Source organism: Flavobacterium aquidurense (genome assembly GCF_001404985.1).
Lineage (GTDB): Bacteria > Bacteroidota > Bacteroidia > Flavobacteriales > Flavobacteriaceae > Flavobacterium > Flavobacterium aquidurense_B.
The window spans coordinates 1-115,343 of record NZ_JRLF01000007.1; the positions used below are offsets into that span (position 1 = coordinate 1).

General features: G+C 32.2%; 114 protein-coding genes and 1 pseudogene (1 of these 115 running past the window's edge). 98 read left to right on the plus strand and 17 right to left on the minus strand.

What is annotated here, in order from left to right; genetic code table 11:
* The first annotated feature begins 43 nt into the window (after positions 1–43).
* Positions 44–1,410 (plus strand): IS3 family transposase gene (locus RC62_RS23240; RefSeq protein ID WP_410501010.1). Its coding sequence is split into 2 segments (ribosomal slippage): positions 44–512 and positions 512–1,410, totalling 1,368 coding nucleotides; the frame shifts between segments, so codons are not numbered across the junction.
* Between the two features lie 93 nt (positions 1,411–1,503).
* Here the strand turns inward: RC62_RS23240 and RC62_RS04285 are convergent.
* The gene (locus RC62_RS04285) at positions 1,504–2,052 is read right to left on the minus strand and encodes a vancomycin high temperature exclusion protein (protein WP_245176782.1); all 549 of its coding nucleotides are present in this window, start codon (positions 2,050–2,052) and stop codon (positions 1,504–1,506) included.
* Positions 2,053–2,286: 234 nt separating this feature from the next.
* Complete coding sequence (locus tag RC62_RS04290; RefSeq protein WP_055092995.1) at positions 2,287–4,314, minus strand: M3 family metallopeptidase; 2,028 nt, start codon at positions 4,312–4,314, stop codon at positions 2,287–2,289.
* Between the two features lie 222 nt (positions 4,315–4,536).
* Here RC62_RS04290 and RC62_RS04295 point away from each other — a divergent pair, with 222 nt between their 5' ends.
* Positions 4,537–5,208, plus strand: a complete 672-nt coding sequence (locus tag RC62_RS04295) for a hypothetical protein (RefSeq protein ID WP_245176783.1) — start codon at positions 4,537–4,539, stop codon at positions 5,206–5,208.
* A 71-nt stretch (positions 5,209–5,279) separates the two neighbouring features.
* Here the strand turns inward: RC62_RS04295 and purE are convergent, their stop codons facing one another.
* Positions 5,280–5,762 carry a 5-(carboxyamino)imidazole ribonucleotide mutase gene (purE, locus tag RC62_RS04300; protein WP_055092999.1) on the minus strand — a complete coding sequence of 161 codons (483 nt, stop codon included), beginning with the start codon at positions 5,760–5,762 and terminating at the stop codon, positions 5,280–5,282.
* A gap of 75 nt (positions 5,763–5,837) precedes the next feature.
* Entirely contained in the window at positions 5,838–6,992 is a 1,155-nt protein-coding gene (locus RC62_RS04305) for a 5-(carboxyamino)imidazole ribonucleotide synthase (protein WP_055093001.1), read from the minus strand.
* Between the two features lie 213 nt (positions 6,993–7,205).
* On the opposite strand from RC62_RS04305, the gene RC62_RS04310 reads away from it, so the two are divergent.
* The 4 genes from RC62_RS04310 (at position 7,206) to RC62_RS04325 (ending at position 14,355) form a co-directional block, all read left to right on the plus strand.
* Entirely contained in the window at positions 7,206–8,264 is a 1,059-nt protein-coding gene (locus RC62_RS04310) for a helix-turn-helix domain-containing protein (RefSeq protein ID WP_055093003.1), read from the plus strand.
* A gap of 17 nt (positions 8,265–8,281) precedes the next feature.
* Complete coding sequence (locus RC62_RS04315) at positions 8,282–9,343, plus strand: helix-turn-helix domain-containing protein (protein ID WP_055093005.1); 1,062 nt, start codon at positions 8,282–8,284, stop codon at positions 9,341–9,343.
* A gap of 263 nt (positions 9,344–9,606) precedes the next feature.
* Complete coding sequence (locus RC62_RS04320) at positions 9,607–13,443, plus strand: HYR domain-containing protein (RefSeq protein ID WP_055093007.1); 3,837 nt, start codon at positions 9,607–9,609, stop codon at positions 13,441–13,443.
* Positions 13,444–13,467: 24 nt separating this feature from the next.
* Positions 13,468–14,355 carry a type IX secretion system membrane protein PorP/SprF gene (locus tag RC62_RS04325; protein WP_082421222.1) on the plus strand — a complete coding sequence of 296 codons (888 nt, stop codon included), beginning with the start codon at positions 13,468–13,470 and terminating at the stop codon, positions 14,353–14,355.
* 135 nt (positions 14,356–14,490) lie between these two features.
* Here RC62_RS04325 and RC62_RS04330 read toward each other — a convergent pair whose 3' ends face one another.
* From RC62_RS04330 to RC62_RS04340, 3 genes are all read right to left on the minus strand, one after another.
* Positions 14,491–15,042 carry a hypothetical protein gene (locus tag RC62_RS04330; protein ID WP_055093011.1) on the minus strand — a complete coding sequence of 184 codons (552 nt, stop codon included), beginning with the start codon at positions 15,040–15,042 and terminating at the stop codon, positions 14,491–14,493.
* A gap of 21 nt (positions 15,043–15,063) precedes the next feature.
* Positions 15,064–17,160 carry a TonB-dependent receptor gene (locus RC62_RS04335; protein ID WP_055093013.1) on the minus strand — a complete coding sequence of 699 codons (2,097 nt, stop codon included), beginning with the start codon at positions 17,158–17,160 and terminating at the stop codon, positions 15,064–15,066.
* Between the two features lie 215 nt (positions 17,161–17,375).
* Positions 17,376–18,650: a PQQ-dependent sugar dehydrogenase gene (locus RC62_RS04340; RefSeq protein ID WP_055093016.1), complete on the minus strand. Its 1,275-nt coding sequence runs from the start codon at positions 18,648–18,650 to the stop codon at positions 17,376–17,378.
* Positions 18,651–18,834: 184 nt separating this feature from the next.
* Between RC62_RS04340 and hpt the strand changes: the two genes are divergently transcribed.
* From hpt to RC62_RS04395, 11 genes are all read left to right on the plus strand, one after another.
* Positions 18,835–19,365, plus strand: a complete 531-nt coding sequence (gene hpt, locus RC62_RS04345) for a hypoxanthine phosphoribosyltransferase (RefSeq protein WP_055093018.1) — start codon at positions 18,835–18,837, stop codon at positions 19,363–19,365.
* 72 nt (positions 19,366–19,437) lie between these two features.
* Positions 19,438–20,010 (plus strand): adenylate kinase, encoded by a 573-nt coding sequence (locus RC62_RS04350; RefSeq protein ID WP_055093019.1) that lies wholly within the window; start codon positions 19,438–19,440, stop codon positions 20,008–20,010.
* 210 nt (positions 20,011–20,220) lie between these two features.
* Positions 20,221–21,495 carry a hemolysin family protein gene (locus RC62_RS04355; RefSeq protein ID WP_082421223.1) on the plus strand — a complete coding sequence of 425 codons (1,275 nt, stop codon included), beginning with the start codon at positions 20,221–20,223 and terminating at the stop codon, positions 21,493–21,495.
* A gap of 180 nt (positions 21,496–21,675) precedes the next feature.
* Entirely contained in the window at positions 21,676–22,677 is a 1,002-nt protein-coding gene (obgE, locus tag RC62_RS04360) for a GTPase ObgE (RefSeq protein WP_055093408.1), read from the plus strand.
* Positions 22,678–22,848: 171 nt separating this feature from the next.
* Positions 22,849–24,993 (plus strand): S46 family peptidase, encoded by a 2,145-nt coding sequence (locus tag RC62_RS04365; RefSeq protein WP_055093023.1) that lies wholly within the window; start codon positions 22,849–22,851, stop codon positions 24,991–24,993.
* A gap of 110 nt (positions 24,994–25,103) precedes the next feature.
* Entirely contained in the window at positions 25,104–25,790 is a 687-nt protein-coding gene (locus tag RC62_RS04370) for a tetratricopeptide repeat protein (RefSeq protein WP_055093025.1), read from the plus strand.
* 80 nt (positions 25,791–25,870) lie between these two features.
* A complete protein-coding gene (locus tag RC62_RS04375) occupies positions 25,871–27,226 on the plus strand; it encodes a UDP-N-acetylmuramate--L-alanine ligase (protein ID WP_055093026.1) in 1,356 nt (451 codons plus the stop codon).
* A 131-nt stretch (positions 27,227–27,357) separates the two neighbouring features.
* Positions 27,358–27,828 carry a GNAT family N-acetyltransferase gene (locus RC62_RS04380; protein WP_055093028.1) on the plus strand — a complete coding sequence of 157 codons (471 nt, stop codon included), beginning with the start codon at positions 27,358–27,360 and terminating at the stop codon, positions 27,826–27,828.
* A complete protein-coding gene (radC, locus tag RC62_RS04385; protein WP_055093030.1) occupies positions 27,828–28,520 on the plus strand; it encodes a RadC family protein in 693 nt (230 codons plus the stop codon). The genes RC62_RS04380 and radC overlap by 1 nt, the downstream gene beginning before the upstream one ends.
* A gap of 3 nt (positions 28,521–28,523) precedes the next feature.
* The gene (locus tag RC62_RS04390; RefSeq protein ID WP_055093032.1) at positions 28,524–29,210 is read left to right on the plus strand and encodes a YjjG family noncanonical pyrimidine nucleotidase; all 687 of its coding nucleotides are present in this window, start codon (positions 28,524–28,526) and stop codon (positions 29,208–29,210) included.
* A 2-nt stretch (positions 29,211–29,212) separates the two neighbouring features.
* On the plus strand, positions 29,213–29,959 hold the full coding sequence (locus RC62_RS04395; protein ID WP_055093034.1) for a hypothetical protein: 747 nt from the start codon (positions 29,213–29,215) through the stop codon (positions 29,957–29,959).
* Between the two features lie 14 nt (positions 29,960–29,973).
* Here RC62_RS04395 and RC62_RS04400 read toward each other — a convergent pair whose 3' ends face one another.
* Positions 29,974–31,251 (minus strand): replication-associated recombination protein A, encoded by a 1,278-nt coding sequence (locus RC62_RS04400; protein WP_055093036.1) that lies wholly within the window; start codon positions 31,249–31,251, stop codon positions 29,974–29,976.
* A 148-nt stretch (positions 31,252–31,399) separates the two neighbouring features.
* Here RC62_RS04400 and RC62_RS04405 point away from each other — a divergent pair, with 148 nt between their 5' ends.
* Complete coding sequence (locus RC62_RS04405; protein WP_055093038.1) at positions 31,400–32,161, plus strand: rhomboid family intramembrane serine protease; 762 nt, start codon at positions 31,400–31,402, stop codon at positions 32,159–32,161.
* 67 nt (positions 32,162–32,228) lie between these two features.
* The gene (locus RC62_RS04410; RefSeq protein ID WP_055093040.1) at positions 32,229–32,732 is read left to right on the plus strand and encodes a hypothetical protein; all 504 of its coding nucleotides are present in this window, start codon (positions 32,229–32,231) and stop codon (positions 32,730–32,732) included.
* Positions 32,733–32,736: 4 nt separating this feature from the next.
* On the opposite strand, the gene RC62_RS04415 is transcribed toward RC62_RS04410, so the two are convergent.
* From RC62_RS04415 to RC62_RS04445, 7 genes are all read right to left on the minus strand, one after another.
* A complete protein-coding gene (locus tag RC62_RS04415; RefSeq protein ID WP_055093042.1) occupies positions 32,737–33,537 on the minus strand; it encodes a DUF2490 domain-containing protein in 801 nt (266 codons plus the stop codon).
* Between the two features lie 40 nt (positions 33,538–33,577).
* Positions 33,578–34,312, minus strand: a complete 735-nt coding sequence (rlmB, locus tag RC62_RS04420; protein ID WP_055093044.1) for a 23S rRNA (guanosine(2251)-2'-O)-methyltransferase RlmB — start codon at positions 34,310–34,312, stop codon at positions 33,578–33,580.
* 84 nt (positions 34,313–34,396) lie between these two features.
* On the minus strand, positions 34,397–35,803 hold the full coding sequence (locus tag RC62_RS04425) for a SusD/RagB family nutrient-binding outer membrane lipoprotein (protein ID WP_055093046.1): 1,407 nt from the start codon (positions 35,801–35,803) through the stop codon (positions 34,397–34,399).
* A 16-nt stretch (positions 35,804–35,819) separates the two neighbouring features.
* Positions 35,820–38,879: a SusC/RagA family TonB-linked outer membrane protein gene (locus tag RC62_RS04430; RefSeq protein WP_055093049.1), complete on the minus strand. Its 3,060-nt coding sequence runs from the start codon at positions 38,877–38,879 to the stop codon at positions 35,820–35,822.
* Positions 38,880–39,189: 310 nt separating this feature from the next.
* Positions 39,190–40,695 carry a SusD/RagB family nutrient-binding outer membrane lipoprotein gene (locus RC62_RS04435; protein ID WP_055093051.1) on the minus strand — a complete coding sequence of 502 codons (1,506 nt, stop codon included), beginning with the start codon at positions 40,693–40,695 and terminating at the stop codon, positions 39,190–39,192.
* A gap of 10 nt (positions 40,696–40,705) precedes the next feature.
* Entirely contained in the window at positions 40,706–43,921 is a 3,216-nt protein-coding gene (locus tag RC62_RS04440) for a SusC/RagA family TonB-linked outer membrane protein (RefSeq protein ID WP_055093053.1), read from the minus strand.
* Between the two features lie 87 nt (positions 43,922–44,008).
* Positions 44,009–45,724: a hypothetical protein gene (locus RC62_RS04445; protein WP_055093055.1), complete on the minus strand. Its 1,716-nt coding sequence runs from the start codon at positions 45,722–45,724 to the stop codon at positions 44,009–44,011.
* Positions 45,725–45,892: 168 nt separating this feature from the next.
* On the opposite strand from RC62_RS04445, the gene rpsL reads away from it, so the two are divergent.
* The 37 genes from rpsL to ctlX all read left to right on the plus strand — a co-directional run bounded on the left by rpsL (position 45,893) and on the right by ctlX (position 69,597).
* Positions 45,893–46,276 (plus strand): 30S ribosomal protein S12, encoded by a 384-nt coding sequence (gene rpsL, locus RC62_RS04450; RefSeq protein ID WP_007136570.1) that lies wholly within the window; start codon positions 45,893–45,895, stop codon positions 46,274–46,276.
* A gap of 115 nt (positions 46,277–46,391) precedes the next feature.
* The gene (gene rpsG / locus RC62_RS04455; protein WP_007803600.1) at positions 46,392–46,868 is read left to right on the plus strand and encodes a 30S ribosomal protein S7; all 477 of its coding nucleotides are present in this window, start codon (positions 46,392–46,394) and stop codon (positions 46,866–46,868) included.
* Between the two features lie 10 nt (positions 46,869–46,878).
* Positions 46,879–49,035: an elongation factor G gene (gene fusA, locus RC62_RS04460; RefSeq protein ID WP_055093057.1), complete on the plus strand. Its 2,157-nt coding sequence runs from the start codon at positions 46,879–46,881 to the stop codon at positions 49,033–49,035.
* A gap of 11 nt (positions 49,036–49,046) precedes the next feature.
* On the plus strand, positions 49,047–49,352 hold the full coding sequence (rpsJ, locus tag RC62_RS04465) for a 30S ribosomal protein S10 (RefSeq protein WP_007803605.1): 306 nt from the start codon (positions 49,047–49,049) through the stop codon (positions 49,350–49,352).
* 404 nt (positions 49,353–49,756) lie between these two features.
* A complete protein-coding gene (gene rplC / locus RC62_RS04470) occupies positions 49,757–50,374 on the plus strand; it encodes a 50S ribosomal protein L3 (protein WP_007803612.1) in 618 nt (205 codons plus the stop codon).
* Positions 50,374–51,003, plus strand: coding sequence for a 50S ribosomal protein L4 (gene rplD / locus RC62_RS04475; protein ID WP_041516263.1), 630 nt, complete (start codon positions 50,374–50,376; stop codon positions 51,001–51,003). Before rplC ends, rplD begins: the two co-directional genes overlap by 1 nt.
* 7 nt (positions 51,004–51,010) lie before the next feature.
* Positions 51,011–51,301, plus strand: coding sequence for a 50S ribosomal protein L23 (rplW, locus tag RC62_RS04480; protein ID WP_007803621.1), 291 nt, complete (start codon positions 51,011–51,013; stop codon positions 51,299–51,301).
* 9 nt (positions 51,302–51,310) lie between these two features.
* A complete protein-coding gene (gene rplB, locus RC62_RS04485) occupies positions 51,311–52,135 on the plus strand; it encodes a 50S ribosomal protein L2 (protein WP_007803623.1) in 825 nt (274 codons plus the stop codon).
* A 6-nt stretch (positions 52,136–52,141) separates the two neighbouring features.
* The gene (gene rpsS, locus RC62_RS04490) at positions 52,142–52,420 is read left to right on the plus strand and encodes a 30S ribosomal protein S19 (RefSeq protein WP_012022488.1); all 279 of its coding nucleotides are present in this window, start codon (positions 52,142–52,144) and stop codon (positions 52,418–52,420) included.
* A 6-nt stretch (positions 52,421–52,426) separates the two neighbouring features.
* A complete protein-coding gene (rplV, locus tag RC62_RS04495) occupies positions 52,427–52,840 on the plus strand; it encodes a 50S ribosomal protein L22 (protein ID WP_007803631.1) in 414 nt (137 codons plus the stop codon).
* 5 nt (positions 52,841–52,845) lie between these two features.
* The gene (gene rpsC, locus RC62_RS04500; protein WP_012022487.1) at positions 52,846–53,604 is read left to right on the plus strand and encodes a 30S ribosomal protein S3; all 759 of its coding nucleotides are present in this window, start codon (positions 52,846–52,848) and stop codon (positions 53,602–53,604) included.
* Positions 53,605–53,623: 19 nt separating this feature from the next.
* Positions 53,624–54,049 carry a 50S ribosomal protein L16 gene (rplP, locus tag RC62_RS04505; protein ID WP_007803637.1) on the plus strand — a complete coding sequence of 142 codons (426 nt, stop codon included), beginning with the start codon at positions 53,624–53,626 and terminating at the stop codon, positions 54,047–54,049.
* 13 nt (positions 54,050–54,062) lie between these two features.
* Positions 54,063–54,254, plus strand: a complete 192-nt coding sequence (gene rpmC / locus RC62_RS04510) for a 50S ribosomal protein L29 (protein ID WP_007803639.1) — start codon at positions 54,063–54,065, stop codon at positions 54,252–54,254.
* A 17-nt stretch (positions 54,255–54,271) separates the two neighbouring features.
* Entirely contained in the window at positions 54,272–54,532 is a 261-nt protein-coding gene (gene rpsQ, locus RC62_RS04515) for a 30S ribosomal protein S17 (RefSeq protein WP_007803646.1), read from the plus strand.
* 2 nt (positions 54,533–54,534) lie between these two features.
* Positions 54,535–54,903: a 50S ribosomal protein L14 gene (gene rplN, locus RC62_RS04520; protein WP_007803649.1), complete on the plus strand. Its 369-nt coding sequence runs from the start codon at positions 54,535–54,537 to the stop codon at positions 54,901–54,903.
* A gap of 11 nt (positions 54,904–54,914) precedes the next feature.
* Positions 54,915–55,229 carry a 50S ribosomal protein L24 gene (rplX, locus tag RC62_RS04525; RefSeq protein ID WP_007803650.1) on the plus strand — a complete coding sequence of 105 codons (315 nt, stop codon included), beginning with the start codon at positions 54,915–54,917 and terminating at the stop codon, positions 55,227–55,229.
* A gap of 2 nt (positions 55,230–55,231) precedes the next feature.
* Positions 55,232–55,783 (plus strand): 50S ribosomal protein L5, encoded by a 552-nt coding sequence (gene rplE / locus RC62_RS04530; RefSeq protein WP_035619635.1) that lies wholly within the window; start codon positions 55,232–55,234, stop codon positions 55,781–55,783.
* A 3-nt stretch (positions 55,784–55,786) separates the two neighbouring features.
* Positions 55,787–56,056: a 30S ribosomal protein S14 gene (gene rpsN, locus RC62_RS04535; RefSeq protein ID WP_007803655.1), complete on the plus strand. Its 270-nt coding sequence runs from the start codon at positions 55,787–55,789 to the stop codon at positions 56,054–56,056.
* 104 nt (positions 56,057–56,160) lie between these two features.
* Entirely contained in the window at positions 56,161–56,559 is a 399-nt protein-coding gene (rpsH, locus tag RC62_RS04540) for a 30S ribosomal protein S8 (protein ID WP_017495014.1), read from the plus strand.
* Between the two features lie 18 nt (positions 56,560–56,577).
* Positions 56,578–57,120: a 50S ribosomal protein L6 gene (rplF, locus tag RC62_RS04545; RefSeq protein ID WP_055093060.1), complete on the plus strand. Its 543-nt coding sequence runs from the start codon at positions 56,578–56,580 to the stop codon at positions 57,118–57,120.
* An 11-nt stretch (positions 57,121–57,131) separates the two neighbouring features.
* Positions 57,132–57,482, plus strand: a complete 351-nt coding sequence (gene rplR, locus RC62_RS04550) for a 50S ribosomal protein L18 (RefSeq protein WP_053470830.1) — start codon at positions 57,132–57,134, stop codon at positions 57,480–57,482.
* A 3-nt stretch (positions 57,483–57,485) separates the two neighbouring features.
* Entirely contained in the window at positions 57,486–58,010 is a 525-nt protein-coding gene (gene rpsE, locus RC62_RS04555; protein WP_085950926.1) for a 30S ribosomal protein S5, read from the plus strand.
* A gap of 12 nt (positions 58,011–58,022) precedes the next feature.
* Positions 58,023–58,205 (plus strand): 50S ribosomal protein L30, encoded by a 183-nt coding sequence (gene rpmD, locus RC62_RS04560; protein WP_017495010.1) that lies wholly within the window; start codon positions 58,023–58,025, stop codon positions 58,203–58,205.
* Between the two features lie 11 nt (positions 58,206–58,216).
* A complete protein-coding gene (gene rplO / locus RC62_RS04565; RefSeq protein ID WP_017495009.1) occupies positions 58,217–58,669 on the plus strand; it encodes a 50S ribosomal protein L15 in 453 nt (150 codons plus the stop codon).
* A gap of 13 nt (positions 58,670–58,682) precedes the next feature.
* Positions 58,683–60,029, plus strand: coding sequence for a preprotein translocase subunit SecY (secY, locus tag RC62_RS04570; RefSeq protein WP_055093063.1), 1,347 nt, complete (start codon positions 58,683–58,685; stop codon positions 60,027–60,029).
* A gap of 7 nt (positions 60,030–60,036) precedes the next feature.
* Entirely contained in the window at positions 60,037–60,252 is a 216-nt protein-coding gene (gene infA / locus RC62_RS04575; RefSeq protein ID WP_026714631.1) for a translation initiation factor IF-1, read from the plus strand.
* Positions 60,253–60,264: 12 nt separating this feature from the next.
* On the plus strand, positions 60,265–60,381 hold the full coding sequence (gene ykgO / locus RC62_RS22645) for a type B 50S ribosomal protein L36 (RefSeq protein WP_072945378.1): 117 nt from the start codon (positions 60,265–60,267) through the stop codon (positions 60,379–60,381).
* 2 nt (positions 60,382–60,383) lie between these two features.
* The gene (rpsM, locus tag RC62_RS04580) at positions 60,384–60,758 is read left to right on the plus strand and encodes a 30S ribosomal protein S13 (protein ID WP_007803675.1); all 375 of its coding nucleotides are present in this window, start codon (positions 60,384–60,386) and stop codon (positions 60,756–60,758) included.
* An 8-nt stretch (positions 60,759–60,766) separates the two neighbouring features.
* Positions 60,767–61,150 (plus strand): 30S ribosomal protein S11, encoded by a 384-nt coding sequence (gene rpsK, locus RC62_RS04585; protein WP_007803677.1) that lies wholly within the window; start codon positions 60,767–60,769, stop codon positions 61,148–61,150.
* Positions 61,151–61,245: 95 nt separating this feature from the next.
* Positions 61,246–61,851 carry a 30S ribosomal protein S4 gene (gene rpsD / locus RC62_RS04590; RefSeq protein ID WP_026982953.1) on the plus strand — a complete coding sequence of 202 codons (606 nt, stop codon included), beginning with the start codon at positions 61,246–61,248 and terminating at the stop codon, positions 61,849–61,851.
* Positions 61,852–61,872: 21 nt separating this feature from the next.
* Positions 61,873–62,865 (plus strand): DNA-directed RNA polymerase subunit alpha, encoded by a 993-nt coding sequence (locus RC62_RS04595; protein ID WP_026109818.1) that lies wholly within the window; start codon positions 61,873–61,875, stop codon positions 62,863–62,865.
* 36 nt (positions 62,866–62,901) lie between these two features.
* The gene (rplQ, locus tag RC62_RS04600; protein ID WP_029272056.1) at positions 62,902–63,393 is read left to right on the plus strand and encodes a 50S ribosomal protein L17; all 492 of its coding nucleotides are present in this window, start codon (positions 62,902–62,904) and stop codon (positions 63,391–63,393) included.
* A 254-nt stretch (positions 63,394–63,647) separates the two neighbouring features.
* Entirely contained in the window at positions 63,648–64,766 is a 1,119-nt protein-coding gene (gene carA, locus RC62_RS04605) for a glutamine-hydrolyzing carbamoyl-phosphate synthase small subunit (RefSeq protein ID WP_055093065.1), read from the plus strand.
* A gap of 101 nt (positions 64,767–64,867) precedes the next feature.
* On the plus strand, positions 64,868–66,160 hold the full coding sequence (gene eno, locus RC62_RS04610) for a phosphopyruvate hydratase (RefSeq protein ID WP_055093067.1): 1,293 nt from the start codon (positions 64,868–64,870) through the stop codon (positions 66,158–66,160).
* A gap of 155 nt (positions 66,161–66,315) precedes the next feature.
* Positions 66,316–67,593: a citrate synthase gene (locus RC62_RS04615; RefSeq protein WP_055093070.1), complete on the plus strand. Its 1,278-nt coding sequence runs from the start codon at positions 66,316–66,318 to the stop codon at positions 67,591–67,593.
* 65 nt (positions 67,594–67,658) lie between these two features.
* The gene (locus RC62_RS04620) at positions 67,659–68,573 is read left to right on the plus strand and encodes a dimethylarginine dimethylaminohydrolase family protein (protein ID WP_055093072.1); all 915 of its coding nucleotides are present in this window, start codon (positions 67,659–67,661) and stop codon (positions 68,571–68,573) included.
* An 88-nt stretch (positions 68,574–68,661) separates the two neighbouring features.
* Positions 68,662–69,597 (plus strand): citrulline utilization hydrolase CtlX, encoded by a 936-nt coding sequence (gene ctlX / locus RC62_RS04625; protein ID WP_055093074.1) that lies wholly within the window; start codon positions 68,662–68,664, stop codon positions 69,595–69,597.
* An 82-nt stretch (positions 69,598–69,679) separates the two neighbouring features.
* On the opposite strand, the pseudogene RC62_RS04630 reads toward ctlX, so the two are convergent.
* Together RC62_RS04630 and RC62_RS04635 are read right to left on the minus strand one after the other, a co-directional pair.
* A pseudogene (locus RC62_RS04630) lies at positions 69,680–70,089 on the minus strand (XRE family transcriptional regulator).
* A gap of 74 nt (positions 70,090–70,163) precedes the next feature.
* The gene (locus RC62_RS04635) at positions 70,164–70,793 is read right to left on the minus strand and encodes a MarC family NAAT transporter (RefSeq protein ID WP_055093076.1); all 630 of its coding nucleotides are present in this window, start codon (positions 70,791–70,793) and stop codon (positions 70,164–70,166) included.
* Between the two features lie 142 nt (positions 70,794–70,935).
* On the opposite strand from RC62_RS04635, the gene RC62_RS04640 reads away from it, so the two are divergent.
* From RC62_RS04640 to RC62_RS04845, 42 genes are all read left to right on the plus strand, one after another.
* Positions 70,936–71,301, plus strand: coding sequence for a CoA-binding protein (locus RC62_RS04640; protein WP_055093077.1), 366 nt, complete (start codon positions 70,936–70,938; stop codon positions 71,299–71,301).
* Between the two features lie 182 nt (positions 71,302–71,483).
* Positions 71,484–72,104: a recombination mediator RecR gene (recR, locus tag RC62_RS04645; protein ID WP_055093079.1), complete on the plus strand. Its 621-nt coding sequence runs from the start codon at positions 71,484–71,486 to the stop codon at positions 72,102–72,104.
* Between the two features lie 72 nt (positions 72,105–72,176).
* Positions 72,177–72,965, plus strand: coding sequence for a polysaccharide biosynthesis/export family protein (locus RC62_RS04650; RefSeq protein WP_055093080.1), 789 nt, complete (start codon positions 72,177–72,179; stop codon positions 72,963–72,965).
* Positions 72,966–72,980: 15 nt separating this feature from the next.
* Positions 72,981–75,431 (plus strand): exopolysaccharide transport family protein, encoded by a 2,451-nt coding sequence (locus RC62_RS04655; protein ID WP_055093083.1) that lies wholly within the window; start codon positions 72,981–72,983, stop codon positions 75,429–75,431.
* Positions 75,432–75,439: 8 nt separating this feature from the next.
* Complete coding sequence (locus tag RC62_RS04660) at positions 75,440–76,423, plus strand: SDR family oxidoreductase (RefSeq protein WP_055093085.1); 984 nt, start codon at positions 75,440–75,442, stop codon at positions 76,421–76,423.
* 27 nt (positions 76,424–76,450) lie between these two features.
* The gene (locus RC62_RS04665; RefSeq protein ID WP_055093087.1) at positions 76,451–77,842 is read left to right on the plus strand and encodes a UDP-glucose 6-dehydrogenase; all 1,392 of its coding nucleotides are present in this window, start codon (positions 76,451–76,453) and stop codon (positions 77,840–77,842) included.
* A gap of 79 nt (positions 77,843–77,921) precedes the next feature.
* Complete coding sequence (locus tag RC62_RS04670; protein WP_055093089.1) at positions 77,922–78,389, plus strand: UpxY family transcription antiterminator; 468 nt, start codon at positions 77,922–77,924, stop codon at positions 78,387–78,389.
* 269 nt (positions 78,390–78,658) lie between these two features.
* Positions 78,659–79,972, plus strand: coding sequence for a nucleotide sugar dehydrogenase (locus RC62_RS04675; protein WP_055093091.1), 1,314 nt, complete (start codon positions 78,659–78,661; stop codon positions 79,970–79,972).
* Between the two features lie 32 nt (positions 79,973–80,004).
* Positions 80,005–81,012 (plus strand): mannose-1-phosphate guanylyltransferase, encoded by a 1,008-nt coding sequence (locus tag RC62_RS04680; protein ID WP_055093093.1) that lies wholly within the window; start codon positions 80,005–80,007, stop codon positions 81,010–81,012.
* A 5-nt stretch (positions 81,013–81,017) separates the two neighbouring features.
* Positions 81,018–82,064: a dTDP-glucose 4,6-dehydratase gene (gene rfbB, locus RC62_RS04685; protein WP_055093096.1), complete on the plus strand. Its 1,047-nt coding sequence runs from the start codon at positions 81,018–81,020 to the stop codon at positions 82,062–82,064.
* A 48-nt stretch (positions 82,065–82,112) separates the two neighbouring features.
* Positions 82,113–84,611: an SLBB domain-containing protein gene (locus RC62_RS04690; protein ID WP_055093098.1), complete on the plus strand. Its 2,499-nt coding sequence runs from the start codon at positions 82,113–82,115 to the stop codon at positions 84,609–84,611.
* Positions 84,612–84,620: 9 nt separating this feature from the next.
* Entirely contained in the window at positions 84,621–85,694 is a 1,074-nt protein-coding gene (locus RC62_RS04695; RefSeq protein WP_055093099.1) for a Wzz/FepE/Etk N-terminal domain-containing protein, read from the plus strand.
* Positions 85,695–85,729: 35 nt separating this feature from the next.
* Positions 85,730–86,758 carry a ferredoxin--NADP reductase gene (locus RC62_RS04700; RefSeq protein WP_055093101.1) on the plus strand — a complete coding sequence of 343 codons (1,029 nt, stop codon included), beginning with the start codon at positions 85,730–85,732 and terminating at the stop codon, positions 86,756–86,758.
* Between the two features lie 21 nt (positions 86,759–86,779).
* Complete coding sequence (gene rfbF / locus RC62_RS04705) at positions 86,780–87,556, plus strand: glucose-1-phosphate cytidylyltransferase (RefSeq protein WP_055093103.1); 777 nt, start codon at positions 86,780–86,782, stop codon at positions 87,554–87,556.
* Positions 87,550–88,641 carry a CDP-glucose 4,6-dehydratase gene (gene rfbG / locus RC62_RS04710; protein WP_055093410.1) on the plus strand — a complete coding sequence of 364 codons (1,092 nt, stop codon included), beginning with the start codon at positions 87,550–87,552 and terminating at the stop codon, positions 88,639–88,641. Before rfbF ends, rfbG begins: the two co-directional genes overlap by 7 nt.
* A 7-nt stretch (positions 88,642–88,648) precedes the next feature.
* Positions 88,649–89,185: a dTDP-4-dehydrorhamnose 3,5-epimerase gene (gene rfbC / locus RC62_RS04715; protein ID WP_055093105.1), complete on the plus strand. Its 537-nt coding sequence runs from the start codon at positions 88,649–88,651 to the stop codon at positions 89,183–89,185.
* The gene (locus RC62_RS04720; RefSeq protein ID WP_055093107.1) at positions 89,186–90,064 is read left to right on the plus strand and encodes an SDR family oxidoreductase; all 879 of its coding nucleotides are present in this window, start codon (positions 89,186–89,188) and stop codon (positions 90,062–90,064) included.
* A complete protein-coding gene (gene rfbH / locus RC62_RS04725; RefSeq protein WP_055093110.1) occupies positions 90,054–91,358 on the plus strand; it encodes a lipopolysaccharide biosynthesis protein RfbH in 1,305 nt (434 codons plus the stop codon). Before RC62_RS04720 ends, rfbH begins: the two co-directional genes overlap by 11 nt.
* A 10-nt stretch (positions 91,359–91,368) precedes the next feature.
* A complete protein-coding gene (gene wzx / locus RC62_RS04730; protein WP_055093112.1) occupies positions 91,369–92,793 on the plus strand; it encodes an O-unit flippase-like protein in 1,425 nt (474 codons plus the stop codon).
* A complete protein-coding gene (locus RC62_RS04735; protein WP_055093114.1) occupies positions 92,781–93,788 on the plus strand; it encodes a glycosyltransferase in 1,008 nt (335 codons plus the stop codon). The genes wzx and RC62_RS04735 overlap by 13 nt, the downstream gene beginning before the upstream one ends.
* 22 nt (positions 93,789–93,810) lie before the next feature.
* Complete coding sequence (locus RC62_RS04740; RefSeq protein WP_055093116.1) at positions 93,811–94,746, plus strand: NAD-dependent epimerase/dehydratase family protein; 936 nt, start codon at positions 93,811–93,813, stop codon at positions 94,744–94,746.
* Positions 94,743–95,681 carry a glycosyltransferase gene (locus RC62_RS04745; protein WP_055093118.1) on the plus strand — a complete coding sequence of 313 codons (939 nt, stop codon included), beginning with the start codon at positions 94,743–94,745 and terminating at the stop codon, positions 95,679–95,681. The genes RC62_RS04740 and RC62_RS04745 overlap by 4 nt, the downstream gene beginning before the upstream one ends.
* 103 nt (positions 95,682–95,784) lie before the next feature.
* Positions 95,785–96,870: a glycoside hydrolase family 99-like domain-containing protein gene (locus tag RC62_RS04750; protein ID WP_055093120.1), complete on the plus strand. Its 1,086-nt coding sequence runs from the start codon at positions 95,785–95,787 to the stop codon at positions 96,868–96,870.
* Positions 96,871–96,903: 33 nt separating this feature from the next.
* Positions 96,904–97,965, plus strand: a complete 1,062-nt coding sequence (locus RC62_RS04755; RefSeq protein WP_157472360.1) for a hypothetical protein — start codon at positions 96,904–96,906, stop codon at positions 97,963–97,965.
* Positions 97,966–98,089: 124 nt separating this feature from the next.
* Positions 98,090–99,127, plus strand: coding sequence for an EpsG family protein (locus RC62_RS04760; RefSeq protein ID WP_055093123.1), 1,038 nt, complete (start codon positions 98,090–98,092; stop codon positions 99,125–99,127).
* Positions 99,128–99,143: 16 nt separating this feature from the next.
* Positions 99,144–100,115, plus strand: a complete 972-nt coding sequence (locus tag RC62_RS04765; protein WP_167343845.1) for a glycosyltransferase family 2 protein — start codon at positions 99,144–99,146, stop codon at positions 100,113–100,115.
* Positions 100,116–100,294: 179 nt separating this feature from the next.
* Positions 100,295–101,326, plus strand: a complete 1,032-nt coding sequence (locus RC62_RS04770) for a glycosyltransferase family 4 protein (protein ID WP_055093127.1) — start codon at positions 100,295–100,297, stop codon at positions 101,324–101,326.
* A 12-nt stretch (positions 101,327–101,338) separates the two neighbouring features.
* On the plus strand, positions 101,339–102,157 hold the full coding sequence (locus RC62_RS04775) for a glycosyltransferase (RefSeq protein WP_055093129.1): 819 nt from the start codon (positions 101,339–101,341) through the stop codon (positions 102,155–102,157).
* Positions 102,158–103,054 carry an NAD-dependent epimerase/dehydratase family protein gene (locus tag RC62_RS04780; protein ID WP_055093132.1) on the plus strand — a complete coding sequence of 299 codons (897 nt, stop codon included), beginning with the start codon at positions 102,158–102,160 and terminating at the stop codon, positions 103,052–103,054. It begins immediately after the preceding gene.
* Positions 103,055–103,057: 3 nt separating this feature from the next.
* Positions 103,058–104,020 (plus strand): MraY family glycosyltransferase, encoded by a 963-nt coding sequence (locus RC62_RS04785; RefSeq protein WP_055093134.1) that lies wholly within the window; start codon positions 103,058–103,060, stop codon positions 104,018–104,020.
* Entirely contained in the window at positions 104,020–104,445 is a 426-nt protein-coding gene (locus RC62_RS04790; RefSeq protein ID WP_055093136.1) for a WxcM-like domain-containing protein, read from the plus strand. Before RC62_RS04785 ends, RC62_RS04790 begins: the two co-directional genes overlap by 1 nt.
* Positions 104,438–105,577, plus strand: coding sequence for a DegT/DnrJ/EryC1/StrS family aminotransferase (locus RC62_RS04795; RefSeq protein ID WP_055093138.1), 1,140 nt, complete (start codon positions 104,438–104,440; stop codon positions 105,575–105,577). The genes RC62_RS04790 and RC62_RS04795 overlap by 8 nt, the downstream gene beginning before the upstream one ends.
* Before the next feature lie 27 nt (positions 105,578–105,604).
* Positions 105,605–106,153: a dTDP-4-dehydrorhamnose 3,5-epimerase gene (gene rfbC / locus RC62_RS04800; RefSeq protein WP_055093140.1), complete on the plus strand. Its 549-nt coding sequence runs from the start codon at positions 105,605–105,607 to the stop codon at positions 106,151–106,153.
* Positions 106,153–106,998, plus strand: a complete 846-nt coding sequence (gene rfbD / locus RC62_RS04805) for a dTDP-4-dehydrorhamnose reductase (RefSeq protein ID WP_055093142.1) — start codon at positions 106,153–106,155, stop codon at positions 106,996–106,998. The genes rfbC (RC62_RS04800) and rfbD overlap by 1 nt, the downstream gene beginning before the upstream one ends.
* Before the next feature lie 59 nt (positions 106,999–107,057).
* Positions 107,058–107,942 carry a glucose-1-phosphate thymidylyltransferase RfbA gene (rfbA, locus tag RC62_RS04810; protein ID WP_055093143.1) on the plus strand — a complete coding sequence of 295 codons (885 nt, stop codon included), beginning with the start codon at positions 107,058–107,060 and terminating at the stop codon, positions 107,940–107,942.
* A gap of 84 nt (positions 107,943–108,026) precedes the next feature.
* Entirely contained in the window at positions 108,027–109,994 is a 1,968-nt protein-coding gene (locus RC62_RS04815; RefSeq protein WP_055093145.1) for a polysaccharide biosynthesis protein, read from the plus strand.
* A 159-nt stretch (positions 109,995–110,153) separates the two neighbouring features.
* A complete protein-coding gene (locus tag RC62_RS04820) occupies positions 110,154–111,020 on the plus strand; it encodes an ABC transporter permease (RefSeq protein ID WP_055093146.1) in 867 nt (288 codons plus the stop codon).
* 42 nt (positions 111,021–111,062) lie between these two features.
* Entirely contained in the window at positions 111,063–112,346 is a 1,284-nt protein-coding gene (locus RC62_RS04825; RefSeq protein ID WP_055093148.1) for an ABC transporter ATP-binding protein, read from the plus strand.
* A gap of 102 nt (positions 112,347–112,448) precedes the next feature.
* The gene (locus tag RC62_RS04830; RefSeq protein ID WP_055093151.1) at positions 112,449–113,438 is read left to right on the plus strand and encodes a glycosyltransferase family 10 domain-containing protein; all 990 of its coding nucleotides are present in this window, start codon (positions 112,449–112,451) and stop codon (positions 113,436–113,438) included.
* A 13-nt stretch (positions 113,439–113,451) separates the two neighbouring features.
* On the plus strand, positions 113,452–113,967 hold the full coding sequence (locus RC62_RS04835) for an acyltransferase (protein ID WP_167343846.1): 516 nt from the start codon (positions 113,452–113,454) through the stop codon (positions 113,965–113,967).
* On the plus strand, positions 113,967–114,905 hold the full coding sequence (locus tag RC62_RS04840; RefSeq protein WP_082421224.1) for a GDP-L-fucose synthase family protein: 939 nt from the start codon (positions 113,967–113,969) through the stop codon (positions 114,903–114,905). The genes RC62_RS04835 and RC62_RS04840 overlap by 1 nt, the downstream gene beginning before the upstream one ends.
* A protein-coding gene (locus RC62_RS04845) for a DegT/DnrJ/EryC1/StrS family aminotransferase (protein ID WP_245176784.1) crosses the window boundary here: on the plus strand, positions 114,905–115,343 show its start. The gene runs 737 nt beyond the window's last position; only the first 439 of its 1,176 coding nucleotides appear in the window; it begins with the start codon at positions 114,905–114,907; its stop codon lies beyond the right edge, outside the window. Before RC62_RS04840 ends, RC62_RS04845 begins: the two co-directional genes overlap by 1 nt.

The following is a 115,343-nucleotide window of genomic DNA, read 5'->3' on the forward strand; positions in this document are numbered from 1 at the left end:
TGAACTGCCCCCAAAAAGTTAGACACTATTTGGGGGCATTTTTATGGAAAGAAAAGTCAAGTACAATTGTGAATTTAAACTTCGTTGTGTAGAAGAAGTTATAAAAAGACATAACTCGGTTAAAGGCACAGCTAGAGCAAACAACATAGCCGAAAGCAACCTTACATGCTGGATTAGCCGCTATAATGAATTTGGAATTGAAGGTCTTTTACCAAGGCAAAAAAATAAAGTTTATACTGCAGACTTTAAATTAAAAGTGATACAAACCATTGAAAATAAGTCTTTATCTTTGGATGAAGCCTGCTTGATTTTCAAAATTCCAGCGCAGTCAACCATAATAAGCTGGCAAAGAAAATATGCAAAAGATGATTTGGCAGGTTTAGAACTTAAATCACGTGGTAGACCAGCAGTTATGAATTTTAAGAGAAAGCAACGAAAAACAGACAAACCTTTAACCAGGGAAGAGGAACTCTTAAAGGAGTTAGAGTACCTGCGCGCTGAGAACGAAATTCTAAAAAAGTTCAACGCCTTAGTTCAAGCCGAGCAAGCCAATCAAAACAAAAAGCTCAAACCATAATAGAATTAAGGCATAAGTATGATTTAGATCTTTTACTAAATTGTATGAACATGGTTAGAAGTACGTATTATTACTATGAAAAGAAAGGTCAGGTAATCGATAAATATCAAGAGATAAAAGATTTAATTAAACAGATTTACAATTATCATAAGGGTAGATTAGGATACAGACGTATTACTCTATTACTCAAAAAAGAGGGGATTTTAATTAATCACAAAACAGTACTTCGATTGATGAAATTTTTAGGATTAAAAAGTTTAATCAGAATCAAGAAGTACAGATCGTATAAAGGAGAGCACGGAAAGATAGCTCCTAACCTGCTACAGCGCAATTTTAAGGCCGATATACCTAACCAGAAATGGGCAACCGATGTGACTGAATTTAATATTTCTGGCAATAAATTGTATCTATCGTCGATAATCGATCTGTTTAATGGAGAGATAATTAGCTATGAATTATCGCAAAGACCAGTGTTTAGTCAAGTTTTAAATATGCTTGAAAAAGCATTTAAAAAAATACCCGATAACACTAATCTGACTCTGCATTCTGACCAAGGATGGCAGTATCAAATGGCACAATATCAGTATTTATTAAAGAAAAAAGGAATTATGCAGAGCATGTCCAGAAAAGGTAATTGTCTTGATAATGCGATAATTGAAAACTTCTTTGGAATATTAAAATCAGAGTTGTTTTATCTTAAAAAATACACTTCCATTAATCAATTGAAACAAGAGATTATTGAGTATATAAATTATTATAATAATGACAGAATTAAACTTAATCTAAAAGGAATGAGCCCGATACAATATCGAGCTCATTATTATAAAACTTAATTATTAATTTGTCTAAACTTTTGGGTGCAGTCTAAAATCGAGTCAGCCCTTTTTTTGCTGCTCCAGCGGAGCGATATAATTAAACGGATCTTTTTATCGTTTGTCTTCCTTAGAATAATTAGAAATTCCGTTTATATCAATCGAATTTCCTAAAAAGCGCGGTTCTCTATTTCTTAAAACATCAAAAAAGGATTTAAAAATAGAACCATATTCTCTAAAGGTAACATATTTATATCCTGGATATTCTCCTTCATTTGCAGAATAACCAACACATTTTATCCCAAGTTTTTGGCCAATATAAATGGCGCGGTTTAAATGATATTCCTGAGATACTAAAGTCGCTTTTTTTATTTTGAAAATATATTTTGCGCGATACATTGTCGAGTAAGTATCAAATCCGGCATAATCAATAAATATTTTGGTTGTGTCAACGCCGTTTCTAAAACAGTAATTTTTCATTACCGTTAATTCATCATAGGCTTGCTGGCCATTATCACCAGAAAGTAAAATTTTATTTATTCGGTTTGATTTGTATAATTGAATTCCCGCGTCAAGTCGATCTTTTAAATATTTGCCCGGCTGATCTCCGCTGATTCCAGCTCCAAAAATAATTCCGACATCATTCTTTGGGAATTTTTTCATTGAATAATAAATGTTCTTTTTAGTCGAAGACTTCACGTAATAATTTACAGAAAGAATAGCAGCCAATCCAAGGATAAAAAGTAAAAGGAAGATTTTAAAATATTTTTTCAAAATGATTATAAGATTATGATTTAAAAGTAGTGAAGATAAATAACATTTGTTTACGGTCAAAATCAAATTAAAAAACCGAAGTATTGCTACTTCGGTTTAATCTAAATATGATATACTAAAGATCTATAAAAGCCCTGCTCTTTTTAATAAAGCTTCGGGTTTTGGTTCCTGACCTCTAAAACGTTTGTATAAAATCATAGGATGTTCAGTTCCTCCTTTAGAAAGTACATTGTCTTTGAATTTTGCTGCAATCTCAGCATTGAAAATACCGTTTTCCTGAAAATATTCAAAAGCATCTGCATCCAGAACCTCAGCCCATTTGTAACTGTAATACCCGGAAGAATATCCACCTTGAAAAATATGTGAGAAAGCAGTACTCATTGCATTTTCTTTTACATCAGGATACAATTGTGTGTTGGCAAACTGTTCCGTTTCAAAAGCTTTTAAATCTGTAATAGAAGTTGGATCTTGTCCGTGCCACGCCATATCTAATAATCCAAAACTCAACTGACGTAAAGTCGCTAAACCTTCCTGAAAACTTGCACTTTCTTTGATTTTCTGTACATATTCAATCGGAATAATTTCTCCTGTCTCATAGTGATTTGCAAACAAAGCCAAAGCTTCCGGTTCGTAACACCAGTTTTCCATAATCTGGCTTGGTAATTCTACAAAATCCCAAAATACAGAAGTTCCCGATAAGCTTGGGTATGTTGTATTGGCCAACATGCCGTGTAAACCATGACCAAATTCGTGAAATAAAGTTGTTACTTCATTAAATGTCAATAACGACGGTTTTGTTTCTGTTGGTTTTGTAAAATTACAAACGTTCGAAATATGTGGTCTTTCATTTACGCCGTCTTTTTTAGATTGATGTTTGAATGAAGTCATCCATGCACCATTTCGTTTTCCTTTTCTTGGGAAGAAATCCGCATAGAAAATCGAAACCAAATTATTATCAGCATCAGTTACTTCATAAGTTGTAACTTCTTCATGGTATTTATCGATATCAAAAACTTCGGTAAATGTTAATCCGTATAATTTTTTGGCAACTGTAAAAGCGCCATTCAATACTTTTTCTAACTGAAAATAAGGTTTTAGTTTTTCATCATCTAAATTAAAAAGCTGTTGTTTTAATTTTTCAGAATAATAAGCACCATCCCATTTTTCTAATTGTTCGATTCCGTCCAGTTCTTTGGCAAAAGCCGTCAATTCGGCAAATTCTTTTTGAGCAGCAGGTTTTGCTTTGGCTAATAAATCATTCAGGAAAGAGAAAACTTTCTCCGGACTTTCGGCCATTCTTTCTTCCAGAACAAAATGTGCATGAGTTTTATATCCTAATAAATTGGCTCTTTCGAAACGTAATTTGGCAATTTCCAAGACATTTTCCTGATTGTCGAATTCGTTATTCTGAAATGCTTTTGCGCCAAAGGCAATCGCCATTTTTTTACGCAATTCACGATTATCCGCATAAGTCAAAAACGGAATATAACTTGGATGATCTAAAGTAAAAATCCAACCTTCTTTTTCCTGGCTTTTAGCCAATAATCTTGCCGCTTCGATAGTTCCTTCCGGTAATCCGGCTAAATCCTTTTCATCAGTCAAATGCAATTCGAAAGCATTTGTTTCTGCCAGAACATTTTCGCCAAATTGTAAACTCAGTTTTGATAATTCTTTATCAATTTCTCTAAGTTTATCTTTTTTATCTTCTGGTAGATTCGCACCATTTCTAGAGAAACTTTTGTATTTTTTATCTAAAAGAGTTGTTTGTTCTGCATTTAGGTTTAATGTCTCTTTTTGATTGTAAACCGTTTTTATTTTAGCAAATAAAGCAGCGTTTAATGTAATGTCATTTCCAAATTCTGATAATAAAGGAGAAACTTCCTGAGCAATTTTTTGCATTTCGTCACTGGTCTCTGCTGAATTCAAATTGAAGAAAACACTGGAAAGACGGTCTAAAATGTCACCGGTAAAATCCATCGCCACAACTGTGTTTTCAAAAGTTGGTGCTTCAGGATTGTTTACGATTGCATCGATTTCGGCTTTAGCCAAAGCAATTCCTTCCTGAAAAGCCGGAAGATAATCTTCAATCTTAATTTGCGAAAAAGGAGCTGTGTTGTGTTTGGTTGTGAATTTTGAAAGTAGAACGTTCATTATAATGTAATTATTTTTTATTAATTGAAGTCAAATTTTTGAATTCCAAAGATAGCAATTTATAAAAATCTAATCCTCTAAACCAAACCGATTCTCAGCATAAAATCCTCTTAAATTGTGTTATAGATATGTTATTTATTTCGGTAAGGGTTTTAAAAATCGTAAATTGAAAAAATTCGATTAGAATACAAAATACTAATCAGAAATTGTAAAAACAGAAAAATGATGAATTATCAAGTTGTAATAAAGAATATCGATACGGTTAATGAAGTAGAAGGATATTGGTCTGATGAAGATTTTGTTCAGTTATTAGAAAAATTCAATTATCCGGATGGGGCAACAGCTGATAAAGCGAGTTTACCGGAATTGTTAGAAATGGCAATCTCTGATTATGAACCTAATGAAGCTGCCGAAATAGTTTTGGGATATAAATTTAGTGATCGATTAACTGATGGGCAAATTGAGCAAATATCTCATAACATGTTAATTGATAAAGTTTGTGAAGAATATCCAGAAATAGACATGCAAGGAACTTTATTTCACATCAATCAATTACTTTTTAAAGCATATAATGGAAAGTTTCCTAACGCGAAAGCATCGATTGTTCATTTTGCAATGACTCCAACAGATGGTGATGCACAAAAGTTAACAGCTGAAAACGTGTTGAAATTATTGAATAGTGGTTTGTCTGATAGAAATCTTATCAAAAGATTGTTCGAAAATCAAATATCACAAAATATTCCATTTCCAGAAGCAGAAGCTATTGTTTGGGAATTGACAACAGAAGATAATGTAAATTATAATCTCGTTACTTCAGAAAACTGGATAAATAAAGAGGATATAATTGAATATGAATTTGAATCTGTTCTCGAGGATATCGAAGAAGAAGCATAATTTTAATTTTCAGTTTTCAGTCGCAGTTTCAATCATAGTGTATACTGAAAACTGCGACTGAAAACTGAAAACTATTTCAATCCTTCAGCCGCTTTATTAACTGCTGCTTTTAGTTCTTCTTTATAAGCAATAATAGTATGAAGAACTTTTTTATCATGACTCCCGATGATTTGTGCTGCTAAAATACCGGCATTTTTTGCTCCGTTTAGCGCCACAGTTGCAACAGGAACTCCGCCCGGCATTTGAAGAATCGATAAAACAGAATCCCAACCATCAATAGAATTACTAGATTTTACCGGAACTCCAATTACTGGAAGTGGCGACATTGATGCAACCATTCCTGGTAAATGTGCAGCTCCTCCGGCTCCGGCAATAATTACCGTAATACCACGAGTATGTGCATTTTTACTAAAGTCGAATAATTTTTCTGGTGTTCTGTGTGCCGAAACGATATCTACTTCAGTTTCAATATTAAATTGTTTTAGTATGTCGATGGCGTCCTGCATGACTGGCATGTCAGAGATACTTCCCATTATGATGGCTACTTTGCTCATTTGTTTTTATGTTTGTTTTGTTGTTTAAAGTTTCAGGTTTTTTTTGAGACTGAAAACTGTGAATGCTACTGAAAACTATATACTAATTACTCTAATAGTATTCTTAACTTCCTCAGCAATTCTTCTTGCTTCAACCATATCTTCATTTACGATGGTTACGTGTCCCATTTTTCTGAAAGGACGTGTTTCTTTTTTACCGTATATGTGTGGTGTAACACCATCCCATCCTAAAATAGTTTCGATGTTTTCGTAAACGACATCTCCGGAGAAACCTTCGGCACCAACTAAATTTACCATAACTCCGGCAACTTTACTATCAGTGTTTCCTAACGGCAGATCCAGAATCGCGCGTAAATGATTTTCGAATTGTGATGTATAACTTGCTTCGATAGAATAATGACCTGAATTGTGCGGGCGCGGAGCTACTTCGTTTACCAAAATTTCATCTTCGTTGGTTTGAAACATTTCAACTGCCAAAAGACCAACATGGTTGAATTTTTCAGAAACATTAAGTGCAATTGCTCTTGCTTTTTCTGCCACTTTTTCATCTATTCTGGCAGGGCAAATTACATATTCTACCTGATTGGCTTCCGGATGAAATTCCATTTCTACAACCGGATATGTTTTAATTTCTCCGGATGGATTTCTTACTACGATAACCGCCAATTCATTTTTAAACGGAACCATCGTTTCAGCAATACATTCTACGTTTGGTAAATCATCCATATCAGAAATCTGACGAATGATTTTTACACCATTTCCATCATAACCAAACTCAGTACATTTCCATACAAATGGAATTGTGATTTCGCTGTTTCCAACTGATTTTTGTAAATGTTCCGGGCTTTCAAATCGTAAATAGGCTGCAGTTGGAATCTTACTTTCAGTATAAAAATCTTTTTGAACTCCTTTATTCTGAATTCCTTTTAAAGTTTTAGGAGAAGGATACACTTTTACGCCTTCGTTTTCTAATTGGGTTAAAGCTTCAAGATTGACCAATTCAATTTCGAAAGTCAGAACATCGACTTGTTTTCCAAAATTGTAAACCGTTTCGTAATCCATCAAATCACCCTGAAAGAATTTGTTACAGGCAATTTTACTTGGAGCTTCGTCGCTGGGATCTAAAACATAAGTTTGTATGTCAAATTTTCGAGTGTCAGACAAAAGCATTTTACCTAATTGTCCGCCACCTAATATTCCTAATTTAAAATCAGAAGAAAAATAATTCATTTGTAGTTGTGTTTTTGCAAAGATACTTTATAAAATAGAAATGCCAATTTATTGTGTATTGAATTGCAATTTTTTCATATTAATAGTACTAAAAAAAAGATTGTTTCAAAATGTTAATTTTTTTTAAAATAACTCGTTTGAAAACGTTGTTTTGTTTGAGTGAATTCCGTACGTTTGACCCTATTTTTAACCGCTGTAGATTTACTAAATTACATGACCACAAACGATTGGGCAAAACATATTCAAAAGTATCTTTTTCTCTTAAAAGATGATTTTTTCGAATTACCATACTTGTCTAATTCTCCTCAGGTGATGTTGGACAGTCTTATAAAATTGCCTGTAATTAAGCATAATGCCATAAAGCAATTAATCTCATCTGATAATGCTTTCTGGAAAGGAAAAATGCGTTATCGAAAAATCGAAGAAGGTTTCTGGATCTTAGAGACAAATATTGCACTGAAAGAGAATGTCCTTGCAAAAGCTACCTATACAAAAGATCATCTAAAAGACTATTATATATTATCGTTTTCTGTTTTTGAATATAAATTTCCTTTTAAGGATTCTCAAGATATTATCCTGCTGAGTACTTGCTGGACTTTTTATAAACCGGAAACTGAAGTTGCCACTTATTTTTATAAAGGAACTGAGGGTAAATTTTTTAACATTGCCATAAATAAGGAATGGGTAGACCAAAATATTAAATCCGGAAAATTCTGTAAAAAAGGAGTGCTTGAAAGCTTTTTTAATACTCAAAAAGGATTTTATACCTGGCTCGATCTAGCTCCAAAAGCTCATTTGTTATCAAAAAAAATATCAAAAATCTTAGAAGCTGAAGATAAAATACATTTAAGCACACCAGAATTACGTAAGTGCTGTATGAAGTTAATAACGGAATTTTTTAATAATTCTTTTGAAGACACTCGTATTGCAGATAATATTTCGCTGAGCAATTTAGATTATTATAATGTGGCAAAGGCAGAGAAAATGATTTTACACAATTTACAATCGTCTTTTTTAGGAATAGATAAAATTGCGTCAGAGGTTAATACATCCCCAACAAAACTAAAAGCGAATTTTAAAATTGTATTTGGATTTTCGATGCTGCAATACCACAAAGAAAAAAATATGCTTCTTGCAAAACAATTACTTCAAAAATCCGAAATCGAAATTCAGATAATTGCAGCGATAACAGGTTATGAAAGCGCGAGTAAATTTGCGGCAGCATTTAAGAAAAGATTTAGCGAATTACCTTCGGTTTTTAGAGAAAATTAAGATTTGAGCAGAATGATATGAACGTAGGAAAGTGGGTTAAATTCATAAAAGAGAATATAAACTTTTACAGAGATGGTTTTTTTGAGCTGCCTTATTTGTCAAATTCCCCTGAGGTTATTGTAAAAAGTATTGTCAATTCGCCATCGGTTAAACATGTTGTAGAAGAACAGGCAGTTTATAGAAACAATCCTTTTTCTAAAGGGGTGATGCGGTATCGGGAAATCGAAGAAGGTTTCTGGATTATTGCCACGAGTATTACTTTTAAGAAAAATGTGATGCTAAAAGCAATTTATGATGAAGATTTTCCTATTGATTATTATACACTTACATTTTCGGTTTTTGAAAGTGAAGTAAAACTACAAAATACATTTGCTGATAAAACTCCTTTTTCGAGCAAATATTGGGGATTTAAAAGACCCGGAACAGAGGTTGGTGCTTATTTTTATAAAGGCTCTGTTTGCGAATTTTATTTGTATGGATTTAGTAAGGAATGGGCAGAACGCAATTTTTCTTTTCAGACACTTCCTGAAGACAATCAAATTAAGAAATTCCTGAATTCAGATAAGGGATTTATTACGTATCAGGATATTGTACCAAACGCAGCAGAATTATCTAAAGAAATTTTGATTAATTTAGAAAAGAACAATCACGATTTGTTGAGTAAAGCAATTCTAAAGACACAAACATTTCAACTTATTTCTACTTTTTTTAAAAATGCTTTCTTAGATCAGCGAATTGGAAATTATGCTCTATCAGAAACTCCGGATTACAGAAAGATTGCAAAAGCCGAAAAATTACTATTAGATACTATTACAGAACCTTTTTTAGGGGTAGAATATATTGCTGAAAAAGTAAATATGTCTGCAACAAAACTCAAGCTTACGTTTAAATCTGTTCATGGTGTTTCGATGATGCAATATCATAAAGAAAAGAAATTGCTTCTTGCGATGCAGATGATTCAGAATACCGATATGCAGATGAAAAATATTGCTTTGGCAACTGGTTATAAGAGTTCCAGCAAGTTTACGGCAAACTTTAAAAAACGTTTTGGAAAAATGCCTTCAGAAATACGCTTTTAAGCGCTGTAAAATTCTTTCTTTTTCTCATTTCTGATTCTGGATTTTTATTTTTTTTGTGATTTTTTTAACATTAAAAAAATAAATTTTAAAATTTTAATTAATTGTTATTCAGTTGTTTATCTTCTTTGTATTTCCCTTTTGTTTTGGCTTGATTTTGCGCGAGACAGAGTTGGTCGTTTCGGGCTATTGATGTGTCCGAATGGGCTATTCGACGATTTTATTTCAATATATTTTTGCTGGTAAATAAATCTAAACAAACCAGTATGAAATTAAAACTACTCTATTTAGCGGGTATCCTATTTCTTTTAAGCAATATGATATACGCTCAAAATCCCCCTGTTGCGATAGCAAAAAACATTACTGCAAAGCTTGACGCTGCAGGAAATGTGACTGTTTTGGCTTCAGCCCTGGATAATGGTTCTACAGATAATGTAGGAATCAATAATTATATGTTAACAACCTCTACCGTTGGGATTTCTTGCGGTACAGTAAATGAAAATCAAAATTTAAATCTTACTGCACCGGCAGGTTACATATTTTCTGCAATAAATTTTGCGAGTTATGGTACACCATTTGGTAGCTGTGGTAATTTTCAATTGGGTTTTTGTGATTCACCCTACAGTAAAAGTATAGTGTCAAATGTGCTGCTTAATCAGAACTCGGGAACTATTCTTGCTGATAATGGAACATTTTATTTCGATCCATGTCCTAATACACCAAAGTTGCTGTATGTTGAAGCATTTTATCAACCTTCAACAGCCGTAATTCAATCTTCAATAAGTTATACTTGTGAAGATATAGGAGATCATACCGTAAACTTAATCGTTACGGATACAGATGGAAATAAAAGTTATGCAACTGCAATTATTACTGTTGTAGATGATCTTGCTCCTGTAATAACATGTGTCAATAATATTGAAGTTAATAACGATCCTGCAATTTGTGGCGCTATAGTAACTTTCACAAAGCCTGTAGTTACTGATAATTGTACAAGTTCTGTACCAATAGGCTTAACATTTACAAATGCGGGTGCAACAGGAAGATTTGGTCCAACTCAGACGCAATGTGATGCTGCGTATGGGGCTGGAGTTGTTGTTGTAAATACTCAGGGCTTTCAGGAATGGACAGTTCCTAAAACCGGAAAGTACAATATTCAGGCTTTAGGAGCTTCTGGTGGAAATGCAGCTAATTTTATAGGAGGAAATGGTGCCAGTATAAGTGGAGAAGTTGATTTGACAGCAGGAGATATTATTAAAATTGTTGTAGGACAACAAGGTCAAGCCACAACTGATAATCAAGGAGCTGGTGGTGGTGGTGGATCATTTGTTACTACCCTTAGTAATAATCCTATCATTGTTGCCGGTGGTGGTGGTGGTAATGGTCTACAAGACAGTGCTTCTAAGCAAGCTTCTGTAACGACAACAGGTAATAATGGGAATTATGGAGGATATGGAGGAACCGCTCTAAACGGTGGTAATATTGGTCCAGGTAATAGTATTGCAGCCGGTGGTGGTGGTGGTTTTAATACGAATGGTTCAGATGGTCTTGCGAGATCAAGTAAAGGTGGTTTTTCATTTTTAAACGGAGCTGTTGGAGGTGTAAATGAATCAGCTACAACCGGCGGCGGTTTCGGCGGCGGCGGCGGCGGTGCTAATAACTGCGGTTATGGCGGCGGTGGCGGCGGTTACGCTGGTGGAGGTCCTGCTGGATATAATGGTAATTGCGGTGGAAATGGTGGTGGTGCCGGATCTTTTAATTCTGGTGCAAATCAAATTAATGTTGGAGGCCAGAATTCAGGAATGGGTAAAGTAATTATTACTTTAGTAGAACCTCCAATTGCACTTTCTCAAACTGATGTAACAGGCTTAACTTCAGGATCTGTATTTCCGGTAGGAAAAACAACTTTAACATACACTGCAACAGATAAAAATGGTAATTCAAGTTCATGTTCTTTTGATATTACTGTAAAAGATAATGAGAAACCTGTAATTACTGCTGCTGCTGATCAAACGCAGGCTGTAGATGCAGGACTTTGTTCTGCTATAGTTACTGTTACAGCACCAACAGCTACAGACAATTGTGCAGTTGTGAGTTTAATAAATGATTTTAACGGAACAGCAGATGCTTCAGGAACTTATCCTGTAGGAGTGACAAATATTATTTGGACAGCAAAAGATGCTGCTGATAATTTTGCTACATATACTCAAAAAATTACTATTAGTGATACTGAGTTGCCAACTGTTGTAACTAAAAATTTTACAGCTCAACTTGATGCATTAGGAGTTGCAACAATTCAGGTTTCTGATATTGATGATAATTCATCTGATAATTGCGGAATTGATACAAGAACATTAGATGTATCTTCATTTACTTGTTTAAATCTTGGAGCAAATACCGTTAATTTAGAAGTTACAGATATTCATGGTAATGTTTCATCAGCTACAGCTACTGTAACTGTCGAAGATAAAATGGCGCCAATTGTTGTGGTAAAAAATATCACAGTTCAGCTTGATGCAGCAGGAAATGCTACAATCCAGGCTTCTGATATTGATGATAACTCATCTGATAATTGCGGAATCGCTACAAGAGAATTAAATATAACTTCATTTACATGTGCTAATATTGGACAAAATACAGTTCAGTTAAAAGTTACAGACAATAGCGGAAATTTTGATACTAAAGATGCTATTGTAACTGTTGAAGATATAATTGCTCCAACTGTTGCAGCAAAAAATATTACTGTTCAGCTTAATGCTACAGGTATCGTAACAATTCAGGCTTCTGAAGTTAATGATAATTCAACTGATAATTGTGGAATTACTACATGGACTGTTTCACCAGATACATTTTCATGTGCGAACATAGGTGACAATACAGTTACTCTTACGGCTACAGATGCATCTGGAAATTCTTCTTCTGCAACTGCAATCGTAAAAATTGAAAACAAAATTTTACCAAACGTATTGACAAAAAACATCACGATTGGTCTTAATGCATCTGGAAATGCTTCGATTGTTCCTGCTGATGTTAATAACGGATCAACGTTTTCTTGCGGAACTCCAACTTTAGTAGTTTCTCCTAATGCATTTACATGTGCAAATATTGGTGCAAACCTTGTTACATTGACGGCTACAGATGCATACGGAAACGTGTCGTCTAAAACGGCAACTGTAACTATTCAGGATAAAATTGCTGCAACTGTAATTACTAAAGATTTAACAGTTCAGCTTGATACTACAGGAAATGCGGCAATAACAGCTGCTCAAATCGATAATGGAAGTTTTGACCTTTGCGGAATTGCTTCAATTACGGTTAGTCCAAATACTTTTAGCTGTAATAATGTTGGAGAAAATATAGTAACACTTACTGTTAAGGATGTAAACGGAAACATTTCTACAGAGATTGCAATTGTAACGGTTAAAGAGAGTGTTCTTCCAGTTGCAAAAACTCAGGATCTTACAGTTGAACTTGATGCATCCGGAAATGTTGCAATAACAGCCAATCAAATTAATAACGGAAGCTCAGATAATTGTGGTATTGCTGCAATAACTCTTGACAAGCTTTCTTTTAATTGTACAAATGTTGGTGTAAATACAGTTACGTTAACGGTAAAAGACAAAGCTGGAAATATAGCAACTGCTACTGCAAAAGTGACTGTTGTAAATAAATTTGGAGATAATGATAATGACGGAATCCCGGATAATTGTGATAATGATGATGACAATGACGGAATTTCAGATACATCAGACAATTGCCCAATTACAGCTAATCCTTATCAGGAAGATCGCAACCATAACGGTATAGGTGATGCTTGTGATAAAGATCAAATGAATATTTCTGAAGCTTTTACTCCAAACGGAGATGGTATTAATGATACCTGGATTATTTCTAACATTGAAAATTATCCTAACTCACTAATACGTGTTTTCAATCGTTGGGGAACAGAAGTATTCGTTGCCAGAAATTACCAAAATGATTGGGATGGACATTACAAAGGAAATTCCAGCTCTTTACCTGAGTCTAGCTCATATTACTATCAAATCGATTTAGATGGTAACGGTTCTATAGACAAGCAAGGTTGGATCTACATTAACAGGTAATTGTAAAAAAATAAAATTTTAGAAATGAAAATAATCAAAAATATATTGGCGGGAGCATTACTACTTTTTAGTAGTATGCTTTTTGCCCAACAAGAAAGTCTTCTGACAACATATCGTTATCATATGAATATTGTGAATCCGGCCTATGCAGGTGTTAACGGAGAAACTGTTTTAGTGAGTACAATTCGTCAGCAATGGACAGGGATTAAAGATGCACCTCAAACGCAGGCTGTTTCTTTTGGAACATCAGTAGGAAGTAATCTTGGAGTAGGTCTTTCTATGGTTTATGATAAAACCTTTATCGAAAAACAAACCCAATTAGGAATTGATTTCTCTTATAAACTTCAGGTAGGTGCTCTTACTGATTTGTATTTAGGAGTAAAAGCCGGAGGTAATTTCTACAATGTTAATACTTCAGGGCTTGAAACTTACTCGCCTCAGTCAGATCCTGCTTTGGTTACCATCAATCAGTTTAATCCAAATGTAGGTGTTGGAGCTTTATTAAAAAATGACAAATTTTTCGTATCCCTTTCTGTCCCAAGAATGTTAAATACTGAACGTGCAAAAAATAAAGACGGTTATACTTCTGTAGCTACAGACAGAGCTCACGTTTATTTAAGCAGTGGTTATGATTATGATTTTGAAACAGCAACAGCTTTAGTTTTAAAACCTTCATTCATGATGCGTTATGTAAATGGTGCACCACTTTCTGTAGATATTAATTTAATGCTTCAAATAGAGAAATTCCTGGAAGTAGGAGGAAGCTATAGAATTAATAATGCTTATGCGGCAATAGCGGGTTTAACTATCAGCGAGCGCTTAATGCTAGGTTATGCTTACGAAACCGGAATTGGCAGTGCAATTGCAAGTGCTAAAAACTCAAATGAATTTTTTCTTCGCTTTAAGTTTTAATAAATCCCCAATTATATAAAATTATTCAGCGAGGATTTAGTTTTATTTTTATTTTGAGTAGTAAAAAAGAGGACATCTATTATAGATGTCCTCTTTTGATTTTATACAAACAGATAAAAAATTTAAAATTAGATTTTATCCTATTTTCTTCAAAACTTCTTTAGCAACGGCTTTGTAAGCAGCAGAATGATCTGCATAATCTTTGTTTAATATAATCTGCAATTCAGGATGAATCCAGTCGTAATGATTTCCCAGAACATACAAAGTTCGTATTGAATATGCTTTTGTAGCAACTTTTACATCATTGATCAGCCAGTCAAAAGAAGCCTCAATACAATCCTGCAGATTTTCTTCGGAAAGTAAAATGCTGTTTTCATTTTTCTTGTAATGTGATTTTACTAAAAGCTGAACCACTTTAGCAATTGGTCTAATCGAACTTTCATCTTTTAAAACTTTCAGATTAGAACAAAAGAAATCAAGATGAGGCTGCAGCCAGAGTAATTCTTCGTAAGAGACAAATTCCAGAATCCAACATGCTTTATGATTGTTTTTGTTTGATGGAGAAAAACAAATAGAAATTAATTCATTAAATAAATACTGGTTTTCTAAAACGTTTTGCGCCGCCATAAGTCGGTTTTCCCGGTAAGCATTTACGTAGTCGAGTTTTGTTTGTAATTCAGACGACATCTTTTTAGGTTTAGTGCACATCTAAAATAAGTAATTTAATGAAATACTTCCATAATAATTTACAGGAAGTCCGGGATAATAATATCGTGGACTTGTGTTGCCAACCGCAACGGCATTGGGTAAAATCATAGAAGCATATTTTTCATCAGTTACGTTATTAATACCAAAAGCCAGATTCGTATTTAAATTCGGCAGAATTTCTAATCGATATCCTGTTTTTAAATTAATAATATGATATGAATCTGAATAAGCAGAATTAGTATCATTTAAGGGGATTTTATCTGTAAACTGAAAATCAGCAGAAAAATAAATACCCAAAGAAGTATTTAAAATTATTCCCGCATTTACTTTATTCGCCGCAACTCCGGTTAACTTATTTCCGGAATAATCCTTTCCGCTGTCGACAAATTTTTTAAACTCATATTTGCCTAAAGAAGCGGCAACAAAAGAATTTAAAGTAAAAAAACGGTTGATTGACCAATTGTGTTTTGCAGAAAATTCGATTCCTTCATGAAAAGTTTTGCCTGCATTTATACCTTCATATTGATCATCGCCAATTCTTTTGGCTACCAATAAATCTTTTATTTCCATTCGATAAACAGCAAATTCCGTATATAAATTTTTGTTGAAAAAGTAGAATTTTCCACCAGCCTCAAAATTATAACCGCTTTCAGGTTTTATATCCGGATTGATATTTCCGGAACTTGTAAGTGTTTCTTCGGTAGCAGGTAATGAAAAACCGCGACTTGCTGAGAAATATAATGTTCTTTCCTGATTAGCTTTAAACAGGAAAGATAATTGTGGAGAAAAAATCCCATTATAACGGTACTTTTCAGTTGTCGTTTTGGCTGGAAGAAAGTTCGTTAACTCAAAATGCGTTTCATTATAATTTAATCCTGCCTGAATTTCGAACTGATCAGAAAGTAAAGTCCTTATTTGTGAAAAAATATTATAGAAATGCCTTTTCTGATCGGTTTCAGTAAGTTGATTTCCTTGTAAACTTCCTTGACCATTATTGGTTTTGTAAAGATTTTCAAAAGTGTTTCCGTTATAATTATCGGTAAAATATTCGATTCCGGCAATAAATTGATTTTCTGTTTTTCCTGTTTTAAATTTTCCTGAAAATTGCGTTCTTCCGCCAGTTCCAAAAGTATATTGACGTAAAACGTCAAAAGGTCTTGGCTCATTACTGTCCTTATAATTGACAAAAACAGATGTTGAATTATTCAGATTTTCATTGATCTTAAAATCATAAGCCAATCCAGCAAGAGTCGATTTGTATTCCTTAAATCCTTTTGAAGCTACCCAGGTTGGAGCTCCCGATTTTGGATTACTATTAAATACTTCCTTACTTATAGAACTCGGAATGTAAGCTTTTAAATAGGTGTAATTCGAAAAATAAGTAAGCTTGCTATTTTCTTTTTTGAATAATTCTCCTGCCACGGTAACGCCTTCACGTTTGTACGAACTGTTTTCTCGCCATCCATCGGTTTTTAGATTATGGTAACTGATATTAAGACTTGAACTTTTCTCATTCAGACTATAATTCAAACTATTTTTAAGTAATCCAAACGAACCAAAAACACTACTAACGCTCGCATTTTCTCCATTTGTTTTTGAAAGTTGAGGTGAAATTAAGATCGCCCCACCAAGACCTGCACCATAAATGCTCGAAAGAGGCCCCTTGATCACTTCGATCTGGCCAATATTTTCTAAATCAATATCATCAATAACCGTTTCACTGTTTCCTGAAGTTAACGGAATACTGCCATAAAATGCCCTGATTTTATTGGTGCCATAAGGAGATCTTGCACCAATACCCCGAATTGAAATTCGGGTAGTTGTAAAATTGGAAGATTGCATAAAAACTCCCGGAATTGTATTAATTACAGTGGTAATATCTGTAGCATTATTTTGCAGAAGATCTTTTTTTGATAAAACGCCAATAGAAGCGGGTGTATTTTGCAATCTATTATTAACATGAAGCGAACTTATATATACTTCATCTAATTTTTGAGTTTTTACAGAATCGATAGTTTTACTTTCCTTTTCTTGCGCTTTACTATTTTGAAAAACGCAAAACACAAAAAAGAGAAAACAATATTTTTTTAAAATCATAAAAGAGTTTGTTGAGCATAAAAAAATGAACCGAAAGGAGCGCAAAGTTTTTTTAATCTGTAGTTAATTTACTCGCAAAGTCGCGAAGGCGCAAAGTTTTATTTTCTTTGCGACTCTGCGACTTTGCGAGATTTTAAAAAAAAACTTTGCGTTCTTTGTGGTAAAATTATGTGTTTTGAATTCTCATTAAAATTGGAATTTAAAAGAATTGGAATTTACTTATTTGCCGTTACCTTCCAAATTGTATTTCCACTATCATCATTAACCAAAAGTGATCCGTCTGGCGTAACTGTTACGGCAACTGGTCGTCCATAAACTTCAGCTTTATCAGCATTGGAAATAAAACCGGTTAAAAAATCTTCTGGTTTTCCTGAAGGTTTTCCGTTTGCAAAAGGAACGAAGACTACTTTATAGCCTGATATTTTAGCACGATTCCAGGAACCGTGTTGGCCTACGAAAATTCCATTTTTGTATTTTGCAGGAAAAGCATCTTTAGTGTAAAAAGCCAATCCAAGAGAAGCTGTGTGTGCTCCAACCGGAACATCAGGAACAATGGCTTTTGATACTAAATCCTTGCGTTCGCCCTTCATTCTTGGGTCAGCAATATTTCCGTAGTAAGAGTAAGGCCAACCATAGAAACCGTCTCTTTTTACACTCGTTACATAATCAGGAACAAGATCATCTCCTAATTCATCACGTTCGTTAACTGCGGTCCAAAGCTCTTTGTTTGCAGGATTCCAGTCCATTCCAACAGGGTTTCTAAGTCCGGCTGCATAAATTTTTTCGCCTGTTCCGTCAGGATTAATTTCAAGAATGTCAGCACGACGGACTTCTTTGTCCATTCCGTTTTCACCAACATTACTTCCTGAACCCACTGAAACGTAAATTTTTGTTCCTTCAGGATTTGCAATTATATTTCTTGTCCAGTGATTGTTATATCCACCGGCAGGAAGTTCAAGGATTTTGGTTCCTTGTGTTTCTAATTTCAGCGGATTGTTTTTATAAGGATATCGATATAATCCATCAGTATTAGCGATATAGAAAAAGTCTTTTAACACCAACATTCCAAAAGGTTTGTTCAGGTCCTTTATAAAAACTTCCCTTGTTTCAAACTTTCCATCTTTGTCTTTGTCACGCAAAACGGTAATTTGATTTTTACTGGTTCTTGTACCGCTTTCTACCACAAAAATATCATTGTTTGGTGCAATATACGTCCAACGCGGATTCTGGAAACCATCTGCAAATTTTGTAACGGTGAAACCTTCAGGCGCAATTGGTGTTTTTCCTTCAGGCCAGCCAATAACTTTACTATTGTTGGTTTTAGATTCTGTTGCATAAGGAGGAGGTAATGTCAGATCGCCAATTGCTGTTTTTACAACCGAGTTGGGTTGTTTTGCCAGAGCTTCTTTTTCTTCTTTTTTTACCTGCCCGTTACAAGCCGTTAATATTGCTAATAATGATATTGAAAGTATTTGTGCCTTAGTCTTCATTTGTATTCGGGGTTAATGGTTTATAGTACAACAATTTAGTAAAATTAAAAATAGTTGCAAGAAAAGATTTGTAAATATTAAGTGATATTTAACATTCTTAAAAAAATATGTGTCCAGCCTATTTTGATACTTACAGTTTAGTTCTAATTCTGTATCTTTGCCCATTATTTTAAACATAAAAATAATGATACAACTTCACGATAAACAATTTGTTCCGTTTATTTCGGCCAAAGAAATTGATTTTGCTTTAACTAAAATAGTTGCACAAGTAGAAGATGATTTTGGTGACGATACTCCAATTTTTATTGGTGTTTTAAATGGTGCATTTATGGTCGTTGCTGATTTTCTTAAGAAATATAAAAGTCCTTGTGAGGTTTCATTTATCAAAATGGCATCATACGAAGGAACAGAAACTACCAATACCGTAAAAGAATTAATTGGTATTAATCAGGATTTATCGGGAAGAACCGTAATTATCATCGAAGATATTATCGATACCGGAAATACGATCGAAGAACTAAAGCATCTATTTAAAGCGCAAAATGTAAAACATTTTAAAGTTGCTACATTGTTTTTTAAACCAGAGGCTTATAAAAAAGACATTAAAATAGATTATATCGGAATCAGGATCCCAAATAAATTCATCGTTGGTTACGGATTAGACTACGATGGTTTAGGACGAAACTTATCCGAGGTATATAAATTGGCAGAATAATTAAACACACACAACTATATATTCATTTAAAACTTCTTATAAAAAACAGAAGTAACAACACTCACTCATATTATGATTAATATTGTTTTATTTGGAAAGCCGGGAGCAGGAAAAGGAACTCAGGCAGAATTTTTAAAAGAAAAATACAAATTAACACATCTTTCAACAGGAGATATTTTTCGTTTTAATTTAAAAAATGATACAGATTTAGGTAAAAAAGCAAGAGTTTTTATGGACAATGGAGAATTGGTTCCTTGCGAAGTTACAACAGCAATGTTAATAGACGAAGTAAACAAACATCCTGATACAGCTGGTTTTTTGTTTGATGGTTATCCAAGAACTTTAGATCAGGCAAAAGCCCTGGATAAATTTTTACCAACGATTGGGTCAAGTGTTACAGCAACAATTGCATTAGAAGCTGATGATGAAATTTTGGTAGCGCGTTTATTAGAAAGAGGAAAAACAAGTGGTAGAGTAGATGATCAGGACGAAGAGAAAATTCGTGTGAGATATCAGGAATACAATGAGAAAACGGCTCCCCTTATTGGATATTATAAAGAACAAAACAAGTTTTATGCCGTAAATGGTATTGGAACTATTGAAGAAATTACAGAGCGATTAACGTCAGTTATAGATAATTTGTAGAAGCTTTTTCGAGCTGTGCGTTACATACCGATAGCTATCGGGACGTGAAAAGACTATTTTTCTAACCAAAAAGCGAGCTTCCTTCGGGTTGCTGTTTTCCGGTAAGAAAAATTAGTTTTTTTAGCTCAGCGCTTTTCTCTTCTGTCTGGCTATTATATTTAGGTTACAAATTGCATTTAACGAACGATTCAATAACGAATAAACCACAAATTGGAAATACTAATAATATTTTTTCTGATACTATTAAACGGAGTTTTCTCCATGTCTGAAATTGCCCTTATTTCAGCAAGAAAAAATAGACTCGAAACTGCCGCAAAAAAAGGAAACAAAAGTGCTAAGATTGCACTCGATTTAGCCAATTCGCCAAATAAATTTTTATCTACAGTGCAAATTGGAATTACCCTTATCGGGATTTTGACAGGTATTTATAGTGGGGACAAAATCACCGTAGATGTAGAAACATTTGTAAGCGGATTTGCAGTTTTAAAACCATACGCGCATTCAGTTGCAGTTGGGATTGTAGTTGTAGTACTTACATTTTTTTCCTTAGTTTTAGGAGAATTACTGCCAAAACGAATTGGATTGAATTATCCGGAATCGATTGCTAAAATGGTAGCAATGCCAATGAAGATTATTTCGATTATTACAGCGCCATTTATTTGGCTGCTTACTACATCTACAGATTTTTTATTAAATGTTTTGCAAATAAAACCTTCAGCTGATGGAAAAGTTACCGAAGAAGAAATCAAAGCAATCATAAAAGAAGGTACAGAAGGTGGAGAAGTTCAGGAAATTGAACAAGATATCGTAGAGCGCGTATTTCATATTGGAGACAGAAAAGTTAATTCTTTAATGACGCACCGTAAATCTGTCGACATGTTGCCTTTTACTGCTGATAAAGCAAAAATAAAAGAACTTGTCTTAATGGATTTACATACCGTTTATCCGGTTTACAGAGACAATTATGATGATATTGTAGGAATTGTAACCTTAAAAAATATATTTGCCAACATCGAAAGTGATCATTTCGATTTGGGTGCAATAATGACAGATCCTCCATATTTAATGGAGCAGACAACAGCATATAAAGCACTTGAGAATTTTAAGAAAACAGGAGTTCATTATGCGTTAGTTTCTGATGAATACGGTGTTTTTCAAGGAATTATTACCTTAAATGACATTCTTGAAGCTTTAGTAGGTGATGCATCTGATTTTTATAAAGATGAATTTCAACTTATAGAAAGAGAAGATGGTTCGTGGTTGGTAGACGGGCATTATTCATTACACGATTTCCTAACTTATTTTGAGTTAGACGAATTGACAAATGATTATGAAGTAAATACCGTAAGCGGAATGATTATGACTGAGCTTTCTCATATTCCAAAAGAAGGCGAAAAATTAATCTGGCAAAAATTTGTGTTAGAAGTCATCGATATGGATGGCGTAAAGATTGATAAAGTGTTGGTGAAAACACTTAAAGAGTAACGAAAATAAAATAGTTTTCATTCTCAGTTTTTAGTCGCAGTTTGCACTGAAAACTGATATTGATACTGAGAATAAAAATTTGTTTGAGGTTTTATTATGTTTCAGGTTTCAAGTTAAATGCATTGCGCAAACTTGAAACCTGAAACTTTAAACTTTAAACTATACATAAACAAAAAGAAAATGACAGAAGGAAATTTTGTAGATTATGTTAAGATATATGTTTCTTCCGGAAAGGGAGGAAAAGGATCTACACATTTACATAGAGAGAAATTTATTGAAAAAGGAGGCCCGGACGGAGGTGATGGTGGCCGTGGGGGACACGTGTATTTGGTTGGGAATAAAGGTTTGTGGACATTATTTCATTTAAAATTTGCTCGCCATATCAAAGCCGGTCACGGTGGAGATGGAGGAGGAGATCGTAGTACAGGTGCTGATGGAGAAGATAAATTTATCGAAGTTCCTTTAGGGACTGTCGTAAAAGATAAAGAAACCGGAGAAACTTTATTTGAAATCACTGAGGATGGAGAAAAAAGAATTCTTTCAAAAGGAGGAAAAGGAGGTTTAGGAAACTGGCACTTTAGAAGTTCAACCAATCAAACACCAAGATATGCTCAGCCTGGTTTGCCAGGAGTAGAAATGGATGTGATTTTAGAACTTAAAGTACTAGCAGATGTTGGATTAGTAGGATTTCCTAATGCTGGAAAATCAACTTTACTGTCTGTGTTGACTTCTGCGAAACCAAAAATTGCTGATTATCCTTTTACAACTTTAAAACCAAACTTAGGAATTGTAGCTTACAGGGATTTCCAATCTTTTGTAATTGCCGATATTCCGGGTATTATCGAAGGTGCTGCAGAAGGAAAAGGCTTAGGACATTATTTCCTTCGACACATTGAACGTAACTCAACATTATTGTTTTTAGTTCCAGTTGATACACCGGATATTAAAGGAGAATATGATATTTTGGTTAACGAATTAACAAAATACAACCCTGAAATGTTAGATAAAGAGCGTCTTTTAGTAATCTCAAAATGCGATATGCTGGATGATGAACTTAAAGCCGAATTAAAAGTAGAGCTTGATGTTGCTTTCAAAGATATTCCTTATATGTTTATTTCATCGGTAGCCCAACAAGGTTTGACCGATCTTAAAGATAAACTTTGGAAAATGTTAAACGAGTAAATAATTAAGTCGTTTTAATAACAAAAGGTGTTCTGGAAACAGAACACCTTTTCTATTTTGTTAAATTCGTAATAAAACGTAAATAAATTCCACGCATGTTCATTTTTGATGTTCTTTGAATAGATATAATTGCGAAAATGACTTATATTCGCATCACTTAAACAAAATAACATGAAAAAAGTAGTTTTATTCTTAACCATGTGCCTAATGGCTTTTCCTGTAAAAGCTGATGAAGGAATGTGGTTTTTGATGTTTATCGAAAGATTGAACCATAGAGATATGGAAAAAATGGGCTTGCAACTAACAGCCGAAGAAATTTATAGTATTAATCATCATAGTTTAAAAGATGCGATTGTGCAGTTTAACGGAGGTTGTACTGCTGAAATCGTTTCGAAAAACGGATTAGTTTTAACCAATCATCACTGTGGGTATAATGCAATTGCTGAACTTTCTACAGCAGAACAAAACTATTTGAAAGATGGTTTTTGGGCGAAGGAAAAAAGTGCTGAAATGAAACCAAAATCATTATACGTTCGTTTCTTTGTTCGTATGGATGATGTTTCTAAAAGAATTTTATCTAAAGTAAATGATAAAATGACAGAAACTGAAAGAAATAAAATTATTCAGCAAGAAATCAATCTGATCGAAAAAGAAAATAATGAAGGTGGAAAATATACCGTTTCTGTTCGTCCTTTCTTTCAGGGAAATGAATACTATTATTTCGTTTACCAGGATTATACAGATGTTCGTTTAGTTGGAACACCGCCGGAAAGTGTAGGTAAATTTGGTGGAGATACTGATAACTGGGAATGGCCACGTCAAACCGGAGATTTCTCTATGTTTAGAGTATACGCTGATAAAGATGGAAATCCAGCAGAATATTCAAAAAATAATGTGCCTTTGCAGCCTAAACATTACTTACCTGTAAGTATTAAAGGTGTAAAAGAAAACGACTTTGCGATGATTTTAGGATATCCTGGAAGAACAAACCGTTGGATGCCGGCAGGAGGAATCGAGCAAAATATAAAATTTGCTTATCCTGCGTGGGTTGAAGGTGCTAAAACCGGAATGGATGTAATGAAAAAGTATATGGACAAAGATGCAACTGTACGTTTGCAATATGCATCTAAATATGCTTCGACAGCTAATTATTGGAAAAACCGCCAGGGTATGATAGATGCTTTAACAAAAGCCGGAACGGTAGATGTTAAAACGGCCCAAGAAGATAAGTTCTATGAATGGGCAACTAAACCGGCTAATAAGGAAAAATACGAAAATGTAATTCCTACGATCAACGATTATTACAGACAAACGAACTTAAAAGCTACTCACGATAATTATTTATCACAACTTTTACGTACTTCAGGTTACGCAGCCGGCCCATCAACTCTTGGAAACGCATTAATTGCTTATTACAATGAGAATGACGCTAAGAAAGCGGAAATGCTGCCTAAGATTAATGCAATGATCGATAATATATATGGTGAATTTTATGCGCCACTTGAAAAAGATGTATTAATCGCACAGTTAAATTTATATACTTCAAAAGGAGCTGAATATGGTTTAGGTACACAAATCGCTAAAATGAAATCAGAAAACAATGGTGATTTTACGGCAGATGTTACAAAGGCAACTGAAATCAGTTATTTTACTACTAAAGAAAAAGTAGTAGCATTTATGGCAAATCCTAAACCGTTAGCAATTGTACACGATCCTTTGTATATTATATCTAATGATTTAATGACAAAATATCGTGCTAAAACAGATGATCAGATTAAATCTGATGATAGTTTTGCAACGGCTTATCGCGAATTAGTTGAAGGATTAAGAGAGTCAAAACTAAATGCGATTCAATATCCTGATGCTAACTCAACTTTGAGACTGACTTACGGAAAAGTTCGTGCTTTACCTGCAGATCCTCGTAATGATGCTACAATAAACAATTATACAACCATGGAAAGTATGGTTAAAAAGTATAAAGCAGGAGATCAGGAATTTGATTTACCAGCTCGTTTGTTAGAATTAAACAAAGCAAAAGATTACGGACAATATGCTGATAAAGCAGGATATATGCCAGTAAACTTTTTGACAGATAATGATATTACAGGAGGAAACTCAGGTTCGCCGGTTCTTAACGGAAAAGGAGAATTAATAGGGATTGCTTTTGATGGTAACATCGAAGCGATGGCTGGAGATGTTATTTTTGATCCAAAATTGCAAAGAACAATTAACGTAGATATTCGTTACGTACTTTGGATTATTGATAAATATGCCGGAGCTAAAAATATTATTGATGAATTGACTATTGTTAAGTAATATTTTTTGATTTAATTAAAAACCGTCTTGTGTAAACAAGACGGTTTTTTTTTGAGTACTTAATTATCGATAAACTAGATGTGCATGTTATATTTCATTATTTTTGAAGCATGAAAAAGCTGCTCTTCTTTTTTTTATTTGTGCCAATTTGTACTTGGTCACAATCTAATTTTGATAAAGCGGAAAAGTTATTTCATGTCAAAAAATATGACGAAGCACAAGTTCTTTTTGAAGGAGTTTTAAAAACAAAACCTTCGGATATTAAAACAATGGAGTATTTGGGAGAAATTGCAGCACATCAAAAAGAGTGGGTAAAAGGAGCTGAATATTTTAAGAAACTAAAGATTTTAAAGCCAACTGTTGCAGATTATTTTTTTAAGTACGGCGGTTGTTTAGCAATGCGAGCCATGGAAGTAAATAAGTTGAAGGCTTTTGGTATGGTTGGCGACATGAAAGAAGCGTTTGAAAAAGCTATAGAAATCAATCCAAAACATGTTCAGGCAAGATGGGCTTTGATTGAAATATATTTGCAATTACCCGGAATTTTAGGAGGTAGTGAATCTAAGGCAATTTCATATTCTAATGAACTCGCACAGTTTTCTCCAGTAGATGGATATTTGTCAAGAGGAAGAATCGAGGAATATTTTAAAAGATACACTCTAGCCGAAAAAAATTATGTGAAAGCCAATGAAATTGGTAAATCAAAAGTCACATTTCAAAAATTATATAATTTATATTTGAATAAATTAAAAGACCCTAAAAAGGCACAGGAATTGAAAAGAAAATTTGAGTCGTAATAATCAAATCTCATCCCGAAGCTTCGGGACTAAATTCGAAGTAATAATTGGAATTTAGAACTTAAAAATTGGAATTTTAAATGAAAACACATTTCATCGCCATTGGCGGAAGTGCCATGCACAATTTAGCATTAGCATTGCATAACAAAGGATATCAGGTAACAGGTAGTGATGATGCTATTTTTGAACCATCAAAATCAAGATTAGATAAAAAAGGAATTTTACCAGCTGAATTAGGTTGGTTTCCTGAAAAAATTACTGCCGATATTGAGGCTGTAATTCTTGGAATGCATGCAAAAGCAGATAATCCTGAATTGCTAAAAGCACAGGAATTGGGTTTGAAAATTTATTCTTATCCTGAGTTTTTATACGAGCAATCTAAAAATAAAACGCGTGTTGTAATTGGTGGTTCTCATGGTAAAACAACCATCACTTCGATGATTTTACACGTGATGCATTATCATAATATCGAAGTTGATTATATGGTAGGAGCACAGCTTGAAGGTTTCGACACGATGGTTCATCTAACTGAAGAAAACGATTTTATGGTTTTAGAAGGGGATGAATATCTGTCTTCTCCTATAGACAGACGTCCTAAATTTCATTTATATCAACCCAATATTGCATTGATTTCAGGAATTGCCTGGGATCATATCAACGTGTTTCCTACGTATGAAAACTATGTAGAACAATTCGAGATTTTTATTGCTAAAATTACAAATGGCGGAATTTTGGTTTATAACGAAGACGATTCTGAAGTAAAACGTGTTGCTGAAGCAGCTACGAACCCAATTCGTAAATTAGCATATTCTACTCCAAAATATAGTGTAAGTGATGGTGTAACTTTATTAGAAACTCCTGAAGGCGATATGCCAATCGAAGTTTTTGGGGGACATAACTTAAATAATCTTGCCGGAGCCAAATGGATCTGCCAAAACATGGGCGTTGACGAAGCCGATTTCTACGAAGCTATTGCTAGTTTTAAAGGAGCATCTAAGCGTTTAGAAAAAATTGCAGAAGGAAAAGGAAAAGTAGCATATAAAGATTTTGCACATTCACCAAGTAAAGTCGCTGCGACTACAAAAGCGGTAAAAGAACAATATCCTGACAGAAAATTGATAGCATGTTTAGAATTACATACTTATAGTAGTTTAAATGCTGAATTCCTGAAAGAATATGAAGGAGCATTAGAATACGCAGATGTTGCAGTAGTTTTTTATTCTCCTGATGCAGTTAAAATTAAACAATTAGAAGAAGTAACTTATGAGCAAATTGCAAGTTCTTTTAATCGTGAAGATTTGATTATTTATACCAATCCGGCAGAATTTAAAGAATATCTATTTAACTTAAATCTTGATAATTCGGCTTTATTGTTAATGAGTTCAGGAAATTACGGAGGATTAAATTTTGATGAAGTAAAAGGATTGATTAATTAGTCAATCACATTTGAAAATGAAATAATGTGCCAATTGTAATTTTGTAGTTGGCATTTTTTTTAAATACTATTTTGTAATTTATGAATGATTTTTCTTATTTTTAGATATATTAGCCCTTTAGAATATAGTAAATGAAAGCAAAAATAAATGTTGTAGAAACAACAAGCGAAAATCCGGATTTTATATCCCTGATCAAAATATTTGACACCTTTTTATGGGAACGATATCCTGAACTCAAAAAGGATTACTGGGGTAATAATTTAATAGAATTTAATGCAAATGTTATTCTGATTTATTTTGAAGGAAAAGCCGTTGCAAGTGGCTGTTTTAAAAAATATAATCAAGATACAGTAGAGTTAAAACGAATGTTTGTTTTACCTGAGGCACGAGGTTTAGGTTTAGCTCAATTAGTAATCAAAGAACTTGAAGAAAAAGCAAGAAACGAAGGTTTTGCCAATATGATTCTTGAAACCCTTTACAAGCAAATTGAAGCAATAAGTTTATATCAGAAAGTTGGTTTCACGATCATTGAAAATTATGAGCCTTACGTAGGATTGTCGAATAGTGTTTGCATGAGTAAGACTATTAAGATATTTTTGTAATGAGTACAACTTACATAGCAATCTCAGACTGGTCTGAAGAAGATCGTCCGCGCGAAAAATTAATGACCAAAGGTAAAGAGGCGTTAAGCAATGCAGAATTGATTGCTATACTTATTGGTTCGGGAAGCCGAAATGAATCTGCGGTTGATTTAAGCAGGCGCATTTTAGCCAGTGTGAATGATAATTTACACGCTCTGTCAAAATTATCTATTTTGCAATTAATGAATTTTAAAGGAATTGGAGACGCTAAGGCAATTACAATTATAGCAGCTTTAGAATTAGGCCGCAGAAGAAGATCAGAAGACGCTTCTAAATTAGGTAAAATTACTTCCAGTAAAATTGTTTTCGAGATTATGCAACCGATTATTGGAGAATTACCACATGAGGAATTTTGGGTGCTTTTTCTTAATAATTCTAATAAAGTAATTTCTAAATCTAAATTGAGTAAAGGAGGGATTACAGGAACAATTGTTGATGTTCGTATTGTTTTTAAATTAGCTATAGAAAATGGTGCTACTGCGTTGGTTTTATGCCACAATCATCCTTCAGGTAATTTAAAACCAAGCGAAGCTGATAAAGAGATTACAAAGAAACTAAAAACATCAGGAGAGCTTTTAGATGTTAAAGTTTTAGATCATTTGATTATAACTGAAACAAAATATTATAGTTTTGTAGATGAAGGAATTTTTTAGCTTATGAATACCACAATTACCGATGTTTTTTTTGATTTAGATCACACACTTTGGGATTTTGATAAAAACTCAGAGATGGCTTTTGATCGAATTTTTAAAAGTAAATTTCCAGAAATTAAAATACAGGAATTTATAGTTAAATATGCTCCTATAAATCAGGAATGCTGGAAGTTATATCAACACGATAAAATCACACATTTAGAATTGCGTTACAATAGATTAAAGTTTTCTTTTGATGCCTTAAATGTTAAGATCTCAGATGAAGATATTAATCAGATCTCCGAAGATTATATTGAATTCCTAACCGATAATAATCACCTTTTTGATGGTGCAATTGAAGTACTGGAGTATTTAAAACCAAAATATAAACTGCACATCATCACAAATGGTTTTGCCAATGTACAGGACAAGAAAATTAGCAATGCCTCACTTTCTGGTTATTTTGATACCATAACAAATTCTGAGCTTGCGGGCGTAAAAAAGCCAAATAGTATTATCTTTGATTATGCTCTAAATGTTGCTAAAGCCTCAAAAGAAAATAGTATAATGATTGGCGATTGCCTTGATGCAGATGTCAACGGAGCATTAAATGCCGGTTTGGATGCTATTTTTTTTAATGATAAAAAAGTTCATGCTCCAGAAAATATTAAACAAGTAAACCATTTATTAGAACTAAAAAAATATTTATAATTATGAGAATTAAATTTTTGTTGATTACGCTTCTTGTTTCAGTTATTGGATTTTCTCAATCCGTTAATGATTATAAAGGGGTTATTGTACCTTTGAAATATGATTTTCTTAAGACTGAAAATCAATATAGAATGTCTACAATGACAAAGGCAAATTTAAATAAAGCTGGTTTTCAGGCTTTTTATGGCAACGAAGAACTTCCTTCAGGCTTTGGTGATCGTTGTGATCTTTTGTATGTTGATGTAAAAAAAGAAAGTGGTTTTTTGATTACTAAACTTTTTATTGAATTTAAAGATTGTTACGGTAAAGTAATTTATACCTCGGAGATAGGAAAAAGCAAAGAGAAAGATTATGAAACAGCTTATAGAGAATGTCTTGATTTGGCATTTGTTTCGGTAAATGCTTTGCATTATAAATACAATGGAAAAAGTTTCACTTCTTCAAAAACAGCAACAGTTCCAACGTCTGCTCCTGTAGCAACTCAGTCCGTTGTGGCAACTGTCTCAGCTCCGGTTGCAGATATGAAAGATCCTAATTTGTTATATGCTCAACCAACAGAAAACGGATATCAGTTGATCGATAAAACACCAAAAGTGGTTATGAAGTTGCTAAAGACATCACGTCCTGATTCATTTATTGCCATAAAAGATGGTATTCAGGGATCATTAAACGCAAAAGACAATCAGTGGTTTTTTGAATATTATAAAAATGATCAATTAGTTTCTGAAAAAGTATCAGTAAAATTCTAAAATAGAATACGGTTTCAATAACCGTATTTATCTTTCCAACGGTTCTTTAAAAATTCACGATTGCTGTTCTCTCTAGAATTGCTTCCGGGATTATAAAGAACCGTTTCTTTTATAGCATCCGGTAAAAATTCCTGCTCTGCAAAATTATTGGCATAATCGTGTGAATATTTATAATCGTCACCATATCCTAACTCTTTCATAAGTTTGGTTGGTGCATTTCTTAAATGAATAGGAACAGGTAAATCGCCAGTTTGTTTTACTAATTGCTGAGCATTCCCTATTGCCATATACGATGCATTGCTTTTTGGAGAAGTGGCAAGGTAAATGGCGCACTGACTTAATATGATACGGCTTTCAGGATATCCAATAGTTGTTACCGCTTGAAAAGTATTATTTGCCATTATAAAAGCCGTTGGATTTGCGTTGCCAATATCTTCACTTGACAGAATGAGCATTCGTCTTGCTATAAATTTAACATCTTCGCCGCCTTCAATCATTCTTGCCAGCCAATAAACAGCTCCATTTGGATCGCTGCCACGAATTGATTTTATAAATGCTGAAACAATATCATAATGTTGTTCACCGCTTTTGTCGTATAAAACCGTATTTTGTTGTACTAATTCAAAAACACGATCGTTTGTTATTGTTATTTCATCACCTGAGGATGCATTAACGACAAGTTCAAAAATATTAAGCAATTTTCTTCCGTCTCCGCCAGAAAGTCGGAGCAAAGCTTCAGTTTCTTTTAAAGTGATGTTTTTAGAGGCTAAATAAGAGTCTGTTTTCATTGCCCGATGAAGTAAAGCTTCCAAATCTGCTTTTGTAAAAGCATTCAATATATAAACTTGGCAACGTGACAATAGTGCAGGAATAACTTCAAAACTTGGATTTTCAGTTGTTGCGCCAATAAGAGTAATCCACCCTTTTTCGACTGCTGCTAAAAGAGAATCTTGCTGTGATTTACTGAATCGGTGAATCTCATCAATAAATAAAATAGGATTTTTTGCCGTAAATAGTCCACCGCTTTGTTTCGCTTTTTCGATTACATCACGAATGTCTTTAACACCCGAATTTATGGCACTTAAAATATAAAAAGGACGTTTTGATTCCTGGGCAATAATTTGAGCAAGAGTTGTCTTTCCTGTTCCAGGCGGACCCCAAAAAATCAAGGATGGAATTATTCCTTTCGAAATTTGTTGCGTTAACGAGCCATTTGGTCCAACCAAATGACTTTGACTAATATAATCTTCTAATTGTTGTGGGCGAATACGCTCGGCTAAAGGTGCTTCCATTTTGTAAAATTACTATTTTCAATTTAATTTAATAGTTTTAAAGAGTTACAAATCATAACAAAGGATATTGAGATTGTAGCTGACAAAATATCAGTAAATTGTATTTGGATAGTTTTTTGATGACAAATAATTCTCTACACTCTTAAACATGAATGATAATCATTTTAAATTTTCAAATGCAGTAATTGGACTTCCTGTATTTTTTGTGCTTTTCTTGTGGATTATCTATTGGGTTCAAATTCGATTTGATTTTGATTTTTATCAAAACGGAATTTATCCCCGTGATTTTTCAGGCTTGCAAGGTGTTTTGTTTAGCCCTTTTATACATGAAAATTTAGACCATTTATATAATAACTCTATTCCGCTTTTAGTATTATTAGCAGCATTGCAATTTTTTTATCCAAAACAATCTTTTTCGGTAATTGTTTTCGGGATCTTATTTTCAGGTTTAATAACTTGGATTATCGGTCGGGAAAATTATCATATTGGTGCCAGTGGGTTAATTTATGTTTTGGTGAGCTTTATTTTCTTTAAAGGCATTCAAACCCGTTATTATAGATTAGTTGCACTTTCATTTTCGGTGGTTTTGCTTTATGGAGGAATGATTTGGTATGTTTTTCCGGATGTAGATAAAACAATTTCCTGGGAAGGACATTTGGCCGGTTTTATTACAGGATTTGCAATGTCTCTAATTTACAAAACACCTGATTATGCAAAACCTATTGTTTATGATTGGCAAAAACCGGATTTTAATCCTGAGGAGGATGCTTTTATGAAACATTTTGATGAAAACGGGAACTTTGTAAATACAGAAATTCCTGAAGAGGAAGAGAATCCTTATAACTACTTTAATTCTAATCTTTCGGTTAATTATACTATAACCAAAACAGAATCAGACGATAAAATATAAGTAGCAATATTTAAATTGATATTAAAAGAGTAATTTTGTTAATGCTCTAATTTTAATTTAAGGTGTTATGAGGAAGATATACTTAATACTTGTGGTTTTGTTGATCTTAACTAATTCAGCGTTATTAGCTCAATGTAAAATAAAAAACAGAGTACTTGCTGATGGTACAATGATGTATTATTTTGATCCCGCTGATTTTTATATAACAAAATCAAAATCATTAAAGATTAATATCGTAACAGATAAGGAACATTATTTTGTAGCCTTGCAACCATTTCCTTTTCCGTCCAGAAAAGAAGGTAAAAAAATTAAAGATGATTTAATTATTCATCTGGCTGACCAAAAACAATATAAACTAAGTCATTATGATACACAGTACAGACATAATGATTCGATTATGCAAGTGCTTTATTTAATAGATGAAAAAGATTTAATTGCTTTTTCTAAGTTTGAAGCAGTACTTGCAGAAATTAATATGCAAGGCACGGAGTTTGTGCGTGATTATACTTTTAAATTGCATAAAGATGCTATAATAAAACAATTGGCATGTTTATTAAAAGAGGATAAATAAAATACTACTCTTCAGTTGAAGCTTCGTTTTTATGGAGTAATTTTTTATTAAGATTTTTGAATAAATTATTAAAAGTTACAGTCAATGATGCTGCGTTCACAATTTGATTTTGCTCATCTCTTGGTAAAAATTCATTTGCATAAGTCAACTCGACCTGTATATCATCTGAAAATAAATAACCCGCACCAAGATTTAATCTGTTTCGATCAAAGAAACTAAGACCTGTAACTTTCGTTCCGGATTTAAAAAAAAGCTCATCTGAAGCTATTATGTAAACAACCCCTTCTCTTAATATTTTACTATTAATTGGTTTTAAATATTTTATTTGTTGACGATATCGTAAAACATTATCATAGTCCCCATCTTCATTTCGCATATGTCTTAGTTCCATTCTCATTCTGGTGCTTAAGGTGTATCCAGTTTTATGAATGTAGTATATTCCCTGTAAAGCAAATCTTATTTCGGGAGATTTAAATTGACCAATTTCCGGAACATCCTTGTTGTAATTATAAGCTAAAAAAGAAGACACCTTCCATCGGGGAGAGTAATAATAATGCCCCCAAGCTCTAATGGATCTTTGTATGTTTTGTTGAAAGATATTAGAAGAAGATTCTGTACTGCTGTAAGCGGCACCAAGATTTAATTCAGTAGACCATTTTTCATTAATAGTCCTGTTAAACTGAATCTCATTCCAAAATTGATTATAGGTAGTGGTTTGCCCATAGTTAATACTTGTAATTAAAAATATTACAAGTATTAAACTAAGTTTTTTAAGCAATATGTTTTGAATAGGTTTTAAAGACATCAATTATCATATTTGTTTGCCACCTTATTCTTTGGGTTATTTAACTTCTTTGGCGTACAGCTTCGTATAAAAATGCTCCACAAGCTACAGAAACGTTAAGAGATCCTATTGATCCAAACATTGGCAATTTTGCTTTTTCATCAACGATTTTAAGAACAGAAGGATTTATTCCTCTATCTTCAGATCCCATTATAATTGCTACTGGTTCGTTTAATGCTATGTCGTAAATATTCTGGTCTGTTTTCTCTGTTGCAGCAACTGTTTTAATTCCTGAGCCCTGAAGGTAGAAAATAGCATCTTTAATATGTTCAACTTTACAAATAGGCACATTAAATACAGCTCCAGCTGAAGTTTTAACAGTATCACCATTCACAGGTGCTGAACCCGCTTTTTGAACAATAATTCCGTTTACACCAGTGCATTCTGCTGTTCTTATGATAGCGCCAAAATTTCGTGCATCAGAAATTTGATCTAATATTAGAAATAAAGGTTTTGAACCAGAAGCGATTGTTGATTCAACTAAATGTTCTAATTCTATAAAACCAATAGGGGAGATAGTCGCAACAGCTCCCTGATGATTGTTTGGTGTTAGGCGATTTAGTTTTTCTACAGGTACATAGGAGAAATTAATGTTGGCGCGTTTCATCACTTTCATTAAATCTTTCATTAATTCTCCAGAAATTTCTTTTTGTATAAATACTTTATCAACTTCTTTTCCTGCTTGAATTGCTTCTATAATGGCTCTAATTCCAAATATTTGATGTTCTTTTTCCATGGGACAAATATAGGTATAATGTTTATATAAAAAAAAACCACTCTGAATGAACAGAGTGGTTTAATATATTTATTCGAGATAAAATTAGTTTTTATCCCACCATACTTTTGTTGTTACATTACTAACTACTGTAGCGTTAGCATTGTATTGTCTTTCGTCAGATGGAGTAGGAAGTCTTACTGGAATTACTTTTGTATCAGATTTTTGATTAGGTACTAAAGCCGGAAATCCAGTTCTTCTATAGTCATTATAAGGCTCCATTGTTAAGAAAAGAGCAATATATTTTTGTTGAATGATATTGGCAACATCAGAAGTTGCAGTTGCAGCTGCTAAGAAAGCAGGTGTTGGTGCTGCGCCAGTAACGCTGGTTACAGATGCAGTTACTGCTTGCTGTAATGCCACTAGAGCAGGTTGTCCTAATCTTGCTTTAGCTTCAGCTTCAATGAATTTAGCCTCAGCATAAGTTACAATTCCAATTTGCCAATCAGGACTAGCAAATCCTCTTTGTGACTTTGGATTTACATAACCTCCTATGTAAGATGTTTTAACTGAGTTATCATCTTCCGGAGCATTTCCTGAATAAGTTCCATTGGCATCTTTATCTACCATGAAAGGTAATCTAGGATCATTATTATTATTTAAATAATCAACAAAATACTTACCCATTTTCATGTAGTTTGCACGTTGACGATTAAAAGCATTCCATTGGTTTAATGAATTAGCCTCACCTAAAAATAATGTATTTGCATCATCATCATTAGAAGTCATATTAGCTGCAGTGATATATTGCAAAGCTTTTTGAGCAGCAATTGTACTACCTTCAACCTCTGTTAATCTCAAAGCATATCTTGCCTTTAATACACGTGCAACTTTAATCCATTTTTCAGTATCTCCGTTAAAAATGAAATCATCATCTTCTGGTACTTCTGCATTAGCACTTTCAGGTTTAGATAAATTTGCAATTGCATTATCTAATATGCTTTGTAATCTAACGTAGATTTCTTGCTGAGTATTATATTTAGGAGTCGTGTTACCTTCATCTCCATTAAAAGCTTCATCATAAGGAACATCGCCCCACATATCTGTAGCGTATCCTAAATTGATTGCTGTCAAAACCTGACCGATACCATTATAGTATGGATGAGTTGCTTCGAAATCACGGTTTAATATGTGACCGTTTACTAGAGTAGTTCCGTAAATTAAATTCCACTCATTGTTTACATCGCCCTCATTTACAGTATAAAGACCAATCGCGCCTAATTGTCCTACGTTTGTTCCTTGTAAATGTTGTGTAAAAATCCCTGAATCTCTCATTAATCCACTACTATGAGTTTGAAAAGTAGCAAGTTCCATTGCAGCTACTAGTAAAGTTGGACTAGTAGTAGTAGGGCTATTTGGATTAACGTTAAATGTATCTAATTCTGTCTGACAGCCCGCTAGTAAACTAACGCTAAAAGCTGCAAGAATTATATTTTTTATATATTTTTTCATTTTTTCTTAATTAAAATTAAAAGCTTGCGCGTAGACCCATGATGAATGATTTACTACCTGGATTATTAAAATAATCTAAGCCGTTAATACGTGATCCTGCTCCTGTTAAACTTGTTTCAGGATCAACTCCTTTATAGTTAGTGTCTAACCATAAGTTTCTTCCAGTTAAAGATAATTGTGCAGAAGATAAGAATGGAAATTGTTTTACATTGAAATCATAAGTAAGACTTACGTCACGTAATCTAACCCAGTTAACATCTGTTACGGCTTCTTCAGCAGCAGCTAAGCTACTATCTCCTTTAAAGTTTTGGTAGTAACTTTTAGCTGATATTGCAATGTCGTTAGCTGATCCGTCTTCTTTAACTCCTGGAATAATATAAGTGTGTTCTCTGTCAGCTGATGCTTCTGAAACACCAATAGTGTTCAATCTCGCGCCAGTACCATTGTAAACTACACCACCATGTCTGATATCTAATAATGCTGATAAAGTAACTCTTTTGTAAGAGAATGTATTTCTAATACCACCTGTCCAGTCTGGAGCAGAGTTTCCTAGGTTTCCAGTTTGTGGATCTAGTTTAGCTAAACCGTTAGTTCCAACAACTATTTGACCATTTGTGTCACGTAACCATTTTGTTCCGTAAAAACTTCCTAATGGTTGACCTTTAACTGCATAATAACCAATTGAAGCAAAAGCTGCTTCGATAGAAATATCATCTAAACCACCAGCAATATTTGTAACTTCATTTTCGTTTTTAGCCCAGTTTAGGTTGATGTTCCATTGAAAAGGATTGCTTTTCTTGAAGATGTCGTAACCTAATTCAAGTTCGATACCTTTGTTAACTAATTCTGCTGCATTTTTATACACTAAACCATACCCAGATGATTGAGCCAATGGCATATCAATTAACAAGTCTTTAGAAGTTTTGTAATAAAAGTTTAAATCAACTGATAAGCGATTTTCTAAAAATTTAGCACTTAAACCTAAATCATGACCTAATACTCTTTCTGGTTTTAAATCTGAGTTACCTAAACGACCAGCCGGAGCCATACCGTTTATACCATTGTAAGGGAAAGTTAATCCGTCAGTGAAACCATCTGTTAGACTTGGTTGACCAAATACACTTACTGTACGATAAGCAGCAGGAGCAATACCTACTTCTCCGTAACCATAGCTTAATTTAATGTAGTTTGACCAATCAAAAGTGTTTGATAAGATCCAAGATGCTGTTCCTGATGGGAATACTGCACTTTGTACATTATCACCGTAAGTAGATGACCATTCTTTTCTAACAGTACCTGTTAAGAAAAGTTGATCTTTAATGTCAAAATCAACTTGAGCAAATACTGCTCTAGAGATAGTATTCTCTTCTACGTTAGACGCATATAATTCTGTTGCATTTCCTAAGTTATATAAACCTCTTACGGCTAAACCTTTACCTCTTGAAAATACACTTAAGTATTGAGTAGAACGTAAGTTAAGACCAGCTGTATAATTAATTTTTAACCAGTCAGATTTTAATGGAAGTAAACCTGTAGCGATTAAATCTCCGTAATAATCTTTATTAGTAATGCTATTGAAAGCAACTTCTCCAATTCCACCTAAACTATCCCCATTTGAAGAAATAGCATATACTTGTTTACGGGCATCAGAATATGCATCGATACCAGCTTTAGCAGTTAAAGATAACCATTCAGCATGACTGTAAGTTAAAAAGATGTTTCCTAAAACACGATTAACATCACTTGTAGCAGGGTTTTCATTTACAGTAAAGTATGGGTTGTCGTATGGAGCATAATAATTTAAATTATTTCCAACTTCATCAATATAATTTCTTAGATCGTAGCTAATAGGAGAACGCATTAAACTCAACATTACTCCTGATGTATTACTACCATTTTGAGCTAAAGTATTTGTTGTGTGTGTGTATTGCATACTTCCACCAGCTTTCCAGCTTTCACTTAGTTTTAAATCTCCGGCAAATCTGATAGTATTTCTTTTCAAACCTGTCTCAGGAATCATACCTGTTTGAGTAACATTACCATAAGAAGCTCTAAAAGTTGCTTTTTGATCTCCTCCGTAGAATGAAATGTTATTCGTTTGAGTAAGACCATCTTGAAAGAAATTTCCAGCATTGTCATATGTAGGAAGCCCTAATGAAGCTGCAGAAGGTCCCCAGCTTTGTGGAGTGGTTGGATCTGGTGCAGTTCCTGCTGCTGTAGTACCTTGAATGTATTTACCTTGTCTGTTAGGTAATTGACTAACTCTGTCGATAGCTAATGAAGTACTAAAGTCAATTCCAAGACCTTTACCATTTTTTCCTTTTTTAGTTGTGTAAATGATAACTCCGTTACCAGCTCTTGCTCCGTATAATGCAGCAGCAGCAGGCCCTTTAAGGATTGTAACACTTTCAATATCACTTGGGTTAATGTCTAATGCTCTATTAGAGTTATTAATACCGGATAAGTTAGCATTAAAAGGATTGTCTCCAGCTGTAGTCTGATCTGTACTATTGTCAATTGGAATTCCATCCACTACAATTAATGGATCGGTTGAACCGTTAATAGTATTTGTTCCTCTAATAATAATTTTACTAGAAGCACCCGGAGTACCACCAGAACCAATAATCTGAACACCAGCAGCTTTTCCTGCTAATGCCTGTAGAACGTTTTGTTCACCAGACTTATTAATTTCGTCAGAAGTTACTTTTGATACAGCGTATCCAAGTTTTTTCTCATCTTTTTTGATACCTAATGCAGTTACAACTACACCTTCAAGTTCTACTGAATCATCTTTTAATTTTACATTAATTGATGTTGAACTTGCAGCTACTTCTTGAGATTTCATCCCGATGTAGCTAAATACCAAAACTTGGCTTGAAGATGCCTTGATAGTAAATTTACCATCAAAGTCTGTTTGCGTTCCTGTTTTTGTTCCTTTAACTAATACACCAACACCTGGTAAAGGCATTCCTGTATTGTCAGAAACTGTTCCAGAAACAGCTCTTTCTTGCGCGAAAGTAAGTTGCGCAACTAGTACTAATAAAAGTACTAAGAATCCATTGAACTTTAGTTTCATTTTTAAATATTTTGAATTAGTTCGACAAAAATCTTAATAATTTGTTAATCTACCTAATATAAAAAGCTTTTTTTTTAGTTAAATTATGATTTTACTATAAGATATTGTTTTTTTATAGTTAAAAAACATGTGTAAATTTTAAATTCGTAATTTATAGCTTCAAATATGATAATAATGGAAAATATTAATATTTGGGAAACTGTTAAATTTAAAAGTATCATACTTAATTTTGATCTTTTTATAACTTTTAAACAAAAAAACCATCCCTTTAAGGGATGGTTTTATGTTAAATTATGTTACAAGTAGTGGATTATTTGTCCCAGAATATTTTTGTGCTTAATTTATCTCCTCCAATAGAGCTTGCTGCTGCATTGTAATTTGTAGCATTTAATGTTTGCTCTCTAATAGGATAAGCCATTCTTGAAGGAACTTGACCTCCGGCAGCGGCATCAGCATTTGCAGGTGGTGTAAGAACAGGAAAATTTAATCTTCTTGTAGATGTCCATCCTTCAAAGCCTCTGTTGAATAATGCGTACCAAGCTTGTTCTCCTACTTTTTGTTGCCATGTTCCTGTAGCTGTAGCATAAGCAACAGCAGGTTGGGCTAAGTAAGCATCTGCATCTACTGTAGATATGCCCCAGTCTTGCATAGATGCTTTGATTGCAGTTTCATAATGTGTAGCGATATCCCCGCTTACTGCAACTCCTCTTCCTGCAGCTTCTGCTCGTAAAAATTCTACTTCGGCATAGTCTAATAAAGTTCCGCTAAAGTCTGGTGCTTTTATTGTGTCGCTTGCATGTGTGAATCTGGATTGGCTATTTTTAGATCCAACTATTCCTCCTTTGTATCCTGTAATAGTTATTAGCTCTTTTGTTACCGGATCGGTATCTTTGTAGGTTGGTCTGAAATATACAGTTTTTCTTGGGTCATTTAGAGTAACTAAAGCGTCTACAAATGGTTTTGCTACAACAAAATCATTTCTTCCTGAGAATACCATATCTACATAAAGTGGATTGGTATTAGGAAGATTTGTCATGTATGGCAATTTTGCATTGTCTTTATTAGATGTAAATGCACCTTCAGAGCCGGAAATGATTGCAGCATCAGCAATTGCTGATTCTAAACCAGAAGCTTTAAGATTTATCCCTAATTTTAATTTGATACTATTGGCAAATTTAACCCATGCACTTAACTTATCTTTGTAAATAACATCGGCATCTCCAAAAGCTGGCTGTGAAACATCTATGTTAGTAATAGAAGCATTCAAACGAACAATAAGATCTTTGTAAATATCTACTGCTTTATCATATTTAGGAAGGTAATTTCCTGATCCTTTCAAGGCTTCTGAATAAGGTACGTCTCCATATGTATCTACTAATATTTGATAAGTATAAACTGTTAAAATATCAATAAGTATTAATTGATTTTTTTTGATAATAGTTTTTTGAGCAAATTCCGGGTCTGTTGATAGGATTACTTCTTTTTCAGTGAAGTCTTTTGCTTGAGCCAGCTCGGCTAAACTCCCGGCGTAAAGTCTGTCCCAGTGATTGTCTGAAATTTTACGAGTTACCCAATTGTAAGTAGATTCATCCAGATAGGTTGTCTCTGTCCATTGTTGATTTACTAATCTAAATATGTTTTTATTTACATTTGTATTTACAAGTTGCTCTGTTAAGCTTTTTTCTGCATTAGTGAATAATGTGCTTGCTGGTACTACAGAAGGGTTTTTTACATCTACATTTAAGTCTGTTAGGCTATTATCATCACATGAAACTGTGAGAATCATAATTCCTAAAGCATATATTAATTTTTTCATTTTTTCTGTATTAAAATTTGAATGTTAAGTTAAATCCAATATCTCTGGTTGTTGGTAGTGATCCAACTGAATAGCCTCTTGAGCTATTTCCTGAAGATAGTCCGCTTTCTGGATCTGCGTAAGGTAGATTTTTACTGATTATCCATAGATTCGATCCTACAAGACTTGCTGATGCAGCACTCAAGAATGTATTGTCGAACATCTTTTTTGGAAAGTTATATGTAATTGATACTTCTCTTAGCTTTACAAATGAAGCATCATAAATAAACGCTTTGTTTGGTGCTGCTTGGTATCCTAAACTATTTGAGATTGATCCTCCTTCTGTTTTTACGGTATTCACACTTCCATCTGGCGCTACACCTTGATTTAAGATTCCGTTTTCTCTGATGTCGCCTACAGCTGTTTCTTTATATAATCCTGATGCAAGGCCGTAGTACATATCTAATGAGTAAATGTCTCCTCCTTTTTGAGTGTCAATTAAGAATCCAAAAGATAAATTTTTATAAGTGAATTTATTTCTAACACCACCAATCCAATCAGGAGTTATGTTTCCTATTGTATTGCTTGAACTTGTTGTTATCATATACTTTCCGGTAGCCTGATCTATAGTTGGTTGGCCGTTCGTGTACACATAATCTGTTCCTTTTAATGCTCCGTATGCTTCTCCTGGAGCCGCGTTAACTGTAACTCCTCCTTGGAAAGAACCTAGTTGAAGATTGTCTAGCCCATTTGGCAAAGAGATAACTTTACTTTTATTATTTGACCAGTTTACAATAATTTCCCAGCTAAAGTCTTTTGTTTTAATTGGTGTTCCGCTTAATTGTAATTCTAGACCTGTATTTTCGATATTTCCACCGTTAACTAATCCGGCAGTATATCCAGATGCAGAAGAAACAGCTGCTGAAACAATTTGATCAACAGAATTTGTTTTGTAATAAGTGATATCAAATCCTAAACGTCTGTCTAATAAACTAGTTTCTAAACCAACCTCAAATGATTTTGTTCTTTCTGGTTTAAGGTTCGGATCTTTGTTGATACTGCGAAATGGAAGTAATAAAGAGTTTGTGTAAAGAGGTTGTCCTTGAAAGTTTGAAACTCTTGTATAAGTATTGTTTAATTGTAATGCATCTGCATCATTCCCAACTTCAGCATAATTTACTCTGAATTTTCCAAGGTTCAACCAGTTTGCTTTTACTAGATTTGAGAATAAGAAAGATCCTGAAACCGCTGGATAAACATATGAATTGTTGTTTTCTGGCAATGTAGATGAAACGTCTCTTCTTATAGAAGCGTCTACGAAATATGTGTCTAAAAACCCGATAGATCCTTGAGCGTAAATACCATTAACACCTGAAGAAATTTTTGCTTCTTTTGGGAATGGTAAATCTAAACGAGAATTTGATAGGGCATATATTCCAGGTACTACTAATCCTCCAACTGTAGATGCTAGTACGCTTTCTCTGTCATTTCTTCTTATGTTTGTTCCAATAACTCCATTTACGCTTATGTTTTCGCCAAATTTTTTATTGAAATTTAACATAAAGTCATAATTGATCTCTTGAAAGTTTATGTCATTTCTTTGGTAACCTGATGATTCATCAACAGGAGAAAGACCAAATCCGGAAGCAATAGATCCTATGGCTCTTCTTTCTTCTTGAAGTTGTTTGTAAGTGTCTAATGAAACTCTTCCTAAAGCGCTTAACCATGGAGTGATGTCATAGTTAAGAGATGCGTAGCTAAACAAACGTGTTCTGTCATCAGATGAGTAATTTTGATAACGAGTAAAATAAGGGTTATCCCAATAAGCAGGTACTAAACCTGACGGAGAAGTTGGGTCGGTCCAGTTCCATGTTACATTTTGACCACCTGATGCAAAATAAACATCTTTAAGGGCTTTAACATCTGTATTTGTTTGCCACCACTGTCTAAAGTTACTCATGATATTGTCATTATATCCAGTTGAGTTACGTCCTACTGTACTTTGTAATGTAACAGAAGCATATGCATTAGCGGTAAGTTTGTCTGTTACTTTTTGACTAAATCTTGCACTTATTTGATTTTTCTTTAACTCACTATTTGGTAAAATACCTGTTTGGTTTGTGTTTACATAAGTTAATGATAAGCTTGATCTGTCTGTAGATTTTTCTAAAGCTATGCTGTTAACAAATGTATGAGCGTCGTTGAAGAATTTAGCTGGTCCATTTTTTGCAGCTGCCCATGGAGTAGCTTTGCCATAATTTGGTGAAAATGGTGTAAAAGCATCCCATTGGTAAACAGGTTGATTGTCAAATGCGTCTCCGTCAGATGCGTCATTAGATGTATCTACTGTGTCTGGTGTTCCTGTTCCTAAAAAAGATGATCCAAAACCGTAACCTGATCCGTATCTGTTTTGGTATTCAGGAAATGTTTTTTTATCAATACTTCCGTTAGTAAATCCGCTTGAAAAAGAGAATCCTATTTTATTGTCGTTTGATTTTCCTTTTTTAGTTGTTACCATTACAACACCATTTGCGGCTCTTGATCCGTAAAGTGCTGTTGCAGCTGCTCCTTTAAGAATGTTAATGCTTTCGATATCTTCTTGGTTGATATCTGATGCATTATTTCCATAATCGTAACCTCCGCCACCAACTTGTTGAGATGATGCATTTGAATTCGAGTTGTCAATTGGTACACCATCAATTACCCAAAGGGCCTGATTGTTTCCTGTAAGAGACTTGTTTCCTCTTATTACAACATTTGTAGATCCTCCAAAGTTGTTATTTCTTTGAACTTCAACACCTGCAGCTTTACCGGATAGAAGGTTTGCAACGTTGGCATTTCCTGCTCCACCATTAATGTCTTTTCCTGCAATTTGTTGAGATGCGTATCCTAAAGATTTTTTCTCTCTTTTAATCCCCATAGCTGTTGTTACTACAACTCCTTCAAGTTGCTGGGCATCACCGGATAATTTAGTGTTTACTTGTGATGAGCTCGCTGTGATTTCTTGCGATTTCATTCCAATGTAGCTAAATACTAAAACTTGACTTGGTGCTGCTTTGATAGAATATTTACCGTCAAAATCAGTTTGTGTTCCGGTTTTTGTTCCCTTGATTAATACACTTACGCCTGGTAAAGGTATTCCTGCATCATCGGTAACTGTGCCCGAGACAGCTCTTTCTTGCGCAAAGGTTAATTGCGCGAATAGCACTAATAATAGCACTAAAAATCCATTGAACTTTGGTTTCATTTTCTCAATTATTTTGAATTAGTGATGCAATATTCATAATAATTTGTTAATAATCCTAACGTTGTATTAACGAATTTTAAGAGATCGTTAAAATTTAACATTATAACATATGCTAACGATAGTGTTAAATAACTGAATTTCCTGAAGTGTTGTCCCGCCGTTAGTGAGATTAATTCGAAGTAGTCCGCTAGTAGTTTGTATGGTTGTTCCTATTCCAATTCCTGTTAAATTATGGATTTTATCTGGATTTTGGCTACTTGTTAAATCTTGGTAAATTGCATAATCTATAATTGAATTTATGTATAGATTTTTTGAAACTACATATCTGTATTCTGTTAGGAGCATAGATGTAAAATTGGCCTGAAGACTATTTTCTAAAAAGCCTCTTATGGAGTTAATGCCACCAAATCTAAATAATTCGTTTATGATGTAGTTATTGCTTTTAAGATAAAAGCCTTGCAGATTTATATTTATGTAATTCTTTTTGTTTAATTCGAAATTATTTGAAAAGTTGGTATTTATATAGAATTGTGGACTCGAGTTTGCTGTATTTGGATTGTTATTTGTGTTTCTTTTTCCGTATCCGGCGATGAAGCTTAGGTATGTTTTTTTTGGAAAAAGAGTGCTTGTGTAGTCCAGCTGTTTGTAGTCAAGTGTAGAAGTAATATAAGAATTTTTAAAATCACTAATTATTGAATTGTTGGTATTTTGGATATCACTTGATTCTGTTGATTGATATCCCAGATATATTTTCGAATTGTAGTTTAAATAATAACCTAAATCAATTGCTGTTTTTGTATTTTGAAATGTGCTGTCTTGTTTGAATATGTTGAGCTGTGCTTTTAAGCCTAATGAAGAATTAAATATATAGGGAAATTCTATTTTGGTGTTAAAAGTTTTTTGTTGATTTCCATCACTTTTCCAATAAAGTGAAAATTGTTCACCTGAGTGTAGTGTATTTAATAAGGCAATATCCAGATATCCGTTAAGTGTTGTTTTTTTATCATCATCATTTGAAAATCCAATATATCCATCAAACGTATTTGCTTTTCTTTTTTCGATATAAGTATATATTTTAGTAGAGTCACTGGTGAATAATATTTGTGGGTATTTAGTTTGAGTTATGAATTCAAAACTATTTATATCGTCGTGAAGTTCTTTTACGATTTCCTGATTAAAAGTTTTATTTAGGTATTTTTTATTCAGTTGTTTTAAATGACCTTTTGGAAAATAATTTTTCTCTTGAGAGTCTGTTTGAATGATAATAATTGAATTAACGCTGCGTTTTTTTTCGGATTTAAAGTTTAAGATCCCATAAATTATTAAATTCTTTCTTTTAATATTGTCGAGTTTTATTTTGCTTAGGGCAAAACCTTTTTTTTCGGCATTAATTATCTGTTGATTTAAAAAGTTTTCAAGTTGATTATATGCTACAATTACAGTGTCATTTTTTGTTTCTGCAGAGTTTGAAAGAATATTGTCTTTACCTATATATATATGTATCTCTTTGATTTGTTTTTTTAAATCTATTTTTGATGTATATGTGCTGTCATTTATTTGTTTTGTTTCTTGGATTTTATTGTCTAAAAAGCCAATGGAAGTTAATTTTTGAGATGTGCTTTTTGTTTCATCATGCAATGATTTTATATTACTGTGCTTAATAGAGTAGTTTAATGAATCGATTATTCGATTTTCGATTTCGTTAGAGCCAATTATTTTTAAATAAAAGTTTTGGCTATAAGATGAAAAGCTGAAGAGAAAAAAGAATATATATAATAAGTGTTTCAAAAGCAATTGTTTCATTTATTAAAAGTATTGCAAATATCAATTGTTTGTTTGTAAAAACATAAGCTTAAATAATGTTATTGAAAATTAATGAATTAACGTTTGTATAGTGAAAAATATTTTATACATTTGCAACCCCGTAAAAAGCGGGAATTTAATATACATAATAAATTTTTAGTATTAATTATGCCAACAATTCAACAATTAGTAAGAACAGGAAGAACTCAGATCACTAAGAAGAGTAAATCGGTTGCTTTAGATTCTTGTCCTCAAAGAAGAGGGGTTTGTACGCGTGTTTACACTACTACACCAAAAAAACCAAACTCTGCAATGCGTAAAGTTGCGCGTGTACGTTTGACAAATGGTAATGAAGTGAATGCTTACATCCCTGGAGAAGGACACAATCTACAAGAGCACTCGATAGTATTAGTGCGAGGTGGAAGGGTAAAAGATTTACCAGGTGTTAGATATCATATCGTTCGTGGAGCGCTTGACACGTCAGGAGTTGCAGGAAGAACGCAAAGAAGATCTAAGTACGGTGCTAAACGCCCAAAAGAAGCAAAAAAGTAATTTAAAACGTTAAAGTTGGAGGTTAGGAGTTAAGGGTTTGAAATTAGGCGCAAGCTAAAGTGGATGACACATAACATTTAACGGATGACCTATAACTTTTTATTAAAAAAAAGACATGAGAAAAAGAGCGGCAAAGAAAAGACCACTTTTACCAGATCCAAGGTTCAACGACCAACTGGTAACACGTTTTGTGAACAACTTAATGTGGGACGGTAAGAAATCTACAGCTTTCAAAGTATTTTATGATGCAATTGACATCATTGAGTCTAAAAAGCAAGATTCAGAAAAATCTTCATTAGAAATTTGGAAAGATGCTTTAACAAACGTTATGCCTCACGTAGAAGTACGTAGCCGTAGAGTTGGTGGAGCTACATTTCAAATTCCAATGCAAATTAGACCAGACAGAAAAATTTCTATGGCAATGAAGTGGTTAATACTTTATTCTAGAAGAAGAAATGAAAAATCTATGGCACAACGTTTGGCATCAGAATGTTTAGCTGCTGCTAAAGAAGAAGGTGCTGCGGTTAAGAAAAGAATGGATACTCACAAGATGGCAGAAGCTAATAAAGCTTTCTCTCACTTTAGATTTTAATTCGTAAGAAATGGCTAGAGATTTAAAATATACAAGAAATATCGGAATTGCTGCTCACATTGATGCTGGTAAAACAACAACAACTGAGCGTATCCTTTTTTATACTGGAAAGTCACACAAAATTGGTGAAGTACACGATGGTGCTGCAACAATGGACTGGATGGCTCAAGAGCAAGAAAGAGGTATTACAATTACTTCAGCTGCAACAACTTGTGAGTGGAATTTTCCAACTGAACAAGGTAAACTTTTGCCTGAATCATTGCCTTACCACTTTAATATTATTGATACTCCTGGACACGTTGACTTTACTGTAGAGGTAAACCGTTCTTTACGTGTACTTGATGGTTTGGTTTTCTTGTTTAGTGCTGTTGATGGTGTTGAGCCTCAATCAGAAACTAACTGGAGACTTGCTGATCAATACAGAGTTCCTCGTATGGGATTCGTAAATAAAATGGACCGTCAAGGATCTAACTTTTTGGCAGTTTGTCAACAAGTTCGTGATATGTTAAAATCAAATGCTGTTGCGATCACTTTGCCAATTGGTGAAGAAAATGATTTCAAAGGTGTTGTAGATTTAGTAAAAAACCAAGCTATTATTTGGCATGATGCAACTCAAGGGGCAACTTTTGATATTGTTGAAATTCCTGCTGATATGGTTGCAGAGGTTAAAGAGTACAGGTCTATTCTTATTGAAGCAGTTGCTGATTACGATGAAAATCTTTTAGAGAAATTCATGGAAGATGAAAGCTCTATTACAGAGGAAGAAATCAACAACGCTTTAAGAGCTGCTACTATGGATATGGCTATCATCCCGATGATCGCTGGTTCTTCTTTCAAAAACAAAGGAGTTCAATTCATGTTAGATGCAGTTTGTAAATATTTACCTTCTCCAATGGATAAGGAAGGTATCGAAGGAATTCACCCTGATGATGCTGAATTATTAGAAGAAGATCAAACTAAAATCTTACGTAAGCCAGATGTAAAGGAGCCGTTCGCTGCTTTAGCATTTAAAATTGCTACTGACCCATTCGTAGGTCGTTTAGCTTTCTTCCGTGCTTACTCTGGTCGTTTAGATGCTGGTTCTTATGTTTTGAACACACGTTCAGGAAATAAAGAAAGAATTTCTCGTATCTACCAAATGCATGCTAACAAACAAAATCCAATCGAATTTATTGAGGCTGGAGATATTGGGGCTGCTGTTGGATTTAAAGATATTAAAACTGGAGATACATTGTGTGATGAAAAACACCCAATCATTCTTGAGTCTATGAAATTCCCTGCACCAGTAATTGGTATTGCAATTGAGCCTAAAACAAAAGCTGACGTTGATAAAATGGGTATGGCTTTAGCTAAATTAGCTGAAGAAGATCCAACATTTACTGTTAGAACAGATGAGGCTTCAGGGCAAACTATTATCTCAGGTATGGGTGAGCTTCACTTAGATATCTTGGTAGATCGTATGAAACGTGAATTTAAAGTTGAAGTTAACCAAGGTGAGCCTCAAGTTGAATATAAAGAAGCGTTTACTAGAACTGCTACACATAGAGAGACTTACAAGAAACAATCAGGAGGTCGTGGTAAATTCGGTGATATCGTATTTACACTTGAGCCAGCTGACGAAGTTGATGGTAAAGTGCCTGTAGGATTACAGTTTATTAATGCGGTAAAAGGTGGTAACGTTCCTAAGGAATATATTCCATCTGTAGAAAAAGGTTTCCGTGAAGCTATGAAAACTGGTCCTTTGGCTGGTTATCAAGTGGATAGTTTGAAAGTAACTTTGACAGACGGATCTTTCCACCCTGTCGATTCTGATGCTCTTTCTTTTGAATTAGCTGCAAGAATGGGTTATAGAGAAGTAGCTAAAGCTGCTGGAGCAATTATTCTTGAGCCAATCATGAAAATGGAAGTTATTACTCCTGAAGAAAACATGGGGGATATCGTAGGTGATATCAACCGTCGTAGAGGTCAGGTTAATGACATGGGTGATAGAAATGGTGCTAAAACTATTAAAGCTGATGTGCCATTATCAGAAATGTTTGGATATGTAACAACACTAAGAACATTATCTTCTGGTAGAGCAACTTCAACAATGGAGTTTTCTCACTATGCAGAAACACCTTCTAATATTTCAGAAGCTGTAATTAAAAAAGCAAAAGGTAACGCTTAATTCTTAAGAAAATGAGTCAAAAAATCAGAATAAAACTAAAATCTTACGATCACATGTTGGTAGATAAGTCTGCTGAAAAGATCGTAAAAACAGTAAAAACTACTGGAGCAGTTGTAACAGGTCCAATTCCTTTGCCAACTCACAAAAAACTTTTCACTGTACTACGTTCTCCGCACGTTAACAAAAAAGCGAGAGAGCAATTTGAAGTAATGTCATACAAGAGATTGATTGATATTTATTCATCTTCATCTAAAACTATTGATGCATTAATGAAACTTGAATTGCCAAGTGGAGTTGAAGTGGAAATAAAAGTATAATTTTTTTATTATATTTTATATAGAAAAGCGAGGCATTTTTGTCTCGCTTTTTTTTTATCAAAAAGTTTTATTTTATCATCTTTTGTAAGATGTCAATTGCTGTTAATTGCTGTTTCTTTGCTTGAAGTGTCTTTGGTTTAGGCTGTTGCGGAGGTTTTTTATGTAAAAGATTAGGTAAAGGTTAAGGTAATGGATCTTATGAGTTAAGGTGATGAGAAATATTTTTTTGAAGAAAAAAAAATATTGTCAGTGTTAAGATCGTTGCTTTGATTTTGATAATGAGCTATTTAATTTTTATAACTGTTTGGTATATTCAATTTTAATGTATACTTTTGCACTCCCTGTTTGGAAATTTCTGTTATTTTCAAATTGAAGGGAATTTTAGTAATTAATAATTAATATTTATGTCTGGGTTAATTGGTAAAAAAATCGGCATGACTAGTATTTTCGACGAAAATGGGAAAAACATTCCTTGTACAGTAATCGAAGCTGGGCCGTGTGTTGTTACCCAAGTCAGAACCAAAGGTGTTGACGGGTACGAAGCGTTGCAACTTGGTTTCGATGACAAAAACGAGAAACATTCCACTAAAGCGGCTTTAGGTCACTTTAAAAAAGCTGGAACTGTTGCTAAGAAAAAAGTCGTTGAATTTCAAGATTTTGCAACTGAACAAAAATTAGGAGATCTTATTGATGTTTCTATTTTTGCTGAAGGAGAATTTGTAGATGTACAAGGTGTGTCTAAAGGTAAAGGTTTTCAAGGGGTTGTTAAGCGTCACGGATTTGGTGGTGTTGGACAAGCAACTCACGGTCAACACAACCGTTTAAGAGCGCCAGGTTCTGTAGGGGCTTCTTCATATCCATCTAGAGTATTCAAAGGAATGCGTATGGCTGGAAGAATGGGAGGAGACAATGTAAAAGTTCAAAACCTTAGAGTTTTAAAAGTAGTTGCTGAAAAGAATCTACTTGTTATTAAAGGATGTGTTCCTGGACATAAAAACTCTTATGTAATCATTCAGAAGTAATGGAAGTAAAAGTATTAGATTTCAACGGAAAAGATACTGGAAGAAAAGTTCAACTTTCTGATTCAGTATTCGCAATTGAACCAAATAATCACGCTGTATACCTTGATGTAAAGCAATATCTTGCTAATCAAAGACAAGGGACTCACAAAGCTAAAGAAAGAGCTGAAGTAACAGGAAGTACGCGTAAGATTAAAAAACAAAAAGGAACAGGTACTGCTCGTGCGGGAAGTATCAAAAATCCATTGTTTAAAGGTGGTGGAACAATTTTTGGACCAAGACCAAGAAGTTATTCATTTAAATTGAATAAAAGCTTGAAAAGATTGGCAAGAAAATCAGCTTTCTCAATCAAAGCAAAAGAGTCAAATATTATCGTTCTTGAGGACTTTAATTTTGAAACTCCAAACACTAAAAATTTCATTAACGTTTTGAAAGCTTTAGGGTTAGATAATAAAAAATCTCTATTTGTGTTGGGTGAGTCAAATAAAAATGTATATTTGTCGTCACGCAATTTAAAGGCTTCGAATGTCGTAACTAGCTCAGAATTAAGCACTTACGCTATTTTAAACACTAATAATTTAGTGCTTTTAGAAGGTTCTTTGGAGTTAATTGAAGAAAATTTAAGTAAATAATAGGAATATGAGCATCATAATTAGACCTATAGTAACAGAAAAAGTAACCAAAGAAAGTGAAGTTTTAAACCGCTTCGGATTCGTTGTTGACAAAAAAGCAAACAAAGTTCAAATTAAGAAAGCTATTGAAGCTGCTTATGGAGTAACTATCGTTTCAGTTAACACGATGAACGTAAGACCGGATAGAACTACAAAATACACTAAAAGTGGTTTGATCAGTGGAAAGACAAATGCAATTAAGAAAGCGATTGTTCAAGTACAAGAAGGAGAAACAATTGATTTTTACAACAATATCTAAGATAGAAAAATGTCAGTAAGAAAATTAAAACCTATTACCCCAGGTCAGCGATTTAGAGTTGTGAATGGTTATGACGCCATTACAACTGATAAGCCGGAACGCTCTTTGATAGCGCCGATAAAAAACTCTGGAGGTAGAAATAGTCAAGGAAAGATGACCATGCGTTATACGGGTGGTGGTCACAAGCAGAGATATCGTATTATTGATTTCAAAAGAACTAAAGACGGAATTCCGGCTACTGTGAAATCAATCGAATACGATCCAAATCGTACTGCATTTATCGCTTTATTAGCTTATGCTGATGGAGAGAAAACTTATGTAATTGCTCAAAACGGATTGAAAGTTGGTCAGAAATTAGTTTCTGGTCCAGAATCTCAACCTGAAATTGGTAATACATTGCCTTTAAGCAGAATTCCTTTAGGAACTGTAATCTCTTGTATTGAGTTACGTCCAGGTCAAGGAGCGGTAATTGCTCGTTCAGCTGGTACATTTGCTCAATTAATGGCAAGAGATGGAAAATACGCTACAATTAAAATGCCATCTGGTGAAACAAGATTAATCTTGTTAACTTGTTCGGCTACAATTGGAGCTGTTTCTAATTCAGACCACCAATTAGTTGTATCAGGAAAAGCTGGTAGAACAAGATGGTTAGGAAGAAGACCTAGAACAAGACCTGTTGCAATGAACCCTGTTGATCACCCAATGGGTGGTGGAGAAGGACGTTCTTCTGGTGGACATCCACGTTCAAGAAATGGAATACCAGCAAAAGGTTATAGAACTCGTTCTAAGAAAAACCCGAGTAACAAGTATATCGTAGAACGTAGAAAGAAATAATAAGATATGGCACGTTCATTAAAAAAAGGACCTTTCGTTCATTATAAGTTAGACAAGAAAGTTCAGGAAAACGTAGAAAGTGGTAAAAATAGTGTAGTAAAGACTTGGTCTAGAGCTTCTATGATTACTCCAGATTTCGTTGGACAGACTATCGCAGTTCATAACGGTCGTCAATTTGTACCAGTTTACGTAACAGAAAACATGGTAGGTCACAAATTAGGAGAATTTTCACCAACTAGATCTTTTAGAGGTCATGCTGGAGCAAAAAATAAAGGTAAAAAATAAGAAGCAATGGGAGTTCGTAAAAGAGAAACAGCAGATGCGAGAAAAGAGGCTAATAAGTCTATTGCTTTCGCAAAATTGAATAACTGCCCTACTTCACCTAGAAAAATGCGCTTAGTAGCGGACTTGGTAAGAGGTCAGAAGGTAGAAAGAGCACTTAACATCTTAAGATTCAGTTCTAAAGAGGCTTCAAGAAAATTAGAGAAACTATTATTATCTGCAATCAACAACTGGGAGCAAAAAAATAGTGAAGGTAATTTAGAAGAAGCTGGATTATTTGTTAAGGAGATCAGAGTAGATGGTGGAATGATGTTGAAAAGACTTCGTCCAGCTCCACAAGGTCGTGCACACAGAATAAGAAAACGTTCTAATCACGTAACAATCGTGCTTGGAGCTATCAATAACACACAAAGCAATTCTTAAGCAGCATGGGACAAAAGACAAATCCAATTGGAAATAGACTTGGTATCATCAGAGGGTGGGACTCAAACTGGTATGGTGGAAATGATTACGGTGACAAACTTGCCGAAGATCACAAAATCAGAAAGTATATCCACGCTCGTTTATCAAAAGCTAGTGTATCTAAAGTAATCATCGAGAGAACTTTGAAACTTGTAACCGTTACTATCACTACTGCTAGACCTGGTATCATTATCGGAAAAGGTGGACAAGAGGTAGACAAGTTAAAAGAGGAACTTAAGAAAGTTACTGACAAAGAGGTTCAAATCAACATCTTTGAAATCAAAAGACCTGAATTAGATGCTTATCTTGTGGCGACAAGCATCGCTCGTCAAATCGAAAGCCGTATTTCTTACAGACGTGCAATCAAAATGGCTATTGCTGCTTCTATGCGTATGAACGCTGAGGGTATCAAAGTTTTGATTTCTGGTCGTTTGAATGGTGCTGAGATGGCGCGTTCAGAAGGTTTCAAAGAAGGTAGAATTCCTCTATCAACTTTCAGAGCTGATATTGATTATGCTTTGGCTGAAGCTCACACTACTTATGGTAGAATGGGTATCAAAGTATGGATCATGAAAGGTGAAGTTTATGGAAAGAGAGATCTTTCTCCGCTTGCAGGAATGGATAAAAAACAATCTGGAACTGGTGGTGGTAAAGGTGGAGATGCCCCTAGAGGTAAATCTAACTTTAATAAAGGTGGAAAACCAGACGCTCGTAAAAGAAAGTAAATTTTTAAACTAAAGAAAAATGTTACAGCCTAAAAGAACAAAATACCGTAAGGTACAAAAGGGTAAAATGAAAGGTAACTCTCAAAGAGGGCATGAACTTTCTAATGGAATGTTTGGTATTAAATCTGTACATGAAGATGGAATGTTCTTAACTTCTCGTCAAATCGAAGCTGCGCGTATTGCTGCAACTCGTTTCATGAAGAGAGAAGGACAATTATGGATCAAAATATTTCCAGACAAACCAATTACTAAGAAGCCTCTTGAGGTACGTATGGGTAAAGGTAAAGGTGCCGTTGAATATTGGGCTGCCGTTGTTAAACCCGGAAGAATTATGTTTGAAGTTGGAGGAGTTCCTTTATCAGTTGCAAAAGAGGCGTTACGTCTTGCAGCTCAAAAGCTTCCAGTAAAAACTAAATTCGTCGTTGCTAGAGATTTCGAAGCATAATTAAATTTATATTATGAAACAATCAGAAATAAAAGATCTTTCTGCAGCGGAGTTGCAAGAAAAACTTAGTCAAACTAAGAAAATATATGCTGACCTAAAAATGGCTCACGCTATTTCTCCAATTGAGAATCCACTTCAAATTAGAAGTGTAAGAAGAACAGTTGCAAGATTGGCTACAGAGTTAACTAAAAGAGAGTTACAATAATTGTATTCTGCTGAAAGATGGAAGAAAAAAGAAATTTAAGAAAAGAAAGAATAGGTGTTGTTACTTCAAATAAAATGGATAAGTCTATTGTTATTGCTGAAGTAAGAAAAGTAAAACACCCATTATACGGTAAGTTCGTGTTGAAAACAAAGAAATACGTTGCACACGACGAAACAAACGACTGTAACATTGGAGATACTGTAAGAATTAGCGAAACGCGTCCTTTAAGTAAAACAAAATGTTGGAGATTAGTTGAAATCTTAGAAAGAGCTAAATAATTATGGTACAACAGGAATCAAGACTAAAAGTAGCAGATAACACGGGAGCAAAAGAAGTTTTAACTATCCGTGTTTTAGGAGGTACCAAAAGAAGGTATGCCTCTGTTGGTGACAAGATTGTAGTATCTATTAAAGATGCAACTCCTAACGGTAACGTTAAAAAAGGAGCTGTTTCAACTGCAGTTGTTGTACGTACCAAAAAAGAAGTGAGAAGAGCTGATGGTTCTTATATCCGTTTCGATGACAATGCATGTGTTCTTTTGAACGCTGCAGGGGAAATGAGAGGAACTCGTGTTTTTGGTCCGGTAGCAAGAGAACTTCGTGAAAAACAATTCATGAAAATTGTATCATTAGCACCAGAAGTGCTTTAATTCGTTTTAAGATGATAAAGCTAAAAATAAAATCAGGAGATATCGTAAGAGTTATTGCTGGAGACCATAAAGGTGCTGAAGGTAAAGTTTTACGTGTTTACCGTGAGAAAAATAAAGCGATAGTTGAAGGTGTAAACATGGTTTCGAAACATACAAAACCAAGTGCTAAAAACCCTCAAGGTGGTATCGTTAAGAAAGAAGCTTCTATACAAATATCTAACATTTCACTAATTGATCCTAAAACTAAGGAAACAACTAGAGTTGGTATTAGAGTAGAAGGAGATAAGAAAGTAAGATTTTCAAAAAAATCTAATCAAGTACTATAGTAATGGCATATACACCTAGACTAAAAGAAGAATATAAGAGTAGAGTGATCTCTGCTCTTAAAGAAGAATTCGGATATACAAACGTGATGCAAGTTCCAAAACTTGAAAAAATCGTTTTGAGCCGTGGAGTTGGTGCAGCTGTATCTGATAAAAAACTTATTGACTATGCAGTTGATGAGTTAACAAAGATCACTGGACAAAAAGCAGTATCTACAATTTCAAAGAAAGACGTTGCGTCATTCAAATTGAGAAAAGGGATGCCTATTGGAGCAAAAGTTACTTTACGTGGTGAAAGAATGTATGAGTTTTTAGATAGACTTATTACTTCTGCTTTACCACGCGTTAGAGATTTTAGTGGTATCAAAGCTACTGGTTTCGACGGAAGAGGTAATTACAATCTTGGAGTTTTAGAGCAAATCATTTTCCCAGAAATTGATATTGACAAAGTAAACAAAATTTCAGGAATGGATATTACATTTGTTACTACTGCTCAAACAGACAAGGAAGCAAAGTCATTATTGGCTGAATTAGGATTACCTTTTAAAAAGAATTAAGACATGGCTAAAGAATCAATGAAAGCCCGTGAGGTGAAAAGAGAGAAAACGGTAGCTAAGTATGCTGAGAAAAGAAAAGCTTTGAAAGAAGCTGGAGATTTTGAAGGTTTACAAAAATTACCTAAAAATGCTTCACCAGTTCGTTTGCACAATCGTTGTAAATTAACAGGTAGACCAAGAGGTTATATCCGTCAATTTGGTATTTCGCGTGTAACTTTCCGTGAGATGGCTAATAATGGGTTAATTCCTGGAGTTAAAAAGGCATCTTGGTAATCTCGCAAAAAGTTAGTACTTTTGCAAACCAAAAAATAATTTTAATTGATTAAAGGTTCGGGAGACGAGTGTCTCCCGAAAACCGTAATCGCAATCAAATACATATGTATACAGATCCTATTGCAGATTATTTGACTAGAGTTCGTAACGCTGTGGCTGCAAACCACAAAGTTGTTGAAATTCCGGCATCTAATCTAAAAAAAGAAATAACTAAGATCTTATTTGATCAAGGTTATATCTTGAGTTACAAATTTGAAGACAACTCTGTACAGGGTTCAATCAAGATCGCTTTGAAGTATGATAAAGATACTAAAGAGCCTGTAATTAAAGATATCCAAAGAATTAGTAAACCTGGTTTACGTAAATACGCAGGTGCTGCCAAATTACCAAGAATCCTTAACGGATTAGGAATTGCTATTGTTTCAACTTCAAAAGGTCTTATGACTGGAAAACAAGCGAAACAATTAAATGTAGGTGGTGAAGTAATTTGTTACGTATACTAATTTTAAAGACTAAATAAGATGTCAAGAATAGGTAAAAGCCCAATTGTAATAGCTGCTGGAGTAACTGTTGAAGTTAAAGATGGTATTATTACAGTAAAAGGAAAAAAAGGTCAACTAACTCAGGAGTTTTCGGACATTACTGTAAAAGTTGAAGGCGATCAAGTTTTATTAGAAAGATCGTCTGATCATAAAGACCAAAGAGCAAAACACGGATTATACAGATCATTGATCAATAATATGATTATTGGTGTATCTGAAGGTTTTACAAAAGAACTTGAATTAGTTGGAGTTGGTTATAGAGCTTCAAACCAAGGTCAAAAATTAGATTTAGCTCTTGGATATTCTCACAATATTGTTTTAGAAATTGCTCCTGAAGTAGCTTTAGAAACAATATCTGAAAAAGGTAAAAACCCTATTGTAAAATTAACATCATTTGACAAACAACTTTTAGGACAGGTTGCTGCGAAAATCAGAGGTTTCCGTAAGCCTGAGCCGTACAAAGGAAAAGGTGTTAAATTTGTGGGTGAAGTATTAAGAAGAAAAGCAGGTAAATCAGCTTAAAAAATAAGATTATGTCATTAACAAAATCTGATAGAAGACAGAGAATTAGATTCAGAATTAGAAAATCGATTAGTGGTACTGCTGCTAACCCAAGACTATCTGTATTTAGAAGTAACAAGGAAATTTACGCTCAACTTATTGATGATGTAAATGGAGTTACTATTTTAGCTGCATCTTCAAGAGAAAAAGAAATAGGAAAAGGTACTAACGTTGAAGTCGCTGCTGCTGTTGGAAAACTAGTTGCAGAGAAAGCGTTAAAAGCCGGGATCGAGACCATCACTTTTGATAGAGGTGGATATTTGTATCACGGTCGTATTAAATCATTAGCAGAAGGCGCAAGAGCGGCTGGACTTAAATTCTAATATATTATGTCTAAATACAAAAATGTAGAATTGGTAAAACCAAGTGGTCTTGAACTTAAAGATCGTCTGGTAAGTGTTAATCGTGTTACTAAAGTTACAAAGGGTGGTAGAGCTTTCGGTTTTTCTGCTATTGTAGTTGTAGGTGATGAAAACGGAGTAGTTGGTCATGGATTAGGAAAATCTAAAGACGTTTCTGAAGCAATTGCGAAAGCAGTAGAAGATGCTAAGAAAAATTTAGTAAAAATTCCTTTGAACGGACAATCTGTTCCTCACGAACAAAAAGGTAAATTTGGTGGTGCACGTGTATTCTTAATTCCTGCTTCTCATGGTACAGGAGTTATTGCTGGTGGAGCTGTTCGTTCAGTTCTTGAATCAGTTGGTATTCACGATGTATTATCTAAATCTCAAGGATCATCAAATCCTCATAACGTAGTGAAAGCAACTTTTGATGCTTTATTACAAATGAGAAGCGCTCACACTGTTGCAAAACAAAGAGGTGTTTCTTTAGAAAAAGTTTTTAAAGGTTAATTCAAGGAAATTATGGCTAAATTATTAGTAAAACAAGTAAGAAGCAAAATCAACTGCCCTCTTTCTCAAAAAAGAGGTTTGGAAGCTTTAGGTCTACGTAAAATGGGACAAGTTGTAGAGCATGATTCAAATCCTGCAATCCTTGGGATGATAAACAAAGTTAAACACTTAGTTTCTGTAGAAGAAGCTAAATAACAAATACTGTTATGAATTTAAGTAACTTACAACCAGCTGAAGGGTCAACACACAATCAAAATAAAAGATTAGGTAGAGGAGAAGGTTCAGGAAAAGGTGGTACTTCTGCAAGAGGTCACAAAGGAGCAAAATCTCGTTCTGGTTATTCTAAAAAGATTGGTTTTGAGGGAGGGCAAATGCCACTTCAAAGACGTGTGCCTAAGTTTGGTTTCACAAACATCAATCGTAAAGAATACGAAGGTGTTAATTTAGATACGCTTCAATTATTAGTAGACAATGGTGTGATTACTGATTCTGTTTCTATGACAGATTTCGTAGCAAATCGTCTGGCTACCAAAAATGAAATCGTTAAGATTTTAGGTAGAGGAGAATTGAAAGCAAAATTAAAAGTAACTGCCCACAAATTTACTGCTACTGCTAAAGCTGCTATTGAAGCTGCTGGAGGAGAAGCTGTAACTATATAACTTATCTATTAAGATGAAGAAATTTATTGAATCAATAAGTAATGTTTGGAAAATCGAAGAACTGAAAAACAGAATCTTAATTACATTAGGATTGCTTTTAGTATATCGTTTTGGTGCACATGTAACGCTACCTGGAATTGACGCAACTCAATTAACAGGTTTAGCGGGACAAACTAAAAATGGTTTAGGATCAATCCTAGACATGTTTACAGGAGGTGCTTTCTCTAAAGCTTCAGTTTTTGCTTTAGGAATTATGCCTTATATTTCTGCATCTATTGTTGTTCAGTTAATGGGAATTGCTATTCCTTATTTACAAAAACTTCAGAACGATGGAGAGAGTGGTAGAAAAAAGATTAATCAAATCACTCGTTGGTTGACTATAGCTATTACACTGGTTCAAGGTCCAACTTATATCTATAATTTATACAGAACGTTACCTGGAAGTGCATTCTTACTAGGCTTTAATTCACCAGAATTTTTGTTTTCTTCTGTTATTATCTTAGTTACAGGTACAATTTTTGCTATGTGGCTTGGAGAAAAAATTACGGATAAAGGTATTGGAAATGGAATTTCATTATTGATTATGGTTGGTATCTTAGCTCGTTTACCGCAAGCTTTTATACAAGAATTTACAACCAGAGTTACCAATAACAATGGAGGTCCAATGTTGTTAGTTATTGAAATTATTGTGTGGTTATTAGTAATCATTTCTTGTGTATTGCTTACAATGGCAGTACGTAGAATTCCTGTTCAGTACGCTCGTCGTACAACAAGTGGGGATTACGAGCAAGATTTAGCAGGTGGTAATAGACAATGGATTCCTCTAAAGCTTAATGCTTCTGGAGTTATGCCAATCATCTTTGCTCAGGCAATTATGTTTATACCTGCAGCTGTAGCTGGATTGTCTAAATCAGACACATCACAATCTATTGTTGGTGCATTTAGTAATATCTTTGGTTTTTGGTATAATTTTGTTTTTGCAACTTTAATTATTGTATTTACATTCTTTTATACTGCGATCACTGTACCTACTAACAAGATGGCCGATGATTTAAAAAGAAGTGGTGGTTTTATTCCTGGCGTTCGTCCAGGGGCTGAAACTTCAGACTTCCTTGATAAAGTGATGTCTTTAATAACTTTCCCAGGATCTTTATTCCTTGCTTTGATTGCTGTGTTCCCAGCTATTGTTGTAAGTATTATGGATGTACAACAATCTTGGGCAATGTTTTTTGGAGGTACCTCATTAATAATTATGGTTGGAGTTGCAATAGATACTATTCAACAAATCAATTCATACTTGTTAAACAAACATTATGATGGTTTAATGAAGACTGGTAAAAATAGAAAAGCAGTAGCTTAATTTTTATATGGCAAAACAATCAGCAATAGAACAAGACGGATCAATCATCGAAGCATTATCAAATGCGATGTTCCGTGTAGAGTTAGAAAATGGACATGTCGTAATTGCTCATATTTCTGGTAAAATGCGTATGCATTACATCAAGTTATTACCTGGTGATAAAGTGAAACTAGAAATGAGTCCTTATGATTTGTCAAAAGCAAGAATTACTTATCGATATTAAAGGATATTCACTATGAAAGTTAGAGCATCAGTAAAAAAGAGAAGTCCCGAGTGCATCATTGTGCGTAGAAAAGGGAGATTGTACGTAATAAACAAAAAGAATCCTAGATTTAAACAAAGACAAGGATAATTATGGCAAGAATAGCAGGGGTAGATATCCCAAAAAATAAAAGAGGTGTTATAGCACTTACCTATATCTTTGGATTAGGAAGAAGTAGAGCTATTGAGATTTTAGAAAAAGCTCAAGTTAGCCAAGACAAAAAAGTTCAAGATTGGAATGATGATGAGATCGGAGCGATTCGTGATGCTGTTTCATTTTACAAAATTGAAGGAGAATTACGTTCTGAAGTTTCTTTAAACATCAAACGTTTGATGGATATTGGTTGTTACAGAGGTATTCGTCATAGATCTGGTCTTCCGTTAAGAGGACAAAGAACTAAAAACAACTCTAGAACAAGAAAAGGTAAAAGAAAAACTGTTGCTAACAAGAAAAAAGCAACTAAATAATAAGTAATATGGCTAAAGCAACTGCAAAAAAACGTAAAGTTATCGTTGAATCAACGGGAGAAGCTCATATTTCTGCTACCTTCAATAACATCATTATTTCTTTGACTAACAAAAAAGGTGAAGTTATTTCTTGGTCTTCAGCTGGTAAAATGGGTTTCAGAGGTTCTAAAAAGAATACTCCATACGCAGCCCAAATGGCAGCAGAAGATTGTAGTAAAGTAGCTCTTGAGGCTGGACTTAAAAAAGTGAAAGTTTATGTAAAAGGACCAGGAAACGGGCGTGAGTCTGCTATCCGTTCTATTCATAACGGTGGAATTGAAGTTACAGAGATTATCGATGTTACTCCAATGCCTCACAACGGATGTCGTCCTCCAAAAAGACGTAGAGTTTAATTTTATTTATTTATAGTATAAACAAGGTAGAATATAGATTATCGAAGGATTTGACCTGAATTCATAATCTCTACCTTAAATTTAATTTTTTAGAAATGGCAAGATATACTGGTCCAAAAACTAGAATTGCTCGTAAATTTGGCGAAGCAATCTTCGGAGATGATAAATCTTTCGAAAAAAGAAATTACCCACCTGGACAACACGGGATGGCTAAAAAAAGAGGTAAAAAATCTGAGTACGCTGTTCAGTTAATGGAAAAGCAAAAAGCTAAATATTCTTACGGAATTTTAGAAAAACAATTCAGAAATTTATTCAAAAAAGCATCAGCTACTAAAGGTGTTACTGGTGAAGTTCTTTTACAATTATGTGAAGCAAGATTAGATAACGTTGTTTTTAGAATGGGTATCGCTCCTTCTAGAAGAGGTGCTAGACAATTAGTTTCTCACAGACACGTTACTGTAAATGGTGAAGTTGTAAATATCGCTTCTTACCACCTTAAGCCTGGTGATAAAGTTGCAGTTCGTGAAAAATCTAAATCTTTAGAAGCTATCGAACGTTCTTTATCAAATTCAAGTCATGTTTATGAATGGATTACTTGGAACAATGATCTTAAAGAAGGAACTTTCGTTTCTGTACCTGCAAGACTTCAAATTCCAGAAAACATTAAAGAACAATTAATCGTAGAGTTGTACAACAAATAATAATTGACTTAGTCGAAATTTATGGCAATATTTAATTTTCAAAAGCCCGATAAAGTTATCATGATCGATTCAACCGATTTTGAAGGTAAATTCGAATTTAGACCTTTAGAACCTGGTTATGGATTGACAGTTGGTAATGCACTTAGAAGAGTTTTGCTTTCAGCATTAGAAGGTTATGCAATTACATCTGTTCGTATCGAAGGTGTAGATCATGAGTTTTCTACTATTTCAGGTGTTGTTGAAGATGTTACCGAAATTATCCTTAATCTAAAACAAGTGCGTTTCAAACGTCAAATTGAAGATATAGATAATGAAGCAGTTACAATTTCTGTTTCTGGTAAAGATCAACTAACAGCAGGTGATTTTCAAAAATTTATTTCAGGTTTCCAAGTTCTGAATCCAGACCTTGTTATCTGTAATTTAGATTCTAAAATCAAATTGAACTTCGATTTAACAATCGAAAAAGGTAGAGGATATGTTCCTGCTGAGGAGAACAAAAAACAGAACGCTGCAATTGGTACTATTTTTACTGACTCTATTTTTACTCCGGTAAAAAATGTAAAATATGCAATTGAAAACTTCCGTGTTGAGCAAAAAACAGATTATGAAAAATTAGTTTTTGAAATCAAAACTGATGGATCTATTAATCCAAAAGATGCTCTTACTGAAGCTGCTAAAGTTTTAATTCACCACTTCATGTTATTTTCTGACGAAAGAATTACACTCGAGGCTGACGAAATTGCACAAACAGAATCGTATGATGAAGAGTCATTGCATATGAGACAATTGCTTAAAACTAAGCTTGTTGATATGGATTTATCTGTGAGAGCATTAAATTGCTTGAAAGCGGCTGAAGTTGATACACTTGGTGATTTAGTATCGTTCAATAAAAATGACCTAATGAAATTCCGTAATTTTGGTAAAAAATCTTTAACTGAGCTAGATGAACTTGTAGCTGTTAAGAATTTAACTTTCGGAATGGACTTAGCTAAATACAAATTAGATAAAGAATAATTCAATCCCGCTTGCGGGATTAAATTTAAAATAGCAATGAGACACGGAAAAAAATTCAATCACTTAAGCAGACAGACTGGACATAGAAAAGCTATGCTAGCTAATATGGCTTGTTCTCTTATTGAGCACAAACGTATTAACACTACTGTTGCTAAAGCTAAAGCGCTTAAACAATTCGTTGAGCCTTTAATCACAAAATCAAAAGAAGATACGACTCACAATCGTCGTATTGTTTTTGCTTACTTACGTAGCAAATATGCGGTAACTGATTTATTCAGAGACGTAGCTGCTAAAGTTGGAGACCGTCCAGGTGGATACACTCGTATCATTAAAGTTGGAAATCGTTTGGGAGATAATGCTGATATGGCAATGATCGAACTTGTAGATTTCAATGAACTTTACAATGGTGGTAAAAAAGAAGTTAAAAAAGCTAAAAGCCGTCGTGGTGGTAAAGCAAAAAAAGCTGAGGAGACTACTCCAGAAGCTCCAGCTGCTGAATCAGAATCGACTACTGAAGCTTCTGAATAATTATGAAAGTAATGATTCTATAGAAATCAAGGATAAGCTAATTTTTAGTTTATCCTTTTTTTTTGGATTTTTTTTAAAATAGTTTGAAATGTAACTTATTTTAAAACTTAGGTTTTAATTTTATGAATGAAATTTTTAAAAAATCTTGGAAGCACTCTTTTAAAGAAGTAAATTTGCAAAATATCTAATTACAAATGAAATCAGCAACGCGGGTTTCATGAAACAATTGAAAAAGAAACAATACAAATTAAATAATGAAATACACTACACGACAAAGCGCCATTTTATTACTAAGTGATGGAACTATTTTTCACGGAAAATCTATCGGAATTAGCGGTAAAACTTTCGGTGAAGTTTGTTTTAATACTGGAATGACAGGATATCAGGAGATTTTTACAGATCCTTCTTATTTTGGTCAAATTATGGTGGCTACTAATCCTCATATAGGGAATTATGGTGTTAATGATTCAGAAATTGAGTCTGATAGCATCAAAATTTCAGGATTAGTTTGTAAAAACTTTAGTTTTAATTATTCGAGAGAAGATTCTTCAGGAAGTTTAGAAGATTATTTTATTAAACAAAATCTAATCTGTATTTCTGATGTTGATACCAGAGCGCTAGTAAGTTATATTCGTGATAATGGCGCGATGAACGCTGTTATTTGTACAGACGGTACTTCGGTTGAAGATTTGAAAAAAGAATTGGCTAATGTGCCAAACATGGAAGGTTTAGAGTTGGCATCAAAAGTTTCAACTACTGAACCTTATTTTTTTGGTGATGAAAATGCAACTTATAAAATTTCAGCCTTAGATCTTGGTATCAAAAAAAATATCTTGAGAAATCTTGCTAAGAGAGATTGTTATATTAAAGTCTTCCCTTATAATTCAACTTATAAAGATTTGGCAGAGTTTAATCCGGATGGGTACTTTTTGTCAAATGGTCCCGGAGATCCGGATCCGCTTTTTGGAGCAATCGAAGTGGCTAAAGAAATTCTAGCTAACGATAATCCTTTATTCGGAATTTGTTTAGGACATCAGGTAATTGCTTTAGCAAATGGTGTTCAGACTTACAAAATGTTTAATGGTCACCGCGGAATAAATCATCCGGTAAAAAATATTATAACAGGTAAAGGGGAGATCACTTCTCAAAATCACGGATTTGCTGTAAACAAAGAAGCGTTAGATAATCATCCTGATTTAGAGATTACACATTTACATTTAAATGATGGAACTGTTGCTGGTATGCGTATGAAAAATAAGAATTGTTTTTCAGTACAATATCATCCTGAAGCTAGTCCCGGACCACATGATTCATCTTATTTATTCGATCAGTTTGTTGAGAATATAAAAGAGGCTACTGCTAAAACGATGTAGTTAATAAATAAAGATGTTTAATTGTTAAATGTAGTATTTAATATTAAATATTTTTATAATTTCGAAAAATATTTATAATTTATTAATAAAAAACAAAAATAATGAGTATTATAATAAAAGTTCACGCAAGACAAATTTTTGATTCTAGAGGTAATCCAACTATTGAAGTTGATGTAGTTACTGAAAATGGAGTTTTAGGAAGAGCTGCTGTTCCATCTGGAGCTTCAACTGGAGAACATGAGGCTGTTGAATTACGTGATGGAGGAAAAGCATTCTTAGGAAAAGGAGTTTTAAATGCAGTGAACAATGTAAATACTGTTATTGCTGAAGAACTAGTTGGTACTTCTGTTTTCGAACAAAATACAATTGATCAGTTAATGATTGATTTAGACGGAACTCCAAACAAATCTAAATTAGGTGCTAATGCTATTTTAGGAGTTTCTTTGGCTGCTGCAAAAGCTGCTGCTAATGAACTTGGATTGCCATTATACAGATATGTTGGTGGTGTTTCTGCTAATACATTACCTGTACCAATGATGAATATCATCAACGGAGGTTCTCACTCTGATGCTCCTATTGCATTTCAAGAGTTTATGATTTTCCCTGTAAAAGCAACTTCATTTACACACGCTATGCAAATGGGAACTGAAATTTTTCACAGTTTGAAAAAAGTATTACATGACAGAGGTTTAAGTACTGCTGTTGGTGATGAGGGTGGCTTTGCTCCAAACTTGGCTGGTGGTACTGAGGATGCTTTAGATACTATTAAATTAGCTGTTGAGAAAGCTGGATATACTTTTGGTGATGAAATCATGATTGCTCTTGATTGCGCTGCTTCTGAATTTTATGTAAATGGTAAATACGATTATACTAAATTTGAAGGAGAAACTGGAAAAATCAGAACTTCTGAAGAGCAAGCTGACTATTTAGCTGAACTTGCTGCTAAATATCCAATTATTTCTATTGAAGATGGTATGTATGAAGATGACTGGAATGGATGGAAATATTTAACTGAAAAAATTGGACATAAGGTTCAATTAGTAGGTGATGATTTATTTGTTACTAATGTTGAGCGTTTATCAACTGGAATTGAAAAAGGAATTGCAAATTCAATTCTTGTTAAAGTAAACCAAATTGGTACTTTAACTGAAACTATTGCAGCTGTAAACATGGCTAAAAATGCAGGGTATACATCTGTAATGTCTCACCGTTCTGGAGAAACTGAAGATAATACAATTGCTGATTTAGCAGTAGCTTTAAACTGTGGTCAAATTAAGACAGGTTCTGCTTCTCGTTCTGATCGTATGGCAAAATACAATCAATTATTAAGAATCGAAGAAGAGTTAGGAAGTACTGCTTATTTCCCGGGATTAAACGCTTTCAAGATCAAATAATTGTAAGAGTTATATATTAAATTTAAACCATTCGTTTCTGCGAATGGTTTTTTTTTGGAGTTTTAACAAATTCATAGCAGGATTCTTTTTTTAATTAGTCTTAAATTCCTTAGATTTGATAAATTATTATTTTAAAGATTTATTTCCGATATATTATGTCAAAAATAGCTACATTAGAAGTAGATGGTCAAAAAATTGAACTTCCGGTAATTACGGGAAGCGAAAATGAATCAGCTATCGATATTAACAAATTACGTGATTTAACTGGTATTATTACTCTAGATCCTGGATATAAAAATTCTGGTTCTTGCAAAAGTGAAATCACCTTCTTAGACGGAGAATTAGGAATTTTGCGTTACAGAGGATATTCAATCGAAGATTTAGCTGAAAAAGCTAATTTCCTAGAAGTGTCTTATCTTTTAATTTTTGGTGAATTACCAACCGCTCAACAATTAGAGCAGTTTGAAAATGGTATTAAAAAACATACTTTGGTAAACGAAGAGATGAAAAATATCATTGATGGTTTTCCTAAAACAGCTCACCCAATGGGTGTGTTGTCTGCTTTGACAAGTGCTTTAACAGCATTTAATCCAAAAGCGGTCAATGTAGATAATGAAAAAGAAATGTACGAGGCCATTTGCAAAACAATGGGTAAATTTCTTGTAATTGCTACTTGGACTTATAGAAAAACTATGGGCTACCCATTAAATTATTATGATAACACAACAGGTTATGTAGATAATTTTATGCAGTTAATGTTTAAATTGCCTACAGGACCTTACTCATCAAATCCAGTTATTGTAGCTGCTTTAGATAAATTGTTTATTCTTCATGCGGATCACGAGCAAAACTGTTCTACATCTACAGTAAGAATGGTAGGTTCATCACATGCTGGTTTATTTGCTTCTATCTCTGCAGGTGTTTCTGCACTTTGGGGACCACTTCACGGAGGTGCTAATCAGGCAGTACTTGAAATGTTGGAAGAAATCAACAAAGACGGTGGAGATACTGATAAATTTTTAGCAAAAGCGAAAGATAAAAATGATCCATTCCGTTTAATGGGATTTGGTCACAGAGTTTATAAAAACTTTGATCCAAGAGCAAAAATTATTAAAAAAGCAGCTAAAGAAGTTTTAGAAACTTTAGGTGTAGAAGATCCTATTTTAGAGATTGCTAAAAAATTAGAAACAGCAGCTTTAGAAGATGAATATTTCAAATCAAGAAACTTATATCCAAACGTAGATTTCTATTCTGGAATTATTTACAGAGCTTTAGGTATTCCTACAGATATGTTTACAGTAATGTTTGCTATTGGAAGATTACCGGGTTGGATCGCACAATGGAAAGAAATGCGTGAGAATAAAGAACCAATTGGTCGACCAAGACAAATTTATACTGGGCATCCGTTGAGAGACTTTAAGTCGAACAAATAAAAATATTTTAAAGCTTCACTTAACTGTGAAGCTTTTTTTATCTTTGGCCAAAATATAATAAAGTTATGTTGCAATTAAATATAAAGAACGAAACGTCGAGACTGCGTGCTGTGGTTTTGGGTTCTGCTGTTCATAATGGGCCAACTCCATCTTTAGATGAAGCCTATGATCCTAAATCTTTGGAACATATTAAAGCGGGAACTTATCCTGTCGAAAAAGATATGATTGCTGAAATGGATGCTTTTAATGCTGTATTTCAAAAATATGATGTAAAAGTATATCGTCCTGAAATGATTGAAAATTACAATCAGATTTTTGCGAGAGATATAGGTTTCGTTATAGATGATACATTTATAAAATCAAATATTCTTCCTGATAGAGAACGTGAGTTAGATGCAATTCAATATATAATCGATCAGATAGATTCCTTAAAAGTAGTTCGTCCGCCTGAGGAAGTTCATATTGAAGGTGGTGATGTTATGCTTTGGAACGATCATATTTTTATAGGAACTTATAAAGGAAGTGACTATAAAGATTATATTACTGCGCGAACAAATATGCACGGTGTTAATTTTATCAAAGAACTATTCCCAAATAAAATCGTAAAAGAGTTTGATTTGGTTAAGTCCAAAATAGAAGCTCGTGATAATGCTTTACATCTTGATTGTTGTTTTCAGCCCGTTGGAAAAGATAAAGGGATTATTTATAAAAGAGGTTTCCGTGAAGAAGCTGATTATATGTATTTAGTCAATCTTTTTGGGAGAGAAAACTTATTTCATATCGAAAGAAACGAAATGTACAATATGTTTTCTAATGTGTTTTCTATAGATGAAAATGTAGTGGTTTCAGAAAAAAACTTTACAAGATTAAACAATTGGCTGCGTTCAAACGGTTTTATTGTTGAAGAAATTCCTTATGCTGAAATTGCAAAACAAGAAGGTTTGTTGAGATGTTCGACCTTACCTTTAATTAGAGATTAAAAGCTTTGTTTCAGGTTTCAAATTTCAGGTTCCACGTTTGCTGTAACTAGAAACTTGAAACCTGAAACAAAATAAAAATATAAAGATTATGAAACAAACGACAAATGCAATTGTAATGATTAGGCCAGTTGCTTTCAGAATGAATGAACAAACTGCTGTAAATAATTATTACCAAAAAGTATTAGACGGACTTTTACCTAGTACTGTGAATGCAAAAGCACAACAGGAATTTGATGTTTTTGTAGAAAAATTAAGAGCCGTTGGAGTTGATGTTACGGTTATAGACGATAATCTGGAGACTGATACGCCGGATAGTATTTTTCCAAACAACTGGGTTTCTTTTCATGAAAACGGAGATGTAGCACTTTATCCTATGTTTGCTGAGAATCGACGTCAGGAACGCCGCGAAGACATTTTAGATACTCTTGAAGACAAAGGTTTTGAAATTAATAACATAATGGATTACACATCGGCTGAAGAAGATGGTTTTTTTCTTGAAGGAACCGGAAGCTTGCTTTTAGATCGTGCTAATGCAAAAGCGTATTGCGCATTATCTCCTCGTGCTGATGAGGAATTATTTATCGAATTTTGTGAAGACTTTGATTATGCTCCTGTTATTTTTGAAGCTTTCCAAACTGTTGATGGAGAACGTAAATTAATATATCACACGAATGTTATGATGTGTTTAGGAGAGACTTTTGCAGTTATATGTGCAGATTGCATAGATGATAAAAAAGAACGCAAAATGGTTCTTGAAAACCTAAAAGCAGATAAAAAGGAAGTTATTCTGATTACCGAAGCTCAGGTGAATAATTTTGCCGGTAATATGTTGGAAGTTCGAGGAACAAATGATAAGAAATATATCGTTATGAGTGCATCAGCACATCAGAGTTTAACTCCAAAACAAATTGCACAATTAGAAAATCATGCTGAAATTTTAAGTTCAAGTCTCGATACAATTGAAGCTTGCGGAGGTGGAAGTGCAAGATGTATGATGGCAGAAGTGTTTTTGCCAAGAAATTAAGGTTCGTTCTTAGAATTTGATATAATAAAAAAGACTCAACTATTTGTTGAGCCTTTTTTATATAAATGAGAATTTCTAATAATTATTTATTGATTAATTTTTCAAGTCTTGTCATCATTTCATCTTTTTCTTTCAACATACGCTCGTATAAAGCAATTTTTTCATCATGAAGTTTTTTTAATTCGTCGAATGGATTGATATTGAATACAGGCTTAGAATTTCCTATATAAGCCTCTTTTTCAATATTAAAAGTATTTGAAATAATATTAACTGCTTGCTCTTCATCAAAATTCTGAAAAGCTTCGACAGGAATTTTTAATGCATGTGAGATTTGATCAAGTATATCATCTTCAATTACATCTTTTTGCTCTAACATAGAAATTTTTTTTGATTCCAGTCATTTCCCAGATCAAAAGCTAATGCTTCCTGTTTGATGCCAAGCATTTCTCTGAAACGTTTTACGTTTCTTCCCTGATGTATTTTCTGTTCCATAATGAATGTAAATTTTCTAAAAGATCAAAGATAACGCCATTTGAGCTAAAAATTATGAGTTTCAAAGATAAAAACTACATCAAATTTCCTTTAACTATATTAATAATCGAACTTACGATATATTGAATACCGATAGAAATTACTATAAAACCAACAATTCTCGAAATAGCCACAATTCCTGAAGCTCCTAATATTCTGGCTAAATAATGTGCACTTTTTAAAATTGCAAAAATTGCGACAGCAATTGCTAAAATAGCCAAAGACGAAATGATAATTTCTTCCATTCCGTGATGTTCCTGATAAAATGCAATAAGTAAAGAAATTGATCCCGGGCCGGCTAACATTGGTATTGCTAACGGAGTTAATGCAATATCATTACGTTGTTGCGCATCGGTCTCGACCTTTTTGTTGATTCCTCGTTTTTTATTTATTTTTCCGGATAATAGTGAGAATCCAGAATTTACGATTACAATTCCGCCAGCAATTCTTAAGGCATCAATACTGATTCCGAAAAAACTCAGAACATATTGACCAATAAAAAATGAAACAAGTAAAATGATAAAAACGTTTATAGCAGTCCAAAGCGAAATGCGTGAACGTTCTTCCTGAGAATCATGCTGCGTAAGTCCAACGAAAATTGGAACAGTGCCAATTGGATTTAGGACTGAGAAAAGAGCGGCAAATAAATAAATGAATAAATCCATAGAGTTTTGGTTAATAAGGTAAAAATAGTTATTTTTTGATACCTGAAAGCAAATTCTTGTTAGGATATTGTTTTTATTTCTAAAACAATAACTTAAACTAACCTCGTTCTTTTTGATTACTTTTGTACCATATTTAAAAATGATGAAAAATAAAAAAACTTTAGTTCTGGGTGCTACCACAAAACCAGATCGTTACGCTTTTAAAGCCATAAATATGTTAGTTGATAAAGGACATACCGTTTTAGCAATTGGTCAAAACACAGGTGAAGTTGCCGGTGTAAAAATTTATACTAAAGCGATTCCGGTTAAGAATATTGACACAGTAACTTTATATTTGAATCCATCACGTCAACGTGATTATTATAATTATATAATTGAAGCTCAGCCAAAAAGGGTGGTTTTTAACCCAGGGACAGAAAATCCTGAATTATATCAATTATTAGAATTAAATAATATAAAGGCTGAAGTTGCTTGTACTTTGGTTTTATTGGCAACTAATCAATATTAAATTTTTCAGGAGCTTTTTCCAGCTATTCACTATATCTTTTTCTGGCTAAAGAAGCCAGAAAAAGGATGTCGTTTCTATCTGGGCTAGAAAGAACTTTTATAGCTATAACCAGAATTCGATATAATACTGAATTTAGTTGTCCCCAAGTCTACTAAACCATTAAAAATATTACTTTTGTCGTCATGGAATTTTCATCAAAATTAATAGAAAAAGCAGTCAACGAAATGTCACAATTGCCAGGGATTGGTAAACGAACGGCATTAAGACTGGTTTTGCATTTATTGAAACAACCTAAAGAGCAAACAGGTTTTTTGTCTGAGGCATTGTTAAAGATGCGGGAAGATATTAAGTTTTGCGAAAGTTGCCATAATATTTCAGACACAAAAGTTTGTGAAATTTGTGCAAACTCAATTAGAAATCATCAAACCATATGTGTTGTCGAAGATATTCGCGATGTGATGGCTATTGAAAATACGGGACAATATAAAGGAATTTATCATGTTTTAGGAGGGAAAATTTCTCCAATAGAAGGTGTTGGTCCAAGTCAGTTAAACATTTCGAGCTTAGTTGAAAAAGTAAAATCCGGAAAAGTTATAGAGATTATCTTTGCGCTTAGTTCAACAATGGAGGGTGATACAACGAATTTTTACATTTATAAGCAAATTGCTGAATCAGATATTGTTATTTCTACAATTGCCAGGGGTATATCTGTTGGTGATGAATTAGAATATGCAGACGAAATTACACTCGGCAGAAGTATTTTGCATCGGGTTCCGTTCGAAAAAACTTTCAAAAACAATTAAAATAAAGCTCAAATAAAACTTAGATTTTCTGAAGATTAAAGGAAAAGCTATATTTGCGATAAAATTTCAATAATGACAAAAAACTGTTTTTATATATTGCTATTAATTAGTGTATTATTTACATCTTGTATTCCTGTAAAAGATCTTGTGTATTTACAGGATAAAAATACTGCAGGAGAAAAAAGTACAGTTTCTGCTGTTGAATCAAAACCTTACAGATTACAAGTGAGTGATGTTTTGAGTGTTGATATAAAGGCGATTGATCCTAAATTAGTGTCTATTTTTAATACAACAGAAAGTGCCGGAGGAAACAAATCTGAGTCGGGTTTATATTTTAACGGATTTACAGTTGACGATCACGGAAATATTAGGATGCCTATTTTAGGTGAAATAAACGTCATAGGATATACTGTTGAAGAAGTTCGACTTATAATTGAAAAAAAATTACTAGCAGAATATTTTAAAAGTGAGGCTAATATTTTTGTCACAGTAAAATTGGCAGGTTTTAAATATACGATAAATGGTGAAGTAGGAAGTACGGGAACTAAAGTACTGTTTCAAGAACACGTAAATATAATGGAAGCCATTGCTAATGCTGGAGATATAGCAATTACAGGAGATAGGAAATCAGTAACTATAATTCGTCAAACACCAACAGGTGTGCAAATGAATGATCTGGATCTTACTGATGTTAATGTCATGAAATCACCTTATTATTCTTTACAGCCTAATGATTATGTTTATGTAAAACCACTTAAACAAAAAACTTGGGGAACAGGGAAAACCGGTATAGAATCTATTGGTACAATAGTTACTCTTTTATCATTGGCTACTACGGTTTTCTTGTTGCTTAAAAACTAAAACTAAATTCAAAAAATGTTAGATATAAAAGATTTTTCCATTTTTGAAAATCATTCAAATTTTGATTTTAAAGGTTTCTTAATGAAAGTTTTAAGTTATTGGAAATGGTTTTTAGCTAGTTTGATAATTGCATTTACAATTGCTTACCAGATTAACATTCGTAAAGAAAAAATTTACGGAATGCAAACGTTGATTTCTATTAAAGAAGAAAGTAATCCTTTTTTTACATCAAATACAAGTTTGGTTTTTAATTGGGGAGGAATCTCAGATCAGGTAAATGGTATTTCTACAATATTACAATCTCGATCCCATAATGAATTAGTTGTAAGTAAATTGCAATTTTATATTGACTATTTAATACAAGGAAAATACAATTTAATTGATGCTTATGGTGCTGTTCCTTTTTATGTAAATATTGATAAGTCAAAAGGTCAGCTTGTGAATACGTTGATTGGTATAAAATTCGTGAGTGAAAATGAATATCAAATTCGGATTCCTTTCGAAAGCAATTCTGTTTCTCTAATTACATATTCAAATAATTCATATAGCAATACAGCAGTTCAGCCTACAGATCTTTTTGTTAAAAAATATAAAGTTGGAGAGCAAGTTTCGTTGCCGTTTCTTAATTGGAAATTACAAATAAACGAGAATCCTGGTTCATATATAGGGAATGAATATTTTGTAAGATTCAATGATTTTGATGGTACAGTTTCTGGATATAGAGGTATAACTGTAGGGTCTGATGATAAAGGCGGGTCAATATTAACTCTAGGAATGCAAGGAACAAATAAAGCCAGAATGGTAGATTATTTGAATTCTACAGTAAAAATGCTGATAAAAATCCAACTTGACGGAAAAAATCAGTTTGCTACCAATACCATAAGATTTATTGACAGTACTCTTGTTGCTATGGAGTCACAATTGAAAGAAACAGGTAGCGAGCTGAAATCGTTTAGAAAGGATAAAAATATTTATGAAATCGAAGGAGGAGGAGCTAAATTCTCTGATAAAATAATGGACTTTGATGTTCAGAAAGACGAAGTAACAAGAAAAATTGCTTATTACAATTCTTTAAAATCATATTTAAATAATAGTGTTGATTATTCAAGATTGCCAGCACCGTCTGTTGCCGGAATTGAAGATCCAAATGTTGTAGTTAATGTGTCAAAGCTTATTGCACTTTCTACTCAAAGATCAGAAATGGCTTATGCAGTAAAAAGTGATAAGATTTTTAAAGATTTTGATAATCAAATGCAGGCTGTCAAAAGTGTACTCTTGGAAAATATAGCATCAGCAAAATCATCATTAATGTATGACTTGTCGATTGTAAATGCTAAAATAGGTCAAGCCGAAAGTACCGTTAAGAGACTGCCTGAAGAACAGCAAGAATTATTGAAAATTCAGAGAAAGTATGATTTAAGTGATAATATTTACACTGAATTTCTCAAAAAAAGAAATGAAGCAGAAATTGTAAAAGCGTCTAATTTATCAGATATTCATTTTATTGATTCTGCAAAAGATATAGGAGGAGGATTATTGGGTCCTAAAACTTCTGTAAATTATATACTGGCTTTATTTATCGGGATATTAGTACCTTTGTTAATTATTTTTGGCCTTTTATTTATTAATAACTCCATTCAAAATACAGAAGATATTAGTAAATTGACTCAAATTCCATTAATTGGTGTGATTGGAGTCAATAAAAATTCTCTCAATTTAGCAGTGTTTGATAAGCCGAAATCAGCACTTTCTGAAGCATTTAGAGCGATTAGATCTTCACTGCAATTTTTATATAAAAGACAGCTTGTAAGTGGGTCTAAAACTTTAATGATTACTTCTTCTATAGGTGGAGAGGGAAAAACATTTTGCTCTATAAATATTGCTACGGTTTTTGCTTTAAGCGAAAAGAAAACTGTAATTATAGGATTAGATTTAAGAAAGCCAAGATTAGCAGATGAGTTTAATTTGACAAATCAAATAGGAGTTGTTAATTATTTAATCAAGCAAAATAGTTTGTCTGAAATTACGAATTCAACACAAATTCCAAATCTTGACGTTATATTGTCCGGGCCCATACCTCCAAATCCTTCAGAGTTAATTTTAAGTGATTCAATGAAGGAATTGATTATTGAATTAAAACAAAAATACGACTATATTGTTCTTGATACGCCTCCAGTTGGATTAGTTTCAGATGCATTAGAATTAGCGCAGTATGCTGATGTAACTCTTTACATTGCAAGACAAAATTATACGAAGAAAGATATGATAACTTTGTTAAATACCAGAGTAAAACGTGGTGAACTTACAAATGTAAGTATTGTTTTGAATGGATATGAAAATAAAGCAAAATATGGCGCGACTTATGGATATGGATACGGCTATGGAGCTTATTCAAATGGATATTATGAAGAAGAAGAGAAGTTAAACTTATGGAAGTCAATTTTGAATAAATTCAAGAAAAAATAATCTGACGAATGAAGGCATCAATTCAAAATACAATTTTAATTACTGGTGGAGCAGGTTTTATTGGTTCAAATTTGACTGAATATTTTTTAGGACAAGGTCATAAAGTTGTTTGTCTGGATAATTTTGCAACCGGATATCGACATAACTTAAAAGATTTTATAGAAAATCCTGATTTTAAATTAATCGAAGGTGATATTCGAAATATTGCAGATTGTATTTTAGCAGTTGAAGGAGTGGACTATGTTTTGCATCAAGCTGCATTAGGTTCAGTTCCAAGATCTATAAATGATCCTATTACAACAAATGATGTAAATGTTTCTGGTTTTTTAAATATGTTAGTAGCATCTCGCGATGCAAAAGTAAAACGTTTTATATATGCAGCAAGCTCTTCTACATATGGAGATTCTGAGGGATTACCAAAAGTAGAAGATGTAATTGGTAAGCCATTATCACCTTATGCTATTACAAAATATGTAAACGAATTGTATGCTGAAATTTTTAGTAGAACTTACGGATTGGAAACTATAGGACTGCGTTACTTTAATGTTTTTGGAAGAAAGCAAGATCCTAATGGTGCTTATGCAGCCGTGATTCCAAAGTTTGTTTTACAGTTAATGAATTATGAAAGTCCGGTAATTAATGGTGATGGAAATTATTCCCGCGATTTTACTTATATAGATAATGTAATTCAAATGAATGAATTGGCAATGTTAAGCCAAAATCCACAAGCAATTAATACGGTTTATAATACTGCCTTTGGTGATCGAAATACATTAAATGATTTGGTTGGATATTTAAAAGAATATCTATCTGAGTTTGACGCCAAAATAGCTGATGTAAAAATTGTTTATGGAGCAAATAGAGCCGGAGATATTCCTCATTCATTAGCAAGTATTGAGAAAGCAAAAGTGGTATTGGGTTATGACCCTAAATATTCTTTGCAAGAAGGTTTAAAAGAAGCAGTAAATTGGTACTGGAGTAATTTGAAATAAAATAAAGATCAAGATAATAGAAAATAGATGAAAATTACAAAGATTTGTTGCATTGGTGCAGGTTACGTTGGAGGTCCAACAATGGCAGTAATTGCTCAAAAATGTCCACATATTCAAGTCACTGTTGTTGATTTGAACGAACAAAGAATTCAAGATTGGAATGATCCAAATACAGACAATATTCCTATTTACGAACCGGGACTTTCCGCAATAGTAGCTGAAGCTAGAGGAAGAAATCTTTTCTTTTCAACCGATGTAGAAAAAGCAATTGATGAAGCTCAGGTAATTTTTATATCTGTAAATACGCCAACTAAAACCTATGGAAAAGGAAAAGGTATGGCTGCTGATTTAAAATATATTGAACTTTGTGCAAGACAAATAGCTAAGGTAGCAAAGCAAAACAAAATTGTAGTTGAAAAATCGACTTTGCCGGTGCGTACAGCCGAAGCTATCAAAAGTATTTTAGATAATACCGGAAATGGAGTTCAGTTTCAAATTTTATCAAATCCTGAATTTTTAGCAGAAGGTACTGCCGTTACAGATTTATTAAATCCAGATAGAATTTTAATAGGAGGAGATACCACTTCAGAAGGTGAAGAAGCAATTAATGCATTAGTTGACGTTTATGCAAATTGGGTAAGCAAGGATAAAATCCTTACAACAAATGTTTGGTCATCAGAATTATCTAAGCTAACTGCAAATGCATTTTTGGCACAGCGAATTTCATCTATAAATGCAATGTCTGAATTGTGTGAAAAGACAGGTGCAGATGTGAATGAAGTAGCAAAAGCAATTGGCATGGATAGTAGAATTGGTCCTAAATTTTTAAAAGCGTCAGTTGGTTTTGGAGGTTCTTGTTTTCAAAAAGATATTTTGAATTTAGTCTATATTGCAAAATCATATGCATTAAATGAAGTCGCTGATTATTGGGAGCAGGTTATTATAATGAATGATCATCAAAAAAGAAGATTTTCTAATAAAATTGTTCAGACATTATATAATACTGTCGCTGATAAAAAAATCACATTTTTAGGATGGGCTTTTAAGAAAGATACTAATGATACTCGTGAATCAGCTGCAATTTATGTAGCAGATGATTTAATTAATGAACAGGCAAAAATTTCGGTCTATGATCCAAAGGTTTCAAGAAGTAAAATGTTAAGTGATTTGGATTATCTTGAAACTAGAACTGTTGAAGAAAATAGTAAAGCGTTAACAATATTTGATAATGCATACGAAGCTTGTAAAGGATCTCATGCGATTGCGGTTCTTACAGAGTGGGATGAATTTACGACCTATGACTGGCAAAAAATTTATAATTCAATGCATAAACCAGCGTTTCTATTTGATGGAAGAAATATATTAAATGCAAAAGAACTAGAGTCAATTGGATTTATTTACAAAGGGATTGGGTCTTAATTTGTAAGAATATTGAATTAAAATTTGATATGAAATAAATGAAGAGGATTGTTTAAGATTTTTATTTCAATAAAAGAAGATGAAGAACTGGTATGTAGTTTATACGAAGCCTAAGTGGGAGAAAAAAGTAGCAGAAAGGCTAAATGAAATTGGAATAGAATGTTATTGTCCATTAATTACTCAGATCAAAGAATGGTCAGATAGAAAAAAGAAAATCGAAGTTCCTCTTTTTAATTCCTACGTGTTTGTTTATTTAGAAGATGTTGATCGTAATTCTGTTTTTCAAATTCCGGGGGTAGTGCGATATTTATTTTGGTTAGGAAAACCTGCCATTGTTCGTGATGAAGAAATTAACATTATAAAAACAAGTCTTAAGTCTCCTAATATTAGTGATATTTCAGTAAGTTCAATTCAGGTTGGAGATCGTATAAAATTAGAAAAAGGAGTATTTAGTAATCAGGATGCAGTCGTTCAGGAAATATCTAATACATATTATACATTAATGCTTGAATCTTTGGGCTGTATACTAAAAATAAAATATAAATAGTTTCGTTGTTATGTAGTTATTGTTGTTAAACAGAAGGTGAAATTTCTTCAAAATAGAGATTTATTTTCTGTTTTTTTTTATAATGTATTTTTTTATAAACTGATTGAGAGAGGGTTGTTGTTTCTTATTGTTTTTAAATAGGTTGTTTTTTTAGTAATACGGGAAACCGTATTGAATAAATTGACTTAATATGTTATATTTGCCGAAAATGATTTTAGAGTGTCTGTGTCAAATCTTTGTGACTCAGAACGGCGGAGCCGTGAATTGTTATGACTGAAATAGATAAAAAAGAGTACAAATTGAGCGAAAATGTAAAAATAGCGGTTATTGGTTTAGGTTATGTTGGTTTGCCTTTGGCTAGATTATTTGCTACTAAATATTCAGTTATAGGTTTTGATATAAATCAGGTAAGAGTAGCTTCTTTAAATTCAGGTACAGATACAACATTAGAGGTAGATGATGAAACTTTACAAAATGTATTAGTTGATAATTCAAGTTCTAAAGTTGGATTATATTGTACAACCTCTTTAAATGATGTAGCAGATTGTAATTATTTTATAATAACTGTTCCAACGCCGGTTGATAAAAATAATCGACCAGATTTAACTCCTTTATATAAATCGAGTGAATCAGTAGGTAAAATATTAAAAAAAGGAGATATTGTAATTTATGAATCAACTGTTTATCCAGGTGTTACTGAAGAACAATGCGTTCCTGTTTTAGAAAAAATATCAGGATTAAAGTTTAATGAAGACTTTTATGCAGGGTACTCTCCTGAAAGAATAAATCCAGGAGATAAAGAACATACAGTTGAAAAAATACTGAAAGTAACTTCGGGCTCAACTCCAGAAATTGGTTTAAAAGTTGATGCGTTATATAAATCTGTTATTACAGCGGGTACACATTTAGCACCTTCAATAAAAGTAGCAGAAGCGGCGAAGGTTATAGAAAATTCACAACGTGATATTAATATTGCTTTTGTAAATGAATTGGCTAAAATATTCAATTTAATGAATATTGATACACAAGAAGTTTTAGAAGCAGCATCTACAAAATGGAACTTCTTGCCTTTTAAGCCAGGATTAGTAGGGGGACATTGTATAGGTGTTGATCCTTACTATCTGGCACAAAGAGCTCAAGAGTTTGGTTACCATCCAGAAATAATTTTAGCAGGTAGACGCTTGAATGATAGTATGGGGGAATATGTTGCGTCACAAATTGTGAAGCTGATGATTAAAAAAGGAATTTCAGTTAATGGAGCCAGCCTTTTAATGCTTGGAATTACTTTTAAAGAAAATTGTCCGGATGTTCGTAATACAAAGATTGTAGATGTTGTAAAAGCGTTATCAGAATATGGAATTGCAGTGACAATATTTGATCCGCTTGCTAATGTAGATGATGTAAAAAAAGAATATAATTTAGTAACATTAAACTCTCTTGCAAATAATAAATTTGATGCAATTGTTCTCGGAGTAGCACATGCTGAATTTTTAAAACTTAATTTTTCTGAGTTGCAAAAAGAAAATAGTTTAATATACGACGTAAAAGGAGTTTTAGGTTCTATAGCTGATAACAGATTATAGAGACTAAAGCCCTTTTTTATTTAAAGAAAAAAATGGAAACAAATAATTCAATTATACATGTAATTTTGACGGGGGGAGTAGGAAGCAGATTGTGGCCACTTTCCAGAAAAAGTCAACCTAAGCAATATTTAGAAATTTTTGAAAACAAATCTTTATTTGAGATGACTGTTGAGCGTAACAGTCATTTAGCAAATAAAGTTATGGTAGTTGGAAATGTTGACAATCATCATTTAAGTGGTAAGGTTATGGATAAAACCAATACTTCTTACATAAACATAGTTGAAGCGACACCTAGAAATACTGCAGCTGCAATTGCTTTTGCTGCATTTGCTTCAAATCCTGATGATATATTAATTGTAACCCCTTCAGATCATATTATAGATAAAATGGAGGATTATAATAAAGCTATCAATGACGCTGTATTAAAAGCACAAGATGGTTTTATAGTTACTTTTGGAATTATTCCAACCAAACCAGAAACTGGATATGGTTATATAGAATCAAAAGGAGACAGGGTAGTTTCATTTCGAGAGAAACCTAATGAAACGACAGCAAAGGAGTTTATTTCAAAAGGGAATTTTTTATGGAATAGCGGAATGTTCTGTTTTAAGGCTAGTGTTCTCTTAGATGAGCTAAAGCAATTTCAGCCTGATGTTTATGAGAAATCGAAGGCTGTATGGGAAGCAAATGAAAATGGTTTTTTAGACTTGGATTTATCATTAGAGATACCATCAATTAGTATCGATTATGCTGTAATGGAACGTAGTAAAAAGATAAAAGTAGTACCTGCTGCTTTTTCATGGTCAGATTTAGGGTCATTTGAATCTGTTTATGATTATTTGATTTCAAAAAATCATCCTGTAGATAAAAATGGAAATATGGTTATTGGATCTGGAAAGCATACAACTTTTTTAGGACTAAAAAACACTATTTTTGTTTATACAGATACTGCAAATTTAATTTTGCAAAAAGAAAATTCGCAAGATGTTAAAGACATATATAGTGCGTTGGAAAAAATAAATTCAGATTTATTAAATTAATTAAAATGAAAAAAATTCTTATAACTGGAGGTGCTGGTTTTATTGGATCTCATGTCGTTAGACGTTTTGTAAATAAGTATCCTGAATATCAAATATTCAATCTAGATGCTTTGACTTATGCTGGTAATCTAGAAAATATTAAGGATATTGAAAATCAATCTAATTATACATTTGTAAAAGGAGATATTGTTGATGAGAATTTTATAAACGAACTTTTCTCACTTCATAAATTTGAAGGCGTCTTGCATTTAGCTGCTGAATCTCATGTGGATCGTTCTATTGAAGACCCGTTAGCATTTGTAAAAACAAATGTAATTGGAACTATGAATTTGCTAAATGCAGCTAAAAACCAATGGAAAGATAATTTTGAAGGTAAAAGATTTTATCATATTAGCACAGATGAAGTTTATGGTTCGCTTGGAGCAGAAGGGCTTTTTACTGAAACTACTTCTTATGATCCTAATTCACCATATTCTGCCTCGAAAGCAAGCTCAGATCATTTTGTAAGAGCTTATGGTGAAACTTATGGTTTGCCTTATGTTTTAACCAATTGTTCAAATAATTATGGATCATACCATTTTCCTGAAAAATTAATTCCACTTTTTATAAATAATATAATCAATAACAAACCTTTACCAGTTTATGGAGATGGTAATTATACTCGTGATTGGCTCTTTGTTGAAGATCATGCTATTGCTATTGATTTGGTCTTTCACGAAGGTAAAAATCATGAAACCTACAATATTGGCGGTTTTAATGAATGGAAAAATATTGATTTAGTTAAATTATTATGCCAAATCATGGATCAAAAATTAGGAAGATCTCAAGGAACTTCCCAAGAGCTAATTACTTACGTAAAAGACAGACCAGGTCATGATTTGCGATATGCAATTGATGCGTCTAAAATTAATAAAGAATTAGGATGGAAGCCTTCTGTAACTTTTGAGGAAGGTTTGGAAAAAACAATTAATTGGTATCTAGATAACGAAGAGTGGTTGCAAAATGTAACTTCCGGAACTTACAAAGATTATTATCAAAAGCAATATTCATAAATAAAGAAGTTTTTTAAACTAAACTTTAAAGGTTAATTATAATTCAATATGAAAAAGATAATATACGTTCTTACTCTGTTTTTTATTTTGCTAATATCTTTTAATGCGAATGCTCAAGATATAATAAAGTCTAAGGATTTAAGTACGGTAAAAGTAGATTACTTGTCAGATGATGAAATAGCTAAAATTATTGCCCAACTAAAAAGCAATAAAGCAACTATTAATGATGTAGAATCGATGGCTTTATCAAAAGGTATGAGTCAAATAGAATTTGATAAATTAAGAACCCGAGTTATTGAATATGAAAAAAAGAACTCAAAAGATAAGGATAAAGACAAAGATAAAGATAAAGACAAAGAGGATAAACTAAAAAAATCAGATAAAGACTCAGAGTTTGGAAGAAAGCAGGAAAAAATAAAAAATGAAAAGATAAAAGATTCATTAAATGCTTTAGTTTTTGGTTCTGAATTATTTGACAATCCTACCTTAAATTTTGAGCCAGATTTAAAAATGGCAACGCCAGTAAATTATGTTCTTGGACCAGGTGACAAGTTAGAAGTAAGCGTGTATGGTATTCAACAATTTGATGATACTGTTACAGTAAGTTTTGAGGGTAAAATATCTATTCAGAATGTTGGGCAAATTACAGTTGCTGGAATGTCAATTGAAGCAGCTTCACAAAAAATAAAAGCAGCAATTGCAAGAGTTTACAGTACAGTTAGATCTGGGCAATCTCAAGTTAGTATAAGTTTAAGTGATATACGAACTATTAAAGTAACAATTGTAGGAGGAAAACAACCAGGTAATTATTCTATTTCATCTCTTGCTTCGGTTTATAACGCATTACATTTAGCTGGAGGACCTGGTAAAAATGGTAGTTACCGAAATATAGAATTAATTCGAAATAACAAAGTTTATAAAAATATCGATATTTATAAGTTTCTAGTTAAAGGAGATCAATCTGATAATGTAAATTTAAGAGATAATGATGTAATTAGAATTCCTGCATATAGCCAAAGAGTCGTAGTAGAAGGTGAAGTAAAACGTCCAGGTATCTTCGAAATGAAAAAAGGAGAAACATTTGCAGATTTATTATCTTTTGCTTCAGGATTTAATGAATTTGCATATACAGCATCTGTAAATGTTATGCAAAAAACAGGGAAAGAGTTTAAAGTGCATGACATAAATGAAAGTGAATATAATTCTTATTTACCACAGTCGGGAGATGTATTTAGAATCACTAAAATTTTAAATCGATTTGAAAATCGTATTAAAATAGAAGGTGCAGTTTTTAGACCAGATTATTATTCTTACAATGATGGTATGAGAATTTCAGATCTTATAACAAGAGCAGAAGGATTAAAAGAAGATGCTTATACAAAAAGAGCGAGAATCATTCGTTTAAAAACAGATTTGACTACTGAAATTGTAAATGTAGATTTAAGCGCTGCTTTATCAGGGGATTTAAATTCTGACGTAGAATTAAAAAGAGAAGATATTGTTACAGTTTATTCTATTCTAGATTTTAGAGAAGAATATAAAATTACCATAGACGGAGAGGTTAAAAATCCTGGAGAATATGAATATTTTGACAATTTAACTTTAAATGACTTAGTAGTTCAAGTTGGTGGTTTAACTGGTTCAGCATCTAAAAGAGTTGAAGTTGCAAGAATGGTGAAGTCTGATGTAATTGATGATTCTGATCCCAAACGCATTGAGTTAGTGGAACTCGAAATTACTGCAGATAATAATGAACAAATTAAAAATTTTGTGCTAAAGCCATTTGACGTTGTTAATATACGCAAAATGGCAGTCTATGAAAAACCAGAAATGGTAAAGGTAAGTGGTGCAGTGAGCTATCCTGGAAAATATGTTTTGGCTAATAAAAAAGAGACAGTTTATAACGTTGTGATGAGAGCAGGGGGATTAACATCTATTGCTAATCTAGATGGTATGAAGATAAAAAGACCAATTAAAGAAGAGCAGATAGAGCAGTTAGAAAGTATAAATCTTAATCTTGATAAAAAACTAACAACTGAAGAAGAGGCAGGGAAGAATTTAAAAGAAAAAGATACCCTTAACTCTAAATTATCTAAAAAACTTAGAGACGAGTTAAAATATGCTACTATACCTGTTAATTGGGAAAAAATTGTAAAAGACAAAAACCATTATTCTAACGTTACTTTGTTTCCTGGTGATGAAATAGAAGTAGCTGTTTATAATGAAGGTGTTAAGGTTACGGGTAATGTTTTATTAACTTCAGAAATTCCATACCGTAGTGGAAAAGGATTTAAGTATTATATAAATGCTGTAGGAGGGGTAGATTATAAAGGATGGAAGAAAAAAGCATATATTATTTATCCAAATGGAAAAGCTTCTGTAACGGGGTCGTTTTTATTTTTTAGGTCTTACCCAAAAGTGACTCCAGATTCTCAAATAGTGGTGCCGGAAAAACCGGAAATGAAAAGAATGAGTGCTGGAGAATGGGCTGGTATTGGAAGTGTTCTTGCTAGTTTAGCGTTATTAATTGTTACTGCTTTTAAATAGATAGTTTTGATGGAAAACACATCAGTCGAAAATGAGGAAATCTCATTAAAAGAATTATTACAAAAGGTGCAAAAATGGTATAAATTTTTGTTAACAAAGTGGAAAGTTATTGTTTTGGCTGGAATAATAGGAGGAGCCTTGGGATTGACTTATTCTTTGATGAAGAAACCAACTTATACTGCTACTTTATCTTTTGTACTAGAAGATGAGAAAGGAGGAGGCGGTGGCCTTGGCAGTGCTTTAGGATTGGCTAGCTCTCTTGGATTGGATCTAGGAGGAAGTGGCGGAAATATATTTACGGGTTCTAATTTAACAGAATTGTTCAAGTCTCGTAGAATGGTTGAGCAGACTCTTTTGAACTCGGTTAATTATAAAGGTAAAAATACTTCTTTGGCAGAAATGTATATGGATATTAATAATATGAAGAAGGGATGGGAGAAAAAACCAAAACTCGCTAAAATTATTTTTCATCCAGAAGCTAATCGTAATAGTTTTACCCGTGTACATGACAGTATTATGGGTGTTTTATATAATAGATTATCTAAAGGAGGATTAACGGTTGGTCAAAGAGATAAAAAAATTGCAATTATTAGTATTGATATGGTTTCTTCTGATGAATTATTTGCAAAATATTTTTGTGAAGCCCTTGCATCTGAAGTTGGCAAATTTTATGTTGAAACTAAAAGTAAGAAAGCCAGACTTAATATGGCTATTCTTGATCGTCAGGTAGACTCTATTCGCAGAGAGTTGAATGGATCTATTACAGGTGTTGCTGTTGCAAATGATAATACTTTTAATTTAAATCCAGCAATGAACGTTCGTAGGACACCTTCAGCTAAAAGACAAGTAGATGTACAGGCTAATACAGCTATATTAACTGAATTAGTTAAGCAGTCAGAACTTGCAAAAGTTACGCTACGAAAAGAAACACCTTTAATTCAAGTTATAGATAGGCCTATTTTACCTTTGCCTAAAGAAGGATTTGGAAAAGCAAAAGGAATTTTGATTGGAGGTTTTTTAGCAGGTTTCTTAGCTGTTCTCATTATTATGATTAGACGTATTATCAATGAGATAATGCAATAAAGATGAAGAGTTTTTTATTTTATTTAGAAGCTTAAATGAAAAATTATACTTTAAAAGTTCAGGAGGTTCGTAAAGAAACTAATGATACTGTAACAATATGTTTTAAACAACCAGGACTTAAAAAAATTAAATACTTATCGGGACAATATCTAACACTTCAATTCAGAATCAATGGTAGAAGATATATTAGACCTTATTCATTTTCTTCGACACCTGGAATTGATTCCACACTCGATGTAACGGTGAAAAGAGTTCCTGGAGGAATTGTTTCTAATTATATTAATGATGTTGTAAAAGTTGAAGATGTAATAGAGGTTCAAGAGCCTTTAGGAGATTTTGTCTTTGAATTGGATGAATCACTAAATTCTGTTGTATTTTGGGGTGTTGGTAGCGGAATTACGCCTTTGTTTTCAATGATTAAAGACTTATTATTAAATCATTCTCTGATTAATGTTTATTTGGTATATGGAAATAGATCTAATTCATCTGTAATTTTTAAAGATCAATTAGAAAAATTGAAAATAAATTATTCTAAACGTTTCAAAATTTATAATTTTTACTCAAAAGAAGAATTCTTTAATGAAGATTCACATAATTATCGTGGCAGGATTGATTCTGGTTTTGTGAAAAGTTTAATAAGTAATATTGAATACCCTTCCAGACATTACATATGTGGACCAATCGGGCTTAAAAACACGGTTAAGGAATCATTAATAAATTTAGGAGAAAATATCAATAATGTGTTTTCAGAGGACTTTGAATTAATTAAAAATCCTGAGGATTTTAAAGAAATTAAAGATCAGGAAATTTATTTAAATTTTGCAGGAATTGAAAGTAAAATATCAATAAAAAGTGGTAATTCTGTTTTAGAAGAAGCTCTTGAAGTTGGTTTAGAACTACCTTACTCCTGCCAAACAGGTAATTGTAGTACTTGTAAAGGAACTCTTAAATCTGGACAATTAAAAATGATTGGTTTAGATAAGCCAAGAAATGATTTGAAAGATAATGAATTCTTACTTTGTTGTAGTTACCCTTTGACGAATAATGTTTGCATAGAAATATAAAAATATAAAATATATAATATAATGAAAGTAGTAATTTTTGCAGGTGGTTTCGGTACTCGTCTTATGGAAGAAACGGAGGCTAGACCAAAACCTATGGTAGAAATTGGGGGGAAGCCTATTTTATGGCATATTCTTAAGATGTTTGAACAACATGGTTATAATGAATTTGTAATTTGTTTAGGATATAAAGCTACTTTTATTAAAGAGTATTTTTATAATTATTATTTACATAATTCTGACGTAACTATTGAATTGGCAAATAATAATATTAATGTTCATTATTCAGAAACAGAATCTTTCAAAGTTACATTGATAGACACAGGATTGCATACAAATACTGCAGGAAGACTGAAACGTATTCAGAAATATGTTAAAGATGAAACTTTTATGCTTACCTATGGTGATGGAGTCGCTGATGTAGATTTGTCAGAGTTACTTAAATTTCATAAATCTCATGGTAGGTTGGCAACTTTAACAAGTGTACAAGTACCAGGCCGCTTTGGTAATTTGGAGATTAATTCGCAAGGAGAAGTAGATAGTTTTGTAGAAAAACCTGCTGGAGACGGTATGTGGATTAATGGTGGTTTTTTTGTTTTAGAACCTGGAATCTTTAAATATCTTGAAGGAGATGTAGAAGATGTGCAATGGGAAAAAGAACCTTTAGGTTCAATAGCAAAAGATCAACAATTAGCAGCATATAAGCACCATGGTTTTTGGAAGTGTATGGATGCTTTACGTGATAGAGTTGAACTTGAAGCAATGTGGAACTCAGGAATTGCAAAATGGAAAACATGGTAAATTCTTCATTTCAGCAATTACAAAATACGTATGGTGGTAAAAAGGTCTTTTTAACAGGACATACTGGTTTCAAAGGATCTTGGATGTTAAAAACGCTATCATTATTAGGAGCAGATGTTAAAGGATATGCACTAGATCCAATAACAAAAGATGACTTATTTCATTTAATTAATGGGGATTCAATTTGTAATTCTGTTATTGGAGATTTAAGAGATAAAAAAAGTCTTGAAAAAGAAATTGTAGATTTTAAACCAGATTTTGTTTTTCATTTAGCAGCTCAACCCTTGGTAAGATTGTCATATGATATTCCTGCTGAAACATTTGAAGTGAATGCTATTGGAACTGCAAATGTTCTGGATGCAGTTAGATTACTTGAAAATAAATGTAATGTTGTCTTAATTACAACTGATAAAGTATATCATAATAATGAATGGATTTATCCATATCGGGAAACTGATAGATTGGGTGGCTATGATCCGTATAGTGCAAGCAAAGCTTGTGCAGAATTATTAATTGACTCCTATCGTAATTCTTTTTTTAATAGTAAAACCTATAATACTCATAAAAAAGCAATTGCTGTTGCAAGAGCAGGGAATGTTATTGGTGGAGGAGATTGGTCAAAAGATAGATTAATTCCTGATATAGCTAAAGCATTTGCAATTGATCAACCTGTAATAATAAGAAATCCTTTATCGGTTAGACCATGGCAACATGTCTTAGAGCCAGTTGTTGGTTATTTATTGCTAGGGGCTAATCTCGAAAAGGATCCATTGCAATTTAATCAGGCTTATAATTTTGGGCCTAGCTTATCTGACGCACTTTCAGTTGAAGAGATGCTTAAATTGACTATTAAAAGTTGGGGTAAGGGAGATTATATTGTTGAAAAAATTGAAAATCAGCCCCACGAAGCTGGTTTGTTAAAATTAGATATCAGTAAGGCTATTACTGAATTAGGCTGGCATCCTAAATTTAATGCAGATCAAGCTGTAAAAATGACAATGGATTGGTATAATGTTTTTTTTAATGACAAAAATGAAATTACCAAATTTACGGATTCGCAAATCAATCTGTTTTTGAAAAATTAAAAGCATTATGGAAATAATAGACACTGAATTTAATGATTTATTTGTTATACAGTATAAAAGATTTACAGATCATAGAGGAGAGTTTGTGAAAACAATTCATAAGGATTTATTTATTGAAAAAAACTTGAACTGGAGTTTTGAAGAAAGTTTTTTTTCTGTTTCAAATAAAAATGTTTTTAGAGGAATGCATTTTCAATATGCACCTCATGATCACGATAAATTAGTTTATGTCGTTAAAGGAAAAATTTTAGATGTTGTTGTTGATCTAAGATCGATTTCTCCAACTTATGGTAAGTATTTAAAAATTGAACTTTCAGAAGTTAATCGTAAGGCCTTATATATTGGAAAAGGTTTTGCTCATGGATTTTTATCTTTAGAAGAAAATACAATTGTAGAATATCACACCAGTACAATGCAAAATAAAGAAAGTGAAGGAGGTATTAAATGGGATTCGGTTGGGTTTACTCTTCCAATAAAAGATATTATTATTTCAGAAAGAGACTCAGATTTTTTACCATTTGATATAAATAAAAAATATTTTTAAATGAACATACTTGTAATTGGAGCTTCCGGACTAGTGGGTTCTCATTGTTTAAATTATTTTGCTCAAAAACAACTTTCTGTAATTGGCACACATTTAAAATTCGAAACTGATAAAACGGTTTTTTTTGATCCACTTAGTAAAGATGGATTTGATTTTTTAAATAATAACTTTATACCAGATACCATTATTCATTGTGGAGCATTAACAAATGTTGATTACTGTGAAGAAAATATTGTGGAAAGCTATAATTTAACGGTAAAATCTACAAAACTTGTTGTTGAATACTGTAAAAGTAGAAATATAAAATTAGTTTATATTTCTACGGATTATATTTTCGATGGAATTAATGGACCATATACAGAAAATCAAGTACCAAATCCTACTAATGTTTACGGAAAACATAAATTAGAAGCAGAGGGTATAGTTCAGGGGCTTAATGATTATATAATTGCCAGAATTACTAATGTATACGGAGAGGAAGAAAGATCTAAAAATTTTATCGCGCATTTATTGACATTAATTAAGTCAAAAACAGATAAAACATTTAATCTTCCTTATGATCAGTTTGCTACTCCTATCTATGCTGGAGATATTGCAAGAATGCTTTATTTGCTTATTTCTGATGGAAAAAAAGGGATTTACAATCTTTCTTCTACTGATTATTATAACCGATATCAATTGGCAAGTAAAGTTAAATCATATTTTTCTGAGGCTGATGATTTGAATCTAAATGCAATTTCGACGCAATCTTTACAACAAAAAGCAAAAAGACCTTTGTTAGGAGGGCTTTTAAATAATAAATTTATAACAGAATATCCAAATTTTGAATTGACAAATGTGGATGCTTTTATTTTAAAAACAATAAAAAATGGAATATAAAAACATTAGTAATGATTTAAAAGAACAATTATTACCATCTATTAAAAAAAATATTAGTAAAGTAATTGTTCCTGGAACTGATTATGTATCAGTTACCGGTAAAATCATTGATGAGGAAGATATATTAAATGGAGTTGATGCAGCGATGGATGGTTGGTTAACTGCCGGACGTTTTGCTAACAAATTTGAAGCTGACTTTGCAGCGTATTTTGGAGCACATCGTTCTTTGTTGGTTAATTCAGGTTCATCTGCAAATTTAGTAGCGTTTTATGCATTAACTTCTCCAAAATTAGGAGAAAGAGCGATTAAGCCTGGAGATGAAGTTATTACTGTTGCTGCAGGTTTTCCAACCACAATAAATCCTATTATTCAATTTGGTGCAATTCCTGTATTTATTGATGTTGATATAGCTACTCATAATGTAAAACCAGATATGATCGAAGCTGCTGTAAGCCCTAAAACAAAAGCAATTATGATTGCTCATTCTTTAGGTAACCCTTTCGATTTAGATGAAGTAATGCGAGTTGCTAAAAAATATAACTTATGGGTTGTTGAAGATGATTGTGACTCATTAGGTGCAACATATAATGGTAAAAAAACGGGTACATTTGGAGATATTTCTACATTTTCATTTTATCCCGCACACCATATTACTATGGGTGAAGGAGGAGCAGTTTTAATTAATAATCCAATTTTGTCAAAATTAGCTGAGAGTTTCCGTGACTGGGGACGTGATTGCTATTGTGAACCAGGAAAGGATGATACTTGTGGATGCCGTTTTGGTCAACAATTAGGAACTTTGCCTTATGGTTATGATCATAAATATACCTATTCACACATAGGTTTTAACTTAAAAGTAACTGATATGCAAGCTGCATTTGGTGTTTCCCAGATAAACAAAATCGATCATTTTGTACAAAGACGTAAAGAAAATTATGCTGCCTTATACGAGCGAATGAAAGAGTTTGAAGAAGTTTTCATTCTTCCTGAACCAACTCCAAATTCAGAACCATCTTGGTTTGGGTTTCTGTTAACTCTTCGTGAAGGAGATGCTAACGACCGTCATATGTTAGTTCAACACTTAGAAAAGAATAAAATAGGTACCAGATTATTGTTTGGAGGAAATTTACTTAGACAGCCAGCTTACGCAAATATAGAGCACAGAGTGGTGGGAGATTTATCGAATACAGATATAATTATGAATCAATCATTTTGGTTAGGAGTCTGGCCAGGATTGAATGAAACGCACTATGATTATATTGCGAACGTTATAAGAGAATATTTAAACGCATAAAAACTTTAAATTGAAAATTGGCAAAGCAGATTTAGTTTGGAGTTATTTAGCGCAAATATTAAGGTTTGGATCAAATTTATTTATATTACCAATAGTTTTAAGAACTCTGGTTCCAGAAGAATTAGCTATATGGTATTTATTTGCTTCGATTTCATCTTTAGTAATGTTAATTGATTTTGGTTTTTCCAGTACTATAATAAGAAATGTTACCTATGTTTTTGCAGGAGCAACACAGTTACAAAAAGAAGGTATTGTAGAAGATTCTGCAGACATGAATGGCGAAGTAAATGAGTCATTTCTCTCAAGGGTAATTTTTAGCATTAAATTTATATATACAATTCTGTCTTTTGTGGGGTTATTTTTACTCGCCACATTAGGTACATTTTATTTATATACAGTTATTAAATCCGAAACATTGCTGTTTCAACATAATGTTTGGATTGCTTGGAGCATATTTGTTATTGCTACCGTTACCGTAATTTATTATTTATATTTAACCACATTATTAACTGGACGAGGGTACATAAAACATGCACAAAAGGCACAGATTGTTTATAATGGCGCCTTTATAATCATAGCCTATCTAGGATTGTTATTTGGGTATGGTTTAATTGCAATTGCTAGTGCCTTATTCATTTCATGTATAATTGAAAGAATATTTTTAGTTCATTATTTTTATGATTCTTGGATAAAAAAAATTATAAAAAACAATAAAGCAACATTTGATCAAAAAAAAGAAATTGTAACGGTAATTTGGTTTAATGCTAAGAAGATGGGGTTTGTATCGATCGGATCTTTTTTTATCAATAAGATGGGGCAGTTTTTTGTTACAAGTTTTTTTTCATTGAAAATTGCCGCTCAATATGGACTTACTCTTCAAATTGTTTCTTTTGTTTCTTCTGCGTCTTTGATATATTTTAATACTGTTTACCCTAAAATGATTTATAATTTTTATAAAGGTAAGCTAGATGTAGTAAAAAAAGAATGGAGTCTGTCGCTGGTTTTAATACTTTTATTTTTCACACTATCAACTACTGTTACTTTATTCTTAGGTGAATATGTTTTTGAAGCAATAAACAGCAAAACCAGAATGTTGTCCAGTGCATTGATTGCAGTTATAATGCTGGTTAGTTTTTTTGAAATTCAACATTCGATAGCGGCGAATATAATGACTTTTTCAAATAAGATACCTTTTCTATATCCATCAATATTATCAGGATTTTCCATTTTAATCATAACCTACTTAACTCTTAGTTTTATTGATGCAAATGTTTGGTATATGGTATTAATTCAATTTTTAGTTCAGTTATCTTATAATAATTGGAAATGGCCATATGAAGCTTCCAAAATTTTAAAAACAACTTACGTTGAAATTATCAAAGATGGTTTTACAAATTTATTTTTACTTATTAAATCTATTAAATGGAAATACTAAAATACAATGCTAAATATTCACAAGTTGAAAGTTTACTGTTGTTTGAAAACTCAATAAAAAATGATATTTTAGTTTCAATAATAATACCTACATATAATCGTATAGATCTATTAAAGGAGGCAATTAAAAGTGTTGTAAGTCAACAAAATAAAGAATTGATTAGCTATGAAATCATAGTTATGGATAATAATCCTGAAAGTATAAAAAATTTAGATGTAAAAAATTTAGATATTGATTTTAATGGTCACAATTTCAGATACTATGTAAATAGTGAAAATATTGGAATGATGGCTAATTGGAATAGAGGAATAGAATTAGCTAAAGGTAAATGGATAATTCAATTACATGATGATGATTATTTTTTACCAAATTTCATTGAAACTGTAAGTAAAGATATTTTGAGGTTTGAAAAGAAAGATGCAATTATACACTCGACATTTTTTCATGATAAAAGAAAAACTTCTACAATTAATTTAAATTTTAAAAAGAAAACTTATTATAGACTTAATTCTTTGCATGTTGTTTGTGGAAACTATCATATTTCTGGTGCATTAATAAAAAAAGATATTGTCTATAAACTTGGAGGATTTGATCCTGAAATGTATCCTATAAGTGATTACGATTTTAATCAAAAATTAATATCGAATTTTAATGCTATAATGATTGAAAATGATCCTTTAGCTGTAATTATTTTTGAAAAAAATGAAACTCTAAATCCTAAAGCATTTACTAACTGGTTTGGGTTGGAAAGAATAATAAAGAATAATGCAATTTTACATTTAAATAAACCATTTAGATTAATATTATCAAAAATAATTGATGTTCAAATAAATTCGGAAATTGAATTCTATGCAAAGGAAATTTTTATTGAAAAGGAAGATCAAAATTTTATAAGATCGAAGGAATTAAAAGTTAATAAATTAATGAAAATAATCTGGAAATTTTATATTAAGTATTTTCACTTAATGAATTTAGTTATTAAGAAGGATTATTAAAGAATTAGATTAAATAAAAAATATGAGTAAATATCTATTAATTGGCGGAGCAGGTTTTATTGGTGCAGCTATTGCTAAAAAACTGGTGTTGGCCGGAAATGAGGTTTCAATCTTAGAATTGCCGGGCTCTTATGTCGATCGACTTGATGTTATTAAAGAAAAGATTAACTTATATTATGGGAATTTAAATCAAGTCGATGTAATAAAGGATTTAATTTTAGAAAACGATATTAATGTGGTATTGCATTTAGCATCATCACTAATTCCTTCGAGTTCTCAAAGTCAATATGTTGAAGATATTGAAAAGGTAGTAATACCAACAATTAATTTATTGCCGTTGTTTTCAGAATTAAACATTAAATTAATTTTTTTCTCTTCTGGTGGTGCGATTTATGGTGAGAATTTGAATGGATCCTTGTCAGAAAATCATCTTTTAGCACCTATCTCCTACTATGGACAGGCTAAGCTTTTAATGGAAGAGTCAATAAAATTTGAGAGTAGAAAATCTGGTTTAGATTATATTATTCTTCGGCCTTCTAATCCCTACGGAATAGGTCAAAGTTTGTATGGTAAACAAGGATTAATAGCGACATGTATTCATAATATTTTAAATAGAAAAACAATACAAATTTGGGGTGATGGAAGTGTTGTTCGAGATTATATTTATATTGATGATTTCGTCGAAATTGTAATTAATGTAATCAATATGGCTACAAGTAGAGAAATATACAATATAGGTTCAGGAAATGGTCACTCGGTAAATGAAATAATTGAAATGCTCAAAAAAATAGTTGATAAAACAATTGAAGTTGAATATGTACAAAATAGGGCAGTTGATGCATCTTCTATTATTTTAGATATTTCAAAATTAAAGAATATAATAAATTTTGAATATACATCTTTAGAAACTGGAATAAAGAACTTTTTATTGTATGAATCAAGTGATAAGCCAATATGAATCCAATCTCCGAAATTTTTCTGTCTATTTGTATTCCAACGAATGGGCGTATAGAAATTCTTAAAAAAACTCTTGATAGTATATATGATGATTGTGAGGTAAATTATTTAGATTTTGAAGTTATTCTTTCAGATAATTCTACAAACAATGAATTAGTATTGCTTTTAGAGTCCTATAAAAAATATCCAAATATTGTTTATAGCAAAACTACATGCGAAGGGTTTTTGAATTCAGCTAATGCATTAAAAATGGGTAATGGATTGTTTTTAAAGTTACATAATAATTATACAATTTTAAATAAAGGAAGTTTAAGTCAAATGATTTCTTTTATTAAAGCGAACAAAAACATAGAACCTTTAGTTTTTTTTACTAACGGCCATTTGAACGAACATGATATTAAATTATTTGATTCATTTGACTTATTTAGTTCTAAACTTTCTTATTGGAATTCATGGAGTACTGGCTTCTCTATGTGGAAAAAAGATTTAGATAAATATTCAAATGAAGAGTTAAATCCTATGTTTCCCCAAACTTCTTTGTTGTTGCTCCTTAGTAATAAAAAAACGTTTGTAATTAATGATATTACTCTTTTTAATAATCAGGAAGTTCCAAGAAAAGGGGGATATAATTTATTTAAAACCTTTTGCATTGATTATTTATCTATAATAAATGAGGCTAAACAAAAAAAAATAATAACTTTAAATACATTCAAAAAAATAAAAAAAGATCTTTTTTATAATTATTTAGTCATATCATATTATAATACAAAAATAAAACAAAATGATTATACTTTTGAGTTATTAGATATAAGAAAAAGCGTAGCCCCAAATTATTCGATTTCACATTATTATTTATTAGTTTTCTTAGCATATTTTACAGCTTTTAAAATTAGTCTAAGAGAAAAATTAGTCGAGATGAAAATTATTAAAGACTAATTTTTTACAATAGCACTTTTTAAGTAAATAATTCAAAAACTAGAGAAATCACTTCACAAGAAAAATTATAATAATTAAACTTTATTAGGATTGTAATTAATTAATGGAAACAAAAGCAAGAGTAATAGCATTTTATTTGCCACAATATCACCCCATACCAGAAAATGATGAATGGTGGGGAAAGGGATTCACAGAATGGACTAATGTAGGAAAAGCAAAGTCACTTTTTAAAGGTCATTATCAGCCAAGAGTACCTGCTGATTTAGGATATTATGATTTACGTGTACCAGAAACTCGTAAAGCACAGGCTGATATGGCAAGAGAATATGGTGTTGAAGGTTTTTGTTATTGGCATTATTGGTTTGGTAATGGTAAAAGACTTATAGAGCGACCATTTAATGAAGTTCTTACTTCCGGAGAACCTGATTTTCCATTTTGTTTAGCATGGGCAAATGAAACATGGAAAGGTTTTGCACATGGTATGACAAACCGTAATATTTTAATTGAACAGCTTTATCCTGGAGTTGAAGATTACATCGCTCATTTTTATGAAGTATTACCTGCCTTTAAAGATCATAGATATATAAAAATAAATAACAAACCTATATTTATGATTTATAAACCTTTAGGAGACCCACAAGTTCTTGTTTTTATGGAAACTTGGAGGAAATTGGCTACAGAAAATGAATTAGAAGGCATTTATTTTATAGGACACCATAATGATATGAAAAATAGTTTAGAAGATATCAAAAATAGTGGTGTAGATGCAGTTAATACAACTAGATTAAATAATTATATTATCAATCATCGTACTTTTTATCAGAAAGTTCAGGGTAGATTAAATAGACTATTAAGAGGTTCTGCTTTGGCATATCCTTATGAAGTGATGTCAAAATACTTTCTTTCCAAAACTGAAGATACTCAGGAAAATGTGTTTCCAAGCATTATTCCAGGTTGGGACCATACTCCAAGGAGTGGTATAGAAGGATTAGTTATGACAAAAACGAATCCTAGTGTTTTTAGTAAACATGTAAGAGATGTCGTAAAAATGGTTTCTAATAAAGAAGATGAAAATAAAGTAATATTTCTTAAATCTTGGAATGAATGGGCTGAAGGGAATTACATGGAACCTGATTTAAAATATGGAATGCAATTTTTAGAAGCTCTAAAAAAAGAGATTGTATATTAAAACTATATAACCTTTAACTAAATAAGTTAAAATTTGAAAAGATATTACATATATCATTTATCTGAATCTGTAATAGAGGGTGGTATGTCTAGAAATAATGCTTTCTATAAACGAGTTTCAGATTTAGATGCATTAAAAATAAATATTTATAGTAAAAATATTTTTAAGAGATTTTGGTTTGCAGTAAAAACAATTTGCACTTTGTATTTTATTAAAAATCGAAGCATACTTATTCATCAGGGAAGTTTATGGATCTTATTTCCAGTTTTTTTTATGAAAGCTAATTTTTTTCAAAAATTAGTATTTCATTTGCTGGCGAAAGTTTCGAAAAATAATAAACTGACAATAGAGGTAAACGACCTTGTTTATGAGCAATCTATTGATCTTGAGTTGTTTGTGGATGATTTTTTTTCTTTTTTGCAGCAAAGGTTGTATACTATTAAAGACTGTTATTATATTTTTGCATCACATGAAATGAAATATTATACAAGTAAAAAGTATAATATTTTGTCTAAATATTCAAGCGTTATTATTAATGGAGCACCAGAACTTAAAGATTATTCTATTATTTATAACGATGAAAAATGGATGGAAAGTGATAAAAAGAAATTCGTTTACGCAGGAAGTTTAAATAAAGGAAGACAGATAGAAGATTTACTAACAATTTTTACTGATAATGAAGATAATCTTCTTATTGTCTTAGGTAATGAAGGAGAATGGTTAAATGAAATTAAATTGCCAAAAAATATAATATACCTTGGTAATTTTGAGGAAGGAATTGCTCATTATATAGTTTCTAAATGTGATATAGGCATAATTCCATATAATGAAAATAGATTTTACTATAATTTATGTTTTCCTACAAAAGTTTCATTTTATATAACTGCAGGTTTACCTGTATTATGTACACCTCTTAAAGAATTACAAAATGTATTTTATAATGATGATGCGATATTATTTAACTCATTTTCTAATTGGAAAAATATAATAAAAGATATTGATAAAGAGCATATAATAAAAATGAAAAAAGCGACTGATCTTATAAAAAAATCTTATCAATGGGATTTTGTCTTACAATCCTTAAAATTTGAATAAAAATCTAAAGTCTTAGATTTTACTCTTTTTTATTTATAATAAAAGATGCCTAAATGTTTATTTTTATTACAGTAGAGATACTTTTTTATATTGTAATTAATAAAGTTTCTTGTACTGAAATTATATGATTGCAATATTATTTTTAACCTTCTTTTTAGTATCATTAATTGCACTTTTCCCTTGGAGGAACAGTGTGACTAAAATTTTTGTATTCTTATTTCTGGGTTTATTGCTAATACTAATTGCAGCTTTTCGTAGTGAAGAAGGAAATCCGGATTATGAAGTTTACATTCGTTATTTCTATGATCAGGATTTTTTATTTGTAGAGCCAACATTTGTTTTTTTAGCAAAAATGGTTTCTTTTTTATTTGGTCCTTATCCTATTTATATATTTATAATTTATGCCATTTTAGGAGTAACACTTAAATTTGCAGCAATAAAACAATTATCCAAACTGTGGTTTTTATCCATCATAGTATATATAGGTAATTTTTTTGTTTTGCATGATATGATACAAATACGAGCTGGAGTAGCTTCGGCATTGTTATTACTTTGCATTAAACCAATTTATGATAGAGATCTCAAAAAGTTCTTATTTATTAGCATATGGGCGATTTTATTTCATATATCTGCTTTAGTAATATTACCTCTATGGTTTTTGCCTAAAATTAAAGATCGAATACTTGTTTTTTTATTATACATAATAATACCAATTTCTTGTATTATTTATTTTTTTAAAACAAATCTTATTATGGCTCTACCTATTCCGGTAGTTCAAGAAAAAATAGATCTATACGTAGCTTTACAAGAATCTGGAGTTGAAAATGCTTTGACTGAAATTAACGTATTCAATTATGTATTCCTGGTAAATGTGCTTATTTTTTATTTATTATTAATAAAACATAAATTATTGTTATTTCATAATAAGTATACTTTGATTTTGTTGGCAATTTATGGTATTGGTTTATCTTCATATGCTGCCTTAGCTACTTTACCAGTGTTTGCCGGACGCATCAGTGGTTTATTAGAAATAGTAGAAATTATATTAATCCCATTTTTATCCTATACAATTTCTCCTAAGTTTGTTTCCAGATTATTGGTCGTGTTTTGGGCATTAGGAATGATTCTAATCCATTTATTTAGATCAAAATTAATTAGTTAAATACATGCCGAATTTTATGAATGAACCTTTGATTTATATATTGTTAGCTTGTTATAATGGTGAGAAGTATATAGAAAAACAACTTGATAGCATTGTTGCTCAATCTTACACAAATTGGGTTTTGTTAATTAGAGATGATAATTCTTCAGATAGTACTTTAGAGATTATCGAATCTTTTAATGAAAAAGATAAGCGAGTAAGAATAATACAAGATAAAATACAAAGTGAAGTAAAAGGAGCCTGTCAAAATTTTGCTAGACTTTTAGATGTTGCAGTATTAGAGGAAGCCACTTTCATTATGTTTGCAGATCAAGATGACTATTGGTTCTCGGATAAGATTGAAAAAATGATAAGCGCTATTGATAAAGATTTAGTGCCAGCAATGTTATATTCTGATTTTTTATATGCAGATGATAATTTAAAAGAATTACCTAAGAATATTCAAAACATAAGAGAAACTTTTTCGTTTCCCTCGTTTAATAGTTTGATTGTTCAGAATACAGTTTACGGCTGTACAATGATGATTAATTACGCATTAGCCCAAAAGTGTGTAATGATACCTCGAGAGGCAGAAAATCATGATTACTGGATTGCTTTGGTTGCAAGTGGTATAGGTGCCAATATAAGGCATTTAGAAATTCCATTGATGTTATATCGACAACATGGAAATAATGTTTCAGGAAATTATCACGATCATCATTATGTATCTCGTTTCAAGAGACTCTTTACCAATTGGGAAGGATTAAAGAAAGTGGAATGTAGGAGAATCAAAATGTTGGTTGCGTTTCTAGAGCAATTAAATAATGAATTATTGCCTGATAATTTAAAATTACTTACAGGATATTTAGAGGAATTGAAGGGAAATAAAATTGCATTTGTTCGATATTGTGTAAAGAACAAAATAAAAAGACATTCTTTCATGTCAACGATTGTATTTTACCTTGTTTTGATTAACGTGTCAAAAAGGGATACAATAAATAAGTTATAAGTAGTGATTATAATCTATTATAATTAGAAATTCTTATTTTTTTTCATAAATTAAATTTGAGATTTGTTTAAAGAAAATATTTTATTGGATATGAATCTAATAAGTGTTATAAAAAAAGATTGATCATAAAAACGGGATTTTCTAAATCAAAAAATAACTTAAAAAATAAATCAAACTAAATGAAGATTGGCGTTGATTGTAGACTAGTAAATAAGAATCATAATACAGGAATTTCTAGATATACTGAATTTCTAATTGAATATTATATTTCTCAATATGGTAGTGAAAATATTTTGTTAATAACAAATGATATAAAGTTTGCTTACAGTGATTGCAATGTGATTTTTACGAAATTAAAGCCATTTAATTTATTTCATTTTTTTTATTACCCAAATTTTATAAAGAATCATAATTTAGAACTCTTACATATCCCATTTTATTCAGGTTTAGTTTATAAAATTAAAAACGTTAAGAATATTGTTACAGTTCACGATTTAATGTTCCATTTTGTAGATAATTTTTTTGGTAAAAATGTAATATTAAATAAAATGAAGATTTTTTATTTTAATTATATTGTTAAAAAATCGCTGATGAATGCTGATGTTATTGTAAGTGTTTCTGAAACAACGCGTAAGGATGTGTTTAATTATTATGGATACGATTCAATACATATACCTGAAGATTCTGAAATAGTACAATTAGAAGATTATTCTATTTTAGAAAAATATAATTTAAAAGATAAAGGTTTTTATTTTTATTGTGGTAATAACAGGCCACATAAAAACATCAATTTTATTATTGATATATTTATCAATAACTCGAATCTTCCCCCTCTCGTTTTAGCAGGTAAAGGGCATGAAAATTTTAAAAATGTGATTGCAACAGGAATTATTACTGATGCAGAGCTCAGTGCATTATACAAATCCGCAATTGCATTTGTTTTTCCTTCAAAATATGAAGGTTTTGGTTTGCCTGTCCTTGAATCATTACGCTCCGGTACCTTTGTAATCGCATCTAAGATTCCTGCTTTTATGGAGTTTAAGACTAAAAATATTTTTTTCTTTGAATTAGACGATGAAGAAGAGTTTTTGAAAGCAATTAAGGACACTTTGTCAAATGATTTTATTTTCGACAAACCGTTTTTGGATTATTATGATAAAGAAATGATTTATGAATCGAATAATACAATGATTGCAAATCTGTTTAATTAATTTAATTACATTTTGAATAAAGAAATAAGCTCCTCTATCGTCCTATATAACAGCGATGAAAAAATTCTGGAAGATGCAATTGCATCTTTTCTCAATATGAATTTAAATGTTAAGTTATACCTTATAGATAATTCACCGACAGATATTTTAAAAACTTTAAAAAAAGATTCGAGAACAATTTATATCCATAATCCATCAAATCCAGGTTTCGGAGCATCTCATAATATTGCTATTCAAAAATCAGTAAATGAAGGAATAAAATATCACTTTATAATTAATCCTGATATTTACTTTGATCAGGATGTTGTCTTGCCAATGATTAGCTATATGGTGAAAGATTCATCAATTGGAATGATGATGCCACAAATATTAAACTTAGATGGAACTATTCAAAATTTGCCAAAATTATTACCTAGTCCATTCAGTATATTATGGAGGAAGTTAAAAAAGCCAGCCAGATCTTATGAAAAGTTTATTAATCAATATGAATTAAGGCAAGTGCCAAAAGACATGATTTATCACGCTCCAGTACTTTCAGGATGTTTTACATTATTAAATTTAGAAGCTATTAAAAAGGTTGGGATGTATGATGATAAATTTTTCATGTATTTTGAAGATTGGGATTTATCAAGAAGAATGCATCAACATTATAAAACGATATATTTTCCATTAGTTTCAGTCTATCATGGTTATGATTCTGGAGCTAATAAAAGCAGTAAATTATTCAGGATTTTCATAAATTCAGCGATAACTTATTTTAATAAATGGGGATGGTTTTTCGATACTGAAAGAAAGAAGATTAATAAGGAAGCACTAGCTCAATTTAAATAAATGAAAGTAAAGATTACAGGCTCATCTGGATTTGTTGGTGAAAATCTCTCTAATTATTTGTCAAATCTTAGTTTTTCAATTGATAAAATTTCTTTGCGTAATTTAAATTGGAAAAATGATATTAATGCCGATGCAATTATTCATCTTGCAGGAAAAGCACATGATACAAAAAACTCAAGTGATGCCTCAGAATATTTTAAAGTCAACACCGATTTAACTAAGGAATTATTTGATGCTTTTTTAGAAAGTGATATTAAAGACTTTATTTATTTCAGTAGTGTAAAAGCAGTTGCAGATGATGTGTCTGAGATTTTATATGAAGACGTTAAACCAAATCCTAAAACCCCTTACGGAGAATCTAAACTAAAAGCAGAGGAATATATCTTATCAAAAGCAATTCCAGAAGGAAAGAGAGTTTTTATAATAAGACCATGTATGATTCATGGTCCTGGTAATAAAGGAAATCTAAATTTACTTTATAATGTTGTAAAAAAAAGAATTCCTTATCCTTTAGCAGCTTTTAAAAACCAAAGATCATTTTTAGGAATTGATAATCTTAATTTTATGATTAAAGAAATTCTTGAAAATAAAGACATTATTTCAGGAGTTTATAATTTTGCAGATGATGAGGTTTTATCAACAAATGAATTAGTTCAAATAATTGCATCGGTTTCAAATAAGAAAAACTTATCAATTGCAATTCCACAACAAATAATAAATGGAATTGCTAAAATTGGTGATTTAATAAAACTTCCCTTGAATTCTGAGACAGTACAAAAGCTAACCGAAAACTATAGAGTTTCAAATCAAAAAATTAAAACTGCAATGGGGATTAATAGCCTTCCTAACACTGCTCAACAAGGATTAGAAAAAACAATAAAAAGCTTCATAAAATAAACAATGCAATACACGATACTTGGAATTCTTTTAATGATTTTGATGTTACTTTATTTTAGAGTTGCCAATCATTTTAATATTATTGATAAACCAAACGAAAGAAGCTCCCATACCGAAATTACGTTAAGAGGTGGTGGAATAATTTTTTGGTTTTCTTCCTTAATATATTTTATACAACATCTTGAAAATAATTACTTTTTCTTTATCGGAATTACATTAGTTAGTTTAGTTAGTTTTTGGGATGATATTCAAAGTTTATCTAACAAAATTAGAATTTCAGTTCATTTTTTAGCCATTACGCTAATTTTCTATGATCTTGGAGTTTTTGATATAATGCCAGTGTATGGAATTATAATTACTTACATTCTGGCTATAGGGTTAATTAATGCTTATAACTTTATGGATGGTATTAACGGAATAACCGGTTTGTATACTCTTGCAGTTATGGGCTCATTATTATACGTTAATAAAAATATTCAATTTTTTATTGATGCTGTTTTTATAAAGTATGCAATGATTGCCAGTTTGGTTTTTCTGTTTTTTAATTATAGAAAAAAAGCAAAATGTTTTGCAGGTGATATTGGTAGTATTGCAATCGCCTTTTGGGTTATTTATTTGGTTTTGAAACTTATTCTGGTAACGAATTCAGTTATATGGCTTTTGTTTCTAGCTGTTTATGGAGTAGATGCTATTTGCACTATAATACATCGCTTGTATTTAAAACAGAATATCTTTCAGGCTCATCGTTTGCATTTATATCAGGTTTTAAGTAACGAATGTAAAATTCAACACAGATTGGTATCTCTATATTATGCTATTACGCAGGCAGGAGTTTCTGTGATAGTGGTGTTTCTATATCAAAAAGTGCAGGACTTATTATTATTTATTATCATAATCGTACCTCTGCTTTTAGTCTATACTTTGAAATTTTATTTGTTAAACAAAAGCAATTCAAAATTAAATTAATGATTCCTAAAATAATTCAAGGAGGGGATTTCTCAGATCATCGTGGAACTATTTCATTTGTAAATGATTTTAGTTTTAAGGATATTGAAAGGTTCTACATCATAAGTAATTCTGATGAAAACCCAATTCGTGCCTGGCAAGGACATAAATTAGATGCTAAAAATTTTTATTGTTTAAATGGATCTTTTAAAATTCATTTTGTTAAAATTGATAATTGGGAAAATCCCTCAAAGGATTTAATTGTTGAAACTATAATTGTTTCTGCTAGTGACAGCAAAATAGTTCATATACCTTCAGGTTATGCGAATGCTATAGAATCTTTAGAAAAAGATTCAAAACTAATTTCATTTTCCACTTTGCCACTGTCAAATGTTAGTGATGATGATGTTCGATTTGTTGCAGATTATTGGAAAATAAATGGATAAAAAAAGAATTTATTTATCTCTTTCTCAACAAAGTGGTTTTGAACAAGCATATGTTCAGGAAGCTCTGGAAACAAATTGGATAACATCTGGCGGACCATATGTTGATGAATTTGAGAATGTTTTAGAAAATTATCTCAAGAATGACTCGTCTATTACTGCTTTAAATTCGGGAACTTCGGCGATTCATTTGGCTTTAATTTTATTAGGAGTAAAATCAGGAGATGAGGTTATTTGCCAAAGTATGACTTTTTCAGCTTCAGCGAACCCTATTTTATATCAGGATGCGATTCCTGTTTTTGTTGATAGCGAATTAGAAACATGGAATATTTGTCCGGAAAGCCTTGAAATAGCGATCAAGGACAGAATTAAAAAAGGCAAAAAGCCTAAAGCAATTATTACAGTCCACTTATACGGGAGTCCTTATAAAATTGATGAGATACACGCTATTGCGGATAGATATCAAATTCCAATTATAGAAGACAGTGCTGAAGCTCTTGGAAGTTCATATAAAGGGAAAAGTTGTGGTACTTTTGGTACTTTCGGAATTCTTTCATTCAATGGTAATAAAATAATTACCACTTCTAGTGGAGGTGCATTGATTTCGAATTCTGTTGATTTAAAAGAAAAAGCAATTTTTTATGCTACTCAATCAAAAGATGAAGCCGTTCATTATCAGCATAGTGAAATTGGTTATAATTATAGAATGAGTAATATTTGCGCAGGAATAGGTCTTGGGCAGATTAAAATTTTAGATAAAAATGTGATTGCCCGAAGAGAAAATCATTCTTTTTACAAAGAAGTATTTAATAAATTAGAAGGTGTAAAACTTTTTAAAGTTATTAATGACGATTACACTTCAAATTATTGGCTAAGTACCATTTTAATAGAACCAAATAAAGAAAAAGGTATAGACGCAGAAAGTTTAAGAATAGCGTTCGAAAATCAAAATATTGAAACACGTCCATTGTGGAAACCAATGCACATGCAGCCAATTTTTGAAAAATATCCTTATTATGGAAATAAAATCGCTGAAGATTTATTTGAAAAAGGATTATGTTTGCCGTCAGGTTCAAATCTTACAATTGAAGATAAAAATAGAATTAAGGAAGTGATACAAACCTTTTTTAATTAAAATAAAAACAAAGAATTATATTTTAATATGAAAATCGAACAAACGTTTATAAAAGATTTAGTAGTTGTTGAGCCAACAGTTTTTGGGGATGAAAGAGGTTATTTTTTTGAGTCATACAGTAAAACTAAATTTGAAGATTTGGGAATTGATATAGATTTCGTGCAAGACAATCAATCTTTTTCTAAAAAAGGAACTTTAAGAGGTTTGCATTACCAAAATCCGCCTTTTGCACAAACAAAGTTAGTTCGTGTTCTTGAAGGTGAAATTATTGATGTTGCAGTAGATTTAAGAAAAGATTCGCCTACTTACGGAAAATCTTTTAGTATTTTACTATCGGCAGAAAATAAAAAGCAATTATTAGTTCCGCAAGGTTTTGCTCATGGATTTTCAGTTATTAGCGAGACAGCATCTGTAATGTATAAATGTGATCAGTTTTATAATAAAGCTTCTGAAGGTGGAATTAAGTTTGATGATCCCTCTTTAAATATTGATTGGGGAATGAATTTAGAAGAGGCAATCGTTTCTGAGAAAGACCAGATTCTTCCTTTTATTGACAATTGTAACAGCTTATTTTAATGAAGAGAATTCTTGTAACAGGAGCAAATGGACAGTTAGGATCTGAACTGGCTGTTTTGGCATCAGATTATTCGGAATACGAATGGATTTTTGCCGATAGAACTATAATCACTTTAGATAATTTAGAAGTTCTTCAAGATCAATTAGAAGAAATTAAGCCCAATATAATTTTTAATTGTGGTGCTTATACAGCAGTTGATAAAGCTGAAACAGAAAAAGAACTGGCTTTTGCTGTAAATCATCTGGCAGTAGAATTAATAGCAAAATATACTTTTAAGAATAATATTCGATTAATTCATATTTCTACAGATTATGTTTTTGATGGAACATCTTCAATCGCTTTAAATGAAGAGGAAGAAACAAATCCTGTAAACGTTTATGGAGCTAGTAAAAGAGCGGGTGAAATTGCTTGCTTAAAAGAAAATCCCAATTCAATTATTATACGAACTTCTTGGGTATATAGTACATTCGGAAATAATTTCGTTAAAACCATGCAACGCTTAATGCAAGAAAGAGAAAGTATTAATGTGGTTAATGATCAAATAGGCTCTCCTACATATGCTGCTGATTTAGCTCAGGCAATGATCACTATTTTAAAATCATCTAATTGGATTCCAGGGATTTATAATTATTCAAATGAAGGCGAAATAAGTTGGTACGAGTTTGCGTTGAGTATAAAGGAATTAGGAGGATATAGTTGTAATGTTGGGGGAATACCTTCAGTATCATACCCAACTCCTGCAAAGCGTCCGGAATTTTCATTATTAGATAAGAAAAAAATAAAAACTTTTTATAATTTAGATATTCCCAATTATAAGGAGAGTTTGCAAAAAATGTTTAAATAATAAAAGATATTGATTTTAGTTTCGGTAAGAAAGAATCTAAAAATCTAAAAATAAGATTTATGAAAGGAATTATTTTAGCTGGAGGTTCTGGCACTCGTTTACATCCGTTGACTCTTGCCATGAGCAAGCAAATGATGCCGGTTTATGATAAACCAATGATTTATTATCCGTTGTCAACTTTAATGATGTCTGGTATAAACGAAATATTAATTATATCAACACCACATGACCTGCCAAATTTTAAAAAATTACTAGGAGATGGTTCCAGTTTGGGTTGTAAGTTTAGTTATGCAGAACAAGCAATTCCTAATGGTTTGGCTCAGGCATTTGTTATTGGAGAAGAATTTATAGGTAATGATGACGTAGCTTTAATATTAGGAGACAATATATTTTTCGGTTCTAATATGCAAGAGCTTTTAAAATCAAATACAAAACCAAATGGTGGAGTAGTTTTTGCTTATCATGTTTCAGATCCTGAGCGATATGGAGTAGTGGAGTTTGATGAAAATTATAAAGCAATTTCTATTGAAGAAAAACCACTTGAGCCTAAATCCAGTTATGCGGTTCCGGGTTTGTATTTCTACGATAATTCTGTTGTAGAAATTGCAAAAAATATAAAGCCAAGTGCCCGAGGAGAATATGAAATTACGGATGTCAATAAGGTTTATCTTGAAAAAGAATCCTTAAAGGTTGGAATTTTAAGCAGAGGTACAGCATGGTTGGATACAGGAACTTTTAATAGTTTGATGCAAGCAGGACAATTTGTTCAGGTACTTGAAGAAAGACAAGGATTAAAAGTAGGCTGTATTGAAGAGATTGCCTGGAGACAAGGATTTATAAATGACTCCCAACTTGAAGAACTTGCTTTACCATTGCTTAAATCAGGTTATGGAACTTATTTGATAGAATTTTTAAAACAAAAGAAAAAAGGCGTTAAAATCTAATTTACAGTAAGAATTAATTTTTTAAAACCTTTAATTTGTACTTTTGTAAGTTATGTGTAGTTTACAAAATCAAACAAAACCAAATTGGATACAGATAAACAAACTAAAATAGCCTCTTTGTTGCATAATTTCTTCTCGCCAAGGAATCTAAGAAGCAGTATTAATAATCTTAGCTATTTGCCTAGATGGATCATTATTGCTATAGACGTAATGGTATTGATTTTTTCGTTTACTTTTACTTATATGCTTTTTGAAGGAACAGCATTAGGATATATAATTACCTCGCATCAGTTTTATTTTGTTTCAAGTCTAATTACTATAAATGTCTTTTTCTTTTGGCTCTTTAGAACTTATTCCGGTATTATCCGACACTCTTCTTATATTGATGCCATAAAACTGTTATTTTCTCAAATGTCAGTTTTAGTGTTTTTCTTATTTTTCAATTTAGTTTTTGAATTATATACAGGACATAAAGCATTTTTAAACACTGCCCTTTTTATCAATTTAGTCTTGTCATTTTGTGGTTTGTTTTTATATCGCGTGATAGTAAAACAAACCTTCGAATTATATTTTTCAGAAAAAACCAATTCTAAATTAATTAGAACAGTAATTTACGGAACTGATGCTAATGCGATTTCAGTGGCTAATGCATTAAAATTTGAGACACCTTCGAGATTTAAAATTGTTGGATTTGTAGATAAAAATAATCAGAATGCATCTAAAAGAATGTTAGATTTGCCAATTTTGATTTTAAGAAAAAAATTACCCGCTTTAATGCGTTCTGTAGCAGCAGAAGGCGTAATTATTGCTGATAAAAGTTTGTCTAAAGAAGAACAATTAATTATAGTAGACCAATGTTTAGAATTCAATTACAGAGTATATACTGTACCATTGATTTCAGACTGGGAAAATCAAAAAGAAATATCTCAAAAAGTAAAGAATATTCAGATTGAAGATTTATTAGAAAGAAAACCTATAGTTCTGGATAGTAAATCAATTTCAAAACAATTAAAAGATAAAACGATTCTTATTACAGGAGCAGCGGGATCAATTGGGAGTGAAATAGTAAGACAGGTATTAGGCTTTAATCCTAAAATGGTCATCATTTTAGATCATGCCGAAACGCCACTTCATAATCTTTGCCTAGAAACATTAACCTTAGGTTCTGAAACAAAAATTGTAGCTGTAATCGCAGATGTAAGAAGCAAAAAAGCATTAGATAAAGTTTTTAAAAATTACAGCCCACATGTTGTTTTTCATGCGGCAGCTTACAAACATGTTCCTTTGATGGAAGAAAATCCGTCACAAGCAATTCAGACTAATATTAAAGGAACTAAAAACCTGGCTGATTTATCCTGCAAGTACCATGTCAAAAAATTTGTTATGGTATCAACAGATAAAGCTGTTAACCCAAGTAATGTAATGGGAGCCAGTAAAAGAATAGCAGAGAAATATGTTCAATCTTTATTTTTAAAAAATCAGAGAGAAAATGTTGATGGAGCTACCAAATTTATTACAACTCGCTTTGGAAATGTTTTAGGATCAAATGGATCAGTAGTTCCTTTGTTTACCAAACAAATTGCAGAAGGCGGACCGGTTACAATCACTCATCAGGATATTATTCGTTATTTTATGACTATTCCTGAAGCTTGTCAATTAGTTCTCGAAGCAGGTGCAATGGGTAATGGCGGTGAAATTTATATATTTGATATGGGTAAACCAGTTAAGATAATAGATTTGGCAAAAAAAATGATCAAACTTGCAGGTTTTATTCCTGATAAAGAGATCAAGATAAAAATTGTGGGACTACGACCTGGAGAAAAATTATATGAAGAATTATTAAATGATACTTCTAAAACGTTACCGACATATCATAACAAAATCATGATCGCTCAGGAAATACAAGACGAGTATGAAAATTTACATATCGAAATTGATGAGCTTATAGGGATCGCTGATTTTTATGACAATGACGATATTGTAACTAAAATGAAAAAAATTGTTCCGGAGTTCAAAAGTATGAATTCGGCTTTTGAAGTCTTAGACAAGTAGTTTCGTATAATAGATGGAATTTTATTCTAAATAATATTAAAAGGTGTTTTTTTAAAACGCCTTTTTGCTTTCTGGATAATTTATAAACGAATAAAAATCTTGTTAATTACGTGAAAATGCAAGAATATAATCATTACAATTTAATTGTAATTAAATAAAATGAACGACAACAATACCCCCAATGATTGGTTGTTTGAGATAACACCTAAAAATAAATTCTTCTCGTTAAATTTAAAGGAAGTGTGGCAATATAGAGATTTGCTATTTCTTTTTGTAAAGCGAGATGTAATAACAGTTTACAAACAAACTGTTTTAGGACCGCTTTGGTATCTTATTCAGCCCCTATTTACCTCAGTAACATTTACAATAATATTTAATAATGTTGCAGGTATTGATACCGGAACAGTTCCGCCATTCTTATTTAATCTGGCTGGAATAACAGTGTGGAGTTATTTTACAGCCTGTTTAACGGGTACATCAGATACTTTTAAGGTCAATGCAGCAATTTTTGGTAAAGTATATTTTCCCAGAATTATAACACCTTTATCTGTTGTGATTTCAAATTTGATAAAATTCGGAATTCAATTCTTGATTTTTATTGCCTTTTATTTTTTTTATTATTTTAGCGGAAGTAATCTAACAATTAATAGTACATTGATCTTATTTCCTGTTTTAATTGCATTTATGGGAATTTTAGGATTAGGATTAGGCATGTTTATCTCTTCTTTAGTCACAAAATATAGAGATTTTACGTATTTAGTTAGTTTTGGGATACAACTATTGATGTACCTGTCAGCAGTAATGTATCCAATGGAATTAATTAAGAAAAAATTGCCGGAATTTGGTTGGATTGTAGAATACAATCCGCTTGCATATATTATTGAAACAGCCCGTTATATGCTTCTTGATATTGGAGAAATTTCACTTTTAGGATTAATTTATACCTTCACCATAACTATAGCTGTATTTTTTATAGGCCTTTTGTTTTTTAATAAAACTGAAAAGAGTTTCATAGACACCGTTTAGAAGAAATAGTTGGGAGTTAAAAAAATATAATTACAATTGAAATTGGAAAAGGATATTATACTAAAAGCCGAAAACATCTCTAAACAATATCGTTTAGGACAAGTAGGAACTGGAACTTTAAGCCATGATTTAAATCGTTGGTGGCATCAAATACGTGGTAAAGAAAATCCTTATTTAAAAATTGGGGATACAAATGATCGTTCGACAAAAGGTGATTCAGATTATGTTTGGGCTTTACAAGACATTAATTTCGAAGTACAAAGAGGAGAAGTTCTGGGCATTATTGGCAAAAATGGAGCTGGAAAATCAACACTTCTAAAAATACTTTCAAAAGTAACAGCGCCAACTACCGGTAGTATAAAATCCCGTGGTCGAATTGCTTCACTACTTGAAGTGGGTACAGGATTTAATGGAGAAATGACAGGCCGTGAGAATGTTTTTTTGAATGGTGCTATTTTAGGAATGACCAAAAAAGAAATAACATCAAAACTGAATGAAATTATTGAGTTTTCTGGTTGTGAAAGATATATTGATACTCCCGTAAAAAGATATAGTTCAGGAATGACTGTTCGTTTAGCTTTTGCAGTAGCAGCTTTTTTAGAACCTGAAATTTTGGTTGTAGATGAGGTTTTAGCAGTTGGAGATGCAGAGTTTCAGAAAAAAGCTATCGGAAAAATGCAGGATATCTCTAAAGGGCAAGGGAGAACTGTTTTATTTGTGAGCCATAATATGGCAGCGGTAAAAAGTTTGTGTACCAGAGGAATTGTACTTGAAAATGGTAAAATTAAATTTACAGGTAATATCGATGAGTCATTAGATGTGTATTCAGATAATGCGAATTCTACAGAACATAGTGTTGTTTTTGATTCAGATACAAAGCGACTAGGTACTGGAAATATACAATTTATTTCGGCAGAGATCAGTGACCAGTTCGAGAAATTAAAGTACGAGTTTTCTATTGGTGATGATTTAAATATTAAATTCAAATTAAAAAATAACACCAACGAAGCTAAATCTGAAGTTGGAATTCAAATAAAGTCTTCTGATGAAATGCCCATATTTCACATTATGGGAAGAGATTCAAATTTTGAATTAAATCATATAACAGAACAGGAAGAGTACATCGTGAGTATAAAAGATATAAGACTTTTTCCGGGTATATATACGATAAGTTTAACCAGTAATACTACAACAGGGCATCAAATATTTGACAGTATTGAAAATGCATTGTCTTTTCAAATTATGGACGGAGGTAAATATACAATAAGAAATTTACCAAGAGCAGCAGGTCTTTTCTTTTTAAATCCAGAATGGAAAAAATTGTAAGTATAAATATGAACTAGAAATTTCTTACATTACAAACTGCTGTTTACTTGTTTACTGAAGTTTTTTTAGAATTATATTAGAAAAATAACATGAATCTTTACGATGTATAAAATTAAATTAATATTTCCATATCCAAATTATCCAATCGCGCGTCAAGTACCAAATTGGCTTCCTAATTGGGGGAATTTTTTTCCGGTAAAATGGGGAGATTTTCAATTTTTTATAAATGATAATACTACAGACTATGATTTTCTTATCGTATTTAATTTTTTAATTAATGAAGAGATATGTAATTGCCCCATAGAAAACAGAATTTTTCTGACAGCTGAGCCCTCTGTCATTCAAAAATATAGTACTGAGTTTTTATCGCAATTTGGACATGTTATTACATGTCAAAGAGATTTGAACCACAAAAATAAAGTCTATTTTCACCAAGGACATAATTGGTTTGTTGGGAAAAATTATGATGAATTGATTAATAATTTATTAATAGAAAAAACTAAACCATTATCAATAGTAGTATCAAATAAGCAATTTACAGATGGACATAAAAAGAGATTTGATTTTGTAATGAGTTTGAAAGATCATTTTAAATCAGATCTAGATTTATTTGGAAGAGGAATTAATGATTTTGAAGATAAATGGGATGTTTTGGCTCCATATAAATATTCAATAGCGATTGAGAACTATGTTTGTGACGATTGGATTACTGAAAAAATTTATGATTGTTATTTAGCCCATACTTTCCCAATATATTATGGATGTCCAAATATTGAAAAGTATTTTGATAGTAATTCATACGAATTAATAGATATTGAAAACACGAATAAATCGATAAAAATTATAGAAAATATTTTATCTCAAAATAATTTTTATGAAGAGCATTTAGAAGAAATTATAAAAGCTAAACTTCATTATTTAAATAATCTAAATATATTTCCACTTGTATGTAATTATATTATAGAAAAAAAACTTTCAAAAACTCATTTAAAAACACCTATTAGAATTCATCCTGAAGTAGTATATAATAAAAACTCAAAAACTACTTTTTTTAAAATAAAAAATAAAATAAAAAATGCGATCAAGTTTTAAAAATAAAATAAAAATGAAAATTGCAAATATTTTATTAAAAGACATATTTGCAGAAAATTATAAATTTAAATATTGTCATAAATCAGTTTCAATAAAGTATAACTGTTCAATTTTAAATTCAGAAAAAATAAGTTTATCAAAAAACGTGAAATTAAATTATGGAGTAGTTTTACAGCCTGGGTATTGGGAAATCTCAGTTGGGGAAAATTCTATAATAAATCACTATAGCTGCTTATATGGTGATATTAAAATTGGCTCAAATGTTATGATAGCTCCTCACGTTATGCTTGCTGGAGGATATCATAATACTTCAAGAATAGACATTCCAATTATGTTGCAAGGCGATGGTTCTAAGGGACCTATTGTTATTGAAGATGATGTTTGGATTGGTGCCAATTGTGTTATTATGGATGGTGTAACCATTGGAAAAGGATCTGTAATTGGTGCAGGATCAGTAGTAACAAAAGATATCCAACCCTATAAAATTGCTTTTGGAAATCCAGCAAAAATATTTAAAAGTAGAATCTAATGGTTAACAATATAAATAAAGACGCTAAAATATATATTACAGGTCATACAGGGATGCTGGGTTCTATAACTTTAAATTTTTTTAAAGAAAACGGTTATTCTAATATTATAACAACAACACATAAAACTTTAGATTTAATAAATCAGCAACAAGTTGATGATTTTTTTGATAGAGAAAGACCAGAATATGTAATTCATATTGCAGCAAAAGTTGGTGGTATTAAAGCAAACATTGATAATCCAGCAATTTTCTTGTATGATAACCTGATGATGCAATCTAATATCATCAATTCTTCATATAAACATGGTGTAAAAAAGTTTGTATTTATTGCAAGTTCATGTATTTATCCTGCAGCTTCACCACAACCAATGAAAGAAGAATATCTTTTAGACGGGAAACTGGAACCAACAAATGAAGGATATGCAGTTGCAAAAATTGCTGGAATTAAATTACTAGAAACCTACAATAAACAATATGGTTTTAACGGAATTAGTTTAATTCCAAGTAATTTATACGGCCCTAATGATACTTTTGATCTAAATCATGCCCATGTTTTGTCATCATTAGTAAAAAGATTTGTAGATGCTAAAAATGATAATGCTGCATCCCTGACTTTATGGGGGACAGGAATTGCAAGAAGAGAATTTTTGCATGTAGAAGATTTTTCTAAAGCAATTTTATATTTTTTCGAAAATTATAATTCTCCGGATTTTATAAATGTTGGTCCTGGAACTGACATTAGTATAAAAGAATTAGCGGAGTTAATTTCGTCTAAAGTAAAATATTCCGGAGAGATTTTGTGGGATGAATCCAAACCAAATGGTATGCTAAAAAAATGCATGGACGTATCTAATATGTTAAATGAAGGGTTTAAACCTAATAAAACATTAGAAACAGGAATTGAAGAGGTAATAAAAAGTTATAAAAATAAGCAGTAATGAAAATACCCTTAATGCGAAAAGCATTTCTTAAAGAAGAACAAACTAAAAAAGCTTTGGCTGATTTTATTCTTACCGCAGACAGATTAAGTATGGATATTGAGTGCAAAAAATTCGAAGATAAATTTGCTCAGTATCAAAAGTCTAAACATGCTGTATTGTTTAATAGTGGCGGTAGTGCAAACTTAGCCATGTTGCAGGCATTAAAAAATTTAGGAAAATTAAAAGATGGTGATAAAGTGGCTTTTTCAGCCTTAACATGGTCTACTAATACAATGCCAATTATTCAGTTAGGTATGGTTCCTGTTGCACTCGATTGTGAACCTGACACATTGAATACAATGTCGTATCATCTTTTGGAAAGATTGAAAACAACAGATTTACAGGCTTTATTTATAACAAATATTCTTGGTTTTACAGGAGATATAAATGCTATAA

Coding starts and splice junctions, on each gene's coding strand:
- RC62_RS04285 (WP_245176782.1), bottom strand. CDS start 2,052: ATGAAAAAATTCCCAAAGAATGATGTCGGAATTATTTTTGGAGCTGGA.
- RC62_RS04290 (WP_055092995.1), bottom strand. CDS start 4,314: ATGAACGTTCTACTTTCAAAATTCACAACCAAACACAACACAGCTCCT.
- RC62_RS04295 (WP_245176783.1), top strand. CDS start 4,537: ATGATGAATTATCAAGTTGTAATAAAGAATATCGATACGGTTAATGAA.
- purE (WP_055092999.1), bottom strand. CDS start 5,762: ATGAGCAAAGTAGCCATCATAATGGGAAGTATCTCTGACATGCCAGTC.
- RC62_RS04305 (WP_055093001.1), bottom strand. CDS start 6,992: ATGAATTATTTTTCTTCTGATTTTAAATTAGGAATATTAGGTGGCGGA.
- RC62_RS04310 (WP_055093003.1), top strand. CDS start 7,206: ATGACCACAAACGATTGGGCAAAACATATTCAAAAGTATCTTTTTCTC.
- RC62_RS04315 (WP_055093005.1), top strand. CDS start 8,282: ATGAACGTAGGAAAGTGGGTTAAATTCATAAAAGAGAATATAAACTTT.
- RC62_RS04320 (WP_055093007.1), top strand. CDS start 9,607: ATGAAATTAAAACTACTCTATTTAGCGGGTATCCTATTTCTTTTAAGC.
- RC62_RS04325 (WP_082421222.1), top strand. CDS start 13,468: ATGAAAATAATCAAAAATATATTGGCGGGAGCATTACTACTTTTTAGT.
- RC62_RS04330 (WP_055093011.1), bottom strand. CDS start 15,042: ATGTCGTCTGAATTACAAACAAAACTCGACTACGTAAATGCTTACCGG.
- RC62_RS04335 (WP_055093013.1), bottom strand. CDS start 17,160: ATGATTTTAAAAAAATATTGTTTTCTCTTTTTTGTGTTTTGCGTTTTT.
- RC62_RS04340 (WP_055093016.1), bottom strand. CDS start 18,650: ATGAAGACTAAGGCACAAATACTTTCAATATCATTATTAGCAATATTA.
- hpt (WP_055093018.1), top strand. CDS start 18,835: ATGATACAACTTCACGATAAACAATTTGTTCCGTTTATTTCGGCCAAA.
- RC62_RS04350 (WP_055093019.1), top strand. CDS start 19,438: ATGATTAATATTGTTTTATTTGGAAAGCCGGGAGCAGGAAAAGGAACT.
- obgE (WP_055093408.1), top strand. CDS start 21,676: ATGACAGAAGGAAATTTTGTAGATTATGTTAAGATATATGTTTCTTCC.
- RC62_RS04365 (WP_055093023.1), top strand. CDS start 22,849: ATGAAAAAAGTAGTTTTATTCTTAACCATGTGCCTAATGGCTTTTCCT.
- RC62_RS04370 (WP_055093025.1), top strand. CDS start 25,104: ATGAAAAAGCTGCTCTTCTTTTTTTTATTTGTGCCAATTTGTACTTGG.
- RC62_RS04375 (WP_055093026.1), top strand. CDS start 25,871: ATGAAAACACATTTCATCGCCATTGGCGGAAGTGCCATGCACAATTTA.
- RC62_RS04380 (WP_055093028.1), top strand. CDS start 27,358: ATGAAAGCAAAAATAAATGTTGTAGAAACAACAAGCGAAAATCCGGAT.
- radC (WP_055093030.1), top strand. CDS start 27,828: ATGAGTACAACTTACATAGCAATCTCAGACTGGTCTGAAGAAGATCGT.
- RC62_RS04390 (WP_055093032.1), top strand. CDS start 28,524: ATGAATACCACAATTACCGATGTTTTTTTTGATTTAGATCACACACTT.
- RC62_RS04395 (WP_055093034.1), top strand. CDS start 29,213: ATGAGAATTAAATTTTTGTTGATTACGCTTCTTGTTTCAGTTATTGGA.
- RC62_RS04400 (WP_055093036.1), bottom strand. CDS start 31,251: ATGGAAGCACCTTTAGCCGAGCGTATTCGCCCACAACAATTAGAAGAT.
- RC62_RS04405 (WP_055093038.1), top strand. CDS start 31,400: ATGAATGATAATCATTTTAAATTTTCAAATGCAGTAATTGGACTTCCT.
- RC62_RS04410 (WP_055093040.1), top strand. CDS start 32,229: ATGAGGAAGATATACTTAATACTTGTGGTTTTGTTGATCTTAACTAAT.
- RC62_RS04415 (WP_055093042.1), bottom strand. CDS start 33,537: ATGTCTTTAAAACCTATTCAAAACATATTGCTTAAAAAACTTAGTTTA.
- rlmB (WP_055093044.1), bottom strand. CDS start 34,312: ATGGAAAAAGAACATCAAATATTTGGAATTAGAGCCATTATAGAAGCA.
- RC62_RS04425 (WP_055093046.1), bottom strand. CDS start 35,803: ATGAAAAAATATATAAAAAATATAATTCTTGCAGCTTTTAGCGTTAGT.
- RC62_RS04430 (WP_055093049.1), bottom strand. CDS start 38,879: ATGAAACTAAAGTTCAATGGATTCTTAGTACTTTTATTAGTACTAGTT.
- RC62_RS04435 (WP_055093051.1), bottom strand. CDS start 40,695: ATGAAAAAATTAATATATGCTTTAGGAATTATGATTCTCACAGTTTCA.
- RC62_RS04440 (WP_055093053.1), bottom strand. CDS start 43,921: ATGAAACCAAAGTTCAATGGATTTTTAGTGCTATTATTAGTGCTATTC.
- RC62_RS04445 (WP_055093055.1), bottom strand. CDS start 45,724: ATGAAACAATTGCTTTTGAAACACTTATTATATATATTCTTTTTTCTC.
- rpsL (WP_007136570.1), top strand. CDS start 45,893: ATGCCAACAATTCAACAATTAGTAAGAACAGGAAGAACTCAGATCACT.
- rpsG (WP_007803600.1), top strand. CDS start 46,392: ATGAGAAAAAGAGCGGCAAAGAAAAGACCACTTTTACCAGATCCAAGG.
- fusA (WP_055093057.1), top strand. CDS start 46,879: ATGGCTAGAGATTTAAAATATACAAGAAATATCGGAATTGCTGCTCAC.
- rpsJ (WP_007803605.1), top strand. CDS start 49,047: ATGAGTCAAAAAATCAGAATAAAACTAAAATCTTACGATCACATGTTG.
- rplC (WP_007803612.1), top strand. CDS start 49,757: ATGTCTGGGTTAATTGGTAAAAAAATCGGCATGACTAGTATTTTCGAC.
- rplD (WP_041516263.1), top strand. CDS start 50,374: ATGGAAGTAAAAGTATTAGATTTCAACGGAAAAGATACTGGAAGAAAA.
- rplW (WP_007803621.1), top strand. CDS start 51,011: ATGAGCATCATAATTAGACCTATAGTAACAGAAAAAGTAACCAAAGAA.
- rplB (WP_007803623.1), top strand. CDS start 51,311: ATGTCAGTAAGAAAATTAAAACCTATTACCCCAGGTCAGCGATTTAGA.
- rpsS (WP_012022488.1), top strand. CDS start 52,142: ATGGCACGTTCATTAAAAAAAGGACCTTTCGTTCATTATAAGTTAGAC.
- rplV (WP_007803631.1), top strand. CDS start 52,427: ATGGGAGTTCGTAAAAGAGAAACAGCAGATGCGAGAAAAGAGGCTAAT.
- rpsC (WP_012022487.1), top strand. CDS start 52,846: ATGGGACAAAAGACAAATCCAATTGGAAATAGACTTGGTATCATCAGA.
- rplP (WP_007803637.1), top strand. CDS start 53,624: ATGTTACAGCCTAAAAGAACAAAATACCGTAAGGTACAAAAGGGTAAA.
- rpmC (WP_007803639.1), top strand. CDS start 54,063: ATGAAACAATCAGAAATAAAAGATCTTTCTGCAGCGGAGTTGCAAGAA.
- rpsQ (WP_007803646.1), top strand. CDS start 54,272: ATGGAAGAAAAAAGAAATTTAAGAAAAGAAAGAATAGGTGTTGTTACT.
- rplN (WP_007803649.1), top strand. CDS start 54,535: ATGGTACAACAGGAATCAAGACTAAAAGTAGCAGATAACACGGGAGCA.
- rplX (WP_007803650.1), top strand. CDS start 54,915: ATGATAAAGCTAAAAATAAAATCAGGAGATATCGTAAGAGTTATTGCT.
- rplE (WP_035619635.1), top strand. CDS start 55,232: ATGGCATATACACCTAGACTAAAAGAAGAATATAAGAGTAGAGTGATC.
- rpsN (WP_007803655.1), top strand. CDS start 55,787: ATGGCTAAAGAATCAATGAAAGCCCGTGAGGTGAAAAGAGAGAAAACG.
- rpsH (WP_017495014.1), top strand. CDS start 56,161: ATGTATACAGATCCTATTGCAGATTATTTGACTAGAGTTCGTAACGCT.
- rplF (WP_055093060.1), top strand. CDS start 56,578: ATGTCAAGAATAGGTAAAAGCCCAATTGTAATAGCTGCTGGAGTAACT.
- rplR (WP_053470830.1), top strand. CDS start 57,132: ATGTCATTAACAAAATCTGATAGAAGACAGAGAATTAGATTCAGAATT.
- rpmD (WP_017495010.1), top strand. CDS start 58,023: ATGGCTAAATTATTAGTAAAACAAGTAAGAAGCAAAATCAACTGCCCT.
- rplO (WP_017495009.1), top strand. CDS start 58,217: ATGAATTTAAGTAACTTACAACCAGCTGAAGGGTCAACACACAATCAA.
- secY (WP_055093063.1), top strand. CDS start 58,683: ATGAAGAAATTTATTGAATCAATAAGTAATGTTTGGAAAATCGAAGAA.
- infA (WP_026714631.1), top strand. CDS start 60,037: ATGGCAAAACAATCAGCAATAGAACAAGACGGATCAATCATCGAAGCA.
- ykgO (WP_072945378.1), top strand. CDS start 60,265: ATGAAAGTTAGAGCATCAGTAAAAAAGAGAAGTCCCGAGTGCATCATT.
- rpsM (WP_007803675.1), top strand. CDS start 60,384: ATGGCAAGAATAGCAGGGGTAGATATCCCAAAAAATAAAAGAGGTGTT.
- rpsK (WP_007803677.1), top strand. CDS start 60,767: ATGGCTAAAGCAACTGCAAAAAAACGTAAAGTTATCGTTGAATCAACG.
- rpsD (WP_026982953.1), top strand. CDS start 61,246: ATGGCAAGATATACTGGTCCAAAAACTAGAATTGCTCGTAAATTTGGC.
- RC62_RS04595 (WP_026109818.1), top strand. CDS start 61,873: ATGGCAATATTTAATTTTCAAAAGCCCGATAAAGTTATCATGATCGAT.
- rplQ (WP_029272056.1), top strand. CDS start 62,902: ATGAGACACGGAAAAAAATTCAATCACTTAAGCAGACAGACTGGACAT.
- carA (WP_055093065.1), top strand. CDS start 63,648: ATGAAATACACTACACGACAAAGCGCCATTTTATTACTAAGTGATGGA.
- eno (WP_055093067.1), top strand. CDS start 64,868: ATGAGTATTATAATAAAAGTTCACGCAAGACAAATTTTTGATTCTAGA.
- RC62_RS04615 (WP_055093070.1), top strand. CDS start 66,316: ATGTCAAAAATAGCTACATTAGAAGTAGATGGTCAAAAAATTGAACTT.
- RC62_RS04620 (WP_055093072.1), top strand. CDS start 67,659: ATGTTGCAATTAAATATAAAGAACGAAACGTCGAGACTGCGTGCTGTG.
- ctlX (WP_055093074.1), top strand. CDS start 68,662: ATGAAACAAACGACAAATGCAATTGTAATGATTAGGCCAGTTGCTTTC.
- RC62_RS04635 (WP_055093076.1), bottom strand. CDS start 70,793: ATGGATTTATTCATTTATTTATTTGCCGCTCTTTTCTCAGTCCTAAAT.
- RC62_RS04640 (WP_055093077.1), top strand. CDS start 70,936: ATGAAAAATAAAAAAACTTTAGTTCTGGGTGCTACCACAAAACCAGAT.
- recR (WP_055093079.1), top strand. CDS start 71,484: ATGGAATTTTCATCAAAATTAATAGAAAAAGCAGTCAACGAAATGTCA.
- RC62_RS04650 (WP_055093080.1), top strand. CDS start 72,177: ATGACAAAAAACTGTTTTTATATATTGCTATTAATTAGTGTATTATTT.
- RC62_RS04655 (WP_055093083.1), top strand. CDS start 72,981: ATGTTAGATATAAAAGATTTTTCCATTTTTGAAAATCATTCAAATTTT.
- RC62_RS04660 (WP_055093085.1), top strand. CDS start 75,440: ATGAAGGCATCAATTCAAAATACAATTTTAATTACTGGTGGAGCAGGT.
- RC62_RS04665 (WP_055093087.1), top strand. CDS start 76,451: ATGAAAATTACAAAGATTTGTTGCATTGGTGCAGGTTACGTTGGAGGT.
- RC62_RS04670 (WP_055093089.1), top strand. CDS start 77,922: ATGAAGAACTGGTATGTAGTTTATACGAAGCCTAAGTGGGAGAAAAAA.
- RC62_RS04675 (WP_055093091.1), top strand. CDS start 78,659: ATGACTGAAATAGATAAAAAAGAGTACAAATTGAGCGAAAATGTAAAA.
- RC62_RS04680 (WP_055093093.1), top strand. CDS start 80,005: ATGGAAACAAATAATTCAATTATACATGTAATTTTGACGGGGGGAGTA.
- rfbB (WP_055093096.1), top strand. CDS start 81,018: ATGAAAAAAATTCTTATAACTGGAGGTGCTGGTTTTATTGGATCTCAT.
- RC62_RS04690 (WP_055093098.1), top strand. CDS start 82,113: ATGAAAAAGATAATATACGTTCTTACTCTGTTTTTTATTTTGCTAATA.
- RC62_RS04695 (WP_055093099.1), top strand. CDS start 84,621: ATGGAAAACACATCAGTCGAAAATGAGGAAATCTCATTAAAAGAATTA.
- RC62_RS04700 (WP_055093101.1), top strand. CDS start 85,730: ATGAAAAATTATACTTTAAAAGTTCAGGAGGTTCGTAAAGAAACTAAT.
- rfbF (WP_055093103.1), top strand. CDS start 86,780: ATGAAAGTAGTAATTTTTGCAGGTGGTTTCGGTACTCGTCTTATGGAA.
- rfbG (WP_055093410.1), top strand. CDS start 87,550: ATGGTAAATTCTTCATTTCAGCAATTACAAAATACGTATGGTGGTAAA.
- rfbC (WP_055093105.1), top strand. CDS start 88,649: ATGGAAATAATAGACACTGAATTTAATGATTTATTTGTTATACAGTAT.
- RC62_RS04720 (WP_055093107.1), top strand. CDS start 89,186: ATGAACATACTTGTAATTGGAGCTTCCGGACTAGTGGGTTCTCATTGT.
- rfbH (WP_055093110.1), top strand. CDS start 90,054: ATGGAATATAAAAACATTAGTAATGATTTAAAAGAACAATTATTACCA.
- RC62_RS04735 (WP_055093114.1), top strand. CDS start 92,781: ATGGAAATACTAAAATACAATGCTAAATATTCACAAGTTGAAAGTTTA.
- RC62_RS04740 (WP_055093116.1), top strand. CDS start 93,811: ATGAGTAAATATCTATTAATTGGCGGAGCAGGTTTTATTGGTGCAGCT.
- RC62_RS04745 (WP_055093118.1), top strand. CDS start 94,743: ATGAATCCAATCTCCGAAATTTTTCTGTCTATTTGTATTCCAACGAAT.
- RC62_RS04750 (WP_055093120.1), top strand. CDS start 95,785: ATGGAAACAAAAGCAAGAGTAATAGCATTTTATTTGCCACAATATCAC.
- RC62_RS04760 (WP_055093123.1), top strand. CDS start 98,090: ATGATTGCAATATTATTTTTAACCTTCTTTTTAGTATCATTAATTGCA.
- RC62_RS04765 (WP_167343845.1), top strand. CDS start 99,144: ATGAATGAACCTTTGATTTATATATTGTTAGCTTGTTATAATGGTGAG.
- RC62_RS04770 (WP_055093127.1), top strand. CDS start 100,295: ATGAAGATTGGCGTTGATTGTAGACTAGTAAATAAGAATCATAATACA.
- RC62_RS04780 (WP_055093132.1), top strand. CDS start 102,158: ATGAAAGTAAAGATTACAGGCTCATCTGGATTTGTTGGTGAAAATCTC.
- RC62_RS04785 (WP_055093134.1), top strand. CDS start 103,058: ATGCAATACACGATACTTGGAATTCTTTTAATGATTTTGATGTTACTT.
- RC62_RS04790 (WP_055093136.1), top strand. CDS start 104,020: ATGATTCCTAAAATAATTCAAGGAGGGGATTTCTCAGATCATCGTGGA.
- RC62_RS04795 (WP_055093138.1), top strand. CDS start 104,438: ATGGATAAAAAAAGAATTTATTTATCTCTTTCTCAACAAAGTGGTTTT.
- rfbC (WP_055093140.1), top strand. CDS start 105,605: ATGAAAATCGAACAAACGTTTATAAAAGATTTAGTAGTTGTTGAGCCA.
- rfbD (WP_055093142.1), top strand. CDS start 106,153: ATGAAGAGAATTCTTGTAACAGGAGCAAATGGACAGTTAGGATCTGAA.
- rfbA (WP_055093143.1), top strand. CDS start 107,058: ATGAAAGGAATTATTTTAGCTGGAGGTTCTGGCACTCGTTTACATCCG.
- RC62_RS04820 (WP_055093146.1), top strand. CDS start 110,154: ATGAACGACAACAATACCCCCAATGATTGGTTGTTTGAGATAACACCT.
- RC62_RS04830 (WP_055093151.1), top strand. CDS start 112,449: ATGTATAAAATTAAATTAATATTTCCATATCCAAATTATCCAATCGCG.
- RC62_RS04835 (WP_167343846.1), top strand. CDS start 113,452: ATGAAAATTGCAAATATTTTATTAAAAGACATATTTGCAGAAAATTAT.
- RC62_RS04840 (WP_082421224.1), top strand. CDS start 113,967: ATGGTTAACAATATAAATAAAGACGCTAAAATATATATTACAGGTCAT.